The 112,916-nt window shown below is 69.2% G+C and carries 102 protein-coding genes and 20 pseudogenes (1 of these 122 running past the window's edge); 55 read left to right on the top strand and 67 right to left on the bottom strand.

What is annotated here, in order from left to right; genetic code table 11:
• Positions 1-27: 27 nt before the first annotated feature.
• Positions 28-737 (bottom strand): annotated as a pseudogene (locus OG395_RS48890) (IS6 family transposase).
• Between the two features lie 77 nt (positions 738-814).
• Between OG395_RS48890 and OG395_RS48885 the strand changes: the two are divergent.
• Positions 815-1,185: pseudogene (locus OG395_RS48885) on the top strand (Tn3 family transposase); the annotation flags it as partial.
• A gap of 26 nt (positions 1,186-1,211) precedes the next feature.
• On the opposite strand, the gene OG395_RS48880 reads toward OG395_RS48885, so the two are convergent.
• Positions 1,212-2,906, bottom strand: a complete 1,695-nt coding sequence (locus OG395_RS48880; RefSeq protein ID WP_327248665.1) for a lamin tail domain-containing protein — start codon at positions 2,904-2,906, stop codon at positions 1,212-1,214.
• Positions 2,907-3,232: 326 nt separating this feature from the next.
• Positions 3,233-3,307 (bottom strand): annotated as a pseudogene (locus OG395_RS58720) (site-specific integrase); the annotation flags it as partial.
• A gap of 47 nt (positions 3,308-3,354) precedes the next feature.
• On the opposite strand from OG395_RS58720, the gene OG395_RS48875 reads away from it, so the two are divergent.
• Positions 3,355-3,735, top strand: a complete 381-nt coding sequence (locus OG395_RS48875; protein ID WP_327248664.1) for a hypothetical protein — start codon at positions 3,355-3,357, stop codon at positions 3,733-3,735.
• Between the two features lie 136 nt (positions 3,736-3,871).
• Here OG395_RS48875 and OG395_RS48870 read toward each other — a convergent pair whose 3' ends face one another.
• Together OG395_RS48870 and OG395_RS48865 are read right to left on the bottom strand one after the other, a co-directional pair.
• Positions 3,872-4,396: a hypothetical protein gene (locus OG395_RS48870; protein WP_327248663.1), complete on the bottom strand. Its 525-nt coding sequence runs from the start codon at positions 4,394-4,396 to the stop codon at positions 3,872-3,874.
• A 431-nt stretch (positions 4,397-4,827) separates the two neighbouring features.
• Complete coding sequence (locus OG395_RS48865; RefSeq protein ID WP_327248662.1) at positions 4,828-5,418, bottom strand: hypothetical protein; 591 nt, start codon at positions 5,416-5,418, stop codon at positions 4,828-4,830.
• A 354-nt stretch (positions 5,419-5,772) separates the two neighbouring features.
• Between OG395_RS48865 and OG395_RS48860 the strand changes: the two genes are divergently transcribed.
• Complete coding sequence (locus OG395_RS48860; protein ID WP_327248661.1) at positions 5,773-6,204, top strand: DUF6083 domain-containing protein; 432 nt, start codon at positions 5,773-5,775, stop codon at positions 6,202-6,204.
• A 175-nt stretch (positions 6,205-6,379) separates the two neighbouring features.
• Here OG395_RS48860 and OG395_RS48855 read toward each other — a convergent pair whose 3' ends face one another.
• The 4 genes and pseudogenes from OG395_RS48855 to OG395_RS48840 form a co-directional block, all read right to left on the bottom strand.
• Positions 6,380-6,547: a hypothetical protein gene (locus OG395_RS48855; protein WP_327248660.1), complete on the bottom strand. Its 168-nt coding sequence runs from the start codon at positions 6,545-6,547 to the stop codon at positions 6,380-6,382.
• A 34-nt stretch (positions 6,548-6,581) separates the two neighbouring features.
• A pseudogene (gene tpg, locus OG395_RS48850) lies at positions 6,582-7,141 on the bottom strand (telomere-protecting terminal protein Tpg).
• Between the two features lie 165 nt (positions 7,142-7,306).
• A complete protein-coding gene (locus OG395_RS48845) occupies positions 7,307-8,224 on the bottom strand; it encodes a hypothetical protein (RefSeq protein WP_327248659.1) in 918 nt (305 codons plus the stop codon).
• A gap of 363 nt (positions 8,225-8,587) precedes the next feature.
• Positions 8,588-9,787 carry an IS110 family transposase gene (locus tag OG395_RS48840; RefSeq protein ID WP_327242667.1) on the bottom strand — a complete coding sequence of 400 codons (1,200 nt, stop codon included), beginning with the start codon at positions 9,785-9,787 and terminating at the stop codon, positions 8,588-8,590.
• A 261-nt stretch (positions 9,788-10,048) separates the two neighbouring features.
• On the opposite strand from OG395_RS48840, the gene OG395_RS48835 reads away from it, so the two are divergent.
• Both OG395_RS48835 and OG395_RS48830 read left to right on the top strand, forming a co-directional pair.
• Positions 10,049-11,206 carry an RNA-guided endonuclease InsQ/TnpB family protein gene (locus OG395_RS48835; RefSeq protein ID WP_327242666.1) on the top strand — a complete coding sequence of 386 codons (1,158 nt, stop codon included), beginning with the start codon at positions 10,049-10,051 and terminating at the stop codon, positions 11,204-11,206.
• A 187-nt stretch (positions 11,207-11,393) separates the two neighbouring features.
• Complete coding sequence (locus tag OG395_RS48830; RefSeq protein ID WP_327248242.1) at positions 11,394-13,055, top strand: IS1182 family transposase; 1,662 nt, start codon at positions 11,394-11,396, stop codon at positions 13,053-13,055.
• On the opposite strand, the gene OG395_RS48825 is transcribed toward OG395_RS48830, so the two are convergent.
• From OG395_RS48825 to OG395_RS48815, 3 genes are all read right to left on the bottom strand, one after another.
• Complete coding sequence (locus OG395_RS48825) at positions 13,052-13,519, bottom strand: helix-turn-helix domain-containing protein (RefSeq protein WP_327248658.1); 468 nt, start codon at positions 13,517-13,519, stop codon at positions 13,052-13,054. The genes OG395_RS48830 and OG395_RS48825 overlap by 4 nt on opposite strands.
• A gap of 48 nt (positions 13,520-13,567) precedes the next feature.
• Entirely contained in the window at positions 13,568-13,873 is a 306-nt protein-coding gene (locus OG395_RS48820; protein WP_327248657.1) for a hypothetical protein, read from the bottom strand.
• A 331-nt stretch (positions 13,874-14,204) separates the two neighbouring features.
• Entirely contained in the window at positions 14,205-14,816 is a 612-nt protein-coding gene (locus OG395_RS48815) for a TetR/AcrR family transcriptional regulator (protein WP_327248656.1), read from the bottom strand.
• 144 nt (positions 14,817-14,960) lie between these two features.
• Between OG395_RS48815 and OG395_RS48810 the strand changes: the two genes are divergently transcribed.
• Positions 14,961-15,695: an SDR family NAD(P)-dependent oxidoreductase gene (locus OG395_RS48810; RefSeq protein ID WP_030354521.1), complete on the top strand. Its 735-nt coding sequence runs from the start codon at positions 14,961-14,963 to the stop codon at positions 15,693-15,695.
• A 32-nt stretch (positions 15,696-15,727) separates the two neighbouring features.
• Positions 15,728-16,351, top strand: a complete 624-nt coding sequence (locus OG395_RS48805; protein ID WP_327248655.1) for an NADPH-dependent F420 reductase — start codon at positions 15,728-15,730, stop codon at positions 16,349-16,351.
• 95 nt (positions 16,352-16,446) lie between these two features.
• On the opposite strand, the gene OG395_RS48800 is transcribed toward OG395_RS48805, so the two are convergent.
• Positions 16,447-16,587, bottom strand: a complete 141-nt coding sequence (locus OG395_RS48800) for a hypothetical protein (RefSeq protein WP_327248654.1) — start codon at positions 16,585-16,587, stop codon at positions 16,447-16,449.
• A 298-nt stretch (positions 16,588-16,885) separates the two neighbouring features.
• Here OG395_RS48800 and OG395_RS48795 point away from each other — a divergent pair, with 298 nt between their 5' ends.
• The 5 genes and pseudogenes from OG395_RS48795 to OG395_RS48775 form a co-directional block, all read left to right on the top strand.
• A complete protein-coding gene (locus OG395_RS48795; protein ID WP_327248653.1) occupies positions 16,886-17,713 on the top strand; it encodes an IS110 family transposase in 828 nt (275 codons plus the stop codon).
• An 85-nt stretch (positions 17,714-17,798) separates the two neighbouring features.
• Entirely contained in the window at positions 17,799-19,415 is a 1,617-nt protein-coding gene (locus OG395_RS48790; protein ID WP_442818697.1) for an IS4 family transposase, read from the top strand.
• A pseudogene (locus tag OG395_RS48785) lies at positions 19,412-19,873 on the top strand (transposase); the annotation flags it as partial. The gene OG395_RS48790 and the pseudogene OG395_RS48785, both read left to right, overlap by 4 nt.
• Positions 19,874-19,884: 11 nt before the next feature.
• A complete protein-coding gene (locus tag OG395_RS48780) occupies positions 19,885-20,583 on the top strand; it encodes a cadherin-like beta sandwich domain-containing protein (RefSeq protein ID WP_327248651.1) in 699 nt (232 codons plus the stop codon).
• 527 nt (positions 20,584-21,110) lie between these two features.
• A pseudogene (locus tag OG395_RS48775) lies at positions 21,111-21,329 on the top strand (hypothetical protein); the annotation flags it as partial.
• Here the strand turns inward: OG395_RS48775 and OG395_RS48770 are convergent.
• Positions 21,260-21,505 (bottom strand): hypothetical protein, encoded by a 246-nt coding sequence (locus tag OG395_RS48770; protein ID WP_327249782.1) that lies wholly within the window; start codon positions 21,503-21,505, stop codon positions 21,260-21,262. The pseudogene OG395_RS48775 and the gene OG395_RS48770 sit on opposite strands and share 70 nt — an antisense overlap.
• Positions 21,506-21,657: 152 nt before the next feature.
• Here OG395_RS48770 and OG395_RS48765 point away from each other — a divergent pair, with 152 nt between their 5' ends.
• The gene (locus OG395_RS48765; RefSeq protein ID WP_327248650.1) at positions 21,658-21,918 is read left to right on the top strand and encodes a DUF6210 family protein; all 261 of its coding nucleotides are present in this window, start codon (positions 21,658-21,660) and stop codon (positions 21,916-21,918) included.
• Entirely contained in the window at positions 21,915-22,076 is a 162-nt protein-coding gene (locus OG395_RS48760) for a hypothetical protein (RefSeq protein ID WP_327248649.1), read from the top strand. The genes OG395_RS48765 and OG395_RS48760 overlap by 4 nt, the downstream gene beginning before the upstream one ends.
• A 214-nt stretch (positions 22,077-22,290) precedes the next feature.
• Here OG395_RS48760 and OG395_RS48755 read toward each other — a convergent pair whose 3' ends face one another.
• On the bottom strand, positions 22,291-22,875 hold the full coding sequence (locus OG395_RS48755) for a TetR/AcrR family transcriptional regulator (protein WP_327248648.1): 585 nt from the start codon (positions 22,873-22,875) through the stop codon (positions 22,291-22,293).
• Positions 22,876-22,998: 123 nt separating this feature from the next.
• Here OG395_RS48755 and OG395_RS48750 point away from each other — a divergent pair, with 123 nt between their 5' ends.
• The 8 genes and pseudogenes from OG395_RS48750 (at position 22,999) to OG395_RS48715 (ending at position 29,291) form a co-directional block, all read left to right on the top strand.
• Positions 22,999-23,817 (top strand): SDR family NAD(P)-dependent oxidoreductase, encoded by an 819-nt coding sequence (locus OG395_RS48750; RefSeq protein WP_327248647.1) that lies wholly within the window; start codon positions 22,999-23,001, stop codon positions 23,815-23,817.
• 113 nt (positions 23,818-23,930) lie between these two features.
• Positions 23,931-24,887, top strand: a complete 957-nt coding sequence (locus OG395_RS48745) for an SDR family NAD(P)-dependent oxidoreductase (protein WP_327248646.1) — start codon at positions 23,931-23,933, stop codon at positions 24,885-24,887.
• 149 nt (positions 24,888-25,036) lie between these two features.
• Positions 25,037-25,138, top strand: a pseudogene (locus tag OG395_RS48740) (hypothetical protein); the annotation flags it as partial.
• A gap of 124 nt (positions 25,139-25,262) precedes the next feature.
• Positions 25,263-25,493 carry a hypothetical protein gene (locus OG395_RS48735; protein ID WP_327249781.1) on the top strand — a complete coding sequence of 77 codons (231 nt, stop codon included), beginning with the start codon at positions 25,263-25,265 and terminating at the stop codon, positions 25,491-25,493.
• A 70-nt stretch (positions 25,494-25,563) separates the two neighbouring features.
• Positions 25,564-26,643 carry an NAD-dependent epimerase/dehydratase family protein gene (locus OG395_RS48730; protein ID WP_327248645.1) on the top strand — a complete coding sequence of 360 codons (1,080 nt, stop codon included), beginning with the start codon at positions 25,564-25,566 and terminating at the stop codon, positions 26,641-26,643.
• A 79-nt stretch (positions 26,644-26,722) separates the two neighbouring features.
• The gene (locus OG395_RS48725) at positions 26,723-27,202 is read left to right on the top strand and encodes a MarR family winged helix-turn-helix transcriptional regulator (protein WP_327248644.1); all 480 of its coding nucleotides are present in this window, start codon (positions 26,723-26,725) and stop codon (positions 27,200-27,202) included.
• A gap of 8 nt (positions 27,203-27,210) precedes the next feature.
• Positions 27,211-28,698: an MFS transporter gene (locus OG395_RS48720; protein ID WP_327248643.1), complete on the top strand. Its 1,488-nt coding sequence runs from the start codon at positions 27,211-27,213 to the stop codon at positions 28,696-28,698.
• Entirely contained in the window at positions 28,695-29,291 is a 597-nt protein-coding gene (locus tag OG395_RS48715; RefSeq protein WP_327248642.1) for a cysteine hydrolase family protein, read from the top strand. The genes OG395_RS48720 and OG395_RS48715 overlap by 4 nt, the downstream gene beginning before the upstream one ends.
• Positions 29,292-29,421: 130 nt before the next feature.
• Here OG395_RS48715 and OG395_RS48710 read toward each other — a convergent pair whose 3' ends face one another.
• Both OG395_RS48710 and OG395_RS48705 read right to left on the bottom strand, forming a co-directional pair.
• Entirely contained in the window at positions 29,422-29,649 is a 228-nt protein-coding gene (locus OG395_RS48710; protein ID WP_327248641.1) for a hypothetical protein, read from the bottom strand.
• Between the two features lie 170 nt (positions 29,650-29,819).
• Positions 29,820-30,113: pseudogene (locus OG395_RS48705) on the bottom strand (DNA-directed RNA polymerase subunit alpha C-terminal domain-containing protein); the annotation flags it as partial.
• Between the two features lie 12 nt (positions 30,114-30,125).
• Between OG395_RS48705 and OG395_RS48700 the strand changes: the two are divergent.
• Positions 30,126-30,895: pseudogene (locus OG395_RS48700) on the top strand (site-specific integrase); the annotation flags it as partial.
• A gap of 43 nt (positions 30,896-30,938) precedes the next feature.
• Here OG395_RS48700 and OG395_RS48695 read toward each other — a convergent pair.
• Positions 30,939-31,874 carry a LysR family transcriptional regulator gene (locus tag OG395_RS48695; protein WP_327248640.1) on the bottom strand — a complete coding sequence of 312 codons (936 nt, stop codon included), beginning with the start codon at positions 31,872-31,874 and terminating at the stop codon, positions 30,939-30,941.
• A 140-nt stretch (positions 31,875-32,014) separates the two neighbouring features.
• Here OG395_RS48695 and OG395_RS48690 point away from each other — a divergent pair, with 140 nt between their 5' ends.
• The 5 genes and pseudogenes from OG395_RS48690 to OG395_RS48670 all read left to right on the top strand — a co-directional run bounded on the left by OG395_RS48690 (position 32,015) and on the right by OG395_RS48670 (position 36,318).
• Positions 32,015-33,259: an MFS transporter gene (locus OG395_RS48690; RefSeq protein ID WP_327248639.1), complete on the top strand. Its 1,245-nt coding sequence runs from the start codon at positions 32,015-32,017 to the stop codon at positions 33,257-33,259.
• A gap of 92 nt (positions 33,260-33,351) precedes the next feature.
• Positions 33,352-33,951 carry a cysteine hydrolase family protein gene (locus OG395_RS48685; RefSeq protein WP_327248638.1) on the top strand — a complete coding sequence of 200 codons (600 nt, stop codon included), beginning with the start codon at positions 33,352-33,354 and terminating at the stop codon, positions 33,949-33,951.
• A gap of 366 nt (positions 33,952-34,317) precedes the next feature.
• A pseudogene (locus OG395_RS48680) lies at positions 34,318-34,572 on the top strand (hydroxylase); the annotation flags it as partial.
• 242 nt (positions 34,573-34,814) lie between these two features.
• Positions 34,815-35,432, top strand: a complete 618-nt coding sequence (locus OG395_RS48675) for a dihydrofolate reductase family protein (RefSeq protein ID WP_327248637.1) — start codon at positions 34,815-34,817, stop codon at positions 35,430-35,432.
• Positions 35,433-35,436: 4 nt separating this feature from the next.
• Positions 35,437-36,318: an alpha/beta fold hydrolase gene (locus OG395_RS48670; RefSeq protein WP_327248636.1), complete on the top strand. Its 882-nt coding sequence runs from the start codon at positions 35,437-35,439 to the stop codon at positions 36,316-36,318.
• A gap of 260 nt (positions 36,319-36,578) precedes the next feature.
• On the opposite strand, the gene OG395_RS48665 is transcribed toward OG395_RS48670, so the two are convergent.
• Positions 36,579-37,370 (bottom strand): class I SAM-dependent methyltransferase, encoded by a 792-nt coding sequence (locus OG395_RS48665; RefSeq protein ID WP_327248635.1) that lies wholly within the window; start codon positions 37,368-37,370, stop codon positions 36,579-36,581.
• A gap of 183 nt (positions 37,371-37,553) precedes the next feature.
• Positions 37,554-38,495 carry a transposase gene (locus OG395_RS48660; RefSeq protein WP_327248634.1) on the bottom strand — a complete coding sequence of 314 codons (942 nt, stop codon included), beginning with the start codon at positions 38,493-38,495 and terminating at the stop codon, positions 37,554-37,556.
• 14 nt (positions 38,496-38,509) lie between these two features.
• Here OG395_RS48660 and OG395_RS48655 point away from each other — a divergent pair, with 14 nt between their 5' ends.
• Positions 38,510-39,625 (top strand): ATP-binding protein, encoded by a 1,116-nt coding sequence (locus OG395_RS48655; protein WP_327248633.1) that lies wholly within the window; start codon positions 38,510-38,512, stop codon positions 39,623-39,625.
• 185 nt (positions 39,626-39,810) lie between these two features.
• Here OG395_RS48655 and OG395_RS48650 read toward each other — a convergent pair whose 3' ends face one another.
• The 6 genes from OG395_RS48650 to OG395_RS48625 form a co-directional block, all read right to left on the bottom strand.
• The gene (locus OG395_RS48650; protein ID WP_327248632.1) at positions 39,811-40,566 is read right to left on the bottom strand and encodes a nicotinamide mononucleotide transporter family protein; all 756 of its coding nucleotides are present in this window, start codon (positions 40,564-40,566) and stop codon (positions 39,811-39,813) included.
• Between the two features lie 116 nt (positions 40,567-40,682).
• The gene (locus tag OG395_RS48645; protein ID WP_327248631.1) at positions 40,683-41,141 is read right to left on the bottom strand and encodes a riboflavin kinase; all 459 of its coding nucleotides are present in this window, start codon (positions 41,139-41,141) and stop codon (positions 40,683-40,685) included.
• Positions 41,134-41,658, bottom strand: a complete 525-nt coding sequence (locus OG395_RS48640) for a flavin reductase family protein (RefSeq protein WP_266991788.1) — start codon at positions 41,656-41,658, stop codon at positions 41,134-41,136. The genes OG395_RS48645 and OG395_RS48640 overlap by 8 nt, the downstream gene beginning before the upstream one ends.
• A gap of 34 nt (positions 41,659-41,692) precedes the next feature.
• Entirely contained in the window at positions 41,693-43,039 is a 1,347-nt protein-coding gene (locus OG395_RS48635) for an NtaA/DmoA family FMN-dependent monooxygenase (RefSeq protein ID WP_327248630.1), read from the bottom strand.
• A gap of 40 nt (positions 43,040-43,079) precedes the next feature.
• Positions 43,080-43,421 (bottom strand): PfkB family carbohydrate kinase, encoded by a 342-nt coding sequence (locus tag OG395_RS48630; protein WP_327249700.1) that lies wholly within the window; start codon positions 43,419-43,421, stop codon positions 43,080-43,082.
• Positions 43,334-43,972 carry a PfkB family carbohydrate kinase gene (locus OG395_RS48625; RefSeq protein ID WP_327248629.1) on the bottom strand — a complete coding sequence of 213 codons (639 nt, stop codon included), beginning with the start codon at positions 43,970-43,972 and terminating at the stop codon, positions 43,334-43,336. Before OG395_RS48625 ends, OG395_RS48630 begins: the two co-directional genes overlap by 88 nt.
• 129 nt (positions 43,973-44,101) lie before the next feature.
• Here OG395_RS48625 and OG395_RS48620 point away from each other — a divergent pair, with 129 nt between their 5' ends.
• The gene (locus OG395_RS48620) at positions 44,102-45,088 is read left to right on the top strand and encodes a LacI family DNA-binding transcriptional regulator (protein WP_327248628.1); all 987 of its coding nucleotides are present in this window, start codon (positions 44,102-44,104) and stop codon (positions 45,086-45,088) included.
• A 770-nt stretch (positions 45,089-45,858) separates the two neighbouring features.
• The gene (locus OG395_RS48615; protein ID WP_327248627.1) at positions 45,859-46,932 is read left to right on the top strand and encodes a TauD/TfdA family dioxygenase; all 1,074 of its coding nucleotides are present in this window, start codon (positions 45,859-45,861) and stop codon (positions 46,930-46,932) included.
• Between the two features lie 34 nt (positions 46,933-46,966).
• Here OG395_RS48615 and OG395_RS48610 read toward each other — a convergent pair whose 3' ends face one another.
• The 6 genes and pseudogenes from OG395_RS48610 to OG395_RS48580 form a co-directional block, all read right to left on the bottom strand.
• Positions 46,967-47,299 (bottom strand): integrase core domain-containing protein, encoded by a 333-nt coding sequence (locus tag OG395_RS48610; protein ID WP_327248626.1) that lies wholly within the window; start codon positions 47,297-47,299, stop codon positions 46,967-46,969.
• Positions 47,283-47,735 (bottom strand): annotated as a pseudogene (locus OG395_RS48605) (IS30 family transposase); the annotation flags it as partial. The gene OG395_RS48610 and the pseudogene OG395_RS48605, both read right to left, overlap by 17 nt.
• Before the next feature lie 193 nt (positions 47,736-47,928).
• Entirely contained in the window at positions 47,929-48,225 is a 297-nt protein-coding gene (locus OG395_RS48595; RefSeq protein ID WP_327248625.1) for a transposase, read from the bottom strand.
• Positions 48,226-49,151: 926 nt separating this feature from the next.
• Complete coding sequence (locus OG395_RS48590) at positions 49,152-50,315, bottom strand: hypothetical protein (protein WP_327248624.1); 1,164 nt, start codon at positions 50,313-50,315, stop codon at positions 49,152-49,154.
• Complete coding sequence (locus OG395_RS48585; protein ID WP_327248623.1) at positions 50,312-51,523, bottom strand: Dabb family protein; 1,212 nt, start codon at positions 51,521-51,523, stop codon at positions 50,312-50,314. Before OG395_RS48585 ends, OG395_RS48590 begins: the two co-directional genes overlap by 4 nt.
• A gap of 21 nt (positions 51,524-51,544) precedes the next feature.
• A complete protein-coding gene (locus OG395_RS48580; RefSeq protein ID WP_327248622.1) occupies positions 51,545-52,069 on the bottom strand; it encodes an aromatic-ring-hydroxylating dioxygenase subunit beta in 525 nt (174 codons plus the stop codon).
• A 145-nt stretch (positions 52,070-52,214) separates the two neighbouring features.
• Between OG395_RS48580 and OG395_RS48575 the strand changes: the two are divergent.
• A pseudogene (locus OG395_RS48575) lies at positions 52,215-53,416 on the top strand (RNA-guided endonuclease InsQ/TnpB family protein).
• 28 nt (positions 53,417-53,444) lie between these two features.
• Here OG395_RS48575 and OG395_RS48570 read toward each other — a convergent pair.
• Positions 53,445-54,764 (bottom strand): aromatic ring-hydroxylating oxygenase subunit alpha, encoded by a 1,320-nt coding sequence (locus OG395_RS48570; protein WP_327248621.1) that lies wholly within the window; start codon positions 54,762-54,764, stop codon positions 53,445-53,447.
• 275 nt (positions 54,765-55,039) lie between these two features.
• Between OG395_RS48570 and fdxA (OG395_RS48565) the strand changes: the two genes are divergently transcribed.
• From fdxA (OG395_RS48565) to OG395_RS48555, 3 genes are all read left to right on the top strand, one after another.
• Positions 55,040-55,318 carry a ferredoxin gene (gene fdxA, locus OG395_RS48565; protein WP_442818804.1) on the top strand — a complete coding sequence of 93 codons (279 nt, stop codon included), beginning with the start codon at positions 55,040-55,042 and terminating at the stop codon, positions 55,316-55,318.
• Positions 55,315-56,313, top strand: coding sequence for an NAD(P)/FAD-dependent oxidoreductase (locus OG395_RS48560; RefSeq protein WP_327248620.1), 999 nt, complete (start codon positions 55,315-55,317; stop codon positions 56,311-56,313). Before fdxA (OG395_RS48565) ends, OG395_RS48560 begins: the two co-directional genes overlap by 4 nt.
• A 149-nt stretch (positions 56,314-56,462) precedes the next feature.
• The gene (locus OG395_RS48555; protein WP_327248619.1) at positions 56,463-57,248 is read left to right on the top strand and encodes an IclR family transcriptional regulator; all 786 of its coding nucleotides are present in this window, start codon (positions 56,463-56,465) and stop codon (positions 57,246-57,248) included.
• Positions 57,249-57,325: 77 nt separating this feature from the next.
• On the opposite strand, the gene OG395_RS48550 is transcribed toward OG395_RS48555, so the two are convergent.
• From OG395_RS48550 to OG395_RS48535, 4 genes are read right to left on the bottom strand one after another with little or no spacing between them, the layout of a single operon-like run.
• The gene (locus OG395_RS48550) at positions 57,326-57,682 is read right to left on the bottom strand and encodes a cupin domain-containing protein (protein ID WP_326793601.1); all 357 of its coding nucleotides are present in this window, start codon (positions 57,680-57,682) and stop codon (positions 57,326-57,328) included.
• A complete protein-coding gene (locus OG395_RS48545; protein WP_327248618.1) occupies positions 57,679-58,452 on the bottom strand; it encodes an HpcH/HpaI aldolase family protein in 774 nt (257 codons plus the stop codon). The genes OG395_RS48550 and OG395_RS48545 overlap by 4 nt, the downstream gene beginning before the upstream one ends.
• A gap of 28 nt (positions 58,453-58,480) precedes the next feature.
• Positions 58,481-59,644 (bottom strand): amidohydrolase family protein, encoded by a 1,164-nt coding sequence (locus tag OG395_RS48540; protein ID WP_327248617.1) that lies wholly within the window; start codon positions 59,642-59,644, stop codon positions 58,481-58,483.
• A gap of 27 nt (positions 59,645-59,671) precedes the next feature.
• Positions 59,672-60,532, bottom strand: a complete 861-nt coding sequence (locus tag OG395_RS48535) for a fumarylacetoacetate hydrolase family protein (protein ID WP_327248616.1) — start codon at positions 60,530-60,532, stop codon at positions 59,672-59,674.
• 339 nt (positions 60,533-60,871) lie between these two features.
• Between OG395_RS48535 and OG395_RS48530 the strand changes: the two genes are divergently transcribed.
• The 5 genes from OG395_RS48530 (at position 60,872) to fdxA (OG395_RS48510) (ending at position 65,476) form a co-directional block, all read left to right on the top strand.
• The gene (locus OG395_RS48530; protein WP_327248615.1) at positions 60,872-61,924 is read left to right on the top strand and encodes a zinc-binding dehydrogenase; all 1,053 of its coding nucleotides are present in this window, start codon (positions 60,872-60,874) and stop codon (positions 61,922-61,924) included.
• On the top strand, positions 61,921-63,033 hold the full coding sequence (locus tag OG395_RS48525) for a methyltransferase family protein (RefSeq protein WP_327248614.1): 1,113 nt from the start codon (positions 61,921-61,923) through the stop codon (positions 63,031-63,033). The genes OG395_RS48530 and OG395_RS48525 overlap by 4 nt, the downstream gene beginning before the upstream one ends.
• Complete coding sequence (locus OG395_RS48520) at positions 63,030-64,433, top strand: amidohydrolase family protein (RefSeq protein WP_327248613.1); 1,404 nt, start codon at positions 63,030-63,032, stop codon at positions 64,431-64,433. Before OG395_RS48525 ends, OG395_RS48520 begins: the two co-directional genes overlap by 4 nt.
• Before the next feature lie 78 nt (positions 64,434-64,511).
• Complete coding sequence (locus tag OG395_RS48515) at positions 64,512-64,979, top strand: VOC family protein (protein WP_266991823.1); 468 nt, start codon at positions 64,512-64,514, stop codon at positions 64,977-64,979.
• Between the two features lie 164 nt (positions 64,980-65,143).
• On the top strand, positions 65,144-65,476 hold the full coding sequence (gene fdxA, locus OG395_RS48510; protein ID WP_442818696.1) for a ferredoxin: 333 nt from the start codon (positions 65,144-65,146) through the stop codon (positions 65,474-65,476).
• Positions 65,477-65,575: 99 nt separating this feature from the next.
• Here fdxA (OG395_RS48510) and OG395_RS48505 read toward each other — a convergent pair whose 3' ends face one another.
• The 8 genes from OG395_RS48505 to OG395_RS48470 all read right to left on the bottom strand — a co-directional run bounded on the left by OG395_RS48505 (position 65,576) and on the right by OG395_RS48470 (position 74,656).
• Entirely contained in the window at positions 65,576-65,959 is a 384-nt protein-coding gene (locus tag OG395_RS48505; RefSeq protein WP_327248612.1) for a nuclear transport factor 2 family protein, read from the bottom strand.
• A 41-nt stretch (positions 65,960-66,000) separates the two neighbouring features.
• Entirely contained in the window at positions 66,001-66,915 is a 915-nt protein-coding gene (locus OG395_RS48500) for an ABC transporter permease (protein ID WP_327248611.1), read from the bottom strand.
• Complete coding sequence (locus tag OG395_RS48495; RefSeq protein WP_327248610.1) at positions 66,912-68,090, bottom strand: ABC transporter permease; 1,179 nt, start codon at positions 68,088-68,090, stop codon at positions 66,912-66,914. The genes OG395_RS48500 and OG395_RS48495 overlap by 4 nt, the downstream gene beginning before the upstream one ends.
• On the bottom strand, positions 68,087-69,643 hold the full coding sequence (locus OG395_RS48490; protein ID WP_327248609.1) for an ABC transporter ATP-binding protein: 1,557 nt from the start codon (positions 69,641-69,643) through the stop codon (positions 68,087-68,089). The genes OG395_RS48495 and OG395_RS48490 overlap by 4 nt, the downstream gene beginning before the upstream one ends.
• A 29-nt stretch (positions 69,644-69,672) precedes the next feature.
• The gene (locus tag OG395_RS48485) at positions 69,673-70,767 is read right to left on the bottom strand and encodes a BMP family ABC transporter substrate-binding protein (protein ID WP_327248608.1); all 1,095 of its coding nucleotides are present in this window, start codon (positions 70,765-70,767) and stop codon (positions 69,673-69,675) included.
• Positions 70,768-71,018: 251 nt separating this feature from the next.
• On the bottom strand, positions 71,019-72,398 hold the full coding sequence (locus OG395_RS48480) for an amidohydrolase family protein (protein WP_327248607.1): 1,380 nt from the start codon (positions 72,396-72,398) through the stop codon (positions 71,019-71,021).
• Positions 72,395-72,706, bottom strand: a complete 312-nt coding sequence (locus tag OG395_RS48475; RefSeq protein WP_327248606.1) for a hypothetical protein — start codon at positions 72,704-72,706, stop codon at positions 72,395-72,397. The genes OG395_RS48480 and OG395_RS48475 overlap by 4 nt, the downstream gene beginning before the upstream one ends.
• Before the next feature lie 501 nt (positions 72,707-73,207).
• Positions 73,208-74,656, bottom strand: a complete 1,449-nt coding sequence (locus tag OG395_RS48470; protein ID WP_327248605.1) for an aldehyde dehydrogenase family protein — start codon at positions 74,654-74,656, stop codon at positions 73,208-73,210.
• Positions 74,657-74,729: 73 nt separating this feature from the next.
• On the opposite strand from OG395_RS48470, the gene OG395_RS48465 reads away from it, so the two are divergent.
• The 3 genes and pseudogenes from OG395_RS48465 to OG395_RS48455 all read left to right on the top strand — a co-directional run.
• Entirely contained in the window at positions 74,730-75,812 is a 1,083-nt protein-coding gene (locus tag OG395_RS48465; RefSeq protein ID WP_327248604.1) for an NAD(P)-dependent alcohol dehydrogenase, read from the top strand.
• A gap of 142 nt (positions 75,813-75,954) precedes the next feature.
• A complete protein-coding gene (locus OG395_RS48460) occupies positions 75,955-78,174 on the top strand; it encodes a cytochrome P450/oxidoreductase (protein WP_327248603.1) in 2,220 nt (739 codons plus the stop codon).
• Between the two features lie 594 nt (positions 78,175-78,768).
• Positions 78,769-78,954: pseudogene (locus OG395_RS48455) on the top strand (IS256 family transposase); the annotation flags it as partial.
• Between the two features lie 192 nt (positions 78,955-79,146).
• Here the strand turns inward: OG395_RS48455 and OG395_RS48450 are convergent.
• A complete protein-coding gene (locus OG395_RS48450; RefSeq protein ID WP_327248601.1) occupies positions 79,147-79,437 on the bottom strand; it encodes a CPCC family cysteine-rich protein in 291 nt (96 codons plus the stop codon).
• Positions 79,438-80,271: 834 nt separating this feature from the next.
• Between OG395_RS48450 and OG395_RS48445 the strand changes: the two genes are divergently transcribed.
• The 3 genes from OG395_RS48445 (at position 80,272) to OG395_RS48435 (ending at position 83,340) form a co-directional block, all read left to right on the top strand.
• Positions 80,272-81,246 (top strand): STAS domain-containing protein, encoded by a 975-nt coding sequence (locus tag OG395_RS48445; protein WP_327248600.1) that lies wholly within the window; start codon positions 80,272-80,274, stop codon positions 81,244-81,246.
• A gap of 248 nt (positions 81,247-81,494) precedes the next feature.
• Positions 81,495-82,007 (top strand): DUF5994 family protein, encoded by a 513-nt coding sequence (locus OG395_RS48440; RefSeq protein ID WP_327248599.1) that lies wholly within the window; start codon positions 81,495-81,497, stop codon positions 82,005-82,007.
• A gap of 139 nt (positions 82,008-82,146) precedes the next feature.
• Positions 82,147-83,340 (top strand): PP2C family protein-serine/threonine phosphatase, encoded by a 1,194-nt coding sequence (locus OG395_RS48435; RefSeq protein ID WP_327249697.1) that lies wholly within the window; start codon positions 82,147-82,149, stop codon positions 83,338-83,340.
• Positions 83,341-83,342: 2 nt separating this feature from the next.
• Here OG395_RS48435 and OG395_RS48430 read toward each other — a convergent pair whose 3' ends face one another.
• Positions 83,343-83,825: a DUF5994 family protein gene (locus OG395_RS48430; protein WP_327248598.1), complete on the bottom strand. Its 483-nt coding sequence runs from the start codon at positions 83,823-83,825 to the stop codon at positions 83,343-83,345.
• 158 nt (positions 83,826-83,983) lie between these two features.
• On the opposite strand from OG395_RS48430, the gene OG395_RS48425 reads away from it, so the two are divergent.
• Both OG395_RS48425 and ltrA read left to right on the top strand, forming a co-directional pair.
• Entirely contained in the window at positions 83,984-85,189 is a 1,206-nt protein-coding gene (locus tag OG395_RS48425) for an ISAs1 family transposase (protein WP_442818522.1), read from the top strand.
• A 1,200-nt stretch (positions 85,190-86,389) separates the two neighbouring features.
• On the top strand, positions 86,390-87,760 hold the full coding sequence (gene ltrA / locus OG395_RS48420; RefSeq protein ID WP_327242293.1) for a group II intron reverse transcriptase/maturase: 1,371 nt from the start codon (positions 86,390-86,392) through the stop codon (positions 87,758-87,760).
• Positions 87,761-88,268: 508 nt separating this feature from the next.
• Here ltrA and OG395_RS48415 read toward each other — a convergent pair.
• The 3 genes and pseudogenes from OG395_RS48415 to OG395_RS48405 form a co-directional block, all read right to left on the bottom strand.
• A pseudogene (locus OG395_RS48415) lies at positions 88,269-89,422 on the bottom strand (UDP-N-acetylglucosamine--N-acetylmuramyl-(pentapeptide) pyrophosphoryl-undecaprenol N-acetylglucosamine transferase); the annotation flags it as partial.
• A 314-nt stretch (positions 89,423-89,736) separates the two neighbouring features.
• The gene (locus tag OG395_RS48410) at positions 89,737-91,329 is read right to left on the bottom strand and encodes an IS1182 family transposase (RefSeq protein WP_327248597.1); all 1,593 of its coding nucleotides are present in this window, start codon (positions 91,327-91,329) and stop codon (positions 89,737-89,739) included.
• A 340-nt stretch (positions 91,330-91,669) separates the two neighbouring features.
• Positions 91,670-91,751 (bottom strand): annotated as a pseudogene (locus OG395_RS48405) (IS5/IS1182 family transposase); the annotation flags it as partial.
• 162 nt (positions 91,752-91,913) lie between these two features.
• Between OG395_RS48405 and OG395_RS48400 the strand changes: the two are divergent.
• Entirely contained in the window at positions 91,914-92,915 is a 1,002-nt protein-coding gene (locus tag OG395_RS48400) for a serine protease (RefSeq protein ID WP_327248596.1), read from the top strand.
• Positions 92,916-93,621: 706 nt separating this feature from the next.
• On the opposite strand, the gene OG395_RS48395 is transcribed toward OG395_RS48400, so the two are convergent.
• The gene (locus tag OG395_RS48395) at positions 93,622-93,921 is read right to left on the bottom strand and encodes a hypothetical protein (RefSeq protein WP_327248595.1); all 300 of its coding nucleotides are present in this window, start codon (positions 93,919-93,921) and stop codon (positions 93,622-93,624) included.
• 256 nt (positions 93,922-94,177) lie between these two features.
• On the bottom strand, positions 94,178-95,077 hold the full coding sequence (locus OG395_RS48390) for a DUF3152 domain-containing protein (RefSeq protein ID WP_327248594.1): 900 nt from the start codon (positions 95,075-95,077) through the stop codon (positions 94,178-94,180).
• A gap of 105 nt (positions 95,078-95,182) precedes the next feature.
• On the opposite strand from OG395_RS48390, the pseudogene OG395_RS48385 reads away from it, so the two are divergent.
• Positions 95,183-95,744: pseudogene (locus OG395_RS48385) on the top strand (transposase); the annotation flags it as partial.
• A 185-nt stretch (positions 95,745-95,929) separates the two neighbouring features.
• On the opposite strand, the pseudogene OG395_RS48380 reads toward OG395_RS48385, so the two are convergent.
• The 3 genes and pseudogenes from OG395_RS48380 to OG395_RS48370 form a co-directional block, all read right to left on the bottom strand.
• Positions 95,930-96,307, bottom strand: a pseudogene (locus OG395_RS48380) (transposase); the annotation flags it as partial.
• A 151-nt stretch (positions 96,308-96,458) separates the two neighbouring features.
• Positions 96,459-96,770: pseudogene (locus OG395_RS58715) on the bottom strand (leucine zipper domain-containing protein); the annotation flags it as partial.
• Between the two features lie 49 nt (positions 96,771-96,819).
• Entirely contained in the window at positions 96,820-97,218 is a 399-nt protein-coding gene (locus tag OG395_RS48370; RefSeq protein ID WP_327248593.1) for a VOC family protein, read from the bottom strand.
• 92 nt (positions 97,219-97,310) lie between these two features.
• Between OG395_RS48370 and OG395_RS48365 the strand changes: the two are divergent.
• Positions 97,311-98,307, top strand: a pseudogene (locus OG395_RS48365) (helix-turn-helix transcriptional regulator).
• Positions 98,308-99,001: 694 nt separating this feature from the next.
• Here the strand turns inward: OG395_RS48365 and OG395_RS48360 are convergent.
• On the bottom strand, positions 99,002-99,493 hold the full coding sequence (locus OG395_RS48360; RefSeq protein ID WP_327248592.1) for an FBP domain-containing protein: 492 nt from the start codon (positions 99,491-99,493) through the stop codon (positions 99,002-99,004).
• An 84-nt stretch (positions 99,494-99,577) separates the two neighbouring features.
• Here OG395_RS48360 and OG395_RS48355 point away from each other — a divergent pair.
• The 4 genes and pseudogenes from OG395_RS48355 to OG395_RS48340 form a co-directional block, all read left to right on the top strand.
• Positions 99,578-99,982 (top strand): annotated as a pseudogene (locus tag OG395_RS48355) (TetR/AcrR family transcriptional regulator); the annotation flags it as partial.
• An 87-nt stretch (positions 99,983-100,069) separates the two neighbouring features.
• The gene (locus tag OG395_RS48350) at positions 100,070-100,375 is read left to right on the top strand and encodes a MerR family transcriptional regulator (protein WP_327248591.1); all 306 of its coding nucleotides are present in this window, start codon (positions 100,070-100,072) and stop codon (positions 100,373-100,375) included.
• Positions 100,366-100,785 (top strand): hypothetical protein, encoded by a 420-nt coding sequence (locus OG395_RS48345; RefSeq protein ID WP_327248590.1) that lies wholly within the window; start codon positions 100,366-100,368, stop codon positions 100,783-100,785. Before OG395_RS48350 ends, OG395_RS48345 begins: the two co-directional genes overlap by 10 nt.
• Before the next feature lie 100 nt (positions 100,786-100,885).
• Positions 100,886-102,358 carry an alpha/beta hydrolase gene (locus OG395_RS48340; protein WP_327248589.1) on the top strand — a complete coding sequence of 491 codons (1,473 nt, stop codon included), beginning with the start codon at positions 100,886-100,888 and terminating at the stop codon, positions 102,356-102,358.
• 245 nt (positions 102,359-102,603) lie between these two features.
• Here the strand turns inward: OG395_RS48340 and OG395_RS48335 are convergent, their stop codons facing one another.
• The 11 genes from OG395_RS48335 to OG395_RS48285 form a co-directional block, all read right to left on the bottom strand.
• Positions 102,604-103,530: a sugar kinase gene (locus OG395_RS48335; RefSeq protein ID WP_376343408.1), complete on the bottom strand. Its 927-nt coding sequence runs from the start codon at positions 103,528-103,530 to the stop codon at positions 102,604-102,606.
• Positions 103,531-103,601: 71 nt separating this feature from the next.
• Positions 103,602-104,471, bottom strand: coding sequence for an SMP-30/gluconolactonase/LRE family protein (locus OG395_RS48330; RefSeq protein WP_327248587.1), 870 nt, complete (start codon positions 104,469-104,471; stop codon positions 103,602-103,604).
• Entirely contained in the window at positions 104,468-105,109 is a 642-nt protein-coding gene (locus OG395_RS48325) for a bifunctional 4-hydroxy-2-oxoglutarate aldolase/2-dehydro-3-deoxy-phosphogluconate aldolase (RefSeq protein WP_327248586.1), read from the bottom strand. Before OG395_RS48325 ends, OG395_RS48330 begins: the two co-directional genes overlap by 4 nt.
• Positions 105,097-105,951, bottom strand: a complete 855-nt coding sequence (locus OG395_RS48320; protein WP_327248585.1) for a hypothetical protein — start codon at positions 105,949-105,951, stop codon at positions 105,097-105,099. Before OG395_RS48320 ends, OG395_RS48325 begins: the two co-directional genes overlap by 13 nt.
• A gap of 5 nt (positions 105,952-105,956) precedes the next feature.
• Entirely contained in the window at positions 105,957-107,102 is a 1,146-nt protein-coding gene (gene dgoD, locus OG395_RS48315; protein ID WP_327248584.1) for a galactonate dehydratase, read from the bottom strand.
• A complete protein-coding gene (locus OG395_RS48310; protein WP_327248583.1) occupies positions 107,099-107,842 on the bottom strand; it encodes a FadR/GntR family transcriptional regulator in 744 nt (247 codons plus the stop codon). Before OG395_RS48310 ends, dgoD begins: the two co-directional genes overlap by 4 nt.
• A 42-nt stretch (positions 107,843-107,884) precedes the next feature.
• Positions 107,885-108,643 carry an SDR family NAD(P)-dependent oxidoreductase gene (locus OG395_RS48305; RefSeq protein WP_327248582.1) on the bottom strand — a complete coding sequence of 253 codons (759 nt, stop codon included), beginning with the start codon at positions 108,641-108,643 and terminating at the stop codon, positions 107,885-107,887.
• Positions 108,644-108,749: 106 nt separating this feature from the next.
• Positions 108,750-110,852, bottom strand: coding sequence for an alpha-galactosidase (locus OG395_RS48300; RefSeq protein WP_327248581.1), 2,103 nt, complete (start codon positions 110,850-110,852; stop codon positions 108,750-108,752).
• Entirely contained in the window at positions 110,849-111,742 is an 894-nt protein-coding gene (locus OG395_RS48295; protein WP_327248580.1) for a carbohydrate ABC transporter permease, read from the bottom strand. The genes OG395_RS48300 and OG395_RS48295 overlap by 4 nt, the downstream gene beginning before the upstream one ends.
• Positions 111,739-112,677 (bottom strand): carbohydrate ABC transporter permease, encoded by a 939-nt coding sequence (locus OG395_RS48290; protein WP_327248579.1) that lies wholly within the window; start codon positions 112,675-112,677, stop codon positions 111,739-111,741. Before OG395_RS48290 ends, OG395_RS48295 begins: the two co-directional genes overlap by 4 nt.
• A 1-nt stretch (position 112,678) precedes the next feature.
• Positions 112,679-112,916, bottom strand: the final stretch of a protein-coding gene (locus OG395_RS48285) for an ABC transporter substrate-binding protein (protein ID WP_327248578.1). Its footprint extends 1,052 nt past the window's final position; only the last 238 of its 1,290 coding nucleotides appear in the window; its start codon lies off the right edge, out of view — the gene reads right to left on this strand; its stop codon occupies positions 112,679-112,681.

The following is a 112,916-nucleotide window of genomic DNA, read 5'->3' as shown; positions in this document are numbered from 1 at the left end:
GTGGTGGTGCCGGGTGCCGGCCTGGGTTCAGGCCGCGGTGGGCAGGTCAGTGGCGCCGGTGATCTGATCCCAGATTGCGAAGCGGATGGTCATCTCGAGGCGGTGGTCGGGGGCGGTCATCAGGTGGCGGCGGGGCCGGAAGTGGGGTGATATGCCACTGAACGCGGACAGGAACCGCTGCGCTCCACCGACGGAACGAAAGCCTTTCATCGCCCGTTCGCGTTGCCTGGTGGGCTGGTGGCTGTTCTCGGCCCGGTTGTTCAGGCCCTTGTGCGAGCGGTGCTCGACCGACGGCATCGCCTCGCGGTGGGCAGCGCCGTAGGAGCGGAGCTTGTCGGTGACGATCACCCGCGGCACCGCCCGGGTCTTCGTCATCAGACGGCGGAAGAAGCGCCTGGCCGCGCCTTGTCCCGCCGGCTCTGGACGAGAATGTCCAGGACGTTGCCGTCCTGGTCCACAGCCCGCCACAGGTACTTCAGCTCGCTGTTGATCTTGATGAAGACCTCGTCCAGGTGCCACTTGTCGCCGGTCCGGGGGCCCCTGCGGCGCAGCGCGTTGGCGTAGGCCTGCCCGAACTTCCGGCACCATTGCCGGACGGTCTCGTGGGAGACGATCACGCCGCGCTGGAGCATCAGCTCCTCGACCTCACGGAAGCTGAGCGGGAACCGGAAGTACAGCCACACGCAGTACGAGATCACCTCGACCGGGTACCGGTGCCCCTTGTACGACGGCGACATGCCCTCCACGGACGATCCCCGCCACCAGCGATCAACCCGAAGATCGTCTCACCCTGCCAGCCAACATGACAGCGCCCTTCGCACGCAACTCCTCCAAGTGGGGCGACCCGCGGGCGAAGCTGCTGGCCGGCCAGGCGTGGCAGCAGGCCCGGCCGACCGTGCTGGCCTCCCTCAACCTGCCCGGGGAGGCCGGCGGGCACCTGGCGGCGCGGGCTGCGCTGCTGGACGGCACCTACCGGGAGGTCGCCGCTCGGGTCCCGGACAACGCGCAGATCGTCTTCGACGACGACGGCCGACTGCACTTCGCCGCCCTGGAGCCGGAACCCGAACCGGCCTCCCTGCTGGACCTGCGGGCCGCGGTGAACGCGATGCTGCCCCGGGTGGACCTGCCCGAGGTGCTGCTGGAGGTGTGTTCTCCTGGACCAGCGCCGACCAGGCGTTCACTTCTTCGAAGTCAAGCCGGTGGATCGGGGCTCAGTACACCGTTCCGTTGGCGCGCTGGCCGGGCGAGCGGGACAGCGAGCTGATGGTGTTGTGCTTGACCCAGCCGCCGGTCGCCGAGCCGTCAGGGCTTCGGTTGATGGACACCCCGTCGGAGTTCGCCTGGCTTGAGGAGTAGCTCATCGACTGGACCGTCGCTCCGGCCGAATCCCGCAGGATCACCTGGTCACCGCTGTTGGACAGGTTGAGGCCGCCGGTGCTGGCTGCCACCGCCACGATGCCACCGGGGATCGCGGAGCCCGCGCCGAACACGGTGATCGCCTTGCCGGGCTGCAGCGTCGTACCGGCCGCGAACGTGTGCCGCACTGCCGACCCGTCCTGGACGGTCCAGCCGGCGATGCTGATTGCCGTGCCACCGGTGTTCACGATCTCGATGGCCTCGCCGGCGGTGCTGCTGCCCGGTTCGTTGGCCAGCACCTCGTTGATTATGACGTTGGCGGGTCCGCCGCCACCGCCGGCGGTGACGGTGACGTTCTGGGTCGTGGTGTGGGTGGCCCCGCCGTTGTCCGTCACGGTCAGCGAGACCGCGTAGGTTCCGGCCGATGCGTAGGTCACGGTCGGGTTCACCGCCGTCGAGGTCTGGCCGTTGCCGAAGTCCCAGCTGCGGCTCACGATGGCGCCGTCGGAGTCGGTGCTGCCATCGGTGAAGGTGCAGTTGAGAGCGGTGCAGGAGTGCGTGTACGACGCCGTGGGCTGCTGGTTCGCGCCGCCGCCACCGCCGATGACGAAGTCGTAGCGAGCCAGCACCGGGTAGTGGTCGCTGGTCGTCGTCGTGTAGTTCGGGACATAGGCCTGGGGCTGGAAGGCGGTCGCCGAGCCGGCGACGTACTTCGCCTGCACCTCGTTGGTGGTGAGCTGGTGGTCGATGAAGTCCGGATAGCCCGCCGTCGACGACACGCCCGCCAGCGACAGGGCCCGCGTCGGGAACGTGTAGCGCGCCGCGTCGTTCACGAGGTTGGCGTAGGGCGAAGCCTTCCCGGGTGTGATAGAGGTGTCGACGTCGTCGTTCCAGTCACCGATGACGAAGACGTTCTGTGTGGGGTAGGTCGTGTCGAGGTAGGACTTGAGGGCCTGCGACGCGGGGTTGCGCAGGTTCCACGCATCCTGGGTGGACCCGGACTTCGCGTGCAGGACGATGAAGACGAGGTCACGGGTGACACCGTCGAACGTGCCGCGCAACGTGAACTCCACCGGCGGGCGGCCGGCGAAGTTGCTGTTCTGGTCGGTCAGGATGACCTTCGCGCTCACCAGGGTGGCCATGCTGGAGCGCCAGACGAGGGCGACCTTCTGCTCGGTGTTGCTGAAGTCCGAGTAGTACTGCGCACCGTTCGTCACGATCGGGTCGTTGGCCACGACCCCGGTGTACCCGGGCATGCCGGCCACGAGTGTGTCGAACGCCGAGGTGCTGACGACCTCGGAGAGGCCCCACACGTCCATGTCGGCGCCCGCCATGACGTCGCGGACGTTCTGCTGCTGAAGCGCCTCGTTGGTCGGGCCGAAGTCCGGCGCACCGAACCACTCGACGTTCCAGTTGCCGACGTCGAGCTGTGTCGGCGATCCCTGCGACGGAACCGAGGCGGCGGCATTCGCCGCGGGGGCGGTGGTGAGCGTTGCCAGCGTCACGGCGGCGGCCAAAACCCCTGTGAGCGCGCGGAGCCTGAGTTTCATCGACAAGAGACCCTCCGAGTTGGCGTGCGGAACTGGCCCGCAACCATGCTGTTGGCGGGCTGAGGGAAGTGTCCCGGCCCGGCCCTCGGGCGTACATGGCGCATGCTGCAAACGTGCAGCCACGTGTGGGTGAACATTCGACTGCCGGACCGATCGACCGGGTCGATCGACTGCTGGCCGCAGTGCGCGAGGACTTCCTCGACTGCGAAGTCGCGAGGCCCCGCCGCCGAGGACTGCGACTGACGGCGGCTACGCCCCCGCGGCCCGCAGCCGGTGCTCCGCGCCCAGCCACGGCTTGACCCACGTCACGCCAGTGACAGCAGGGTTCAGCGGCGCGCGTCGCCAGGCGCGAGCAGGCTCGCCAGCTCCGAGATCGCTTCCGGGGACGGCTTGAAGTAGCGGCCGGCCCCACGAGACCCTGCCCGCCGCGTACCGAGCCATCGGAATCATGCTCGTGCTCTTCGGGCAGCCAATCTCCCGGATCGTCACCATGCGCATAGTCGAGTTCCGCGAAGGCCCTGACGGACTTCAGGTCAAACTCGGCAAGGACTGGACGGACGTCCCGGAACCGGCCGCTGCCGTGATCCGCGTCCATCTCGCCACACGCCCCGGACTCACCACGGCGGCGAACCCGGACTCGCCCCTGGCGTTTCCCGGCCGCATGCCTGGACGGACAATGCACGTTGACACCGTCGCGAACACCCTCCGCGAGAGCGGCATCCCCGCCATGGCCACACGCTCACGCGCCTGGATTCAGCTGGTCCGGCAAGCCCCTCCCTCCGTCCTTGCCGACGCGCTCGGCATCAGCCCCAAGACGGCGATGCGCTAAGCCGAACGAGCCGGGACGGGCTACCTGGCCTACGCAACCCTGCATCCCGGCGGGGGCAGCGGACTCCCGCACGCACGGTCAGCCTTTGGCTGGTCGAGGCAGATAAGAGAGACCGCACGGAGCTGAGTGCCAGCTCTCAATCTTCATGCGACACACCCAGGTCGTGACGCATAGCGGTTCTCATAGTTCGGAGCATGCCCCAGACCTCGTACTGGGCCTGAGCCGCGGTCTCCGTCGTTTCGCCCGGTCCGGGGACACCGCGTTCGAGGCGCTTGACCTGGCCGTAGACCTTGTTCAGAGCTTGGTTGACGGCACTCGCCCGCATAAGTACTTCTTCGGGGGCGATCATCTGTGCTTCGGAGTATCGATCACGGTGCGCGTTCTTTGCTTCATCGAGCGCGACGCTGTCGGCGTCCTCCGCGCCGCGCTCCCTCATGACGTGCAGGTGGCGGTTGAGTGCGGTATTGAACTGCCGGGCATCTCGGTTGAGTTCCGCATAGCAGGTACGTCGCAGTGAACGGCTCTCGCGGATCTCTTCATGTTCACGAACGAGCTCTATTTCCCGGAGCTTCGCTCGTTCGGAGCCGCGCTGGGTGAGCAGCGATCCTCCCAGAGTTCCTGCGACGCCTGCCACCGCGATGATCACTGAGCTGAGATCCACCGACGCACTCCGTGAACTTCTTCGGCCTCGCGCCCGCTGCACAGGGCCCAGGCAGTCAAGTCTGCCGCTCCTCGGTGCGCCAGGATCCGGTGCCCAGCTGTCGGCGGCCCTGCGATCGCGCCTCCACCTGGTGCTCGGCAGCACGGTCGGACGGCTTGGCGGCGGCCCGGGCCGCGGCTGTACCGCCGCGCGCATGGCTGTCGCCAATTGGCGACAGCTCCGGCTCGACGCCGTCCCGGGTACCAGTTCCAAGAGGGCGACGGGTGGCTCTGTCCACGAGATTGAGCAGCACTTCGACACTGCTTGAAAGTCACGCAGACGCTGACGTGGCATCGGAATGTTCACGAGTTTCGGCAGCAGTGCGCCGAGATCCTGGGAGGTGCGGCGGTCTGCTCGCTCATGAGGAGCACGAGGTATCCCTGTTGGCTCCGCTAGCCGACCTCGGCTGAACGCCTCGCGGCCCAGAAGCGGTAGACAGCCCAGCTGGCACCTAGCACGGCAGCCGTCCAGACGATGACCTCGGCAAGAATGATTGCCGGGGTCAGGGTGAGATGCGGGCGAGGCGGTAGCACGACCATCTGAGCGGCAGCACCCACCGGCACCGTCAACGCGGCAAGCAAGCCGATCAGCCCAGGCCGTCTGATGGCTGCACCCACCACACCCAGGACCGACCCGAACAGCAAACCCACCGTCGACCACACGATCGTTTCCGTCGCGAAGAAGGCCAGCGGGGTTCGCAGAACGAAGGCATCCGTCACGTAGTACGCCACCGAGGCCAAGATCAGCGTCAGAGCCCCAACCAGCGCGCCGCGGACCCATTTTCCGGCCAACCAGCCCATCCCCACCGCCAATGCGGCCCAGGACCAGCCAGCGTCCATCAGCAGGCTGAGCACCTTGGCGGCCTTGGCCCAGGCACTTCCGGCGAGCGGCATCCCGAGCTCCACGTACGGGGACGAAAGCGCGTTGACTAACGAGGTAACCGCCCCAAACCCGGCCACGACGCTCCCCATCATGATCTTCACACCGGGAGAATATCCGCCATGTACTGGCTCATGCGCAGGGAGGTGCTGTCGCTTCTCGTGAATATCGACTTCGCCTCAATCCAGGTGCCGCCCGGGGACCTGAACATCTGCTGCCCGTTCTCACAAACAAAGCCAGACGGGTGGTGCTCATCGCCCGGGTCTGTCAGGTCGTCGGACGGGGCAGCTCAGGTGATGGTGCCGGTTTGGGCAGCGGTTCGGCCTGCCCCTGCGGAACTGTCGCGCCGCCACAAGCCCCGTGTGACGCCTTTCAACGCACCGTGCAGATTCTCCCTCACCCGGCACGGCCGGATCGCGCCCTACCCGTGCTGACGGACCGTCCGGACCCTGGTGAGCATGGGGGACACCGAGAACACCGTCGACCGCCCGGACCGCCCCGACAACGCGCTGCAGGCCGCCCTCGAGGGCGCAACCGCCCAATCACCACCCGCACCACCAAACTGCCCGCACTGCGCACTGCCCCAGGACCGCTACCCCACCCTCTACGACGGGCACTGGGTACTCCTCGAGCCGAGGATCTTCGTCCCCGCCCACACCGTTCCCCCGCGCCGGCGGTGGGTCCTCACTCCGGACGGGAACGCTATGAACCTGTGGGACGCCGAGCCCTTGCCCGGAACCCGGTGCCGGATCGCGCACCGCATGGTCTGCCCCTACCTCGAACCCGAAGACCCCCCGTTGTGGGCCACAGCGCTCCGCAAGGAAAACGAACGAAAGGCGCAACGCCTGTTCAACCTGCCCGAGGACTGGAACCTCCCAGACACCGGCTGACCGCCGCCGGATCATCCCGGTACGGTGATCAACGGCAGGGCCTTGCCCGGCCTCATGTGCCCCGGATCAGCGCCCTGGCCCGGGGCACAGCCGTGTCCTCCCCCGGTCTGTCGGTGGCCACTGCAACACTGACCGGAAACGCCCGGCCGGCGCCTCCTCCCCGTCGGCCGCATCCTCATCTGCCCTGCTCCCCGAAGTCCCCCCGTTCCGCGACGTCTCCGTCAGGGAGAGCAGGCAACGCTTCCTGGTCCAGGTCGTACCGGTCGTCCAACATGCCGGCCATGTCGCGCCGCGCTGCGGCGGTAAGAGCGACGAGGTGGAGCGTGCCGGCGATACGGCTCACCCAGCTCGTGTCGAGCACCGGCTGCTGGGCGGCCTCACGAGTAATCGAGCTCGATGTAATCGATGTCGGTGAACTCCACGACGAGGCCGTCGGCGCGGCGGCCACCGTCCTTGAAGTACTGCTCCTGGAGTCCTTCGGCGGCGATGTTCTGCAGCTGCTGCTCGGTGGCGCCGGCGGCCTGCGCGTCGAACAGCCGGGCCGCGTACTGCGGTGGCAGCTGCTGGGTGATGCGCCGGATCCGCCCGTCGTCCGTGCTGCCGGGTGCCGCGGTGAATCCGAACCGGGCCCGGGTCTCGATCACAATGCCGGTCGACGTCGCGGCCTGTCGCTTCGCCCGCTCGCGTACCCGCGGCTGCCAGTCCTTGCGCACCTCGGCCACGAGCTTCGCCGCGAGTTCCGGGCGCGGGGTGCGGATCTGGCCCTTGAGGTAACGCTCACGGTGCGCTGTGAGATGCCCAGGCGCTGCGCGACGATCCGGGTGGATCCCTTCTCGTGCTTGACGAGGAACCGTATCTGGGCGCCGGCCGACTTCGGGATGGGGCGGGTCGCGGTGTTCGCGGCGGCCTTGTCGAGGCTGTCGCCGATGATGCCCACGGGGATGCTCCTGTCGTTGATCGTCTGTACGGACCGTTGAGTGCCGATCTCCACCTCGGACGGCCGGGGGACTTTGGAGTGGCAGATCGTCAGCGAGTGGCGCTTTCAGGGGGTTTGCAGGGGTGGCTTGTCGTGATGGGCAGGGTCAGGTCTGTGGCCATGTCGTCAGACGGTGACCGTGTGGGCGGCATCCGCGGTCTCGGCTGCTACAGCCGCCGTGCGGGCGGCTGCCCATTCGGCTTCGGCGGCGAGCTTGGCCTCCTCGGCCGCGATCTTGCACCGGCCGCACAGGCCAGCCGTCTGGACTGGCCGTCCGCACGGCTTGCCTCCGTAGCCGGGACAGTCGCCCGGCTCGGTCGTCGCGGGTTGCTCGGCGCACGCCAGGCACAGCAACCCGGGCGCGACCACTCCGCGCCCGCAGCCGTCGGCACACCTGGGCTGCTCTCCGCCTTGGCAGACCGCGCACAGGTCCAAGCCGGGCAGCGCCAGGTTCGAACACAGGTCTCCGTCCCTGGCACAGGGCCGGTGTTTGTCGCGGCCAGACACGGCCATTTCCAGCTGCGCGCGCTGCTCCGCCCAACTCGGCGGCGCCCAGGTTTCGTCCCCGCCCTGGGCCTCCGGCCGGCCCAACGCGTCGTAGCCGTCAAACCGCTGCTGTGCAGGGATCGGCCGGACTCCTGCGGCGGGGCCGGCCGCGAAGAGGTCTCGCAGCCGCCGTCCCACGACGGCACCAACCGTGGTGCGTACCGGCTGCGGCAGCGGCTTCGACAACAGCGCGTGCCGGATCTCCTGCGGCGTGAAGCCCTCCAGCAGCATTCCCGACGCCACAAGGCCCTGATCCCGCAGCGACTCGGCATGCGTGATCGTCCACTCAGGCGCCTCCGCCGCAACCGCCCGCAGCACCTGAACCCCCGCTGTCATCTCCACCCGCTCCACGAGCACCGGCCCCAGCGAGGCACCCTCCGCCCTGTTGCTGCCGCTTTTTGGCGCGGTGTCAGCCGCCGCATTCACCCCACCGGCTGCCACTGGCCGCAGCTCCTGGTCTCCGATGACACCGCCGCCCCCGTCCGTCCATCCGTCCATGCCCGAACCGGACGCGTCTGGGACCTGTACGTCACAGACGGACGGAAGGACGGAGTTGTTCGGGGTTGTGGACAGGGGTTACAGGACTGGTTCGGGTGACCTGTAGTCCCCCCATGGCGGACTGAGAGTCACCCCGTAGCCGTCCGAATCACGGGGGGACTCAAAGTCACCCCGTGACGATTCGTGCTGGTCAGCGGCCTGCTTCTTCGCCCGCGGCTTACCCTTGTCACCTGATTTCTCCCAGGATGCCCCGGCCTTCAGGTCGGGGAGGAATGGGTCCTTGGAGCGGAGCCGTGAAGCGGTGGAGTTCTCTGCGTACCTGCGGTGACCTGTGCTTTCGGGTGTTGATGCTCCTATTGGCTGTCAAGCGGCGGTTAGCCAGTCGCGGTAGGCGTTGGCGAGGGTGTGGTCACGGCGGGTGCCGCGTTCGATGCAGGAGATGACTGCGGGCCAGACGTTGAAGTGGTGGGCGGCGGCGGTGAGGGTGATTTTCTTGGCCTGGCGCGCGGGTCGCAGGTCGGCGATGGCGGGGACGGCCACCGCTGTGGTGAGGCAGCGGAAGACTTCCCGGGCGATCGCGCGTTTGAGGAGTCGGATGATCTCTTTCTTGGTCCGTCCGGCTTCGGTCTGCCTGGTCACGTAGTCGCGGGTGCGGCCATCGCTGGCCATCCGTACGAGGGCTATCCGGTAGAGAGCGGCGTTGGCGGCGCGGTCGCCGCCCCGGGAGAGACGGTGGCGGTTGGTTTTGCCGCTGGAGGCGGGTACGGGGGCGGCGCCGCACAGGGCTGCGAAGGATGCCTCGGTGCGCAGGCGTTCAGGGTTTCCGCCGGCTGTGACAAGGAGCTGGGCGGCGGTGTCGGGGCCGACGCCGTAGGCGGCGCGCAGGCCCGGATTCTGCTCGGTGACGGCGGCGTCCAGTGCCGCGGTGAGTGCGTCGTGCTCGGTGGTGAGGGCCTGGACGCGCTGGGCGAGGCTCTTCAGTGCGGTCAGGACGGCGACATGCAGCTGGTCGCCGGTGGGACGCAGGCGGGCGAGGGCGTTGATCTGCGTCTTGCCGTGCAGGGCACGGTACTTGGCGCGGATGCCGTCCGGGGCGGTGATGAGGATGTGGCCGATCTGGTTCAGGGTGGCGGTGCGGGCCTTGATCGCGGACCGGGCTGCGTTGTGGAGGGCGCGTATGCCGCTGACGGTGTCATCCTTCGGCGCGGCTGCCGCCCGTCCGGACAGGGCGGCGCGGGCGGCCGCGTAGGCGTCGATCGGATCGGACTTGCCGATCCGGCGGCGTTCGGCCTTGTCGGGCCGGTTGACCTCCACCACTGCCAGGCCCGCGTGGCGGGCGGCACGGGTGAATCCGAGGCCGTAGGAGGAGGTTCCCTCCACTCCGACGGCGGTCACGGTGCCGTGTGCGTTGAGGAACGCGATCGCCGCGGCGAAGCCGGCGGTCGTGGTCGGGAACTCGGCGTCGGTGACGTGGCCACCGTGGTCGGTGACGACCGCCACGTGGATCGTGTCCTTGTGGGAGTCGACTCCTCCGTACACGGTCTCGTGCGCTGTGTCCGTCATGCCCGCTGCTGTCATGCTGAAGGTGCCTTCCTAGCCGGAGGTGGCGCCCGGCCGGGTGGGGCAGACAGGACATTGAGGGGGCTTCTGACCAAGCTCCTATCAGGTCATGTTCCACCTGGCCGGAGCCATGAAGAACGGGTCCCGGCAGCCGGACAGAACAACCGGAGGACAGCCCAGCAGGGCGTCAGTCAGTGGTGGAGCCACGACCACCGGAACCCACTTACGAGTATCAATGTCAGTGGTCGGGGTTAGGTTGGACGGGTGAAGATTGTGGTGCAGGTGAAGCTGCTGCCGTCGCCCGAGGCGGCGGCGGTTTTGGCTGTGACCCTGCCTGCGTGCAATCGGGCGGCCGATGCCGTATCGGTGGTGGCTTACGAGACGGGCACCACGTCCCGCAACGCGTTGCAGAAGCTGGTCTACGCTCGTGTGAAGGCCGAGTTCGGGCTCGCTGCCCAACCGGCTGTCCGCACGGTGAAGAAGGTTGTTGACGCCTACGCGACGTTGCGTGCGAACATCCGGGCCGGAAACCTCGGCCCCGAGGGATCGAGGCGGCGCAGGCGTGCGGAGTCGAAGCCGGTTGTCTTCCGTCCCGATGCGGCTCAGCCGTATGACGACCGGATCCTGTCGTGGCAGCACGACGCGCAGACCGTCAGCATCTGGACCGTGGGCGGGCGGATCAAGGGCATCCGGTACACCGGGCACCCCGGCCAGTTGGCGATGCTGGCGAAGTACCGGCGAGGCGAGTCGGATCTCGTCCACCGTGACGGGAAGTGGTTCCTCATCGCGGTGTGCGAGGTCCCAGAAGCCGACCGGTTCGAGCCGGCGGACTGGATCGGGGTGGACCGGGGCATCGTGAACCTCGCGACCACATCGGACGGTGACAACTACCAGGGGCGGCGCCTCGGCCGGTACCGGCGCCGGCATGCGGCCAAGCGCGCCGAACTGCAGGCGAAGCAGAGCCGTTCGGCAACCCGCCGGGCCAAGCGCCGGGCAAAGAAGGAAGCCCGGCACGCCGCGCACATCAACCACAGGATCAGCAAGGAGATCGTGGCCGTCGCACAACGCACCGGACGCGGGATCGCCCTCGAAGAACTGAGCGGCATCCGTGACCGGGTACGGCCTTCCCGCGACCAGCGGGCCACGCTCTCCTCCTGGCCGTTCCACCAGCTCGAAGAACACCTGCGGTACAAGGCCCGGCGGGCCGGGGTACCGGTGATCGCGGTGGACGCCCGCTACACCTCGCAGATGTGTCCGCGTTGCGGACACACAGCGAGACACAACCGTCCCACCCGGGACGCCTTCTCCTGCCGTCGGTGCGGGCTCGCTGGCCCCGCCGATCACGTCGCCGGGGTCAACGTGCGCAACCGTGCACGCTCAGCGTGGGTTCTCGTCAACGGACCCGTACCACAAAGGGCTTGACCTCCCTGGCTGGTGGATGCGACCCGTGACCGCCCTGTCGTAGGGGGCAGTCGGGAGCGCGACAAGGTGTAGACGACTGAGCCAACAAGCTCGGTCGTTTACGACTCCGTTGGGAAATCCGCAAACCGGCTTCGTTGGCTTGCCGGGGTTGGCATGATCGTTCTGTTCGTCGGAGCGAGGGGGCTGGGTGTCGCTGGAGTTTCGGGACGACCGTGGGGTGCCGGAGCTGACTGCTCGGGTCGTGCGGGCGTCGTTTCCGAAGGGGACGCTGGCTGTCCGGGTGCGCGAAGTGCTTGGCCCGCTGTTCGAGGACGAATCCTTTGCTGAGGCGTTCGCAACGCGGGGACGTCCGGCGGTGTCACCGGGAGCACTGGCGCTGGTGTCGGTGCTGCAGTACGCCGAGGGCCACACCGACCGGCAAGCCGCTGACCAGGTGCGGGCCCGGATGGACTGGAAGTTTCTCCTCGGCCTGGAACTGGACGACCCGGGGTTCGACTTCTCTGTCCTCAGCGACTTCCGCGCCCGGCTGATCGAGCACGGCTTGGAGGAGAAGGTCCTTGACCTGGTCCTGGATCGGATCTCCGGCCTCGGGCTGCTGCGTTCCGGGGGGCGTCAGCGTACCGACTCCACCCATGTCCTCGCGGCCGTGCGGACGCTGAACCGGATGGAGTTCGTCGGCGAAACGCTGCGGGCGGCTCTGGAGGCGCTGGCCGCAGCCGCTCCGCACTGGCTGTCCCCGCTTGTGACCGCCGAGTGGGTGAAACGCTACGGGGCCCGGATCGACTCCTACCGCTTCCCCAAGGGCGACAATGTGCGCCAGGAGTGGGCCGAGCAGGTAGGCCGTGACGGCTTCACCATCCTGGGGGCCGTCCACGCGCCCGAGGCCCCGCGCTGGCTGCGGGAGATCCCCGCCGTCCAGGTCCTGCGCCGGGCCTGGGTGGAGCAGTACCACCGCGATGGTGAGGGGGTGCGCTGGCGGGAGGGCAAAGACCTCCCGCCGGGCAGACGCCGACTGTCCTCGCCCTATGACCCCGAAGCCCGCTACAGCGTCAAGCGGGGCTCAGGCTGGTGCGGCTACAAGACTCACCTGAGCGAGACCTGCGAGCCCAACGCCCCGCACCTGATCACCCATGTCGTCACTACGGACGCCACCGTCGCCGACACCGAGGTCACCGAGGTGGTCCACCAGGGCATGGCCGCACGTGAACTGCTGCCCGAGGAGCACGACGTGGACGCCGGCTACGTCACCGCCGCCCACATCCTGGCCGCCCGCAGGAAGCATGGCATCGAACTGCTCGGGCCGGTCGGCCTGGACACCCACCACAGCGGGCGCGATGCGCAGACACCGGACCTGACCCAGGCCGCCTTCCACACGAACTGGGAGGCCAGGAAGGTCATCTGCCCCCGGGGAGCAGCCAGCGTCAGCTGGTCCGAACAACGCAAAGCCAGCGGAACCCCGCTCGTCCGCGTGCACTTCGCACTCACCGACTGCGACCCATGCCCTCTGAGACCGAGGTGCACCAAGGCAGCCAACGGCAAGTGGGGCCGCAGCCTGACCCTGCTGCCCCGAGAACAGCAGCAGATCCTCGAACAACGACGCGCAGAGCAGCAAACCGACGCGTGGAAACAACGCTATGACACACGAGCCGGAGTGGAAGGCACCATCTCGCAAGCCGTCCGCCGCACCGGCATCCGCCGCACCCGCTACACCGGACTACCCAAAACCCACCTCGGCAACGTCCTCGCCGCCACCGCGATCAACATCATCCGCCTCGACGCCTGGCTCACCGGCACCCCACTCCGCAAGACCAGAACCTCCCACCTGGCCCGCCTCGAACTCGCCGCTTAAAACCACGGACACGCAACCGGTTTGCGGATTTCCCAACGGAGTCGTTTACGGCCGAGAAGTTGACTCCGCTGCTTCTTCTCCGGTGCCGGAGCGATGTCCGGTCGTGTGGACCTCGTGAGCGGGTGTCGCCCGCGCTCCTGCCGCTCCTTGTTGATCCGGTCGATGTTCGGGAACCACGAGTATGGGATCAGGAGGTCGTAGACCACCGGCCGCCGGTCCGCCCGGATGTACCCGGCTGCCCGCTGGTCGCCCTGAGCGATCAGCCCCCGAGCCTCCATCGCCTGAAGGGCCCGTAGCACCGTCTTCGGGTCCACCGTGGTCCGGGCCGCGATCGTCGGCCGCGACGGAAAGGCGTTGCAGCCATCCGGGTCCGCCTTCTCCGCGAGCATCGTCAGCACCGCGAACTCGTTCACGTTGGCGATCGGCGCATCGTTCGTCGCCCACAGCACAGCCTCGAAGCTCATCGGGCTACCCGCCCTCGGCGGGTAAAGACACCTCATGCAGTTAGGCCGTCAAGTCGCGGGTTCTTCGCTGGCCCATCGCCCCCGCAGAGTCTGGTCCCAGTCGCCCGCCTCCGGACCGGAGTCCGGCAGCCTCGGCACCGGACCGGGGGCCGTCTCGATGAGATGCACGAGCGTCCAGGCGACCCCGTAGCAGTCGTCGGGACCGAAACACGTGGCCAACGCCGCAGCCTCGTCGGGTGTGACGGGTCGGGAGATCATGGCCAGCTGGCGGTAACGCCTGTCCACTGCTTCCTCGCTCGCGTCCCAGTCGGGAAGCGGTCCGTCAGCAACGAACGTCTGCACTTCGGGTCTCACGGCCGAATGATCGTCTCCGCCCGTCGTCCTGGACAAGCAGCCCCGCTCCGTCACGAGTTCTTCATGCGCCACCGCGTACGGACGTATGTGATCAGCCGTCTGTTCGAACCGGCGGCGCGTCAGCGCCCTGGGCCGAGACGACGGCCTCGAACTCCTGCAACCTTCGAGGGTCGTCATTCTCCCCGGCGGCTTCTGCGGCGGCCTTCAACAGGCGGGGGGCGGCCAATTCCGTAAAAGCCTGCAATGCCAGGTGCCGGGCGGCTGGTATCGCGTGCCAGCCGGTGCAGCCGCGTGACCGGTAGCGCGTCCAGCCCGGCCGCGATGTGCCACGTTAACTCGACACTTCCTCCCGTCGTCGGTCATCGCTGGCTGTGGCGGGGATGGCGTTGTCGATGAGGACGGCGGCGATGGCGGCGGCGGTGGGGAAGGCGTCGGCGTTGAGGACCCGGGTGCGGGCCGCGGCGCCGTCGATGAGCAGCGCGAGCTGCTCGCCGAGCTGTTCAGGGTCGGCGGCGCCGGCTTCGCGGGCGGTGTCGGCGAGCCGCGCGGCGACGGCTTCCTTGTACTCGCGCGCGTACTGGGATGCGGGGTGCTGGGGGTCGTGAAGTTCGACGGCGGCGGCGATGTAGGGGCACAGGGGGGTGGTGGGGGGGATGTCGAAGGCGGCGAGGAGCCGTTCGCGGGGCGTGAGGTCGGTGCGGTCGAACACGCCGGACAGAACGGAGGGGTCGAACCGGCGCAGGTACTCGGCGACGAGTTCGTCCTTGCCGCTGAAGTGCTGGTAGGCCGTGCGCTTGGACACCTGGGCAGCCGCGCAAAGCTGGTCCATGCCGGTGCGGTTGATGCCCTGCTCGCGGAACAGTTGCTGGGACGCGCTGATGATGCGCTCGCGGGCGCCCCGGCCGCGGCGGCGGCCCGTGGGGCCCTTCTCCAACTCCGTCATGGCTCCATCGTACCGCAGCTAGGTAACGACCGGTGTACATAGTTTGCGCCCCGGCCGCCCGCCCGATACCGTAAGCACACAGAGCGGTGTACATAACAGCGTCGCCCCAGGTACACACGGCACCACCGACTCAAGGGAACGACTATGGGAAAGCTTGACGGCAAGGTCGCGGTCATCACCGGCGGCACCACCGGCATGGCGCTGGCCGGTGCGAAGCTGTTCGTCGACGAGGGAGCGCACGTCTTCATCACCGGCCGCCGCCAGGACGCCCTGGACGAGGCCGTGAAGCAGATCGGCCGCAACGTCACCGGCGTCCAAGGCGACGCCGCCGACCTGGATGACCTGGACCGCCTGTACGACACCGTCAAGCGGGAGAAGGGAAGCCTCGACGTGCTGTGGGCCAGCGCCGGAGGGGGCGAGCCCGCCCCGCTCGGCGAGATCACCGAGGCCCACTTCGACGCCGCGTTCTACCTCAACGCCCGCGGCACCCTGTTCACCGTCCAGAAGGCCCTCCCGCTCTTCAACGACGGCGGTTCCATCCTCATGACCGGCTCCAACGCCTCCCTCGGCGCCTTCCCCGGCTGGAGCGTCTACGCCGGCAGCAAGGCCGTCCAGCAGGCCTGGGCCCGCGTCTGGCTCAACGAGCTCAAGGACCGCCGCATCCGCGTCAACGTCCTGACCCCCGGCCAGGTCGCCACCGCCAAGCAGGAAGAACTCTTCGACGAGGCCACCAAGCGCCAGTTCGAGTCCCTCATCCCCCGCGGCCAGATGGGCCGCCCCGACGAAATCGCCACCGCCGCCCTCTTCCTCGCCTCCGACGACTCCAGCTACGTCAACGGCATGGAACTCGTCGCCGACGGCGGCACCACCGCCATCTAAACCGAACAACCACAACCAGGGCAGGACATCTCATGAGCAACATCAGCATCATCGGCACCGGGAACATGGCCCGCACCATCGGCGCGCGGGCGATAGCGGGCGGCAACACCGTCGAGGTCATGGGCCGCGATCAGTCCAAGGCCGCAGACCTGGCCAAGGCTCTCGGCGGCGGCGCCACGACGGGAGAATGGGGCACCGCCCCGGCCGGGGACATCGTCATCGTGGCCCTGCTGTACGACGGCGTCGTGCCGGTCGTCGCCCAGTACGGAGACGCTCTCGCGGGCAAGGTCATCGTCGACATCAGCAATCCCTTCAACTCCACGTTTGGCGGGCTAGCCCACCGCGAGGAGACCTCGATCGCGCAGGAAGTCGCCAAGGCCGCCCCGGCAAGCGCCAGCGTGGTGAAGGCGTTCAACACCATCTTCCGCCATGTCCTGGAGAAGGGTCGGCCCGACGTCTTCATCGCTGGCGATAATGCGCAGGCCAAGGCAAGTGTGGAGGCGTTCATCGAAACCCTCGGGCTGCGCCCGCTGGACGTAGGCGGCCTGAAAATGGCGCACTGGCTGGAAGGAGCGGGCGTGGTCACGGTGGGCCTCGCCAACCACGGGGTGGGTAACTTGGACTTCGCCCTCAGCATCACCGAACTTCCCGTCTGAGTTAACGGTTGACGGATCACCGAAAGGACTCGCCAAGTGAGGCCGTGGCGAGTCGGCGGGGTAGGCGTCTTGCACGTCCTTCTCGAAGGCGAAGATCACTCCGTCAGGTCGATGACCGCTCCGTCCAGCCGTGCTTCGGCCGCCTCCAGCCCCCGGGCCGCCGGGCAGCCGTCGGTGAACTCGGCGAGCAGTCTGCCAACGCTCGCGCAGTGCGAGAAGGAGGGATACGGCGACACGCTCGCGGCCTGCGAGGGCGACTCCTACGCCGGCCTGAGCACCGCGCAGCACGTCGACCTGTACACGCGCCGCCTAATGGGAGCTACGGAACTGGGGAATGCTCGGTTCCGTAGCCGCCAGCAGGTGAGCACTAACGCCGCCGGAAGCATCGACTTCTGAGGTCAGACCGTGCCCCTGCTGGTCGGCCGGGAGGCCAGACCGCTGATGGGGTGGCGTGCCCGCCCGTCAGGGTGTGAGCACTGGATCCATTAGGCCGCGTGCCGTGCCTTCCGCAGGCTGCACCGCTGTGTCAAGTACGTGACTGGGGAGGGTCTGTTGCTGCTGATCGGTGATGACTGGGCCGAGGACCACCACGATGTCGAGATCCAGGACGAGACCGGCCGGAAGCTGGCCGCCGCGAACCTGCCCGAGGGAGTGGCGGGCATCGCCAAACTGCACGAACTCCTCGCCCGCCACGGCGGCGAGGACCTGGATCCGGGCGAGGTGGTGGTCGGGATCGAAACCGACCGCGGCTCCTGGGTGCAGGCCCTGATCGCCTCCGACTACCAGGTCTATGCGATCAACCCCCGGCAGGTCGCCCGTTTCAAGGAACGGTATGCCTCCTCCGGCGCCAAGAGCGACAAGGGCGACGCGCACGCGCTCGCCGACATGGTCCGCATCGACCGGGCCCAGCTGCGGCCGGTGGCCGGGGACAGCGAGCAGGCCCAGGCCGTCAAGGTCGTCGCCCGCGCCCACCAGACCCTGATCTGGGAACGCACCCGCACCTTCCAGCGGCTGCGCACCACCCTGCGCGAGTACTTCCCCGCCGCCCTGAACGCCTACGCGGACCTGACCCTGACCAGCACAGACGCGCTGGAGCTGCTGATCAAGGCGCCTGCCCCGGCCGCGGCGGCGAAGCTGACCCGCACCCAGATCACCGCCGTCCTGACCCGGCACCGCCGCCACAACCGTGCCGCGAAAGCGGCCACGATCCAGACCGCGCTGCGTGAGCGGCAGCTCGGCCTGCCCGAGCCGGTCACGGCCGCCTACGCGGCCACCGCCACCGCTCACGCCCGTCTGATCATCGCGTTGAACGAGCAGATCGCCGCGATGGAAGAGCAGGTGAAGACAATGCCGGTGAATTAGCGGAACCCTGCTGGTCAGGAGCTCACCGATGGTTGGTTTGGGTGGATTTCACCCTTGGTGACGCTGGGTAGTTCGTCACGTTCTGATGAGGACTCAGCTGAGAGCCGGACACAGCAACGGAGCCCCCGGTAAGACAGAAGATCGACCAAGATCCGGCTGTCTGATGGGGGCTCCGTTGGGCGCTCAGTCTGCCACCATGCCCGTCCTGCCCGCCAGGGTAGACGCGCACAACTCGCAGCTCTCACCGAGGGTTCCGGTCGGCGAGCGGTTCGGGGACCGGGTCCGCCTTGGGGTGCTGACTCGCTGGATCACACCAGAGATCGTCGACGAGGTGTTGGACCGCACTGGTCGCGTCGAACTTCGCCGACGACTCCTGCCGGCTCGGGCGGTGATGTACTTCGTCTTGGCGCTCTGCCTGTTCAGCAGTGCCGAAAGTGCAGGTCAGCCGGGATACCGGGCGGTCTTGCGCACGCTCACCGAGAAGCTGCGGAACCTGCCGGGGCTCGGACTTCAGCGGCTGCCGACGAGCCCGGCCCTGACCAAGGCCCGCCAGCGACTGGGCGAGAAACCACTGCGCGTACTGTTCGAACAGACCTGTGGCCCGCTGGCGACGCCCGCCACCGCCGAGGCGTACGCCTTCGGGCTGCGGCTGGTCGCCTGGGACGGGACCACGCTGGATGTGCCGGACTCCGCGGAGAACGCCACGGCCTTCGGATACTCCAGCCCGGCCAGCAACACCTGCGGGAACCCGCAGGTCAGGCTGATGGCACTGGTTGAATGCGGCACCCACGGCCTGGTCGATGCGGCCTTCGACGGCGTCGAGCACTCCAGTGAGTACACCCTCGGCCGCGCTCTGCTGGCCGGCCTGACGCCGGGCATGCTGCTGCTGGCTGACCGGTACTTCGTCGGCTACGAGCTGTGGGCGGACGCCCGGGCCACCGGCGCCCACCTGATCTGGCGGGTCAAGAAGGGACAGATCTTCACGCCACTGCGCGTCCTGCCGGACGGCTCCTACCTGTCGATCATGCCCACCCCGGCGGAGACCCGCCGCCTGGGCCAGGCCCGCGCCACAGGACGGGCAATCTCCGAGACACCCCAGGGCCACCTGGTCCGGATCGTCGAGTACACCGTGCTGATCCGAGCCGAAGACGGGTCAACTCGCCTGGACTCCTTCAGACTTGTGACCAGTCTGCTCGATCATCGACAGGCCCCGGCCAGGCGGATCGCCATGATCTATCACGCGAGGTGGGAGATCGAAAACAGCTTCGCGGAGATCAAGAACCGCCTCCGCGGCGCCGGCTTCACCCTGCGCTCCAAGTCTCCCGAGCTCATCGGCCAGGAGGTCTACGCGCTCCTGACCGTCTACCACGCGCTGTGCGCGCTCGAGCACCAGACTGCCCAGCAGGCCGGGATCAACCCCACCCGGATCTCCTTCGCCGTCACCGTCCAACTCGTCCGCCTCGGCGTCCCCAACCAGGTCGCCGCCACCGCCAACCGGCTCCGCCGGACGCTGGAAGCTGTCACGGCCGAACTCCTCGACGACCTTCTCCCCGCCCGCCGGGACCGGCGCTGCGAGCGCGTCAAGAAGCCACCCAAGAACAAGTTCGCCATCAAGCGACGAGACCAGCCGCGCACTCCCAGTAACGTCCGCTACTCGCTGAAAGTCACCCGACACCCGTCCCCACCTGCGGAAACGGCCTAACTCACCGGCATTGGCAGGTGAAGACGCATTTTCTGGCGCACCCGGACGCTGCGATCTACCTCTCGATGCCCGGCATCGCGGAGATCACCGGCGCCCGGGTGCTTGCCGAGTTCGGAGACGACCCCACCCGATACACCAGCGCGAAAGGCCGCAAGAACTACGCCGGCACCAGCCCCATCACCCGGGCCTCCGGCAAGAGCCACACCGTCCAGGCCCGCTACGTCCGCAACAACCGCCTCGCCGATGCCCTCCAGACCCAGGCGTTCTCCGCCCTGCGCGCCTCACCCGGCGCCCGCCACTACTACGACAAACAACGAGCCCGCGAAGTCGGCTACAACCCCGCCCTCCGTCAACTCGGCAACCGACTCGTCGGCATCCTCCACGGCTGCCTCAAAACCCGCACCCGCTACGACGAAGCAACCGCCTGGTCCCACCACGCCCACCCCCAAGCCGCTTGACACCAAACGACATGGGGTGTCTGACCTACGGGTTCTCCCAGGTCGGAAAGTCCGGGCAGACTCTCAAGACGCCGTCCGACGCGGCAGCCCTGCTGATCACGGCCTTCCCGGGCCTCACCACCGAGCAGCGCACCCAGATTCTCGAGCAGACCGCGACGGACTCCGGGTACCCGCTCGACCTCACCGCGGTCGGCGGAGCGAGCTGGGAACGCATCAACCTGGCGGCCGCGATGGCGGCGAAGGTCGTCGTCAACGCCGACGGGTCGGTCACGGTGAAGAACTTCTCCGACGCCACCAAGGCCAGCGTCGCCGACGCCAGGGCGATCACCGTCGGAGGTGTCTCGATCGACGGGTTCGATCCGGACGTGTCCACGTACGTCGTCGACTGGCCGAAGAACAAGAGGATCCCGACCGTCTCCGCCACGCCGGCCCAGTCCGGCGCGCGGGTCAAGGTCACCGAGGGCAGTTCGGTCCTCTCGTCGACCGGGTCCCGGTTCACCACCCGCACCATCAAGGTGACCTCGGCCAACGGTTCGGTCACCCGGACCTACACGGTCGGGTTCCAGCCCACGGACCGCGATGCCCGGCCGGTCGCGGCCGGCGGCAACGGCGGTGACCGCACCAGCGGAGCATCCGACCTGTGGGGCCGCGTAGGCAACGAAGCAGGGTTCGCCGGCGGCGCCGGATTCTGGGCGCCGGCGACGGAGTAGGGGCAGCCCATGTGGATCCCTCGCGGGTAGCACACGCGTGACCGCCCGACCAGCCGTGCCCCGTGCGACCGCGGCAGGATCCCGCTGACTCTCGGGAGGTGCACCGCCATCGGCGGCCGACCCCTCCGGGTGAACCACTGCTGTTCATCCGGAGGGCCGACGGCATGACGGCGTGGCCGTTCACGGCGGTGGTGGCACGGCGGTCCATTACCCGGTGCCAGCGCGCCCGGTCGGGGAGCCCGGCCTCCAAGGCCCCCACCACCTGACTGGCTTGCGACGCACTCCGAACCCGGCGCCCCTAGCTAGTGCTGGCACTCATCCACTCACGCGCAGGCCACCGCACCAAGGCCAAAGCGGATATAGAGGCTGCTCGGAGGGCGGCCCAGGCGATGGGAAGCGACCGCGACGACTTCGACCTCGAGTTCGGGCCGACCAACGTAGCGATTCAGGCGGTTGCCACGAACATTGAGCTCGGCGACGCTGGCGTGCCCGAGGACGCCGCAGGCCGGATCGACTGGGATGTGTCGGTGGACTCGACGGCGGTGCGGGCCCACCAGCACGCCGTCGGCGCGAGGAAAGCTCCGGCGGCCGCGGTCCCTGAAAAGGGGGGCCGGCCGGGGGACGAACCAGGTCGATCCGGTGCTGCGGAAACTGGCCGTCCGGCTGGAGGAGGTGGTCAGATCAGCGAGTGTCTGGGACGTTCCCGCGGCGGCTTCACCACCAAAATCCACCTCGTCGCCGAGGGACGAAGGCCGAGAGCAAAGGTGCCGACCACGCAGAGCCAGGCGCCGTAGACGATTGTGCAGATGCGGAGGGCGTTACCTCCCTTGCCGAATCGTGCGGCGAGAACGGCGTAGATGGTGCCCCAGGTCATTCCGATCTGAGCGACCACCATCTGCGCTGCCGCCTTCTGCTCTTTCACACATGATGACGGCGTTCCCGGCGCGTGCCTCGTGGCCCTCAACAGCGCACCGCGGGAACCGAACCCATCTGTGCCCCGCCGCCACGGCGGCCCTTCCCTCCAGCACAGTGGCGGGCAGCGGCTACGACGGCCTGTGGGAGGTTGACGGGACCATGGATCACGTCAGCGAGGCCGACGGGAAGCGGCACATCTACCTCGACCTGGACGGCTGCGGCACGGGCATGGGCTGGATGTTCGTCATCGTGGCGGCGCCCACGGGTGTCGTCTACCAGAATCAAAGTGGTGGCTACTCCTGCACCCAATACGAGCAGGAGGGCTACCTGGTCCCGCTCTTCGGGACGAGCCTGGACGAGGAGTTGAAGGAGCTCTTCGTCGGCGAGCCGCGCGGGTGGGGCCTACGCGGCCAGCAGTGACCGAGCGACTCATGGGGTCGCCCTGGGGTACGGACGAAAGCTCGTTGCCGATCCACATCGCGGTCCGCGCAGAGGAAGAGGTCCTGTACTTGGGCACCGCCCAGGTGAGCCAGGCCGGAACATCCGACAGTGTTCTCACCGACTGCGAACTGCGCTGACTGCAAAGATCACATCCCCGACGTACTCGTCGTCGAATCCGGAACCGTTCGTCAGGTCCCCCTCGAACTGGCCCCGGGGGCCGAGGAACTGCTGCTGGACAGAACTCCAGGTCATCAGAGCGAGCATTTGGTCGCATGCTGATGTGATCGCTGCGGCCGACAGCACGATCGGCAGGTCGTCGGCCGGGCGGCGGCAGCAGCACAGTGGAAGTAGTCAGCCGGTGGGACCGGCGGGGCCCGCCTCACGGAGGCAGCGTTCGAGGCGCTGCAGGAAGTCGTCGAAGGACTCGTCCGCAGGCCAGGTCTGGTAGGCGGTGAGGGTGGCGGCAACCGCAAGATTCAGCCGCAAGGTCACGGTCAGCTCGTCGGACTCGCTGTTGCGGCCTGTCACCCAGTCGCGCAGGTCCGTGAAGAACCGCTCTCCGAAGCTCTGGCCCGACTGGGCAAGGGTGGGCGACTGCGCCTTGAGTTCACGTTGCAGCGGCATGCGCTCCCGCAGGCTTTCGCAGAACCCCGTCAGGATCGCGGTGAGCGAGTCCCAGAGCGGCTCGCCGGCGGGCCTCCCGTTCATCAGCGCCTGCCAATCGCGTCGCTCTTCGGGGTCCTGATCGAAGACGACGGCCTCCTTGCTGGCGAAGTAGTTGAAAAAGGTGGCGCGCGAGACGTTCGCTGCTGCTGCGATCTGCTCGACGGTCGTGGCCTCGTAGCTCTCCTCGTCGAAGAGCTGCAGGGCGGCGGACCGGATGGCGCGCCAGGTCGCCAGCTTCTTGCGCTCCCGCAGATTCATGGTTCCTGCCATGAGCGTCATTGTACGACTCCATGAATGGACGAGTTCATATTTGGATGCGTCTAAGATTTTGCTACGGTGGAGGCAGCCGCCGGAGGCAGTTCCGGACGGCCGACCCCAAAGGAGTCTTGAGTCATGAGCAAGGTCTGGTTCATCACCGGCACATCTCGCGGTTTCGGTCGCGCATTCGCCGAGTCCGCGCTGGAGCGCGGTGACAAGGTCGCCGCGACCGCCAGGAACGTGGCCGCACTGGACGATCTGGTCACCAAGTACGGGGACGACGTGGTCCTGCCGCTGTCACTGGACGTCACCGACAAGGCGGCCGTCGCCGCCGCGGTGGCCGCCACGCACGAGAAGTTCGGCCGCCTCGACGTCGTCGTCAACAACGCCGGCTACGGACTTTTCGGCATGATCGAGGAGATCACCGAGCAGCAGCTGCGCGACCAGATGGAGACGAACCTGTTCGGTGCGTTCTGGGTCAGCCAGGCGGTGCTGCCGATCCTGCGCGCGCAGGGCGGTGGCCACATCGTGCAGATCTCGTCCGTCGGCGGCGTCGCCGCGTTCCCGTCGCTGGGCGCGTACCACGCCTCGAAGTGGGCGCTCGAGGGCTTCAGCGAGTCCCTTGCTCTGGAAGTCGCCGGCCAGGGGATCAAGGTCACCATCGTCGAGCCGGGCGGCTTCAGCACCGACTGGGGCGGCTCCTCCGCCGCCCAGGTCGAGCCGAATCCCGCCTACGACCAGGTCCGCGAGGCCATCGCGGCCCGTTTCGGCGACGCCCGCTACGCCGAGCCCGCCGACGGCGCCGCCGCTCTGCTGCAGATCATCGACGCCGAGAACCCGCCGCTGCGGGTGCTGTTCGGCACGGAACCCATCGAGGTCATCGAGCCCCTCTACGCCCAGCGCCTGCAGACCTGGGCCGACTGGGAGCACGTCTCCCGCAGGGCGCAGGGCTGACCGGCCATACGGCACAGGTGCCGTGCCGGATCGCACACCTCCTCGTCGATATCGCTGCCCCGGTTCTCTCAACACATTTCCACCAGACACCTTCCCATCAGGAGATTCATCTCATGTCCGCACCTCAGACACCCCGCACGTTCGGGGCGAGCACCACGGCCGCCGAGGTCATCGACGGCGTCGACCTGCACGGCCGCAGGGCCGTGGTGACCGGAGCCAGTTCCGGGATCGGCGCGGAGACCGTCCGGGCACTCGCCGCGGCGGGCGCAGACGTCACCCTGGCCGTGCGCGACACCGACGCAGGCGCCAAGGTGGCGGCGCGCCTGGGATCGGAACTTCCGTATCGAGCAGGGAAGCTGACTGTCGGGCGGCTCGACCTGGCCGACCGGTCGACGGTCGCGGAGTTCGTGGCCGCCTGGCAGGGCCCGCTGCACATCCTGGTCAACAACGCGGGCGTGATGGCCCCGCCGCAGCTCGTCCGCACGCCGGACGGCCGGGAACTGCAGTTCGCCGTCAACCACCTGGGCCACTTCGCCCTCACCACGGGCCTCCACCCGGCGCTCGCGGCGGCGGGCGGCGCACGGGTCGTCTCGGTGAGCTCCATCGGTCACCTCTTCTCCCCGGTCGTCTTCGACGACCTGGACTACCGCTACCGCCCCTACGACCCCTGGACCTCCTACGGGCAGTCGAAGACCGCCAACGCTCTGTTCGCCGTCGGCGCCGCCGAGCGCTGGGCCGACGACGGCATCACCGCCAACGCACTGATGCCGGGCAACATCGCCGACACCGCCCTGGCCCGGCACATGGACATGCAGCAAGTGGCCGACTTCATCGCCTCGGGTGAACTCGCACTGCCACCGGGCAAGACCGTGGAGCAGGGCGCCGCAACCTCGGTGCTGCTGGCCGCCTCACCGACGGTTCAGGGCGTCACTGGCCGCTACTTCGAGGACTGCAGCCAGTCCGACCAGGTCACCGAGCGAGCCACCGCCGTCACCGGCGTCGCACCGTACGCCCTGAACCGGGAGAACGCGGCACGCCTGTGGGCCGTATCCGAGGATCTCGTCCGCTAGCTATATACGCTCCGCGCATGACCTCGCGACACGAACGGTGGGTCCTGCTGCGCCGCCTGTGACAGCCCCCGCGCCCGCACGGCGCACAGCCGCAAGCGCGGAGGGCCGAGCCGCTCGAACTCTTCTACGACCTAGTCGTCGTCGTACTGGTGGCGCAGGCCGCCCACCAATTCGCCGGGCACCTCACCCGGCACGAACTGGCCGAGTTCGCCGTGGTGTTCGCGCTGGTGTGGATCGCCTGGTTCAACGGCAGCCTCCACCACGAACTGCACGGCCGACGGGACGCACGCAGCCGGGTCATCTTCCTTGTGGACCCCTGCCGCCACGGCCCGGGCGCTCCGCGGCGGCGGGGCTGTCGTGCTCTGAGCAACGGCGGTGCTCGCGACCTCCCTGCGCCTGTGGCGCCGGGATCCCGGGCTCTACCGGCCGCCTGCCCGCACCTGCCTCGCCATGGCCCTCGGGTCCCTGGCCCTGGGCGCCCTACGCCCCGCCCCGCTGATTCTCGGACTCGTACTCGTCGCACTCCTCGGCATCCCATGGCTGTTCGCCGTGATGCGTCGACTGTCCACCGAAGCGGAGCCGGACCCCGAAATCAACCATCTCTGACGCCCGGCGCAGAAGGCCGAACCGACAACCCTTCGCGCGGGCACCACTCCACGCTGAAGGACTGAACAAAATGAGCACAGAAGACTTCACCCTCTCCTTCCCCGAAGACGAGAAGGTCCTGGTCACCGGTGGCAGCGGCTTCGTCGGCAGCCACACGGCCGTCCGCCTGCTGCGCGAGGGCCATCACATCCGTGTGGCGGTCCGCGGGCCCGCACAGAAGGCCCAAGTGCTGGCGGCGCTCCGGCAGGCCGGGGTCGATTCGGCGGACCTGTTGGAGTTCGCCGTCGCGGACCTCAGCGCCGACGACGGCTGGGCCCAGGCCATGGACGGCATCGCGCACGTCCTGCACCACGCGTCTCCCTTCCCGCCCACTCCTCCCGAGACGGAGGACGAGGTCATCCTCCCCGCGCGCGACGGCGCGCTGCGGGTGATCGCCGCCGCCCGCAGCGCCGGTATCCCACGGGTCGTCATGACGTCCTCCTTCGCCGCGGTCGGCTACACCCTGACGCCCGACAACCACTACACAGAGGAGAACTGGACCGACCCGGACACCCCCGGACTGCCTGCCTACCACAAGTCGAAGGTGCTGGCCGAGGCGGCGGCCTGGGACTACGTCCGGACCAACGGCGGCATCGAGCTGGCCGTCGTCAACCCCACCGGCATCTTCGGCCCCCAACTCGTGGACCGGCCCTCCGGCTCAATCGGACTGATCAGGGCCCTGATGGCCGGAGAGATGTCCGTGGTGCCGGTCTGGAACTTCGGCGTCGTCGACGTACGTGACGTCGTGGACCTGCATCTGCGCGCGATGCTGCACCCGCAGGCGGCGGGCGAGCGCTTCCTCGCCAACAGCGGATCGTCGAGCCTGTTCACCATCGCGAACATCCTTCGCGAGCACTTCCCCGCCGCGGCCGACCGGCTGCCCGCCACGGAACTGACCATCGAGCAGGTACGCGAGGCCGCGAAGACCGAGCCGGCCCTGCGGGACGCCGCCGTTCTGGAGGGCAGGATCCCCGACATCAGTAACGAGAAGGCCCGCTCCGTCCTTGGCTGGGTGCCCCTGGACGTCAGCGACACCATCGTGGCAACCGCTGAGAGCCTGATCCAGCTGGGTGCCGTCACCCTGCCGGGGAACGGCAGCCCCACGTCGTAACCTGCATCGGAAAACGGCCCACCATAAAACTCCTCAAGTAACTTGGCCAAGTTACTTGAGGAGTTTTATGGTGGGCCACATGACCACGAACCCCAGGTCGCAGCAGCCCGCCGGATCTGCCGCGACCGCGCACCGTCTCCAGGACGCGATGAAGCGACTGCGCGCGCGCCTTCGCGCCGAGTCGGGACAGCACACCATCGGTCTGACCTCGACGCAGCTCGGCGTCCTGGCGAGCGTCGTACAGGAAGGTCCTGTCACAGCCGCCCGGCTCGCATCGCTGGAGCACGTCAGCGCGCAGGCCATCGCGCAGAGCCTGGCGGTGCTCAAGGCCGCCGGGCTGATCCACGGCGAGCCCGACCCCAAAGACGGCCGCAAGAAGCTGATGAGCGCCGACCCGTCGGCGACCGAACTGATCGACAAGCTCCTGACCGGCCGCGCCTCCTTCCTGGCACGCGCCATCGACCAGGCCATCGCCCCGGACGAGCGCGAGGACGTCGAGAAGGCGATCGAGCTGCTGGAGCGGCTCGCCGACGCAGACCTCGGCGGCGGCGCGATATGAGGACCGCCGTGAGGCAGCGCGGCGCTTCGGCGGGCGAGGCCAAGCGCGACTTTTTCGCGTGGCCGTTCACCACGCCGCTGTACGTGGGATCGGCCCTCAACCCGATCAACAGCTCCATCATCGCGACCGCTATGGTGCCCATCGCCGCCGACCTGAACGTCTCGGTCGGTGCCACCGCCGTCCTCGTCTCCTCCCTCTACCTGGCCAGCGCCGTCGCCCAGCCCACCGCGGGCAAGCTGGCCGAAGTGCTCGGACCGCGGCGGATCTTCCTGTCCGGCATCGTGCTGGTCCTGCTCGGCGGACTGGTCGGCGGCTGCGGCCAGAATCTGGCGATGCTGACCGTCGCCCGGGTCCTGATCGGCGTCGGCACCTCGGCCGCGTTCCCCTGCGCGATGGTGATGATCCGGCGCCGCGCCCAGGACGCCGGCCTGGACACCCCACCGGGCGAGGTGCTGGGCGGCCTTGCCATCGCCGGCATGGCCACTGCGGCCATCGGCCCGCCGATCGGCGGGCTCCTGGTCGGTGCAGCGGGCTGGCGCTGGGCCTTCCTCATCAACATCCCGATCACCGTGATCGCGCTGATGATGGCGGTGCGCTGGCTGCCCAAAGATCCGCCGCTCGACCGCGAGAACAGCGGCTTCCGTACCATCGCCGACCGGATCGACCTGCCCGGCATCCTCGGCTTCGCCACCTCCATGACCGCGCTGGTCGTCTTCCTGATGGGCCTGCCGCACCCCCAGTGGATCGCGCTCGCCGTCTTCGTCCTGGCCGCCGCACCAACCGTCGTATGGGAACTGCGCAACACCGCGCCGTTCTTCGACTTCCGCGGCCTCGCCGCCAACGGCGCTCTCGCCCGCACCTACCTGCGTCAGGCCCTCACCCTGCTCGGCGTCTACTCCGTGATGTACGGCATGACCCAGTGGATGGAGGCCGCACACGGCTTCTCCACCGTGCAGGCGGGACTCCTGCTGCTGCCGATGGGCGCTGTGTCCGCGCTGCTCTCGCGCCCGCTCGCCCGCCGCAACCTGGTCCGCGGTCCCCTGATCGTCGCGGCCCTGACCATGCTGCTCGGCTCGGCCGGCATCATGCTGCTCACCTCGACCAGCCCCGCGATCGCGATCGTGCTGGTGTCCCTGATCTTCGGCGTCACATCGGCCGCCACCACCGTCGGCAACCAGACCGCCCTCTACGTGGCGGCGCCGGCCGACCAGATCGGTACCGCCTCCGGACTGTTCCGGACCTTCGGATACCTCGGAACCATCACCTCGTCCGTCATCGGCAGCATCGTCTTCCGCGACGGCACGAGCGACCAGGGACTGCACACCCTCGGCTTCGTCCTGGTCGCCGCGGGCGTCGCCGTCCTGCTCCTGACCGTCCTCGACCGGCGCCTCATGGGGCGCAGAGCGGACCGGGACTCCGACGCCTCGCCCCACAGCGACACCCCTGAGAACACTGCGAACGCAGAGACACACCCCCACAAGGAGAACCACGCATGACCACCCCTGTCCTTCCCTCGATCGACCCCAAGCGGACCGCCCTGCTGGCCATGGACTTCCAGAACGGGATCGTCGCCTCCGTCGCCGAGCCCGACGCGCTCGTCGAGCGGGTCGGCGGCGCGATCGCCGACGTCCGCGCCACCGGCGGCACCATCGGCTACGTCCGCGTCGCCTTCACCGAGGACGACTGGGCGGCCGTCCCCGCGACCAACAAGACCTTCAGCGGCGTCGCGGCAGCGAAGATGATGCACCACGAGGACGCCACCACCCAGATCGACGAACGGATCGCCCCCGAGGACGGTGACATCGTCGTCCGCAAGATCCGCTTCGGTCCGGGCTCCACCACCGACCTCCACCAGCAGCTGCGCGACCGCGACATCGACACCCTGATCCTCTCCGGCATCAGCACCAGCGGCGTCGTCCTGTCCACCCTCATCGATGCCGCCGACCGCGACTACCGCATCTACGTCCTGACCGACGGCGTTGCCGACCATCACCCGGACGTTCACCGGATCTTGCTCGATCACGTGTTCCCGTCACGGGCCCACCTGATCGACACGGCCCAGCTGGCCGAGCTGCTCAAGGCCGCCTGACCGCCACGGGCCTGACCGCACGCGCCTCGATCAACAGCACTTGAGCCGGGGCAGATGCCCGCCCTCGCCGGCCTGCCAAAGCCGGCGAGGGTGAGTCCGAAAACAGCCGCCGGACCTCACCGAGTGGCACTCATTGCCCGGGTGAACTCGACCAGGCAGGGCGACGGTAAATAGCGCACACGCGGCGAGCAGCCGCACCGCCCAGAAGGCCCTGGTCGCCGTGGGAGACCAGCACCCCCTCCCCCGCTTCGTCGAAGACGACAGCGATCTCGAAGGACCGCAGCGCGATCGGGCGGGAGGAGCGATAGCGCTCCAGTTCCGGGGCTTTGTCTCCCCCTACCTCATCGAGATCGGCCACCGGGCCTGCACGGCGCTGGCCGCCCGCCGGGACGTGGGTTCCCGTAGAGGTCGCCGCACGACAACGGATATGACCGGCAGGGCATCTGAGCTGCCGTAATGTGGCCGTTCGCCTGACTGGTCGTGCGGTCCGGGAGGTGCCCCCCGGCTCCGCGCGACCCGGCGCAGCGTTCAGTACTGTTCGGTCTCGACGAAGCTCGCGTCCGCGTCGCCGAAGGCGGCGGCGATCGGGTCGAATCCGGGCGGGCTGTCCTTGAGGCTCATGCCCATGCCGACCAGTTTCGCCTTGACCTCGTCGATCGACTTCGCACCGAAGTTGCGGATGTCGAGGAGATCGGCCTCGGAGCGCGCCACGAGCTCACCCACCGTGTGGACACCCTCACGCTTGAGGCAGTTGTACGAGCGGACCGTGAGCTCCAGCTCCTCGATCGGCAGCGCCAGATCGGCGGCGAGCGCGGTGTCCGTCGAGGAGGCAGGGGCACCGCGGCGGTCAACACCTGGAACTCCCGTCGGGCGGGGGTGCTGTCCTGGCTCGGCTGGTGCCGTGAGCGCGGCTACGAGGGACCGATGGTTCCAGCCTGGGCGAAGCGGCTGGCGGTGCCGGACTCCGAGACCCCGGCCCGCTCGAAGATGGCGGTCGACCGGCTGATCGCGCGGCGCGAGGTGCACCTGCGGGAGAAGACGCTGTGGCGGATGCTCTACGAGACCGCCGGGCGGTCCGAGGAGATCCTGGGCGTCAACATCGAGGAGCTGGACCTCGCCGGGCGCCGTCGCCTGGTCAAGGCCAAGGGCGCCCGGACCAAGGCCCGCCGCCGGGGCCAGTCACGCGAGGACTACGTGCTGGAGCCCGTGTACTGCGATGCCGGCACCGCCCGGCTGCTGCCCCGGCTGCTCAAGGGCCGCACCTGCGGTCCGGTGTTCGTCACCCATCGCCGCCCGGGGCCGGGCAAGGTCGTCAGCCCCCGCGATGTATGCCCGGACACTGGGCTGGCCCGGTTGTCGTACGGGCAGGCCCGCGCCCTGCTCGACGAGCACACCGCCCTTTGCGGGCCGGGTACGGGCTGGGACCTGCACGAGTACCGCCATTCCGCCCTGACCCGTCTCGGCGAGCAGGGTGCCTCGCTGTTGATGCTGATGGCGAAGTCCCGGCACAAAAACGGGAGAACGTCCGCCGCTACTTCAAGCCGTCCCCGGAGGCGATCGCCGAGCTGACCAGCCTGCTCGCCCCCGGCGACGCCCGCCGTTGACCGCCTGCGCCGGGCGGGGCTGGCCGCACGGGCGGGGAGCCGTTCAGCGAGGAATCACCCAGCCCGGTGCCCAGGTCCCGGCGGCGTCTTGGCCGGCCGTTGTGGCGGCGAGGTGGGCGCGGAGGGTGGCCAGCGCTGGGTGGGGGTTGTCGCGGTGCCAGAGGAGCGAGTGCGGGTAGACGGGCGTCGGGTCGGTCACCGGGATGCGGCGCAGGCCGTGGCCGGCGGGCCAGATGAGGCGCATCTGCTCGCCCATGAAGGTGGCCAGGGCCGGGGTGTCGGAGATGGTGTCGAGGAGCGCGTCGGAGCCGAAGTTGGGGCCGGTCACCTCGATGGTGAGGCCGAACTCGGCCACGAGATCGTCGTAGTAGGCGCCCCACTCGGTACCGGGGGCGATGCCGGGCATCCAGATCCGGTGCCCGGTGAGCTGGGCGACGGTCACCGACCGGGCGCCCGCCAGTGCGTGGTCGGGGCCGGTGAGGAGCTGGAGCGGCTCGTCGAGCACCCGGACGGAGGCGATGTCCTCGGGAAGGGGCCGGCCGGGCGCGGCGACGGCGCGGAAGGACGCGTCGATCGAACCGGAGCGGATGGCGGTGACGGCCGTCTCGATGTCGAACAGCATCATCACGTCGAGGTCGATCTCGGGGTGTGCGCGGTGGAAGCCGCGCATCAGGCTCGACTGCGCGCTGCGCGAGGCGATCACGTCGACGCGCAGCGGACGGCGGTCGGGGCGCACGGACGCGCCCGCACGCTCGGCGACGCGCAGCAGCTCGCGTGCGTGGGGCAGGAACGCCTGCCCGTCGATGGTGAGCTCAGCGCCGCGTGGGGCACGGGTGAACAGTCGCACGCCAAGGGTGCGCTCCAGCGCGGCGATGCGTCTGGAGACGGCCTGCTGGGTGATCGAGAGGTCGACGGCGGCTTTCTGGAACTGGCCCGCTTCCGCGACGGCGACGAAAGTACGTACTGCTTCGAGGTCCACGCCGACCCACCTTAGTGAACAACTGGTGGTTGTGGATTGCTGGCAGGTCAGTTGTTTGACCTGCCGTTGTCCTGCCCGCTTACCTCTCATTGGTCAACGTCAGTTTGTTCGGGTGGGATCTCAAGGGGAGTGCGCTGAGCATGGTGGGCAGGAGACGGTTGGGCCGGCAGTTCGGCTGGCTGTGGGCGTCATATGCGGTGAGCGCATATGGGTCCGGGCTGGGGTTCGGGGCATTGCCGCTGATCGCTGTACTGGTGTTGCATGCCGGCCCTGCTGAGGTGTCCGCGCTGTCCGCGGTGGGGCCTGCGGTGGGCGCGCTGATCGCGGTGCCGCTCGCGCCATGGGTGGAGTTCCGGCGCAAGCGCCCGGTCATGATCATGATGGACCTGGCCCGGTTTGCGGCCATGACGACGGTCCCGGTCGCCTACGCCTTCGGATGGCTCAGTTTCGTCCAACTGCTCGTAGTCTCGGCCGTGGTCGCCGCAGCCAAGATCACCTTCAACGCGGCCAGCGGCGCCTACCTCAAGGCCCTCGTGCGGCCGGACGACCTTCTCGTCGCCAACGCGCGGTTCGAGTCAACGAACTGGAGCTCCATCGCGGTGGGGCCACCGCTCGGCGGGGCGGCGATCGGCCTGTTCGGGCCGGTCACCACCGTGGTGGCCGACGCGCTCAGCTACCTGCTCTCCGCGCTGGGCATCACCGCCATCCGCGGCCACGAACAAGCGCCGCAGGCGACCGACAAGAGCCCGCTCCGGGCGGGCGCACTGCTCGACGGCTGGCGACACATCATGGGCCACCCCGGTCTGCGGCCGCTCTACCTCAACCAAATACTCGTCGCCGGCCTGATCATGGCCACCGAACCGCTGCTGGCCGTGCTCCTCCTCCGCCAGCTCGGATTCCCACCCTGGCAGTACGCCCTCGCCTTCGCCGCCCCCTGCCTCGGCGGACTCATCGGCTCCCGGCTGGCCCGGCGTGTCGTGGCCCTCTACGGCCGGCACTGGGTCTTCCGGACCGTCGGCACCCTGCGCGCCATCTGGCTGATCGGCCTGGCCTTTGTCCGTCCCGGCGTCGTCGGTCTCGTCACCGTGATGGCCGTCGAGCTGGCAATCATCATCAACATGAGCCTGTACAGCCCGGTGCTCGCCACCTACCGGCTCGAACACACCCCCAAACATCTCGTCGCCCGCACCCTGTCGGCCTGGTCGATCGGCCAGCAGGCCTCCATCGCCGTCCTCACCGCACTCGCCGGGCTGCTCGCCGACGTCACCAGCCCACGCACCGCCCTCACGATCGCAGGACTGCTCATCCTGACCACACCACTCCTGCTTCCCCGACAGGACCAGACGTCGCAGCACGAGCCGGAACTGTCCCGCAGCCACTCATGAGGCACCACAACTTGCCACCCGCAGGCCGCAGTCGGTCCGCCGGTGCGCGTCCGCGTCGACCTGGCACACCACCGGTTAAGGAGAACACTCGCGTGAACACTGCCCCCACACTTGACCCCACCCACACCGCGCTTCTCGTCTTGGACTACCAGCCCGCGATCCTGGCCTTTGTGCCCGAAGGCGAGGACCGCAACGCCCTGCTCGGTCGTGTGGAAGGGGCCATCGCCGACGTTCGCGCACATGGCGGCACCATCGCCTACGTACGCGTCGGCTTCACCGAGGCCGACTGGGACGCGATCCCGGCCTCCAACAAGTCCTTCGCCCCGCTGGCCCAACACCGTGTCATGCACCACGAGGACCCCGCCGCTGCCATCCACGAGCGCCTGGCTCCCCAGGACGGCGACATCGTCGTGCGCAAAATCCGCTACGGCGGCATGTCCACCACCGACCTCGACCAGCAGCTACGCGAGCGCGGCATCACCACTCTGGTCGTCTCCGGCATCAGCACCAGCGGCGCCGTCCTGTCCACCGTCATCGACGCGGCCGACCGCGACTACCAGCTCTACATCCTGTCCGACGGCGTCGCCGACCCAGACACCGAAGTCCACAACGTCCTGCTCCACCATGTCTTTCCCTCACGGGCCCACATCATCGACACCACCGAGCTGCACACCCTGCTCCGGGCTGACTGACTCGAACCAGGAGCCGATCCCACCCACGGCCGCCGCACCCACCCGGTGTGGCGGCCGCCCACACCCCCAGTGCCGACCCAGCAGCAGCCCGGAGCCTCACCGCCGCCTACCGCACCCGCCGCCACTCCTAGCCGCCGCGACCTCAGGTTGCGTTACGGCTCCCGGCACCCTACGAGCCGGTGACCAGTGCAAACGTCACCGCCGGGATAGCCCCGGCGGTGAATGGCACCCGCACCGGGTTCACGCCTCTTCGGCCGCGTCCGGGTCGCGCAGCGGACGCAGGCCGCCGGGCAGGTCGGGGAGCTGGAAGGAGTACCTGCCCAGCATGTTGATGTGGTGCCGCACGAACGGAGAGAGGCGGGCCACGCTGCCGCCCGCGGCCGGGAGATCGCCCTGGTGGAGCTGACAGAGGAGCAGGCTGTCGCGCAATGGCGGGCGGCGGGCCACCCGGAGGACGTAATCGGCTTCCTGATCGAGGCGTACAGGAACACCCCGGAGGTGGGCCGTACGGTCATCAACACCGTCGAGAAGGTCACTGGCCACCCTGCCCGCACCTTCGCCCATTGGGCTGCGGAACACGCGGACGCCTTCACGGCAACAGCCCCCGTGGTCACCGCATAGCCCCCGCGTAGTACGTGGGACGGACGCGGAAGGAGCGCTTCACCTGGCCATTCCGAGCACCAAAGTGGCCATACCCTTTGACCTGTGCATATGCGCCTCTGAGGTACTCCGGGGACGACCGTCCGCTGTACGTCCGACGCGCCGCTTCGGGCGTCGTGCTATCGGGTTCGCATCCGGCACACGCTTCATGCGTGAGCGATGAGTAGCGATGAGTTTGGGCGGCGGATCGGGTCTGCCCTGGCATGACTCGAATCATCGCTGACATCTCGGTCTCTCTCGACGGCTTCGTCACCGGGCCCGACCCCGGCCCGGACAACGGTCTGGGCAGCGGCGGTGAGGTCCTGCACACCTGGGCATTTTCCGACGACCCCGACGACCGCCGGGTCCTGCGCGAGGCGACCGCCCGCTCGGGCGCCGTTGTCCTCGGCCGCCGGCTCTTCGACGTGGTCGACAGGCCGTACGGCTGGGACGACAAGTCCGGCTACGGCGCCGGCGAGGTCGGCAAGCCCGCGTTCGTCGTCGTGACGAGTTCGCCGCCGGCGTCGGTGCGGCTCACCGACCTCGACTGGACGTTCGTTACCACCGGTCTGCCTGGCGCCGTCACCGCCGCGCGCAAGCGCGCCGAGGAGGCGTCGTCGGACAGCGGCAAGGACCTCGACGTCGTCCTCATGGGCGGCGGCGCCACAATCGGCTCGGCGCTCGACGCCGGGCTGGTCGACGAGCTGACGCTGCACCTTGCGCCCGTCGTGCTGGGTGCCGGGACGCCACTGTTCACCGGCGCAGCGCCGCACACGCTGGTGCAGCGGAGCGAGACCTCGACATCGACCGCGACGCACCTGACCTACGACGTTCTCCGGTGATCCGATGACCACCGTCAACGCCAACGAGATCGCCTTGGGTATCGAGTCGTTCGGTGACGACGACGCGCCACTCGTCCTGCTCGCGGGCGGGACGACGATGCTCTCCTGGCCCGACGCGCTGTGCGAGCGCCTCGCCGCTGGCGGGCGCCGTGTGGTGCGCTACGACCTGCGCGACAGCGGGGAGTCGACGATGACGGATCCGGAGGCGCCCGCCTACACCCTGCGCGACCTCGCCGCCGACGCGGCGGCCCTTGCCGGCGTGCTCGGCGGGGGGCCCGCGCACCTCGCGGGGATCGGCGTCGGCGGGATGGTCGCCCAGGTGGCCGTGCTCGACCATCCAGGCGCGTTCTCGGCGCTCACCCTGGCCGGCACCCGCGCGGTTGCGCCTGGCCCGCCCGACGATGACCTCCCCGACCATGACCAGGCGACGATGAGCCGGCTGTTCGCGCATCCGCTGCCCGATTGGACCGACCGCGAGGCGGTGGCGGAGTTCGCCGCCGCCGGCGCGGAGATCCTCGGCGGTGGAGGCGAGGACAGCGCCGTGACGGGTGGCAAGGAGGACCCGCAGGGCCTCGCGTTCGCCGCGAAGCCGGGGTTGGATCAGATGCTCGGTTGCCAGCGCCTCCTTCGCGGCCCGGATGGCGTCGAGCATGTCCGTCTTGCGCCCGCCCCCGATTGGGCAACCGCTTGGGCCGGCAGACCTCGACGACGCGCTCGCCTGCTTGGTCAAGGAAGGCTGCGAGGCCCGCGCCGTAGCTGCCGATACCCTCCAGAGCCCAGCAGCGCCGCCCGGGGACGTGCTCGCGGGAGAAGTCCAGGAGGCGGCGGTAGCCGCGGGCGTTGGCGGGTGAATCGGTGCTGGCCAGCACGGCGCCGATGGGACTGACAGCTGCTGCCGCAAGGGTGTCGCGGTGGGTATCGACGCCGGACGGCTCGTTCGATGTCGGAAAGAAGCAACGGTGTCATCCCCGTGATCCTGCCAGCAAGCACTGACAACGACCGGACGCTGACAGACACGGCAAAAGGCTGCCTTCGGCCCAACGATCGTGGCTCAGCGAAGTTAGGAAGTTAGTGGGGGTCGGGATGGCACAGCGCTCCACTTGGCCATTCGGAGACACGGCCGTCTCGGCCGGCCCCACGGCTGGGTCAGCCCGGCTTGACCGCCAGCGTCGCAAAATAGTTCGACATGTATTGAGCGGATGCGTTGGATTGGTGCGGCGCTTCCGCGAAGCCGGTGAGGACGAACCCCGCGGCGAGTTGCCCGCCTATCTGGTCGGTGAGGGTGTGGCTGTATTCAAGAGCGGCATCCGCGCCGAACTTCGTGGCGCGTTCCTCGGCGGAGTACTGCGTGACATCGCTGTAGGGCAGCTTGTGCACGACGATCAGCTCGCCGCGCTCGTCGAGCGCCTCGTGGTCGAACAAGTACACATCAGGGTTGAGGAAGCCCACGAGCAGAGTTCCGCCCGGTCGCAGGATGCGGAAGCACTCACGCCACACCGGTGCCAAGTCTGGTACGAATAGGTTAGAGACCGGATGGAATACGACGTCGAATGTTGTGTCGCCGAAGGCGCTGAGGTCGCGCATGTCGCCTAGGACGGTGCGCAGCTCGAGTCCGTCGCGCGCCGCCACCATCTGGTCCTGGCCGAGCTGGCGGGGTGAGTTGTCGAATACGGTGACCCGCGCCCCTGCGGCGGCGAGGATCGGACCCTGCTGGCCACCGCCGGAGGCCAGGCACAACACGTCCTTGCCGGTCAGGTCCGTCGGCAGCCAGGAGCGGTCGACTGGCTCACGCCCGATGAGAACAATCGACCAGTCGCCCATGCGGGCGCGCTCGACATCCTCAGCACTCACCGGCCTCGACCACTCGTTGCCCTCTTGGACATACTTGTCCCAGGCTGCCCGATTGTGGGCAACGGGGTCGACAACAATGTCCTGCACGTTTAACTCCCTGCTACAGCCAAGCGGACACCTGCGGTACTGACAGTTCGGTGCCGCTAGCCAACACGATTGCAGGGTGCGGGCTCAACGAAATTACTGACGATCTCTGCGTGGTGTCGCCGAAGGTTCGGACAGACCCGCAGTTCAGGGCCCATACAGCCGCGCGACATCACGCCCGGAATCTCAGTAGCGGGCATCGAGGTGTCCACGGGCTCGACGGGTGGTCGCGCAGCGGGTGCGTAAGCGCTGGTTGCCGGGGTTGCAGAAACCGTAGGCGTCGCGGGCGATGGTCTTGATGACCCGGTTGGTGCCTTCGGAGCCAGCGTTGGTGATCCCAGTGTGCAGGAACGCAAGGATCTCTGGCCACCGTGTCTCGACGATTGTGGCTAGGCGCTGCAGTTCGGGAAGGTCGGCGTCGGCGCATCGGCGGTAGAACCGGTACAGCAGATCGCGGACCTGTTCCCGGTCCGGGCGGGTCCGGGTGGTGGCAAGCAGGTCCAGGAGGTCTTCCTTGGCGTTCCACGCAACGGTGATCGGCGCGCCGATCACCCTGGGCAGGTTGGACAGCTCGTCGAGGAGAGCGTCGACGTGCTCGCCGCGCATCCGGGCGGCGGAGCGGGTGAGCCGGTTGCGCAGTTCCCACTCGCGGTTGCCCTTGCGGCCGCGCCGGCCGCGGTGGGTCACGGTGACCCAGCGGCGGACCTCGGTGAGGGTCTGGTTCGCCAGCTGCACCAGGTGGAAGTCGTCCACGACCAGGGTGGCCTGCGGCAGGACCCGGCGGATCGCCGCTGCCCGAGCAGGCCCTGCTTGCCGGACAGGTCGACGAAGTCGACGTGCCAACGGTCCACGGCGGTCTGCCAAATCCCGGTAGCCTCGTCGGGGATCCAGCTTCTGGGGCTTCCTCGGCAACGGGGTCACCGACACCCCGGACGGGGCCGCAGCCACCGCCGCCCATTCATCGACGCCCTCCTCGACGGCGGTCACGACATCGTCTTCCTGCAGGCCGACCGCGACCGCCTCGAAGCCGGCGAAGACCTCGGCGGTGTGTACACCTTCGACGACGGAGTTCCGCACATCGACGCCCTGTTCCTGGAGTGGCGTTGGGCGATCACCGGCCGGATGCATCTACGGAAGTGGAGGTGCCGACTTCGGAAGAAGCGGCACGCGCGGTCCGGCTTCTCGATCAGGGGCTGCGCAGCAGCCGTGGGGTCCACCGCAAGATGGCCGAGAGCACGCTGCACGGCGCCAAGACACTCTCGACCGATCGGCTCCAGCTCCTCTCCGAGTTCGTTCAGAACTCCGACGATGCGGGAGCCGGACAACTGCGCATCCTGTTGCGGTCCGACGACATTCTGGTCGCCCACGACGGAGCCGGCCTGCGCCTGGCTGATGTCCTACCGCTCGGCATGCCCTGGCTCAGCGGCAAGACGGCCGACGCCGAAGCCACCGGCCGGTTCGGCATCGGACTGTCCACGCTCAGGGCCCTCACCACGGTGTGGGAGGTGCACTGCCACCCCTTCCACGTGCGCTTCTCCGGTACCAACCTCGAACCCACGGCGCCGCCGGAACTCCCCGACGGAATCTCCGGACCGGAGTGGACCGTCTTCCGCATCCCGCTGGCCCCCGGCACACTGACCGCGGCCCAGCTCTTTGAATGGTTCGAGGACTGGAACGACGCTTCCCTGCTCTTCCTGCGTCACCTCCGCGGCCTCGAGGTGACGGCGGGCGGGCACAGCACCGTACTAACCCTGTCCTGGGAAGATGTGACACAGCGTCAGCTCTTGATCGACGGCGTCGAGCACGACGTGAATGTGCAGCACGCCCGGACGTCCGACGCAGCGCTTTGGCGTGTGTACACGGCGCAGGTAGCACCGCACCCCGACTGGGAACGGAGTCACAAGGCATTGGGCCCGGTCGTGCCCGTGGGCGTCGCGCTGCCCTTGGAGCGTGGGACGAACGGCAGCGTCCATGCCGGCCTGCCCGTCGCCCCGCTGGACGTGGCCGCCCGCTTCCACACCCAGTTCGACCCCGTCGCCAGCCGGGAGGGTTTCGCCGGCAGCCGCCTCAACACACAGCTCGTCCCCGTGATCGCCGACCTATGGGCAGCTGGCGTACGCGACGTTCTGGAGAGGGTGGATCACACAGCGTGGCACCTCATTCCGCTTCCCTGCCCGCCGGGCTCCGCGCCAGCGAACCTGCTCCAGGACCGCAGGTGGGCGGCGGCGTCCTCGTGGACGGCCACGAGCAGGTGGTAGGTGATGTCGGCGGCGGCCGTCATGGGTTCGCCGAGGCGGCCGCATCGCCGCCGCCTGCTCCGTACGCACCGTCCCCCAGTCCTTGATCACCCGGAGGGTACAGCACAGCTCGGCATACGATGAGTCAGGCGCGATGCCCAGCCCAGGTGTGCCCGGGCTGGGCTCTCCACGACGGTGACCATCGGTCAATCGGCAGCTCCAGAGCCGCTCGCCGCTTCCGTGCCCGATCTGGGAGCGTACGTCCCCGTGGCCGATGGCGAGTCGTTCCGACCCTCCAGGACAACGGCCGGCTCAAGGGGCGAGGCGATCTCCTGGCCCCTGCTGCGGGAGGCCCAGTCGCGGATGCCGATGATGACCATGACGAAGAAAATCGCGTAGACGATCCCGGAGAAGTACAACCCGGAGTGGATGGCGAGGGGCACCCCGACGAGGTCGACGGCCAGCCAGACGAACCAGAACTCCACGTACCGCCGGGCCTGGGTGTACATCGCCAGGATCGAGCCGACGAAGATCCAGGCGTCCGCGAGGACCATCCACCAGGGAGCGCCGGGGTAGAACGACGCGTCAGTCGTCTTGAGCAGGGCGCCGAACGCGAAGGTCCCGGCGGTCATGGCGGCGAGCAGTACGCTGCGCTCCCGCCAGGACGCCCATCGGACGTTGATCGTGCCCTCCTTCTCCTTGCTGCGGCGCCATGTCGCCCAGCCCCACGACGCCGACGCTATGATCACAACCTGCCGAGCGGCGTTGCCTCCGAGATCGACGTTCAGGCTCGCGATCAACAGCAGAATCGAACCCAGAATCTGCACCGGCCAGGCAACCAGGAACCGTCGCAGCGCCAGCCAGACGGTTGCCAGCGCCAGGAGGTTGCCGAGGAAGTCGGACCAGTAGACGGGGAAGCCGAAGAAGCTGAACTGCTCGTTCAACCACTGGAATGCACTCATTACTCACACCTTTGTTCATTCGGAGCAAGGCTGGGAGTGGGCTGTCGGCCCGAAACGGGGCCGGTGGTGACGCAGGGAGGTCGGCGCCGCGCGCCGAGTCCGTGCGCAGGGGTGCCTCAGGAGGAGGCGGTGCTCCGGTACGTGGCGAGCGCATCGTCGAGGACGCGCCGCGCGCGGTCCGAGGCGAGGAGTTCCTCGGACCGCAGGACATCCCGCCGGGCGGCGCGCACCAAGTCCTCGGGGGATGCGAACTTCACCGTGTCTCGGATCCGTGCCACGAACCACAGTCCGACGCGCTCACCGTAGAACTGGTCCGAGGTGTCATGGCAATACACCTCGACGTGCACATCCTTGGTGTCGCAGAAGGTCGGGTTCGATCCGATGCTGATCGTGCCGTGGTGGACGACGCCGGTCGAGTGGCGTACCACCCAGCCGCTGTAGATCGCGGGTGGTGGCACCAGCGAGCCCGGGTCGGCCGCGACGTTCGCGGTGGGGAACCCGAGCCCGCGGCCCCGACCGGCACCGTGCACCACCGCGCCCGCGAGGTGCGCGGAGACCGTCAGGGGGTCACCCATGGGGGATGAGCTCGCGGAACTGGCTGGTGTGGAAGACGAGCGGCTCCACACCGGTGAAGAGCTCGACCGTCAGCAACTCCATGAGCACGATCTCGTGATCGCCGCCGTCGTAGGTCGCGCTCACCCGGGCCGTCAGCCAGAGCGCGGCGTCCTCGATCACGACGGCGCCATCAGGCGTCGCCTGCCACGCGACGCCGTCGAAACGGTTGACCTCCCTGGACGCCAGACGTCGGCACAGCGCGCCCTGACCATGGCTGAGCACGCTCAGCCCCAGGACGGGTGCCCCCGTGAGGCGCGGCCAGGTGGTCGAGGTGCGGGCCACGCTGACCGCGGCCATGGGCGGTTGGAGCGAGATCGAGACGAACGAGCTCGCCGCGAACCCAACCGGCTCGTTCCCGAGCAGCGCGCCGATCGCGACGACTCCGGTCGGGTAGGCCCCGAAGGCGCGTCGCAGCGTTGCCGCGTGCAGCTCCGCCGGTGCGGACGCCCCGGACGGGTTGTGGGCAGACGTGGCCATGGTCTTCGACATCCTCTCGTCGCGGGTTCTGTGCTCAGTGCCGGTGGCGGGACGCGGGGTGGCTGGCCGGCAGCGCGCGGTCGGACGCTCCGGTGAGTCGTTCGCGCAGGCTCTCGCCCTGCGCGTACTCTCCGCGGAAGACCCCACGTGCCCGCAGGATCGGCAGGACCGACTCGATGAAGTCCGTCGTCGAGCTCGGCTGGATCATGGGGGACAGCAAGAAACCGTCGAGGTCGGCGCCTTCCGCGAGGGCGCAGATTTCGTCGGCGATCTCCTCGGCCGTGCCGACAACCGGCCGCGCTCCGACGCCGTGCTTGTGCCAGTCGGTGAGGACGTCGCCGACCGTCTTGCCAGCGAAGCGGGCCACCTGGGTCTGGGACAGCTCGGTGGACAGATCCGTCATCGGCGTCTCGGGCGCGTAGGACGAGAGATCGAGCCCGGTAAACATGGCATAGCTGGCGACGGACGCCTCGGGCCGCTGGGCCTCAAGGATCCGCTGGTAGCGCCGCTCCGCATCGGACGTCGTGGCACCGACGACACAGGAGAACGCCGACATCACCTTCACCTCGTCGGCTCGACGGCCCGCCTTGACCGCCTCCTCGCGGATTGAGGCGGTGTGCCCGGCGAGCTGCTCGACCGAGCCGCTGCCCACGAACATGCACTCGCCGTGCCGGCCCCCGACCCGGCGGCCGGCGGGCGACGCTCCCGCCTGGAACAGAACGGGCGTGCCCTGCGGGGAACGCGCGGTGTTGCCATACCCCTCCGAGCGGAAGAACGGGCCCTTGTGGGTGACGAGGTGCACCTTGGCGGGGTCGGCAAACCTTCCGTCCTTGTCCTTCTCCAGCGCGTCCGGCTCCCAGGCACCCTCCCAGTACTTGTAGACGAGGTCGAGGAAGTCCTCGGCCATCCGGTAGCGGTCGTCATGGGCCACCATCTCCATGCCGAACGCCTTGACCGCGGTGTCGGCCGTGCCGGTCGTCACGATGTTCCAGCCGATCCGGCCGCCGGAGAGCTGGTCGAGCGTGGCGATGCGGCGCGCGAAAGCGTACGGGGGCTCCACGAGGACGGAGCCCGTCACGACGAGGCCCAGGTCGGTGGTGGTGGACAGCAGCGCGGACGCCACGACCATCGGGTCGAGCCTCGGGAGGTCGAGGGTCTCCTCCGTGGCGATGGGCGGGCGCGTGCCGTTGATCTCGGACCAGCCCCAGGCGTCGGCGAGGAACAGGAAGTCCAGCTTGGCGTCCTCGCAGATCGCGGCAAGTTCGCGCCAGTACTCCAGGGTGTCGAAGAGGTGCCGCCGGCTGTCGGGGTGACGCCAGGTGGCCGTGCCGCTCGCATTGGTCTGCGCGTTCTCGAACACGCCGATCTTGAGGTTCCTCATGCGTGGTTCTCCGTAGTGCTGGTGGGTGACCCTCAGGGGTTCAGGAAGCGGAAATGACCGCGGGTGGGTCGAGCTGGGCCGCGTACGGCATGGCGGTCTGGGCACCGAGGCCAGTGGCAGCGTGCGAGGCCGCGAGCACGGCGCGTTCGACCGCGGCAGGGAGGGCGGTGCCGCTTGCGAGCGCATCCGCCAGGGCACCGCAGAAGTTGTCGACGGCTTCCACCGACGGCGCGGGGACGTGGACGGTGTGCGTTGCGTGCGCCTCCTTGCAGGCAGCACCGTCCGCCCCGAGCGTCACCACGACGGTCCGGCACGGGAGCGCGGCGCGCTCCAACAGGGCGCGGGCTTCGTCGACGGTGGCGGGCCGGTCGGCGCCGTGAATCGAGGCGAGTTCGCCGAGGTTGGGGACGAGGACGTCGACGGCGACCAGTACCTGCGCGTCGATCGGGCGGGGGCGGGGTTGAGGACAACGACCCCTCCCTGCTCGTGGGCGCGCAGGACCGCCCGCTTGCCCACGTCGGGTGGGATCTCGTGCTGGACCAGGACGTCCTCTCCCGGTGACCGGACGAGTCGGGCCGGCAGGTCCTGGACGCTGAGGTCGGCGCTAGCGCCGGGGTTGACGACGATGGTGTTCTCGCCGGCGTCGTCGACGACCACCGTGGCGATTCCGTTCGCGGCCAGCCCGTTTGACCGCACGGCACCGACGTCCACGCCTTCGGACGCGAGCGCGTCGACGGACGCGTCCGCGCCGACCCGGGCGACGAGACGCACCCGTGGTCCGAGGCGGGCGGCGGCGACGCCCTGGTTCGCGCCCTTGCCGCCGACCCCCTCCACGAAGTGCTGCGCGAGCACGGTCTCGCCGGGGTGCGGCAGGTTCTTGACGGTCAGGACGAAGTCGCGATTCACCGAACCAACAACGGTGATGAGCGACATGCGGACTCCTTGGGAGATCGATTTCCGATATGCTGGACCAGCTCACCCGCGCCGTCAAGTAGTCTCGTACTGCCGGATTTTCCCGCTGCTCCGGCGCACCCGCTCCCCCCAACCGAGAGGGACACCCACGTGACAGCGCCCCGACTCATCGACGTGGCCGAGGCCGCCGGGGTCTCCCGCGCGACGGCATCACGGGTCCTCGCCGGCACGCCGCGCAACGTCGATCCCGAGCTCGCGCGCCGCGTCGAAGAGGCCGCGCACCGGCTCGGCTACCAGCCCAACCACTCCGCCCGGGCGCTGCGGACCGGCGCCACCGGGACCATCGGCGTGGTGGTCCCCACGCTCGCCAACCCCTACTTCGTCCAACTCGCCGATGCCATCGCGCAACAGGTGCGTGCCGCCGGCGGAACGCTCGTAATCTCCGACGCGGCGAACGACACCGCGGTCGAGGCCGAGCAGATCGACACCCTGCTCGCCGGCCGGGTGGACGGTCTGCTCGTCATCCCGGTGTCCGTCAACGCATCCGGACCCGCTATCCGCGATGCCTCCAGACGGGGTCCGGTGGTCCTCTTCGACCGGTGGGCCAAGGGATCCGGCACGGTCGCCGTCACGCTCGACAACGCGTCCGCGGTGCGGCTCCTCCTCGATCACCTGGAGGGCATAGGGAGGCGACGGATCGCGCTCGTCGCCGATCAGGCGTCCTCCTCGGGTGCCGAACGGCTGGCGGCCTTCGTCGAGGCTCAAGGGCCTGAAGCCACCACCATCCTCCTGCCCAGTTTCACCACGGACGCCGGACGGACGGCGGGGCGTCGCATCATCGAGCAGCGCGACCGGGTCGACGCGGTCGTCTGCGGAGCGGACGTCCTTGCCGTGGGGCTCGTGAGCACGCTGCACCGCTCGTCGGTCGCCGTACCCCGGCAGATTGCCGTCACCGGGTTCGATGACACCGAGATGATCAAGCTCCTCGACCCACCCATCACGTCCATCCGCCACCCGCTGTCAGCCATGGCGCAGCGCGCGCTGACGCTCCTTCAGGCTCCCAGCCGGGAACGGACCGAGCGGGTCGAGCAGTTCCCTCCTGAGCTCATCGTCCGCGCCTCGACCGAAGAGGTCTGACGGGCCGACATATCGCTGGCGTGGGAAGCGAGTTGGTCACTCGGACGCTGCCGGCAGTTCGTTGACTCGGCTGTGAGCCGGCGCTCCCCTTGCGGCTCGCTCACCCCACTGGTCAGAAGCCCGTCATTTTCTGAGGATTGCAAGCTGATGGATCGTTACATGGCGTAAGTCCGTGACCGGTGGTCCGTTCACTTGGAATGGCGGCGGCTTGGTGCCGTCGACGCCGCCCAGGCTCTTTCGCCTCGGCCCAGATCGCCCCCTCCACCCGGCCACGGCCGTCTCGTCGCACCCGGCCACCTGCCGCGCGGGCACCTGTGGTCGCCCCGACCCCATGCGCGCGCCGACGTTCTGTCGCAGCGCCCGGCCACCGAGCCGCGTACGGCGGGGATGCCACCGTTCGTTCAATATGCCGCTTTGCAAGATGGCGTCTCGTATATTGACGAGCGCACGGGCCTCCCCTACCGTGGGGACACTTCTCGAAAGGACGGGACCAGCATGAGGCCAGTCGCTCTCATGGGCGCCTTGCTCGTGTCGTGCGCTGGCCGCCGGACCTTCGACCAACAGCTCAGCTACTTCCCGCCCCGGGAGGGACTGCGCCCCGGAACGGCTGCCAGCGAGCCACAGACTCCGTTCTGAGTGTTCCCAGTCTTCTGAGTTTTTTTCTGAGTGCCGTTCGTCGCCGCGCGATGAGCAGCCACCGCACACCGAAACGTCGTCTGTCGTGTCTTCGCCGACTGGCCTGTCAGCACATATTCGAGGAGTGCATCAGCGTGACCTCCATTGTCGGCCGTGAGCCGATTTCCGGGCCGTCCGCCTGGCGCGGCGACGAGCTGTCCAAGTCCACGGAGTGGATCTACGTCCTCAGCGACGCCGAGCGCGCCGAGCTGGAAGACCTGGGCCGGCGCTTCGTCGCCGACGACCCAGACCTGCGCACCGTCACCGCCGCCGACTACCCGTTCGACGCCTGTCGTGCCCTGAACGACGAGTGCGCCCGCCAGATGGACACCGGCCGGGGCTTCGTCCTGGTGCGTGGCCTGCGCACCAAGGAATACGGCGACGTCATGGCCGCGGCCATCTTCTTCGTCATGGGCCTGCACCTCGGTCGGCCGATCGGGCAGAACCAGCGCGGCGACCTGCTCGACCACGTGATCGCCACGTCGGACAAGACGTTGTCCGACGAGGGCGCCCTGCCCTCCCGTGTGCGGGACCGACTGCCGTTCCACTCGGACAGCTCCGACGTCGTCGCCCTCATGTGTCTGCGAGGTGCCAAGGAGGGCGGATCCTCCAGTCTGGTCAGCGGCACCACGATCTACAACGAGTTGCTGCTCCGCCGACCGGACCTCGCCCCTCGGCTCTTCGACTCCTATCACTGGGATTGGCGGCGCCAGGACCCCGACTCCCCGGAGTTGACATACACCTCGCCGATCATCAGCTACGTCGACGGCGTTTTCAGCACCTACGCGGGCAGTTCGATGGTCTTCAGCGCCCAGCAGTACCCCGACGTCCCGAAGCTGACGCCCGACCAGGTCGAGGCCATCAACCTCTTCGACGAGATCTCCCAGCACCACGGCCTGCCGATCGACATGGAATTCCAGCCCGGGGATGTGCAGTGGCTGCTCAACTACGCCGCGTTGCACTCGCGTACCAGCTACGTCGACCACCCGCAGCCGGAACGCCGCCGGCACCTGCTGCGTCTGTGGCTCAAGCGTGATGTCGGCCGCCCGCTGACGCCCAGGTTCGGCAAGCACGTCGTGGAAATGAGTGAGCACACCGGACCACCGCTGGCTGGTGGCCGATTCCGCATCGCCGACGCCATCACCGTGAACGACGACTGGGGAGTGTGACGTTGTCAATCCCCTGGAAACGTAGAGGCCTTCCTTACGCGGCTTGGTCCTTCTGATGGTGCTCGGCTCGTGCTTCGCTGATGGTGCGTTCGAACTCGATTGGCAGTAGGCCGGCGGCCCCGCTGTGGCGGCGGCGCGGGTTGTAGAAGTTCGTGATCCAGGTGGCGATCTTCAGCCGGGGCTCGGCGCGGGTGGCGAACCGGTTGCGGTGGATGTACTCGACCTTGATCAGCGAGTTGAACGACTCGGCGGCGGCGTTGTCCAGGGCTGATCCCACGCGCCCCATGGACTGCACCACGCCCAGCCTGTCGCACCGGTTGTTGTACGCCTCGCTGGTGCACTCACCGGGCTCAAGTGGTCGTCGCAACACCGGCTTCTTGGACCAAGAGTAGATGTTCGTTGAGGGCTTCGGCGGGTGTCTTCCAACCGAGGGTCTTGCGGGACCTGTTGTTGAGTGCGAGAGCAACGGCCGCGAGTTCATCGGTATCCCATCGCGACAGGTCGGTGCCCTTCGGAAAGTACTGGCGAAGGAGTCCGTTCGTGTTCTCGTTGGTGCCCCGTTGCCAGGGGCTGTGCGGGTCGGCGAAGTAGACCTGCAGCCCGGTGTCGATGCGGAGCTGGGCATGCTGGGCCAGTTCTTTGCCGCGGTCCCAGGTCAGCGAGCGTCGCCTGCGGGGCGGCTTACGGCCCTGCAGTCCCAGGTCGGCCATGATCTCGGCGACCGTGTTCACCGAGACCTGCCAGCCCTCGGCCCACAGGTCCAGGGTGACCCGCGGGGAGCCGTGGGTATCGCCCGACTCGCGGAAGAATACGTGATCCTCTCCTCCAGCTGCCTCCTCCTGGCCTCGCGCTTCGTGGGCTCGAACGGCCGGCGGCGCCACTTGTAGAACCACGCCTCGGATACCCCGAGAGCGCGGCAGGCGACGGTGTGCGGGATGTCCTACTCGGTCCTCTGGTCGCTGATCACCCCAACGAGCAACGCCGGGTCCCCCTCAGCTACTTCACCCAAAGGGCCATGCAGCGTTTGAGGACGTCACGCTCCATCTCGAGCTCCCTGATCCGCTTGTTCTTCTCCGCGTCCTGCCTGCGCAGCCGGGCCAGTTCCTCGCGCCCGGGCACGCTCAGCGTCCCGTCCCCGCCGGCCTTCGTCGCCCTCGACACCCAGGTGCTCAGGGTGGTCTCGTTGATCCCCAGGTCCTTCGCGACCTGCGCGATCGGCCGACCGGTCTCGGAGACGATCCGCACAGCCCCCTCACGGAACTCCGCGTCGAACTTCCGTCGCTTCTCTGCCATGACCCCAACTTCCCCTGCAATCACGGCCTCTACGCTACGAGGGGATGGTCACTACATCGAGAACCAGAAGCGGCCTACCTGACCGTCACAACGGAGATGTAGAGAACTCCGGCGCTCCGCACCTCCGGGCCCAGGATCGGATTCCCTCCCCGACTGAAGTCGGGGATTCCCTCCGAAGAAGACGGATGGAACCGACCCGCGTAGCCCGACTCGACCGCCCCGCCGGTTGCGACCTGGGTGGGCAATCCCCGTTGACGTGGCTACGGTCGGCGACCTCTCGCCGACGCTCCGGCGAGGAGCGCCGAACCGCCGGGGCGCGATACGGAAGGGCCTTCACCACAGAGGCGGTGAGGTCGTCCGGGGCGCGCACCCGACAGAGCCGCCGTGCCCTCCGACCGGGTACGGACGGCGTCGCTACGCTTCACGGGGGGCATGTCCGTGGGGACGAGCACCTTCGCGGCCGGCCTCGCTGGTCTCCCGGGGCGGTGACGCCGGAGGCGGTCTCGACAGGGCCAAACCGCCACCGGTGCCGTCGAGGACACCGAGTCGGTGACGATCCGGTCCACGCAGCCCTTCCCGGTGAGCGACAGGTCGCGCTCCGGCACACTCTTCGGGATGCCGTCCTTGACGGTGCGGGTCATGGTGACGATCACCCGGCGGGTACCGTGCACGAGCCCCGTGGCTCGGCGGATACCGGTCACCGCCTTGTTCGAGATCGCCCGGTTGGCGAGGTCTTCCCCTTCGGACAGGCCCACACCTCCCCTGGACGTCAGCGGCCGGCGCCGTTCCCGCGGGAACCTCCCGGCGTGCCCATCGTCTCCGTGCGCCGGGTCCCGTCGACTTCCCGGTGTGGCGGGTGGCCCGCGCTGTCGACGAGCTGCCCGCACGGTTCGTCGGCAACTGCCGCCCGCGCCAGAATCTCCGGGCTACGCCGGCAGCTCTGTCAACAGCCGCCGATAGATGCGCGCATAGGTGGTCAGCTGCGCCAGCGACAGTTCATCGCAACGCGGATCATCGGCGGCCGGCTTCGCCTGCGGGCCGAGGCGCACAGTCTCGACGCCGCAGGCGCGCAGCACGACGCCGTCGGTCGATCCCGTCCAGCCGGTGACGGTCGGCGGCGGCGAGCCGAACTCGTCGAGCCAGGCCGCCCAGGCTGCCGTCACCACCGGGGCGTCGGTCGGCGTGGCCGCAGCCGACGCCACCGGCTCGGCCTCCACATCGACCGCGCAGTTCCGCAGCACCGACTCCGCGCACCGCATCCGCAACCGGTCGGCCAGCTCGGCCGCCAGCGCCTTCGGCTCCACCTGGCCACCGGCTACGACGTACAGACCGATCCGCATCTGGGCCGGCAGGAGGTCCGGCTTGTCCGGCCAGCCGCTATCGATCGCACCGATGCCACAGGCCCGGCCGGTCTGCCCGAGCCGCGGGTCGGCGGCCAGGTACGCCGTGCGCCAGCGGGCCAGCTCGTCCAGGATGACGCCGGCCGAGGCGACAACTCCCCCGGGCGGCGTGGCCGACTCCGCCGCCATCGCGGCCCCTGAGCGGCCGGTGACCCGGACGGTCAGGTAGAGCGCCCCGGGCTCGTGCCACAACAGCGTGGGAGGGCCGCACTTGGCCACGATCGCGGACCGCGGCAGCGGGTACGCGTCGATATATGCCTCCAGGCCGGTGATCCCGCCGGCGCGGCGGTGTGTCCCGGAGCCGGCGAGCAGCAGCCGTCCGGCACCCGCTTCGGCGAAGGCGACCAGCGCGGCGGCCACCGGCCCACGAGCGACCCCGAGCCCGAAGCCGGTCACCACGTCGCCGGCCACGCCGAGCGGACCGACCGGCGCGGCGTCGCCGGTGATGAGCCGGATGCCCGCGCCGTCGTGGTTCAGCGACGTGTCGAGGTGGGAGTACAGCAGTGGGCCGGCCCCATGCGCGGCGACCAGGCTGCCGCCCTCGCGACCGTACTCCTGCACCTGCCACTCGATGTGCGGCCACCGGGCCGCGCACCAACTGCGCAACCGATGGGTCGCCGTCCGTTCCTGACCTCGTGGCGCGGGGGTCGTGTCAAGCAGCCGCAGGACGTCCAGCAACTGCTGTCTCAAAAGCGTCCCCAGTCGTCGGAGGCCGGACGCCACACGTCGATGTTGCGCGGGTCGGCCGGCATTCTGCGGGGCCGGTGAGTCTCGTGCTCCTCCGGTGTGAACACCCGGTGCCGATCGCACAGCTCGTATCGCGGGCCGAAGCGGGTGTCGTGCATGTAGAACGCGATCGACGTCGATGCCGAGTGGTTGACGATGTCGGAGGCGATCGGGGCACCCTTGTACAGCGCGCGGGCACGCATCCGCATGACATGGTCGAGGCTCTTCATCGCAAAGCACAGGTGCGCGACATAGTGCTCCGTGTTCTTCTGCACCGCGAGGCTGTGGTGGTAGCGGTCCTCGCAGCGGTAGAACGTGGTCGAGCCGACGATGTGGTCCGAGGGCAGGAACTTCAGAACGTTCTGGTAGAAGTCCAGCGTCTCCTCGAACTTCGGGGTGGCGATGAAGGGGTGCACCAGGTCGAGCGGCCGGACCTCGATGTGGGGCGGCTCGGCGTACTCCTGGAACTCGGTGAACAGCTCGACGATCAGACCGTTGGGGTCCTTCACCGCGAAGCCGTTGTCGCACAGCGCCTTCTGCCGCTCCTGCAGTTCCAGGACCTCAAGGCCGGCGTCGAGAACGGCCTTGTGCAGTTGCTCCAGGACCTCCTCGCTCTCCACGCTGTAGCCGACGGCGGTCGTCCATCCGTCGGCGCGTTCGGGCGCGTGGATCAACTCGATCGCGTGGTGCTCGATGTCGGCGCGCAGGTAGGCGTGGTCGTCCGTGCGCTGCTCCAGTTGCAGACCGACGTGGTATTCGAGGAAGTCGATTGTGGCCTCCATGTCCGGAACCTCGATCCGGGCGTACTCCATGCCGTACGGGCCGTGCGGGCGGGTGCTCACCGGCGGTCTCCTTCCTGCCGTGAGCGGCGCCCGCTCGGCGAACTCGAACGAGGTGATGGCCTGCTGGGCGATGACCGGCCGCCAGCGAGTGCGCACGAAGTGTTCGTGCGACTCGCTGCCGAGATAGGCGAGCAGGTCGTCCTGGCTGTCGAAGTCGACGGCCATGGTGTGGGTGAAGGTCTGGTCGCGGGTGCTGATGTTCTCGCCGAGAACGAAGCCGCGCATGGCCGGGTACCGGTCCGGGAAGGTGCGCAGTTCGCCCAGCACGGACTCGCGCGTCGTCCGGTCGGTCCCCTCGGCGAAACGGAAGGACAAGGTGTGTCTGATCATCGGGTCACCGTCCGTCGCCGGTCAGAGGATGAAGCTGAGTCGGGCGCCCGCCGCGAGCGACTCGTGACCGAGGACGGAACGCCGCAACCGGAAGCGGAGCCCGTCCTCGGTGGGCACCAGGAGGTGGTCGTACCACCCGACGTAGGCGTCGAAGTGCCCGTCGCGGGCGCGGTGCACCACGAAGGAGGCGGCCACCTTGAAGGAGTCCTCGGTGCCCTCGGAGAGCCGCACGTTGGACACCAGTCGGTGGGTGCGTGAGTGCGGGTTCTCGGCATGCGCCTTGCGGGACTTCAGGCGCTTGACCCGGGCGAGGAGCAGGTCCCAGTCATCGTCGACGAATGATCCGTTCTCGTGCGGCGACCAGCCGGGCCGGTAGTCGGTGGTCGGGATCTCGAAGCGGGCGCCGGGCTCGAAGAGGGCGAGCCAGCCGTCGTAGTCCCAGCGGTCGAGGATGTCGGCCTCGGTGTAGAGGAAGTCCTCCACGTCCTGCCGGGTGACGGTGCGTCCCGCACACCACACGGAGCTGCGGTTGCCGATCGTCGTCATCTGATTCCTCCGTGGATACTCCGCCCTTCAGAGCGGAGAGGAAACGGACTCCTGCGGAGCAGGGCAAGGGCTGCGATTCACCGCCAGGGCGGATCACAGTGCTCTGACCCGCAGGTTTGATCTTTACATGCGGTCGCATTAGTTTGTGAGCGTGACCACGAACCATGTGAGGCGGGCGTTCAAGTACCGCTTCTATCCGACGGATGCGCAGGCAGCTGAGCTGTCGCGCACGTTCGGGTGCGTGCGGAAGGTCTACAACCTGGCGCTTGCGGCCGCACGGAGGCGTGGACGCGGCAGGAGCGGGTCAACTACAACCAGACCTCGGCCCTGCTGACGGCGTGGAAGAAAACTGAGGAACTGGCCTTCCTCAACGACGTGTCGTCGGTGCCGTTGCAGCAGACGCTGCGGCACTTGCAGACCGCGTTCACCAACTTCTTCAGCAAGCGGGCCAAGTACCCGCGCTTCAAGTCCCGCAAGAAGTCCCGCCAGTCCGCCGAGTACACCACCAGCGGTTTCCGCTTCCGGGACGGCAGGCTGACTCTGGCGAAGATGGCCGGGCCGCTGGACATCGTGTGGTCGCGCCCGCTCCCCAAGGGGGCGAAGCCGTCCACTGTGACGGTCTCCCAGGACAGCGCCGGTCGCTGGTTCGTCTCCATGCTGTGCGACGACCCCACCGTCAAGCCGCTCCCCGCCACGGATGCGGCGGTCGGTGTCGATGTCGGTCTGAACCACCTCCTGATGCTCTCCACCGGTGAGAAGATCGCTAACCCGAGGCATGAGCGCACGGACCGTGCCCGGCTCGCGAAGGCCCAACGCACCCTTGCGCGCAAGGCCAGGGGTGACGGCGCCAACCGCAGGAAGGCCCGGCTGAAGGTCGCGAAGATCCACGCCCGGATCGCCGACCGGCGCCGTGACGGCCTGCACAAGCTGACCACTCGGCTCGTTCGTGAGAACCAAACGATCGTGATCGAGGACCTGACCGTGCGAAACATGGTCAAGAACCGGAGCCTGGCCCGCGCCATCAGCGACGCGGCATGGGCCGAGTTCCGCAGCCTGCTGGAATACAAAGCCCAGTGGCACGGGCGGGAAGTGATCGCGGTCGACCGCTTCTTCCCCTCCTCCAAGCTGTGCTCCGTCTGCGGCACCTTGCAGGACAAGATGCCGCTGCACGCCCGCACCTGGACGTGCGCCTGCGGCACGACCCACGACCGGGACGTGAACGCCGCACGCAACCTGCTGGCCGCCGGACGGGCGGTGTCGGCCTGTGGAGCTGGTGTAAGACCTCAACGGAGAACTCCGGGCGGGCAGTCGGCGATGAAACAGGAAGTCTCACGGCGCGAGCCGTAAGAATCTCCCTCCTTCAGGAGGGAGAGCGTCAACGCACGTCCCTCCCCACCGGGAAGGAAGCCGGACGCTCGCCGTGGATCTCGATGCCGTCGTCGAACCCTATGGCGTCGATCCAGTGTCGCCAGAAGCCGCGCATCGCGCCTTCGTCGACCGACCGGCCCTGCGCTCCCTTGACCTCGTCGGCCATGCCGCGCGACATGTCGCTGAAGTCCAGCTCGGGGATCCCGGTGCCCGCCGTGGCCTGGATGCCGCGCTGGACCGCCTCGTACGCCTCGATGTCGTCGGGTGTGGCGAGGCCGCCCGGGCCGACAAAGCTGACGACCGTCTTCATGCGCAGGGCGCGCGTCTCCCGGTCCTCGGCGCGAGGGACCAGTTGCCAGGCGCGCACATCGGTCTGGTCGGGGGCCACCGGCTCCAGTTGGCGGATCGACAGGCCCTCGATGTCGAACAGCAGCAGGTTCGGGAACACGAACAGGATGTGGCTCTCGTCGGCCACGTGGTGCGCCCGTTTCTCCCCCAGCCGCTGGGTCATCTCGGCCCGGTGGGCGTCGGTGCGGACCCGTTCGGCCTCGCCGAAGCGCGGTTCCCAGATCATGCTGATCCGCCCGCCGTGCCCGGTCAGGACCAGCAGACCGTGGCCGTTGCCGAGGTTGTACGCGTACTGGTTGTCGTCGGTGACGGCGTAGCCGCTCTCCCGCAGGTAGCCCACGAACGTGTTGTGGGTCGGTGCGAAGTGGTACCCGTCCATCGCGTTCTCGACGGCGAGCTTCCAGTTGCCGCGCACGCTGTAGAGCTGCGTGCCGGGCAGTGTGGTCATGCCGCCGACGTGCTGCTGGTCGATCATCGTCAGGTAGTCGGCGGCGTCGCCGAGGTGTTCGAGCAGCGGCGGGACGTCGGGGTCGAAGGAGACGAAGACGAACCCCTCGTGGATCTCCAGGCGCGGCACGCCGCGCAGTCCCATGGAGGCCCGGAACTCGTCGCTCGACTCGTACGCGCCGGCGTCCGGGATGGCGGCGACCTCACCGTTGTTGCGGAACGTCCAGGCGTGGTAAAAGCACTGGAAGAGCCTGGTCGAGCCCTCGTTCTCGCGGCACAGCACGGTGCCGCGGTGCGGGCAGGAGTTAAGGAACGCGTGCACCTCGCCGGCGGTGTCCCGGCAGAAGATCAGCGGTCGACCGCCCAGAGTGCGGACCTTGAAGTCGTTGGGGTTGGGGATCTCGGTCTCGTGCCCGAGGTAGAGCCAGGTGTGCATCCACACCCAGCCGCGTTCCCTGGCGAACAGTTCCGGGCTCCGGTACGCCTCGCGGTTGACCCGGAAGGTGAGCTGGTCCCAGTCTTCGACGATCATCGTTGCTGGTGCGGTCCGGGGATTGCTTCCCATGGGGAGTTTGCCTCTCACAAGTCCCGACCCGAGCGGCATTCCGTGAGACGCCGTCTCGTATGTCGCATTAGCCTCCCTCGGTGAACTCGACGGTGTCAAGCATCCGTCGCACAGTTGACACTCCGACCTGACGCCGCCATCATCCAATTTCGCATTGAGATACACCGTCTCGCATTCTGCACGATCGTGTGAAGGGCAACAAGCGCGTGCCGTACGTCATCACCGACGCCTGCGTCGACGTCATGGACAAGTCCTGCATGGAAGAGTGCCCAGCAGACTGCATCTACGAGGGCGACCGGATGCTCTACATCCAGCCCGACGAATGCGTCGAGTGCGGGCGCTGCGAACCCGTCTGCCCGCAGATCTCCATCTACCACCACGAAGACCTGCCCGCGCACAACAAGCACTTCGAGCAGGTCAACGTCGAGTTCTTCACCCTCGGCACCCCACCCCTCGGCTCCCCCGGCGGAGCCCGCAAAACAGGCCGCGTCGGCCACGACCACCCGGAGGTGGCGGCGTGAGCGGCCACGCGGGCACGGACGCCGCCGCCGAGGTGTCCGTCGACCTGCTCATCGTGGGCGCCGGTCCGACCGGGCTGTACGGCGCGTACTACGCCGGTTTCCGCGGCATGAGCGTGGCGGTCGCCGACGCGCTGCCCGAGGTGGGCGGACAGATCGCCGCGCTCTATCCCGAGAAGCTCATCTACGACGTGGCCGGCTTCCCCGCCGTCCGCGGCCAGGAGCTGGTGGACCGGCTGGCCGAACAGGCCGACCAATGGAACCCCACCTATCTGCTCGGACACGGGGTCACCGAGCTGGACGACACCGCCGAGGGCATCGTCGCCGCCACCGACACCGGTACGCGGATCACCGCGGGTGCGGTGCTCGTGTGCGGCGGGATCGGCAACTTCATCCCCCGCGAACTCCCGGTGGGCTCCGAGTACCTGGACCGGGGGCTGCGGTACTTCGTACCGCGTCTGGACGAACTCGGCGGACAGGACGTCGTGGTGGTCGGCGGCGGTGACTCCGCCCTCGACTGGGCGCTGTCCCTGGAACCCATCGCCTCGTCGGTGACGCTGGTGCACCGGCGTGCCCGGTTCCGGGCCCATGAACGTACTGTCGAGCAGGTTCACGCCTCCTCGGTGCGGGTCCTCACTCCCTACGAGGTCGAGAAGATCCACGGCGACGGCGCGGTGTCGGAGGTCGTGGTCGCCACCTCCGACGGCGACCGGATCACTCTGCCCGCCCAGACCGTGGTGGCCGCGCTCGGCTTCATCGCCGACCTCGGCCCGATCGAGCGGTGGGGACTGGAACTGCGCCGTCGGCGCATCCTCGTCGACCGCACCATGCGGTCGAGCCGGGAGCGGGTGTACGCGGCCGGTGACATCGCCGACCACGACGGCAAGGTCACCCTCATCTCGATCGGTTTCGGCGAGGCGGCTCTCGCCGTCAACCACGTCGCCGCCCTGCTGGACCCGGCCCGTTCGATCACGCCCGGGCACTCCTCCGACGCGTAAGTCCCCGCACCGGACCACCGCCCGGGCACGCCGCGGCGCAGGGGCTCTCGCGCCCCCGCCGTTACACTCCCCGTACCACTACTCTATTCAATACGGCGTTTCATTTAGTGTCTTATGGCAAGCCAAGTGCGATTGGGAGCGATACGTTCATGCCCACAAAGGCGCAGGGCGGCACCGGCGAACAGGACGGCCCGGACAGGACCGCCCCGACGATCCAGACGGTGCAGCGTGCGGCCCTGATCCTCGGATCGTTCACGGTCGGCAAGCCGCACATGAGCCTCAACGAGATCACCGCGCGTCTCGGGGCGAGCAAGGCGACCGCGCACCGCTACACGAAGGCGCTGCGGGCGGCGAATCTACTCCGGTACGACGAGCGCACCTCGCTGTACTCACTCGGTCCCCAGGTGCTCACGCTCGCCTCGGCGGCGCGGGCCGGTCTGCCGATCGTGGCCGCCGCCGAGCCGTACATGAAGGATCTGGTCCGGCGTATCGACGAGACGATCGTACTGTCGGTCTGGGACGGTGAGTCGGCGACCGTGGTGCGCTCGGTGGACAACACCGACCACATGGTGCGCATCAGTGTCCGGGTCGGTTCGCGCCTGAACCTCACGTCCTCGGCACAGGGGCGCGTCTTCCTCGCGCTGCTGCCCCCTGAGCAGGTGCCGACCCTGCCGCGTTCCGTCCGCAACTCGCCCGAACTCAACGAGGAGCTGGAGGCCATCCGCCAGCACGGGCTGTCGGTCAACTCCCCCACGGTCAACGGAGTCCGCACCGTCGCGGCGCCAATCTTCGAGGGGGACAAGATCAGCGGGACGCTCGCGATCGTCGGCACCACGGCGACCGTGCCCGACGATGTCACGTCGCCGATGGCCCAGGCACTGCTGGAGACCGCCCGCGCGTTGTCGCAGCGGCTGGGCACCCCTGACAGCGGCTGACCGTCCTACGACGGCTGAAGGCCCACCGCGGTCCGCGGTGGGCCTTCAGCCATGGTCCGTGGCGGGCCGTCCGGCGCTCAGGGCAGCAGGTCGGCTCGCGGCGGGACGAAGAAGTCGATGTTCACGCAAGGGGCCTCGGTCGGCTCCACGTAGTGCTCGCTGCCTCGGGGAACGAGCAGGAACGAGCCGGCCCGCATGTCGTGCGCGACACCGTCCACGTAGTAGTTCGCGCGCCCCTCGGCGATATGGACCAGTTGGTCAAAGTCCTCGTGCCGGTGCGGGTTGAGTTCCATACCGACCTGCAGCTCGTGGTGGCAGATCATCACTTCGTCCGTCGCGTAGACGCGGCGACGTACCCCGGGCCGCACCTGGGTCGCCGGCAGCTCGTCCCAGCTGACGACGGTGTTGACCAGCGCTGCGTTGCGTGTGCTCATCGAGCTTCCTCTCCGGCGGTCGCCCGTAGGCCGGCCGCCAGCATCTGCAGGTCCGAACCGACCACGAGGTAGCCGGCGTCATCGAGGCCCAGGTCCGCCGCGGCGGCCCGGGTCGGCGCCCAGCCTCCGAACGCCACCCCCGCGGAACGGGCGGCGCCGTTCACCCGGTTCACCGCGGCGCGCAGCACCGCCGGGTCCGTCGGCAGACCCAGGTCCACCGCGAGGTCGGTGCTGCCGACGAAACACACGTCGAGAGCGGCGACCAGCTCCGGCAGAGGGTCGGTCCGCGCGGTCTCGATCTGGCCCACGAGCACCGGCGGGTCGTCCTGCTCGGCGCGGAGAAACCCGCCCAGCGGGGCCGCACCGAACCGGGCGGCCCGGTTGGCAAGGCTCACGGAGCGGCGGCCGGCCGGAGCGAACCGAGTGGCCGCCACGAGTGCCTGCGCCTGGGTGACGCGGGTGAGCATGGACAACTGGATCCCGGCCGCCCCGGCCTCCAGGAGCCGGTTGACGGCGGCGGCGTCCACCTCGGGCACCCGGACCAGGGTCGCCAGTCCGCAGGCGTCCGCGTGGCGCACCAGGTCGACGGCGTTCCGCTCGCTGAGGGTGGAGTGTTCGAGGTCGACGACGATGAACGCGAACCCGGCCGTCGCGGCCAGTTCCACCACGTCGGGCGACGCCAGCTTGACGAAGGTGCCGACGGCGGGTTTCCCCGCCGTGAGGGCCGCTCGCAGTCGGCGCCGCAGCGGATGGGCGGAACCGGTGGTCATGAGAACCTCCCCTGGGCGTGCCAGTTGGTCAGGCCGACCGCAGTCCTCGCCACGGCACGATGTCGACCTCGGCGCCACCGTGCAGCACCACGGTCGGCTCCAGGCGCGGCGCGAAAATCGTGTTGCCCGCGGCGTCGGGCAGAGTGACTTCGTCGGTCTCGGTGACGACGGTGACATCGGCCCGCCCGCCGACCTCCAGGCGCCCGTAGCCCTCGGTGTCGAGCCCGAGCAGTCGCGCGGGCTCGACGGTGGCCCGCCGGACGCACTCCTCCAGCGGCGCGCCGAGCGCGACCAGCTTGGAGATGCTGGTGAGCAGGTCGAACACTGGGCCGCGCCAGTTGCGCGCACTGGTGTCGGAGCTGAGCACATCGGGCAGGAATCCGTCGGCGATCGCCCGGCGCGCCACCTCGAAGCTGAGGTTGCTCCTGCCGTGGGCGGAGTCGAACAGCACGCCGCGCTCACGGGCCGCGGTGACGGCGGGCTGCACGTGGTCACCGTCGAGGATTCCGTGCGGCTTGCCGGTGTAGCAGTGCGCCACGATGTCGCCGGGGCGCAGGTGGTCCAGGACGACGGGCAGCGGCTCCGCGGTCTCGCCGATGTGCAGCATCAGCGGCAGACCGGCCTGTTCGGCCAGCGCCACGGACTTCTTCAGCAGCGACTCCCAGTTCTCGCCGACGACGTCCTCGGAGAGACGGATCTTGAAGCCGCGCACGATGTCGGGGTGGGCCTCGGCGGTCGCGAGCGCGTCCTCGGGGACCAGGGTGTCGGGGTTCAGCAGCTCACCGAATCTGAAGTCGATCAGGCCGAGCACGGAGACGTTGAGGAAGTTGACGATGCGCAGGGGGTTGGGCTCGACCACCAGCTTGCGAAAGGCCGCGAAGGTCGAGGCGCCGGCCGTGCCGGCATCCGCCGCCGCGACCACGCCGCGGCGCAGATGGGCTTCCTCGGCGGGGGCGCCGACGGCGGAGACGTGCTGGAAGATGTGGGTGTGGCCCTCGACGAGGCCCGGTAGCACGGTGGAGCCGGTGACGTCGATGGCGCGGGCCGCGTCGGCCGCCAGCCCCTCGCCGATCGCGGCGATACGGTCACCGGTGACCGCCACGTCGAGCCGGGCGTTCGTGGCCGATGCCGGGTCTATGACGGTGCCGCCCGTCAGGACGAGGTCGTAGGACGGCGCAGAGGAGTGGGACATCGGTTTCTGCTCCAGGGTGAGGGGCGGTCAGCCGACCTGTTCGATCGGCCGGTGGTCGCGCGGTGAGGCGTCCGAGGGACGCACGATGCGGGTGAGGAGGGGCAGCACACCGTCGACGGCGACTCGTACCTCGTCGCCGTCGGCGAGGAAGCACGCACGGTCCTGGCCGGTGCCGGCCGGGGTTCCAGTGAGAACGACATCGCCGGGTTCGAGCGCGGCGAACCACGACAGCCTGCTGAGCAGATCGGGGATCGGGAAGATCATCCCGGCGCTCGTGTCGTCCTGCAGAAGCTCGCCGTTGATCCAGGTCCGCACGCCGATGGCGTCGCGGTCCGCAAGATCGTCGGGAGTGCGCAGCGAGGGGCCGAGCGGTGTGAACCCCGGGTAGCTCTTGGCGAGGGCGGGGATGCCTGTGGTGCGCATGACATCACGGGCCGTCATGTCGTTTGCGGCGGTGATTCCGGCGACCGCGGGCCATACCTCCGACTCGCTCGCCTGGTACAGCCGGCGCCCCACGACGACCGCGATCTCCCCCTCGTAGTCGGGTTCGGTCGCGGCCCGCGGGATCACCACCTGAGCGCCGGGTGCCGATACGCCTGACGAGGCGGCCAGGTACAGGATCGGCTGCTCGGGCAGTCCCCGGCCGGTCCGGGCCGCCTTGGACACGTAGTTGAGTCCGACGCCCCACACCGCGCGGGGGCGGCCCAACAGCGCCGTAAGGGTGACCTCTTCGAGCGGGATGCGCCGACGCACCGGGCAGGAGGCCAGACAGCGCAGCGAGCCCTCCTGCTGAAGGACCGCTCTGACGTGTGGAAATGCAGTGTCCAGCAGGGCGGCAGCCCCGTCCTCGATCCGGCCCAGGCCGGCCTGCGTCGTCACTACCTGCATGACAGGCATCTTTCAATGCGAGATGGCATCATGTCAAGCGATACGCAAGTGCGGACTGAAGGCATGCGAGGACTCCTGTCCGGACAGCGTTGGACGAGGTGTCGGAGGTGCGCCGACCTTGACGGACGCCGGTACCGGGCTCGCCGGGTTCACGGCGACTTGGTAAGGAGCATTGACAACCCTCGACGGGCGCCATAGCGTTCCGGCCCACTTGGTCGATGGGCAACAAATCGGCCAGGGGGAGCGTTTTCGGCGCTCCGCGGAGACCGTTGCATGCCGACCAGGCGTGCAACGAGCTGGCCGGCGACAGAAGTCACACAGCCAGCGGAGGTCTCTCCCATGAAGGTTGTACTCCATCAGACACACGGCGGACCTGAGGTGCTCCAGGTCGCCGAGGTCCCGGTGCCCGAACCGGGACCGGACGAGGTGCTCGTACGCGTCGCGGCCTGCGGCCTCAACCACCTCGATGTCCTGCAACGACGCGGGCCCGGGCTGATCCCCGGCTTCAAACTGCCGCACGTGAGCGGCATGGACATCGCGGGCACCGTGGCGGCGGTCGGCCCGGCGGGCAACGGGCGGGCGGGCAAGGCGGCAACGCTCGCCGAGGGCACGCGCGTCGTGGTGAACCCGGCCGTGCCGTGCAATCGTTGCGAGAACTGCGCCGCCGGAAAGGACGGCGGATGCCCGAGCGCGGGTGTCATCGGCGCCACCCTGGCCGGCGGCTACGCCGAGTACGTTCTCGTCCCGGCGGCCAATGTGCACCACGTGCCGGACGAGGTCGATCTGGTCGACGCGGCCGTCGTGCCGACGATCTGGATGACGGCCTGGCACGCGCTCATCGAGATCGGCAAGGTCCGCCTCGGCGAGACGGTGCTGATCCACGCGGCGGGCAGCGGTGTCAGCACCGCGTTGATCCAGTTGGCCAAGGCCGGCGGTGCCCGCGTGGTCACCACGGTCAGCTCGGACGCAAAGACCGACTACGCACGCGGCCTGGGTGCCGACGTCGTGGTCAACTCGACGACCGGAGACGTCGTGGCGGCCGTGCGCGAGTTCACCGGCGGGCGGGGCGCCGACCTCGTACTCGATCATGTCGGCCCGGCCACGTGGAACACCGGCATCTACAGCCTCGCGCCGCGCGGGCGACTGGTGTTCCTCGGCAACACCACAGGCAACCGGGCCGAGTTCGACCTGGTCTACGCCTACCACTTCGGGCTGCGACTGCTCGGCTCGGACCCCTACGACCGCCGCGAGTTCGCCGCGATGCTCGACGCCTACTGGGCCTCGACGTTCCGTACCCCGGTCGACAGCGAGTTCCCGCTGACGGAGGCCGCGGCGGCACAGCAGCGGATGGAGTCGCGGCGGGCCACCGGCAAGATCGTGCTGCGCCCATGAACACGACGAGCGCCACCCCGGCCGGACCGGCTCCGGTATGGGACGTGATCAATGGTTTCACGTCCTACTGGGCGCTCTCGGCCGCGCTCGACCTCGGCCTGTTCGACGCCCTGGCGGAGCACGCCGATTCCGGGAAGGGCCTGGACGCCAAGCAGTTGGCGGCCTCGATCGGTGCGGCCGAGGACGCCCCGGTAACCGTGCTGGCCGAGACGCTCGTCGCACTCGACCTGCTCGCCGCCGTCGGGAGTCGCTTCCGGCTCACGCCCGTGGCCGAGCACTACCTGGTGTCGTCCGCGCCTGCCTCCATGGCCGCACTCGTACGGTACTCCCCCGGGCCGCCGGTAGCCTGGCCGGGCCTGGCCGAAACCATCCGCACCGGCGCGCCCGAGCCCGCCGTGACAGCCGACCTGACCGCGCTGTACCCGGCGCTCGTGCGCGCCACCGGCCCGACCCAGGCCCGCGTGGCGAGCGCTGTCGCCGCCGAGTTGGAGCGCCGCGGGTGGTGGCCGAGGCAACCGACGGTCGTGGACCTCGGCTGCGGCTCGGGGGCGTGGCTGACTGCACTGCTGCACACCCGGCCCAGCGGCACGGTGATCGCGGTCGACCGGCCGAACGTGCTGCCGATCGCCGAGCAGGCGGCCAGGGAGGTCGGCCTGCGTGAGCATGTGATCACCGTCGCCGGCGACTATCTGGAGGCCGATCTCCCGGTCGCCGCCGCCGATGTCGTCGTCCTGGCGCATGTGCTGCGCGCCGAACCAGCCGAGCGTGCCCGGCGGTTGCTCGCCCGCGCGGTCGAACTGGCCGGTGCGGACGGGGTGGTCGTGGTCGTCGACTACACGCGTCCCGATCCGGCCCGCACCCGACACGACGACAGCGGTGGCGAGGACGACGGTGTCGGCGAGGACCGCAGCGCCGTCTGTGTCGCCGCGCGCCACGAACTGCTGCTGTCCCTGACGATGCTGGCCTCGACAGCGGGGCTCGGTGTCACGGTCGCGGACCTGCGCGCGTGGGCCGAAGCGGCCGACGCCGAGCTGGTCGACTCGTTCGAGCCGGTGCCGCGCCAGCACGTCCGCCTCATCCGCTCCCGCACCCCGGAGGTCACTTCGTGAATTCCCCGAACACCACGGCACCCGCCGACACCCTGATCGTCAACACCCACGTCGTGACCATGGACGACTCCCGCCGCGTGATCAGCGACGGAGCGGTCGCCATCCGGGGCGACCTGATCGTGGCCGTCGGCAAGACCGCCGACGTGACCGCCCAGTGGCACAGCGACACCGTCATCGCCGGTGAACGGTTCGTCGTCACCCCGGGGCTGATCAATACGCATGTGCACATCACCGGCGAACCGCTCACGCGCGGTTTCGTCCCGGACGACACCCCGTTCCTGGAGAACGTCTTCGAATGGCTCACACCGATCCACACGTACTACACCGAGGAGGACGAGCACATCTCCGCCCAGCTCGCGGCGCTGGAGATGCTCAAGAGCGGCACCACCGCGTTCCTGGAGGCCGGCACGATCCGGTTCATCGACCCGGTCGTCGAGGCCCTCAGCGAAATCGGCATTCGCGCCCGAGTCGGACCGTGGGCGTGGGATCTGGTCCCCACGCCGGAGGTGCTGCGCATGTCGACCGCACAGGCGATCACGCGCCTCGAAGACTCGATGGACCGGTACGCCTCAGTGGCCGACGGCCGTATCCAGGCATGGCCCATCATCATCGGCCACACCTGCTGCAGCGACGAACTGTGGCGGGCGGCGAAGGCCCTGTCGATCGAGTACGGCACCGGGTTCAGCTTCCACATGTCGCCGGCGGCGATGGACCCCGAGGGGTTCCTCGCGTCGTACGGACAACGGCCAATGGTGCACCTCGACAAGCTCGGCGTGCTGGGCAACAACGTGATCCTGACCCACGCCGTTCACGTCGACGACGACGAGGTCACGCTGCTCGCCCGCACCGGGACGAGCGTGTCGCACTGCCCGACCACGGCGCTGAAGGTGTCGTACGGCGTGACCCAGATCGGCAAGTTCCCCGAGATGGTGGAAGCCGGTGTCAATGTAGCGATCGGCACCGACGGCAACAACGCCTCGAACTACCACGACCTGATGCGCGCGACCTACCTCGTCGCCGGTCTGTTCAAGGACGCCCGGCGTGACGCCACGATCTTCCCGGCCGAGGACGCGTTCGCGATGGCCACCCGCAACGGCGCCCGCGGACTCCAGGCCGAGCACGAGATCGGCTCGATCGAGACGGGCAAGAAGGCCGACCTGGTGCTGCACGACACCAACCGGCCGGAGTGGCGGCCACTGCACAACGTCGCCAACCAGCTCGTGTGGTCGGCCGACGGGCGGGGTGTGCACACCGTGTTCGTCGACGGGCGGCGCGTCGTTGACAACTACCGCTGCACGACGATCGACGAGGACGACCTCCTGCGCCGCGCCCAGATCGCCGGTGAGGGCATCGTGGCCCGCTCCGGCCTGCCCGACCGGGCCAAGTGGCCCACCGTCTGACCGCACGGCTGCGCGTCGCGGTCGCGCCGAACGAAACGAACGACACGAACGACACGAACGAATGAGGAGAGCAGAACCATGGCAGAACTGACCGAACCCCGCTGGACCCATGTCGCCATCCCGGTCAGCGACCTGGACCAATCGATCGAGTTCTACGAACGCATCACCCCGTTGGTGCTGGTCACCAAGAACGACGACGACAACGGGCGCAGCGCCTGGCTGTCGAACAAGGGCCAGGTCGACTCGGCGTTCGTCCTTGTCCTCGCCGAGTTCTTTCCCGAGGTCGGGGCGCGCTTCGGCATCGAGCCGGGCAAAAAGGTGCCGACGCTGGCGCCGTTCGCGCACATCGGTATCGAACTGCCCCACCGCGAGGACGTGGACGAGGTCGCGGCGAAAGCGCGCGAGACGGGCAACCTGCGGTGGGAGCCGGTGGACATGGCCGCCCACATCGGGTACATCTGCGCCGTGAACGACCCCGACGGCAACACCATCGAGTTCTCGCACAACCAGAAGGTGTTCTCGACCATCCAGGAGCTGTGGGGCTGAGCGTCAGCAGTTCTCAGGCTGAGCATCAGCAGTTCTGGGGCCGAGCCGGGAACCGACCGCACGCTCCTCGGCCGCCCCGCTGGTCATCGGCGGTGGCGTCGGCGATCGGGTCGGCCGAGAGCCTGCGGTGCCGGCGCCGCCATCATCCTGTTCCGCATGATCGTGTGAAGGGCGACAAGAGCGTGCCGTACGTCATCACCGACGCCTGCGTCGACGTCATGGACAAGTCCTGCATGGAAGAGTGCCCAGCAGACTGCATCTACGAGGGCGACCGGATGCTCTACATCCAGCCCGACGAATGCGTCGAGTGCGGGCGCTGCGAACCCGTCTGCCCGCAGATCTCCATCTTCCACCACGAAGACCTGCCCGCGCACAACAAGCACTTCGAGCAGGTCAACGCCGAGTTCTTCACCCTCGGCACCCCACCCCTCGGCTCCCCCGGCGGAGCCCGCAAATCAGGCCGCGTCGGCCACGACCACCCCCACGTAGGAGCGTGACCGCCACGCGACCACGGACATCTCGGACCCCGGCCGCAGCAGTTGCGGGCCGGGGTCGCGGTGTGTGCGCCTGCCCTCGCGGTGTCTTCCCGAGGGGTGTCACGCCAGTTGGCGCCGCACCTCGCCGCTGTCCCAGTAGTCCGTGCGGCGCGTGATGAGACCGCCCGCGACGGTGAACACGAAGACCCCGCGGACGCGCACGGGGCGGTCGCCGACCGAGCGCATCCGGAACGTCATGACGTACGGCACCGCAGCCGACTCGCCGTCGACGAGGAGTCTCTCGGGCACATAGCGCAGGTCTGCGAAGTCCTCCAGGAACCCGGTCAGGGCCGCGCGGTACTCTGCGCGGCCCTTGCGGCTCCGGCCCATCGACGAGGTGTGTTCGTTGACGAAGTCCTCGGCCACACAGGCCGCCACGGCGTCGGCGTCGTGCGCGTTCAGCGCGGCCAGGTACGCCTCGACCGTGGCGCGGGTGTCGTTCACAGTCGGCCTCCTCGTTTCGCCCGCACGGCGTCCACGCGCCGTCAGGTCGAGCCGCGCTGGAAGGGCCGGCCGAGTGCGGCGGGTTCTCGGTGCTGGGTGGCGAACAGCAGCATGGCGAGAAGCGCGAGCAGATACGGGGCCGCGACGAGGAGCTGGGCGTTGAGGGTGACACCGAGCGCGGGGAGGGCCAGGCGCATCGCGTCGGAGAGGCCGAACACCAGGCAGCCGAGCAGGGTACGGCCGAGCCGCCACGCCCCGAAGATCACCGCGGCGATGACGATGTACCCGCGTCCGGCGGTCATGTTCTGGTTGAACGATCCGACCTCGCCGACCGCGAGGTACGCGCCCCCGAGACCGGCGAGTGCGCCGCACCACAGCAGGGCCTGCCGGCGCCGCACACCGACCTTGATACCCGTGACATCGGCGGCCTGCGGGTTCTCCCCCACCGCCCGCAGCTCCAGGCCCCAGCGGCTGCGGTCCACCAGCCACCAGGTGAGCGGCACCAGCAGGATCAGCAGGTAGGCGGGCCAGCGTCCGGAGAACAGCGCCTGGCCGATGAGCGGGATGTCCTTCAGCAGCGGGATCGACAGCACCCCCACCTGGTGCGAGGCGAACTGCTGGGTGGTGATCAGGTAGCTGGTGAGCCCGAGCACCAGCGCGTTCAGCACGAGGCCGACGACAAAGGTGTTGATCTGGGCACGGTGGGAGAGGTTGCCGTGCACGAAGCCGATGACGATGCCGGTCACCACGCCGACCGCGAGACCGGTGGTGGCGCTGCCGGTCGCACTCGCGGTGGCGATGGAGGTGAACGCGGCACCGAGCATCATCGCCTCGACGGAGATGTTCATCGCTCCGGCGCGCTGGGCCAGGTACTCACCGCAGGCTGCGAACGCCAGCGGCACGGTCAGCCGGACACCGCTCGCCAGAATGGTCGTGGTGTTGTCCAGAACGCTCACACGGCCGCCTTCATCTTGGTCGGGACAGCGGGCAGGGGGAACGGCGTCGGCGGTGTGGCACCACGCCGTCCGCGGAGGAGGCCGACGAGGAGGGGCGGTGCGACGAACGCGAGGACGAGCAGCGCCTTGACGATGTCGACGAGGTAGTACGGCACCCCGGTGGCCGAGAGGAAGTCCCCGCCCGCCCGCAGCACAGCGAACCCGAACGACACCGGTATCGCGATCAGGGGCCGGTTGCGTGCGACGAGCGCGACAAGCAGGCCGTCCCAGCCGACGTTGTCCGAGAGCCCGGCCTGCAGCCGGTTGGGGCTGACAGGGCTGGCCAGCAGCAGCCCTCCCGCCAGCCCCGCGAAGGCGCCCGACAGTGCCAGGGTGAAGCCGCCGAGCGCCGCCACCCGGACTCCGGTGTGCTTGGCCGTCAGCGGATTCAGTCCCACCATGCGTACCCGGAAGCCCCACCGGCTGCGGCTCAGCACCAGCGCGACACCGACCGCGGCGACGAGCGCGAGGAACAGTCCCGCGTTCAACTGCACCGAGGGGTACTGCCCGAGGCCGCCGAGCAGGGCGTCGGCCGGCAGGGGGTTGGACTGCGCGTCGGCGATGCCCGAGGAGCCCTGGGCGCTCTCCTGGAGCCACGGGGTGCTGACCGCGAAGGTGACGAGCTGGATGGCAAGGAATGTCATCAGCAAGGTGCTCACCACGACGTTGACACCGCGGAAGCGGTACATCAGCGCGCTGAGCGCGGCCCAGAGGCCACCGCCGACCGCCGCGGCGGCCATCACCACGACCACCAGCATCGGGCCGGGCAGGGCCAGCCGCAGCCCGACCCAGGCGCCGAACAGACCGCCGATGAGCACCTGTCCTTCCTGTCCGATGTTGAAGGTGCCGGCGGAGGCACAGATGGCCGCGCCGACCGCCACCAGCAGCAGCGGCGCGGCGTTGAGCAGCGTCGTCGTCCAGCCGGTGGTGTTGGCCAGACTTCCGGTCCAGATGGCGGACAGCGAGGCACTCGGCGAGGCACCGGTCAGGGTGAGCAGGAGCGCGGACACGCCCAGGGCGACGGCGACGAGCACGATGGTGAGACCCGCGGTCAGCCAGCCGTCGCGGCCCGGTCGGAGATGGGCGAGGACGCGCCGGCCGAGATCGTCCGGCGCCATCGTCGGGACGGCTCTCATGCTGCCTCACCGCCCACCAGCATGCCGAGGCGTTCGGGGGTCGCCTCGGAGACGGGGAGCGCTCCGCTGATCCGCCCCGAGGAGATCACCGCGATCCAGGATGCAAGGGCCATGACTTCCTCGAGTTCGGTGGAGATGAGCAGCACTCCGACGCCTTCGTCGGCCGCTCTGCGCAGCCGGGCGTACATGTCCTCGATGGCACCGACGTCAAGCCCGTGGGTGGGCTGCGCGGCCACCAGGACCCTGGTGCCGCCGGACAGTTCCCGGGCGAGGACGACCCGCTGCTGGTTGCCGCCGGAGAGGCTGCGCACCGGCGCGTCCAGCGACGGCGTGACGATGTTGAACTCGTCCGCGAGACGGCGGGCCCGGGCGAGCGTCGCGCGCCGCCGCAGCAGGAACCGGCCGCTGACCTCGTCCAACGACTTCATCGTCAGGTTCTCGGCAACGCTCATGTCAAGGACAACGCCGCTGTGGTGCCGGTCCTCCGGCACGATGCCGAGACCGGCCTTGGACAACGCGCCAGGCCGGGTGACATCGACGCGGTTCCCGGCGACCTCGATGGTGCCTTCGGTCGGCGCGACCAGCCCGGCGAGGACATCGCCGAGGATCGACTGGCCGTTGCCCTCCACGCCGTAGAGGCCCACGATCTCGCCCGCGCCCACGGTCAGATCGACGGAGCCGAGAACCTCGACCCCGCCCTGCACGACGGTGAGTCCGGCGAGGCGCAGCACGGCCTGCTGCCGGTCGTGCGCCCCGTCGTGGCCGGCGCGCGTCTGCTGCACCGGCAGCAGGCCGAGGGCCGCGCCCTCCTCGCCCAGCGACACCTCACGGCCCACCATCTGCCGGGCGAGCAGTTGTGGAGTGGTGTCGGACGTGACCGCCCGGAAGGCGACACGGCCCTTGCGCAGGACCGTCACCCGGTCCGTGGCCTGGGCGATCTCGGCGAGTTTGTGGCTGATGAGGATCACGGCGCGGCCCTCGTTCGCCACCACGCGGTCGAGCACGGCGAACAGTTCCTGCGATTCGGCCTGGGTCAGCACCGAGGTCGGCTCGTCCAGAATCAGGATCTGCGGGTCGCGTCGCAAGCACTTGACCACCTCGACCCGCTGCCGCTCGCCGGCCGAGAGCGCGTCGACGCGCGCCTCGGGGTCGACGGGCAGCCCGTATCGCGCGGAGACCTCGGCGATGCCGTCGCAGACGGCCTGCTTGTTCACCTTGCCGGTGTCGCCCAGGGCCACGTTCTCCCACACGGTCAGGCCGTTGATGAGGCTGAAGTGCTGGTGCACCATGCCGATGCCCAGTTCGACCGCTTCCTGCGGGCTGTCCAGTGCGACCTTCTCACCGCGCACCAGGACGGTGCCGGTGTCGCGCCGGACCAGCCCGAGCAGGACCTTCATGAGGCTGGACTTGCCTGCCCCGTTCTCACCCAGGAGTCCGTGGATCTCGCCGGCGTCGACTCTGAGGTCCACGGCGTCGCAGGCCGTGACGGATCCGTAGGATTTGGTGATGCCGCGCAGTTCGAGGATCGGAACCGCTGAGGTCGTCGGTGTCATCGCTGATCTTCCTCGTGGGTGTCGGCACGTCAGCCGAGGCGCTCGACCTCGGCCGCCGGGTCGATCTCCTTGCTGCCGATCTTCTTGATGAACTCCGCGAGTTGCTGGTCTTCGTCGCCCTGTCCGTCGCAGATCTTGACGGTCGGGTAGGGGTCGACGCCCAGTTGCCACGCGCGTGTCGTGCCCATCTTCAGGTTGTCCTTGGCGAACTCCTCCAGCGCGGCGCGGAAGTAGTCGCCCGGGCTGAACATCACCGAGATGTCGAACTTGGGGCGGTTCGAGTCGCACCGGTCGGTGCCCGGGGTGAGGGTCAGCGCGCCACCCGCGTTCGCGAGGTTCGCGGAGGCGTCGGTGGCGCCGCCGAGGTAGGGGTAGATGACCTTGACGCCCTGGCTGAGTTGCGCCTGGGTGGCCTCCTTGGCCTTCGCCGAGTCGTTGAAGTCGCCGGTGTAGGTGGTGGTCAGGGTGGCCTTCGGCACGACCTCCCGGATCCCGGCCAGGAAGGCCGTGGAGGCGGCGACGCTGAAGTCGGCCTTCAGACCGGTGATGAACCCCGCCTTGGTGTGGCCGGCCGCCTTCATCTTCAGGCCTGCGGCGTAGCCGGCGACGAGCATGGACTGGTTGGGGTCGTCGGTGGACAGCACGATGCGCGGGGTCTGGTCGATGTTTCCCTGCATCGGCACATACCAGGCGGACTTGGCACAGACCGGCTCCTCCGAGGCAGGGATGGCGGTCTTCAGCTCACTCGCGCCGAGCGCAACCAGGTCGACCTGCTGCTGGCACAGCGCGCGTGCCGCGGTGAGCGCGTCGCTCGGGGGCACGCTGCCGCGTTTGACGACCGTCCAGCCCTTCTCCTTGGCAAAGGCGTCCGCCGAGTCGACGAAGCTCTGGTAGTAGCCGCGGTCGTTGATGTCGCCAGGGCTGAGGACACCGATAACGACTTTGCCGTCGCCGTTGACATCGGGCCCCTTGAGCCCGGAGCCGCTGTCGCTGCCGCCGCTCGCCCCAGGGGTGGCCTTGGGCGCCGTCGCCGCGTTGTCGGCGCAGGCGGACAGCGCGAGGGCACCCGCGAGGGCGAGGCCTGCCGCGGCCACACGACGCCGGAACATGCTGTGTGAAGTCATGTGCGTGGGTCCATTCACTGGGTGGCACCGCCCCGTCGGGGCGGTCGTGGCGGCGGGGGGTGACGGTGCGTCGGCGGGTTCGATGCCTCGGTGTGGCTCGGCACGGGAGACACGCTTGTGCGGGAAGGGGGTTCCTCGCTCGCGGCGACGCACCACGGAGGAGTCATCGGTGGTGATGCGGGCGCGCTCGGCGCGCGGGTTGTGTGCTGCCGGGAAGCGGAATGTCTACGACGTTCAACGGTGGGCACCTTTCACCGGCCCGCGGCCGACTCCGTGGGCCAGGTCGGGCGGGGTGCGCGACCCGCGCGCCGCAGGAGGGCGGCGGAGCGGTCGGCGGCAGCGGCTGCGAGGGCGTCCGGATCAACGCCTGTCGGCCGCCGGTCACGGACGACCACGCGGCCGTCGACCAGCACATCACGAACGGTGCGCGACACATGACCCCATACGAGCTGGCGGGCCAGATCGCCCCGGGGTGTCCAGGCGGGGTCTCTGGTATCGAGTACGACGATGTCGGCCGCCTTGCCCACTTCCAGGGAGCCGATCTGGTCGCCCAGACCGATCGCCTCGGCGCCGTCGACCGTCGCGAGCGCGAACGCCTGCTCGGCGCGAATCGGGTCGGGCGGGTCACGGTCGCGTTCCAGCGCGGCGAACAGGTAGGCGGCCAGGAGAATGTCCGGGGCATCGCCCGCGTTGTGCGCGTCGCAGCCCAGCGCCACCCGGCCGCCCCTCCGCACCAGTTCGGCGTGGCGCGAGGCGCGGGTGTACCCCTGGGCGAGCCGCAGATAGGCCCCCGGGCAGGAGACGACCGAGGTGCCGGTCTCCAGGATCGCGTCGACCTCCGCGTCGTCGAGCCACACAGCGTGCCCCAGCAGCAGACGCGGGCCAAGTACGCCCAGCTCACGGAAGTGGACCACCGGCCGACGCCCGCACCGCAGCGCGTATGCCTCGACGTCCGCGGGTCCCGGCGAGATGTGCCAGGTCAGCCCCATGCCGAGACGTTCTGCCAGGCTCGCGGCCCCGGTGAACAGTTCGTCGCTGGCCAGGTCGTGGCCGACGAGTGTCACCCACCCGGTGACCGGTCCGGTGACGGGCAGGGACCGGACGATGTCCTCCTGCCGGGCGAGCACCTCGTGCGCGGGCGCGCCGAGCGGCACGTCCTTGGCGTCCCAGCCCCAGCCGCCGACCCGTGCGCGGACACCCGCCGCGCCCAGACCGGCGGCGACGCGTTCGGGGTATGCCACCGTGCCCGGCTCCAGCACCGTGGTGATGCCCCGGGACAGACACTCGACGGCGGTGATGGTCGCGGCCAGTTCGTCGTCGTCACCGTCGGCGTGGGCGTGCAGCGGGACGATCCAGTCGAAGATCGACTCCTGCGACCCGATGCTGTCCGGGATCGTGCTGCGTACTAGGGGGTCGACGGTCGTGTGCTGGTGTGCGTCGATCAGGCCCGGGATGACGACACAGCCCGACGCGTCGATCTCCCGCGCTCCAGGGAAGCGGGCGCGCAGTTCCTCGGCCGTACCGAGCGCGGCGATGCTGTTCTCCGACACGGCGACCGTGGCACCGATGAGGACGCGCCGCGCGGAGTCCATCGTGACGACGTCGCCGCCCACGATCAGCAGGTCGCTCATGGGTTGATCACGCCCTTGCCGATGGGTGGATGCGGGCGGTCGGCGCGGGCGGTGAGCGACCGGGCCCCGGGGTCTTGGACGACCGAGCCGTCCGCAGCACCGGTCGTCGCCTCCGATGCGCCGAAGGCCGTACCCGGCACGTGCGCGGGACAGCGGCCAGGGGTCGGGCCCGCGCCCTTGACCTGTGGCAGGGCCGGGCGGTTCGGCCCACGGTACGCGACGTCGACGAGGTCGCTCGGTCTGCGTTTCCGTTCCGGGACGTCCTGCGGGAACGCCCCCCCGTACCCGCCGAATTCGGTCTGCACCATGGCTCGCACCGCGCAGCCTCCTCACCTTCACCCGTCTCGCATTGCGAGTCGGTGGAACGTATTGTGAGGTACTCTGCCGCCGCTGCCCGATGGTGTCAACGCTCCTGCACCACTTCTTCGCCTCGTCGGCGTTTCACTTCTTCACAAGGCCGACAGCCCAGGTGGCGACGGGTGGAAGCGGGTTAATAGACAGCCGTCGCCGGGCCGCGAGGCAGCTCGGCGACGAGCGAGATGCCGGTTCCGCGTCCGGCCGACAAGGAATGAGCGAGTGCCGTTGCAGCGCGAGGTCGTGAGCCGCTGTCCGTGCGGTACAGTGCCGCCCGGCGCCCACGCGCACGGATCACCCGGACCAAGGGCCGGCACACACCGCTGTCGTCCTCGGGCACGCGCGGGCGGTGCCACGGTCCGCCGCCCGCGCGGCGGGTCAGTCACCGGTCCGGGTTCCGGACCGCTTATCCGGCGCTCCGGCGGTGACCCCCGTCGCACCCGTCGTGTCCGGTCTCAGCGGGCCAGCAGCCGGATGGCCACGCCCTTCTCCTGGGTGTACTCGCGCAGCGCCGCGTACCCGCCGCCCCTGCTGAAGCCGCTGTCCTTCTGCATGTTGAACGGAAAGCCGATCACTCCGGCGTCGTGGAACTGGTTGACCGTGACCTGCCCGGAGCGGACGTCCTTCGCCAGCCGCAGCGCCCGCGAGATGTCGTTGGTCCAGAGGCATGCCAGGAGACCGAAGTCGGTGGCGTTCATCAACTCTGTCGCCTCGGCGGTGTCGCGGAACGACTGGACAGCGAGAACCGGGCCGAAGACCTCCTCGCGGGCGACGCGCATGCGCGTCTCCACGCGGTCGAACACGGCCGGCTGGACGAACCACCCCTCGTCGGCGGTTCCGCCACCGGTGACCAGCCGAGCCCCCTCGCGAGGCGCTTGCGCCAGAAAGCCGCTGACGCGGGCGAACTGCGCGGCACTGACCAAAGGTCCCATGTCCGGGTCGGCCTCCCACGGCCCGGTCGTGACCGCGGCCATGGCGGCGGCGACCCGCTCCACTACCTCATCGTGCACCGACGCCTCCACGAGCAGCCGGGAACCGGCGTAGCAGTTCTGCCCCGCGTTCTCGGTGATGGAGGTGACGATCGCGGGAATCGCCGTGTCGAGGTCGGCGTCGGCGAAGAGCACGTTCGGCGACTTGCCGCCGAGTTCCAGCTTCACCGGGACGAGGTTCTGTGCTGCGGCCGCCATGATCGCCCGCCCGGTGGCGGTGGAGCCGACGAAGCTGATGTGGTCGACCCCCGGGTGCGAGGTGAGGGCGACGCCCGCCTCGGGGCCGAGGCCCGCCACGACGTTGATCACACCCGCCGGGAAACCGGCGCGGCGGGCGAGTTCGGCGAGTGCGAACGGGGCCAGCGGTGCGATCTCGGACGGCTTGAGGACGACGGTGTTGCCCGCGGCGAGCGCCGGCGCCATGTTCGCGGCGGTGAGCACGGCGGGGACGTTCCACGGGATGACGATGGCGCACACGCCGTACGGCTCGGGAACCGTGTAGCCCAGGTAGTCGGGACTGCGGGTCGGCAGCGTGACCCCGGTGAGCTTGTCGGCCGCGCCGGCGAAGTAGTCGATGATGCCGTGGGCGATGTAGATGTTCGCCCGCCCCCCGGACAGGGGCTTGCCGACGTCCTGCGCCTCGACGGCCGCGAGCGCCTCGATCTCGGCGATGACGAGGTCGGCCCAGCGCCGGATCAGCGCCCCGCGCTCGCTCGGGTTGGTCGCCGCCCAGGCGGGGAAGGCGCGGCGCGCCGCAGTGACCGCGTCGTCCACATCGGCGCGGCCCGCCCGGGCGACCTCGGTGATCACCTGCCGGGTGGCCGGATCGAGGACGTCCAGCGTGCCGCCGTCGCGGGCCGCCACCCACATGCCGTCGATGAAGTGCTGGGAGGAAGGAAAGCCAATAGCCGCCATGAAGGGAGCATTGACCGGCCCTGTCACGCATGTCAATATGCAGTCTCGCTTTGTGAGGCGCTGAGGAGGCCCCGTGCGTGCCACCGCCGCTCTGCTGGAGCAGCCCGGACAGCCGTTCGTCCTGACCGAAGTGGACCTGGAAGATCCCCGCCCGGACGAGGTGCTCGTCCGCGTCGCCGCCGTCGGTGTCTGCGGTACGGACCTTGAGTTCGCCCGCTTCTTCCCCACGCCCGCGCTGCTCGGGCACGAAGGGGCGGGCATCGTCGAGAAGGTCGGCGCACAGGTCACCTCCGTACGTCCGGGCGACCACGTCGCCATGTCCTTCACATCGTGCGGTACCTGCACCCTGTGCCTGACGGGCTCGCCCGCCTACTGCCGCAGCTTCGACGCGGTGAACTTCTCCGGCCGCCGGCCCGACGGCTCCACCGCGGTGACCCACGGGGGGCTGGAGGTCAACGCACACTTCCTCGGTCAGTCCTCGTTCGCCAGCCATGTCGTCGCACCGGAGCGGGCGGTCGTCCGGATCGACCCGTCGTGGGACCTGCTGCGGACCGGACCGTTCGGCTGCGGCTTCCAGACCGGAGCGGGCGGTGTGCTCAATGTGCTGCGGCCACGCCCCGGCTCGTCGATCGCAGTCTTCGGGGTCGGGGCCGTCGGCGTGGCCGCCGTCATCGCCGCCTCGCTGAGCGGCTGCGAGGTCATCGCGGCCGTCGACGTGAACACGGCCAAGCTCGAAGCGGCCCGCGGCTTCGGAGCCACGCACTGCGTCGACTCCTCGGCCGAGGGGACCGCCAGGCAACTGGCCGACCTGGTGCCCGAGGGGTTCGACTTCGTGATCGACACGACTGGGCGCGAGGACGTCCTGCGCACCGCCGTGGAGGCTCTCGGGCCGCTCGGTCACGCCGGTGTCATCGGCGTCGGCCCCAGCGAGACGATGAGCTTCGACTGGCGCAGCATCCTCAACGGACGCACGGTCACCGGCATCGTCGCCGGGTCCAGCCTGCCGAGACTGTTCCTGCCGCAGTTGCTCGAACTCAACGCCAGGGGCCGGTTCCCGGTCGAGAAGATGATCACCTACTTCCCGTTCGAGCAGATCAACGAGGCCGTCGCAGCAGTCCGGTCCGGCTCGGTCGGCAAAGCCGTGCTGACCTTCTGAGCCGACCTTCTCGGCGTTCCACGAGACGTTGTCAGGCTCAGCGGCACGCCTTAGGGTGACCGACACCGATGAGGCTGCTGACATCCGGTGGCGCGGCCGGACAACACCGCGCACAGTTCCGAGCACGTGGAGCGTGCCCACCATGTCCGCTGACTTCGACATCGCTTCCGACATCGACTTCGACCACCACTCCGACGAGGCCAACGCCGATCCGGTCGCCTACTACGCGGGCTTCCGTGAGAGCTGCCCGGTAGGCCGCTCGGCTGCCCATGGTGGTTTCCACTACACGACGCGGTACGCCGACGTGGCCCGTATCGCCCGCGACGACGCGACGTTCTCCTCAGCTCGCGGCGACCACGGTGGGCAGGGGGTCGGCATCGTCATCCCCAAAGGACCTGGGCTCGAACAGTATCCGATCGAGCTGGACCCGCCGCGTGCGACCGAGTACCGGGAACTGATCAACCCGCTGCTGACCCCGGAGGCGGTCGGCCAACTGGTTCCCATGATCGAGCGCCATGCCGCCCGCGTCGTGGACGACTTCATCGAGCTGGGCTCCTGCGACTTCGTCCGCGACCTCACCAACCCGCTGCCCGCCGCGGTCACCCTGGACTGGCTGGGCTTCCCCGAGGAGGACTGGGCAAAGCTGGCCGGGCCGATCCACGACATCTTCGCCGCACCGGCCGACAGTGAGCGCGCCGTGCGCGGGGCCGCGGGGCTGGCCTATATGGACCAGCGCATCCGCGAGTTGATCGCCGAGCGCCGCTCCGCACCACGGGCCGACGCGGTCAGCGCGCTCGTTGCCGGCCGACGCGCCGACGGCAGCGCGTTCGGCGAGGACGAACTGGTGTCGGTGATCGGCCTGCTCATCGCGGGCGGCGTCGACACCACCACCTCCCTGACCGGATCGACGCTCGTCCACCTCGCCCGCCACCCCGAGCAGCGCCGGCGGCTGATCGACTCCCCCGATCTGCTGGACAGCGCAACCGAGGAATTCCTCCGCGCGTTCGCCCCGTCGCAGTCGATGGCGCGCACGGTCACCAGGGAGGTCGAGGTCGGTGGCTGCCCGATGCACGCGGGCGACCGGGTGCTGATCCCATGGGTCGCCGCGAACCATGACCCCGCTGTGTTCCCCGACCCCACGCAGATACGCCTCGACCGAGACGCCAGCCGCCACCTCAGCTTCGGCATCGGATCGCACCGGTGCGCCGGCGCCCACCTCGCCCGGGCCATGTTCCGCGCGATGATGACGCAGGTCCTGACCAGGCTGCCCGACTACCGGGTGATCGAGGAGGGGCTCGTTGCCTACCCCACGCGCGGCAACCAGTCCGGCTGGGACGCGGTCCCGGCGGTCTTCGCGCCCGGCCCCCGGGCGGCAGCGACGGCAGGCACGGCCCGCGCGCTGAGCACGCCCACCCCCCTGCGGGTGACCGCGGTGCGTGCCGCGACCGAGGACGTCGTCGCCGTCGACCTCGGCCTGCCGGACGGAGGTGAACTCCCCGCGTGGCGGCCCGGGGCGCACGTCGAGCTGCGTCTGCCCTCGGGCCGACTGCGTCAGTACTCGCTGTGCGGTGACCCGGCCGACGCCACGACCTGGCGCATCGGGGTCCTGCGCGAGCCCCAGGGGCGGGGCGGTTCGGCCGAACTCCACGAACTCGCCCGCCCCGGAGTCACGCTCGCGGTACGCGGGCCGCGCAACCACTTCCCGCTCGCCGAGGCGCCGTCCTACCTGTTCCTCGCCGGCGGCATCGGCATCACACCGATCCTCGCCATGGTCCGCGAGGCCGCGGCACGTGGCACGCCCTTCACCGTCGTGTACGGCGGACGCACCCGCTCGACCATGGCGTTCGCCGACGAACTCGCCGCCGTCGCCGCCGACGCGCTCACCCTGCTCCCGCAGGACGAGGCCGGGCTGCCGGACCTCCCCCGGCTGCTGGGCGGGCTGGACGCGCACACCGCCGTGTACGTATGCGGGCCGACACCGATGCTGGCGGCAGTCGAGCGCGAGTGCACCCTCCTGAATCTCACCGACCGGCTGCACCTGGAGCGCTTCACCGCAGGCGACGACCTCGAAACGACGTTCGACGCCACAGAGAACCGGACCTTCGAAGTCCAACTCGCGCGCACCGGCGGCACGCTCACCGTACCGCCCGACCGCCGCCTCATCGAGGTCCTGCGCGATGCCGTGAGCGGCCTGTCCTACGACTGCGAGAAGGGATACTGCGGCGCTTGCGAGACCCGCGTCCTCGCCGGGACACCGGAGCACCGGGATTCCGTGCTCAGCAACGAAGAACGCCTCGCCGGGCGCACCATGATGATCTGCGTCGGGCGCTGCCAGAGCGACCGACTCGTCCTGGACCTCTGACCCTGCTGGCCGACGGACCACGTCCGTCGGCCAGCCCCCTGACACCGGTTGACTCCCGCGTGGCCGGCAGCAGGCGCGAGGTACTCCCGTCGACCAGCACTGCGGCCGAAGGCACACGCCCAGAGCACCCTCGCGCTCATCCCTCGGCGGCGTCGGCCACACGCCGGCGGTAGCCGTACCGCGCCCAGCCACGCCCGCCCACCCGGGCTGCGGTCGTAGCAGCTGGCCGTGCGTAGTACGAGAGCGTACTTCGAGGGCCACAGCGGTTCATGCCATAAGTCGACGACCTCGTCTGGGCCGAGGCGCTGCTCTACGTACCCGACAACGCATACAAGCACCTCACCGGCGACGAGTACCGAAGTACGCAATACAGCTACGAGCCGCTGTGCGTGCCGAGAATCACGTCCGTGCAGGTCAAGCGGCATGTTGGTACTCGTGGATCACTCCGCCGAGGCGGTTGCGTCCAGGGAAGTGGCGTACAGGTTTCCACCTAAATCAGGGGTTTGATCCCGTAGTTGAGTGAGAAGCCTGAACGTAAGACGGCCACCGGCTGATCCTTCGAGAACGACCAAGCTCTTGAAGGAGACCAGCACGATGACCGCACCCGGCAGTCTGCCCTTTACCGCGCTGCTGGAGGAGACCCTCGCCTCGGCGAGTCCGGATCTACTGCGTCAGATGGTGAAGCCGTTCGCCGACGCCATGATGTCCGCCGACGTCGACAACGCCTACGGGATCCGCGACGCGCCTGAGGGACTGCCGTCACCTACTGCCGTCAACGCCTCCGCAGCAGCACGCTGCGGGGGCGTTTTGACTGGTGGGCGCGGACGGTTTCGAACCGCCGACATCTGCTTTGTAAGTTCGATCGGGCAACCGTGCTGACGGCTCGCATTCGTGCTCGCCGGGCGATCCGGAATCCAGTACCAGCCGCCGGGATCCGTCGTTGTTTCGCGACGTTGATGTCAGCTGATGATGTCAGGCCGTGGGGTGTTCGTTCGGCTGAGGCTCACGCACGACCTTGGTACATCGCTCTTCGCAAGCTCCCAAAGCGCGGAAGTTCGTTCGTGCCTCCGTGAGGCTCAGCCAGCCGTTGGGACCGCCTCGCACCCGGTCAGCATCGTGTTCATCCTGCCCGTCATCCTCCCAGAAGCACACGGGACAGATCTCGTAGTTGCCACGCTCATCGAGCGTCAGGGAGCCGCAGCAGGGACAGCAGTACGGACAGTCCTCGGCCCTCCCCTGGATGTTGACGAACGGAGTGACCATCACGGCATCCTGCCTCGCCGTGCCGCCGCTCGCGAGCCAATAGGTACGAGCCGCCCAGCCAGCGGAGCTATGAGCTCCTAAAGCGGGTGTCGCAGGTTCGAATCCTGCCGGGGGCACACGATTAAGGGCCAGTTCAGAGGGGTGATCCACTCGAACTGGCCCTTTGCTGTGATCACGACCGTGCCACACCCATGCCACATAGTCCGCTAAGAGTCCACATCACCCCGCTCCTTGCGATCATCGAGCCGAGCCGATCGGCGATCTCACGGTCACAACCGTTGACGAGATAAGCGACGTCACGGGCGCCCACGCCTTGCACGTGCGCAACCTGCCCCTGCTGAAGGGCCAGCGCGTCACAGTCAGCCGCCTCAAAACCTGATCCTTCGGACGCCCTGTCGTCGGGGCAAGTCCGCCCGCGCTGCAGGCCGCCTCACGGGAGGGGCGTTCGGTTAACCACGTCATAGGGGTGGAGGACAACGGTGGAGGTGGCCTTCGCAAGCCGGGCCCGGCGCGAACGCATGCGCACTCGCCGCAGAGCCCGGGCCGTGGGGACGGCCCGTGAGGTGATGCGGCCCCTACCGTGCCGCGCGCCCGTCGACGCAGCCGCTTCCGGTTGCGGCCGACGTACGGTTGAAGTACCGAGGGCATCACGCACTCCGGCTGCCACGTCGGGTCGTCCTCGGCGAGAGACGAATCCGGGCCGCCCCAGTGGTCGGCGTGGAGACGGGTCGGCATCATGTCCGCCGCGGTCGAAGCAACTCCGCGCAAGCTCATCGTGGCTGGGGCCGCGCTGAGCACCCGCGCGGGTCCGCACCCCCGCCAAGGGGAGGCGTGATGGCCCTTTCCCGGCTGGACATCCATCGGCGGAACCGAGGGGAGCGGACGCTCGTCACGATCGCCGGTGACATCGGACCGGCCACGACGCCGTTGCTGCGGGCCGCAGTGGAACAGTGTCTGCTGGACGGTGTCACCGTGATCGACATCGACCTGACCACGGTCGGCTCCTGCGACGCCAGGGGCTTGGACGTCCTCCTGTCGGCATCACGGCGCGCCGGCCGGGTCCACGCCTGCCTGCGGCTGCACCATCCGTGCGCGCAGATCACCCGGCTCCTCGATGCCACCGGATCCACTTCGCTGCTCCTTACGGCCCCCGTGAGTCCCGTGCCGCCCGCCGCGCCCGGCGACCTCATGAGTACCGGGACGCGGGCGCCCGAGGACCCCGTTCGTCGGCCGGATCACCCGGTCCTCAAGGACGGAATCCGCCTTCGCCGGCTGACCCGCTGGCAGGCCGAAGACATGCGCGAGGACATCGCGGACATGGCTGCGGAGTCCGTCGCGGGCACCGCCGGCGAGGCGTACCACGACCGCGGAGACTTCCTGCACCGCCTGGCGGTCACTGCCCACCGCCCCGGCTTCGCCCTGCTGGTCGCAGAGACGACGGTACTGGTCGGTTGCGCCTTCGGTTTCCCGGTGGGCCCTGACGGCTCCGGCCGCCGGGGGTACGACGGAACGCTCCAGGAGATCATCCAGCGGCTCACCTCCCGCGCACGGTTCGTCGTCCTCACCCAGGTCGTGGCCCATCCGCACGCTCAGCACCGCGGTATCGCCCGCCGCCTGCAACAGCATCTGCTCACAGACCTGCGCTCCTCCCTCGGGGTCACCCTGCTGCATCCTGCCGACCAGGCAGGACAAGCCGCCTTCTCGTCCTGGGGCTGGCAGAACATGGGTGAGGTCATGGGGCTGCCCGGCCCCGTCGCCCCCTGCGTGTTGACCCTGTCTGTCGAAGGGCTGCCCTTGGCACGCCGATGATTGGCAGAGGGACGATGAGCCGACGGTCGTACCGGCCGGGGCGGTCACGCCCCCGTCGTTCGCCGTACGGACGTGTCTCCACGCGATGGCTGTCTGCCTCTCCGCGATGGCTGCGCACCACGCCGCCCGCCACGCCCGGGCGTAGCCTGACAGGTACCGAGGGCTTTCGGGCGCACGACCACGGCGGCGCCGTTCCCGGCGAGTGACAGACACGGGCGGGCGGAAGCCGCCCGGAACGGGATCGCACGATGAACGCCATCACAGAGCCCGCCGAAGGTACGGCACCAGATGAAGGCCGCTCCTACCGGATGCCCTTGCCCCGGCTGCGCCTCACGCCGGGCGTCAGCCATGGCCCGCTGGACGGCGCGTGGTGGCCGCGCTGCGACGCACTGGAACTGGAGCTGCCCACGCTGGTCAGCTCCTTGGATCCGAGCGTCGGCACCGTCACCCACGTCACCGTGGGGACCGCTGCCTGGCCCGATGCCCCGCAGGAGGTGATGGCGCCCGGCCATGTGATCGAGGTGGTCCTGACCGATCTTGCCGCCGAGGCGCATGCCATCACCGTGGACTGCGGCACCGTGGGACGCTGGGAACTGTTGGTGATCCCCCCGGACGAGCCGGCCGGAGCCGCCACCCGGCTGCTGACGGCCGCCGCCGACCCCGGGAACCCACTGTCGGCTCCGCGCCTGCTGGCACTCGCCGAGAGCGGCCTCGACGGACAGGACACATGGGAGTCGGAAGGAGGGTCCGGACTCAGGTGAGAGGCCCGATCCGGACGGGCCCGGGTGACCGGGCCAGTCCCTGGGCGTCAACGACCCCTCGACGGAGCGATGAGACTGGCAGACCCTGCGCCGTCCCCGCCCGCCGCTCCGATCGACTCGGATCATGGCGGGTGAGGGGATGACGGCCGGACAGCGCGCGGACCGTTCCGAGAGCTTCGGGGAAGCTCTGCTGGGAGAGGTCCTCGATCGCGCGCATGAACTGCCGCCCCATCTCATCGGGCCATTGCTCGCTGACGTGGTGGAGCGGCTCGGGGGCCGCCGGCCGCAGGTGCTGCTGCAGGACTACGGCCAACTGCTGCTCGTACCCCTGCCCGGCGACGGCCTCACGGACGGGGAACCCCAGGTGATCGACGACTCCGAGGCGGGCCGCTGCTTTCTCGACGCTCACCCCGTCGAGCTGCCCGAGGACGACGGCGTGCGAATCCTCCTGCCGCTGCTGGACGGCGGCGATCAGGTCGGGGTCATGGCAGTGACGTTGGACAGCGTCGATGAACACGACCGCCGCATACTGCGCAGCGTCGCCGGCCTGGTGGCCGACCTACTGGTGACCAAGCACGGCTACTCCGACCTTTTCTTCGGTGTCCGACGCGGTGAACCGATGAGCGTCGCCGCCGAGAACCAGTGGGCCCTGCTGCCACCGCTGGCGATGATCATGTCTCGGGTTGCCGTGGCCGGGATCCTGGAACCCGCCTATGACGTAGCGGGTGACAGCTTCGACTACGCCCTCAACGAAGACGTCCTCCACGTGGCCATGATCGACGCGATGGGACACGGCCTGGACGCGGCCACGATGGCGACCGTGGCCATGGGCGCCTACCGCCACGCCCGCCGCGCTGGCACCGGACTGCCGGAGATCTACGCCTTCATGGACCGCGCAGTGGCGGACCAGTTCGGCCCCGAGCACTTCGTCACCGCGCAGATGCTGCAGCTGGACACCACGACAGGGCATCTTCAGTGGGTCAACGCCGGGCACCCGTCACCGATGCTCGTCCGTGATCACCGCGTCACACTCCGGCTGACCGGTCCGACGACCCTCCCTGTCGGCCTCGGCGGTCCGGAGCCGCAGACGAGCGAGATGAAGCTGGAGCCGGGGGACCGCCTCCTCTGCTTCACCGACGGACTGATCGAGGAGCACGAGACCGGGGAGGAGGAGTTCGGGGAGAACCAGGTGATCGACTGGGTGAACCAGTTGGAGAGAACCGGCCGCGGAATCCGGGCGATGGCGCGCTCCCTGTCCCACACGCTCAAGCGGGCGCGGGGCGGACACACCACGGATGACGCGACGCTGCTCCTGGTGGAGTGGCGCGGCTGACCTCACTCCGGCGGCACCTGCGCGCTTCGGGTGTCGATGAGTATCTGATTCGCCTGGGTCACGTTGTCGGCCCGGACGGCCTGGGCCATCGCGGCGCGGGCGGCCTCGGGTGCTGTGTCCGGCGGAACCACCAGCAGCGAGAAGATGTCCTGGTCGCCTCGGGTGATCAGTACGGTGTCGTCGCCCAGCGGAAAGGAGTCGATGTGCACCACCCGCTCGTCGACGACGACCCGCGTCGGGAGCCCTTCCCAGGCCGTGGTGTCCAGTCCGACGCGCGTGAGGGGGCCGAGGTGGCCGGTGAGGGCGCTCAGCAGCACGGGCAGCTCGGCAGCTATGTCGCGTGACCGCGGCCACCACGCACCGTCGAGGACACCTTCGCGCGACTCCGTGGTCTCCAGCCGGAGCAACGCACACCCCGGCTGCACGGCCTCGTGAACGCCACTGGGCAGATGCCGGGAAACAGGCCGTGCATCGGAGCCGGTCATTGAGCAGGGGCATTGCGTGATTGGGATTGGTCCGGTTCGCCGGTCTCGTGAGTGACGTGGCGTCATGTCCGTTGTGGGGCAAGGGGCCCGGGAGAGCAGAGCAGGCACGGTGCTGGTGATCATGTGGTTGTCGAGACCCATGAGAACCGAGCGAGACCGTGCCTGCCCGAACATCATCGCCCATCCCTTCCGCACTGGAGCAACTGGGCTCCCCGACTGATCCCCTCACCTCAAGCGATGTCGCTGACCTGCGGCGATTCCTGATCCTGGTTACCGATCCCCGCGATGCGCGAGGACTGCGATATCCGGCCCTCGCGTTGCTGTGCGCAGCCGTCTCGGCGGTGCTGACCGGCGCTCGCTCGCTCATCGCGATCAGCGAGTGGATCACGGATGCCCCGCAACATGTGCTGGGCGTCCTCGGCTTCGCTGCCGATCCACTTACCGGTCTGCGGCCGGTGCCGCACGCCGCAACCGTGCGCCGCCTGCTGCAGCGTGTGGACGGTGACGCGCTGGACGCGGCGATCAGCGCGTATCTGCAGGCCAGAACGCCGCCCCCGGTCGAGCCGGAGGCGGAGAAACGGCCGGTGCGACGGGTGATCGCGGTCGACGGCAAGGTGGTCCGCGGATCGCGAACCGCAACGGCCGCGGCGATCCAGCTGCTGGCGGCGATGGACCACCACGGCGTGGTCCTGGCCCAGCGGCAGGTCGCTTCCAAGAGCAACGAGATCCCCTCCTTCGCGCCGTTGCTGGACGGTCTCGAGCTGGAGAACACGGTGGTGACCGCCGACGCCCTGCACACCCAGCACGACCACGGGGCCTATCTGACCAGTCGCGGCGCGCACTACGTGGCCGTCGTGAAGAAGAACCATCCGGGCCTGTACGCCCAGGTCAGGAAGCTGCCCTGGCGGGACATCCCGCTCGGGCACCGCGCTCGCGACCACGCCCACCACCGCGACGAGATCCGCCGGCTCAAGGTCGCCGCGTTCAGCCACCTCGACTACCCCGGCGCCCGCCAGGCGATCCAAGTCGTACGGTGGCGACGCGACTTGAGCACCAGGAAGCTGACCATCGAGCGCGTCTACCTGATCACCAGCCTGAGCGTCTTCGACGCCACCTGCACCGAGCTCGCCACCTGGATCAGAGGCCACTGGGGTATCGAGAACCTCCTGCACCACGTGCGGGACCGCACGTTCCGCGAGGACGACTCCAAGGTCCGCACCGGCACCCTGCCCCGCGCCATGGCCTCCCTGCGCAACCTCGCCATCAGCGTCTTCCGCCAGGACGGCCAGACCAACATCGCCGCCGCCCTCCGCCACACCGGCCGCGACTACCACCGGCCCCTACGAGCCCTCGGTCTCACGTGACGAACCCAGACAGATCTCGATCATGCAATGACCCTGGGTCATTGAGGATCACCCGTCTTTGTGAATCGGGGCGATCACGGGACTCGCCTCGCCTTTTACACGCTACTCCTCGTGCCACGGGCGCCGATTTTCCAGATTCGCCCTGCCCTTGGCAGCCAGCCGGCCAGAACAGCCCAACCGGGCCCTCCTTATGGGCCATGTGTGGGCCAGCGGGCCCCATTGGGGGCCTGAAGCAGGCTTGAGCGCAGGTCAGCGTCTTGCGCTTTCCCTGTCCATGGCGGTCTTGAAAACCGTCGTGGCGAGAGTCACCGTGGGTTCAAATCCCACACCCACCGCGCAGGTGAACGGCCCCTGATCAGGTAAATCGGTCAGGGGCCGTTCTCATTGGCGCTGTCCGTCAGTCACCGTGATTCCCCCTCAGTCCCCGGCCGATCGGGCACGGCAGGGGCACGGTCACTTACCAGCCCTTGCCGAAGAGTGGCGACGACGCTCGAAATGAGCGCCAAGATCCCACCCAAGGAGGCCAAGGCAGTTGTGGCGTTAGGAAAGAGGTCCCTCGCGAGGAGGCGCCACCGTTCGCGCACGACCACCATCTTCATTTTCTGCCACTGTGCGTCCAGAAGCCTGGAGGTTGATCGTGTTAGGTGATTGATCGTCAGTCGTAAGCTCGTCGTCGCTTGCCGGTGCGAGTCCGGTCCGGGTAGCTGCCAGGAGGCCCGGTAGCAGGCTGGCGGCATCAGGGGGAAACGCCTGGTGTCGAAGCCCAGCGTCGAAAGCCCTGTGAGGGGAAGCAAACGGACGGTCCGTAGCATCAAGCGAAGCCTGCCGCGTCGTGAAGATCCCCGTGAGAGCGGGGGAAAGGGAGAGTCGAGCCCGGAGTGTCGGGGCGAAGGCCATGGAAGCGGTGAAGACCCTGGAAGGCAGCCGCGAAGAACTCCCCGGCGTAAGGGGCGCGGAACGTTCGGATAGTGACGGCGGGAACTGGAGAGGCCCTCTCCGCCCCGGTGACGTGCGGCTTGATGTCACCGGAAGCACCGTCTTCTATAACCGGTGACCCCGGGAAGTGAAGACGAGGCGGATGGGTGTCGGAGGCGGCCGTAGTACTGCTTGACCCGGACGGACAACATAACCGCCGGGGAGGGAAGGGCCGCTACTTCGTTGACGCGTGATGCTGAGTGGAGGGGCTCGATGAGTGCCGACGTGGCTAGTCCCATCGCCGGAGGACGTTCTCCCCTGGATCCGGTCCGTGCCTTGCAGCATGCGCTCTACCGGGCGGCCAAGGCCGATCCAGGACGACGGTTTCACGCGCTCATGGACAAGGTCTGGCGCACAGACGTCCTTGCGCGCGCGTGGGTGACGGTGCGCCAGAACGAGGGCGCGCCGGGGATCGACCAGGTCACCTTGCCCGATGTCGAGGAGTACGGGGTCGATCGGCTCCTCGGTGAGCTGGCCATGGAACTGCGGGAGGGCCGTTACCGGCCTCTCCCGGCGCGCCGGGTGTTCATTCCCAAGCCCGGCCAGCCGGGGGAGTCGAGGCCGCTTTCGATTCCCGCTGTCCGTGATCGGATCGTGCAGGCCGCGCTGAAGATTGTGCTGGAGCCGGTGTTCGAGGCGGATTTCCTTCCGTGCTCGTTCGGGTTCCGGCCCAGGCGGGGCGCGCATGATGCCCTCCAGGTGCTGATCGATGAGTCCTGGAGGGGCTGCGGGTGGCTGGTGGAGACGGATATCGCCAACTGTTTCGAGGCGATTCCGCACATCGAGTTGATCAAAGCGGTGGAGGAGAGGGTGTGTGACCAGTCCGTGCTTACGCTCCTGCGGGTGATCCTGCGCGCCGGGGTGTCGGAGAACGGGGTGGTGCGCAAAGCGGACAGGGGGGCTGCCCAGGGTGGGGTGGTTTCTCCGTTGCTCTGCAACGTCTATCTGCATCGGATCGATCGGGCCTGGGACGTGCGTAAGCACGGTGAGCTGGTCCGGTACGCCGACGATGCGGTGGTGATGTGTCGTTCCCGTGGGCAGGCCCGGGCCGCTCTTGAGCGGTTGACGGCTCTGCTGGCCGGCCTCGGCTTGGAGCCGAAGGCGGCCAAGACCCGGATTGTGCACCTGGCGGTGGGTGGGGAAGGCGTGGACTTCCTCGGTTTCCACCACCGGTTGGTGCTCGCGCCGGGACGGGGCGGCAGGGCGCCGTTTCCCTTCCTTGCCCGCTGGCCTGCGGACAAGGCCATGCGGCATGCCCGGGATCGGATTCGGGAGATCACCGACCGGTCCCGGCTGTTGCTGCCCGTTGAGGTGGTGGTGGCGGAGTTGAACCGGTTCCTGACCGGCTGGGCCGGGTACTTCAGGTTCGGCAACTCCGCCGATCGCTTCGCGGTGATCAGGGAGTTCACGCGGATGCGGATGGTGCTGTTCGTTGCGAAGAAGCACAAACGCTCCCGTGGCTTCGGGCGGTGGGTGGTGTCCTACGCCTCCCCGGACCATCTGGGCCTGGTCGGTCTTGCCGGGAACGTCGTCGCCCCCAGACCCTTTCGGGACTGGCGGGGGAAGCCGAATGCCGCCGGTGAACAGCGTCGGTGAGCCGGGTGCGGGAGAACCGCATGCCCGGATCGAGGTGGCGGGGGCTGGAAACGGAGCGAGGAAGCAGGTCACGGCCACTGGGGTGGCACAGCCGACCGGGAAACCGGCGGAAGAAAGGCCCCAGGTCCTACCGCCCGCTGAAGCAACCGCGCCAGTCCCCGACCCTACTATGTTGACGCAAGTGGCAGCCCATCATGACGCCCTTGCTGTTGTTCCTGCATGCTCCGTCTCGCCCTACGGCGCCGCACCACGCCGGAGCCTGGAAGAAGAAATAGACGGTACTGAGAACAGACAGTGCCAACAGCACGCTTGGCCCGAAATCGCTGGTCAACCACCCTACGAGCAGAGTGGCGAAGGCAATCCAACCCCAGTATTTCCCTATGCCCTTCATGGAGCCGCAAGTTACCCAAATGATCGGACGTGCCCATAGGGCGCACGCAGAGCGCGACACGGCGCACCTGGGGCGCATGATCTTGAGTCTGAGCGTGAGGGTTGCCGCCCACCCCTCCAGGCGGTTGGCGGCATCCGGCCGACCGTGTGACCGGGCGCGAGCCGCGATGTCGGCGCGGCGAGCGGGATCAGCCAGCAGCGGCGCAACCGCGTCACGCAGGGTGTCGGGCGACGCCTGGCCGAGCAGGGCCACCGCCGCGCCGGAGTCCTGAAGGTGACGCGCGTTGTGCTCCTGCTCGTTGCCCGCCGAAGTCGCGAGCGGGACGAGTACCGCGGCCTTGCCCAGTGCGGTCAGTTCCGCGATCGTGCCTGCCCCGCTGCGAGAGATCACCACGTCCGCGAGGGCCAGGACGTCGGGCAGCTCCGGCCCGACGAAGCCCATGACCGCGTAGCGGTCCGTCAGGTCACGGGCCAGGGCCGCGGCCTGCTCGCGCAGCCCGGCCTCGTGCGCAGGGCCGCACTGGTGGATCACATTGGCCTGGGCCGGCAGCCACGGCAGGCTCTCGCCCACCAGGCGGTTGATCTGCTGGGATCCCTGTGCGCCGCCCGTGACGTACACGGTCGGGCGGGCGCGGTCGAACCGCCTCAGGTCGAGGGCTTCGATGGCCTTGTCGGCGTGGCCGGACAACACCTCGGGGCGCACCGGGTTGCCGGTGACGACCGCTGTCGCACGGGCGCCGTCCGGCAGGTATTGGAGCGAGGACTCCGAGGACACGGCGAAGCGCGTCGCGGCACGGGCGAGCGCCCGGTTGGCCAGGCCGAGGCGGACGGTCTGTTCGTGGACGACGAGCGGCCGGCGGCACATCCGCGCGGCCAGGCCCACCGGCACAGCCACGTAGCCGCCAGTGGCCAGCACGACATCGGGGCGGGCGTCGGAGACGATCGTGCGAGCCTGCGCCACGCCCAGCGGCACACGTCCCATGTCCCGCACATTGGCAGGCGAGACCAGCTTCAACGGATTGCTGCTACGCCGTACCTTGCCAGTCGCCACCGTGACAAACGGGATGTGCTCAGCAGCCGCGACACAGGCTTCCAGGCCTTCCGCTGTGCCGACCCACAGGACATCCAGCGCTCTGCCGGCAGGGCGAGCCTGGCCTGCAGGGTTCGAACCGCTGTGAGGGCGGGATAGGTGTGGCCACCCGTTCCACCACCCGTGACAACGAGTCGGAATGCTCGCTCCGGAAGTCGGCTGACGGCATCGTCACTGCTCACAGAAGGGGGCTCCCAATCTGGCGACGCAGGAGGTCAATCCGCGTCCGGCGGTGGCGGAACATTGCGGACGATAGCAGGCATGAGGGCGGCGCCACCCGTTCCGTGATGATCCGTCAGCATTGTGCTATGGGACTCACGGAACGGGCGGTTGATTCTCTGCAAGCCTTTAGCCAATAAGTTCGTGTGCGAACTCCTGGTGAAGGCGCACGGTTAGTTCTTGAGCCCGCTGGTAACGATCAGCAACTTCATCTAGAAGACTGCTGAAAATCTTGTTGAGGGGCTGTTCGGCCGTAGGCCGGGCGGCCCCTTCTTCGTCATGGGGTGGCCGGGGCGAGGTGCCAGGTGGTGTTGGTGCGGGTGAGTCCGAGGTTGATCAGTCGGCGGAGGTTGAGGGCGGCGGCGCGGTGGTGGAGTGCGATGTTGTTGGCGATGACGCCTCGGTAGCGGACTCTGCGGTTGCCGTGGGCGACGAGCCAGGCGATGGCGCGTTCGACCGGGGGCCGCCATCGGCGGTATTCGTCCTGCCAGGCGGTGTCGGTGGCGGCCTGGACGCGGGCTGCGGTCAGCAGTTCGTGCTGAGGGTGGACGTTGATAACCCGTCCGGTCTTGGAGGTTGTGCAGCGTTCCCGCAGTGGGCAGCCGGTGCACAGCCGTTTGAACTGGGCGGTGCGGCCCCCGTCGGCCTTGGTGCGGCCCAGGTTCGCGGTCTGTCCGGCCGGGCAGGTCACGGTGGCGGCGTCGGTGTCGACGTGGAAGTCGTCGATGGTGAAGCCTCCGGGGACGGCCTGCCGCAACGGCGGCGGCTTGACCACCAGGACGTGGCCCTGGGCGGTCAGTTGTTCACGCAGGTCGCCGGTGCCGTAGGCGGAATCGCCGAGCACGGTCAGCGTCTCGCCCTCGCTGTGGTCTTCGTCGGCCAGCAGGTCCAGCGCGACGGCGGCCTCGTGGTTGTCCGGCCCGTAGCCGCTGGTTAACGCGACGGCAGTGAACAGTCCGGCCTCTGGCTCGAAGGACACGTGTCCTTTGAAGCCCTCCTGGTGGCGGGTTCGGTTCTTGTGGATGTGCCGGGCATCGGGGTCGACGGTGGACACCGTCCGGTCGGGCACGGTGCGCCTGGCGATACGCCAGCGTCCGTCGCGGCCGTCGGAGTCCTCGGCCGGCTCCACGTCCTGGCCTGCGACGAGAGCGAGAAGGCCCACCGCGTTCGCGGCCCGCTCGCCCAGCTCACGCTCGGGCAGACGGCCGAGCATGTTGAGCGCGTCGGTCACCAGGGCGTCGACCAGCGCCTCGCGGGCGGCTTCGTCATTCCAGGCGATCCTGGGTTTGCCGGGGTCGGTGTAGTCGTGAGCAGTACACCACCGGCCGGCGACCTCGCCGGCGCCGGGGACCTCACGGATCACGCGGCGGATCGCGGCCACGATCTGGGTGACGGTGTCCTGAGTGGCCACCGCATCGTCCAGGACGGTGGAGTCCAGCGCCCGGCGCTGCTTTCCTCTGAGGACACCGGTGGCAGTCACCACCTCTTTGACCTTGGTGAAAATCCGCGTCGGGTCGGCCGAGCGGGCGAGCCGGCGCCGGAAATAGGTCAGCAGCGAGGGATCGAAGGCGGTGTCGTACAGGCCCAGCCCGCAGGCGGCCTTCCAGCGCAGGTCACATCGCAGTTCCTGGACTGTCTCGAAGTCCGACAGCCCCTGCAGGCTCTGCAGTACCACCGTCGCGGCCAGCACCTGCGGCGGCAACGACGGCCGTCCGTTGGCCGACGGATACATGTCCGCGAAGAACTCCGGCGGGAACAGCACCTCACGATGCTCGGCCAGGAAAGCGAACACACTCCCTGCCGGGATCAACTCCCGGCAGGTCTCCCACACATCCGGCCCGACCATCTCCCCGGCCCATTCCCCCTGCATGCTCACAAGACTGGCCCCGGACCTGCCGGTCCGGGGCCAGAACGCAAAAGATTTTCAGCAGTCTTCTAGCCCAACTTCGCGAGCCGAATTAACCGCATCGTCCAGCATTTCCATCAGGAGGGTGTATAGCGGAACGCCCGATCCCATGATGCAAGTTCCCCGAGCACAGCGTCCTGGACCTCACCCTGGAGGGTCTCGGGTGCGAGGGCCGCATCACCTGGAAGCAGATCCACCGGGCCCGCCCGCGCGTGCCACTGACCTGCCCCGAGTGCGGGTGGGGACTGTGCTCCAAAGTCTCGCCGCACGGCGCCCGCCCAGTGCCAGGGCGTCACCGTGCTCAGCACCGGGCGGGCAGCAGCCACCACCAGTCGCGTGTCTGCGTCCACGATGACCTGCACGTTCGCCGAGAACCGGTAGTTGCGAAGTCCTTTGCCGGGCAGCCACACTCCGGACCTCGGGTTTTCCCCAGTACGGAGGGGAAGAGGGCCATACCATCGACTGGCCTGTTTCCCGGATGGTCTGGCAGGAATCAAAACAGCGAGGCTGAATGCGCACGGATCCACCGAACAAAAAAGGAACCCTCTGTGTACAGCTTCAAGCTACTGCGCCGCCGTACCGCCCGAACCGCTGCCGTCGGCGTTCTCGCAGCTGCGGCCTGCGCCACTGTCATGGCCGGCAGCGCCGGAGCCATCGTCAACGGATCGGACTCCACCGAGCACTACCCGTTCATGGCGACCGTCCCCGAGTCGGCCCCCACACTCGGTCTGAACGACGGGACCTGCGGGGCGTCGCTGATCGATAAGCAGTGGGTACTGACGGCGGCCCACTGCGTGAAGGGTGACGGCCTGGAGCTGGACGGCATCGTGCGCGTCGGCAGCGACCACCGCAAGTCCGGCGGCATTGTCCGAAAGATCGACCGGATCTTCGTCCACCCCGGCTATGTGAACGGCGAGGGCAAGGCCGCCAACAACAACGACCTCGCGCTGATACGCCTGGACCGCCCGGTCGCCCAGCACCCCATCAAGATCGCCGAGCATGTAGGGCGCCCTGGCACGCCGACCCGGCTCCTGGGCTTCGGCACCACCATCGACACCGACCTCAAGTTCCCGGACCGGCTGCAGGAGCTGAACACCCGCAGGGGCGCTGAGTCCGAGTGCGCGCCGGGCTACGCGGGCCCGACCCGGCTGTGCACCATCACCACCGTGCCCAAGGCCATGGCGTGCTTCGGGGACTCCGGCGGCCCGCAGGTCCAGAAGGGCCGGAATGGCCGCTGGGAGCTGATCGGCGTCACCTCGGGGCCCGGCGCCCCGAAGGTGCCGTGCTCGGAGGGTCCTGGCCTCTACACCAACGCGCCCGCCTACGCGGGCTGGATCAACAAGACCATGAAGACCAACCACGCCGTGAAGAACCACCACGCCCTGAAGACCAACAGCGCCCTGTCGACTGTGGCCATGGGCTCCGACCTTGCCGAGACCGGTACGAACGACAACACCGCGGCAATCGCCGGTATGGCCGCCGCGCTGGTCGTCGCCGGTGGCGGCACCGCCGTCGCAGTACGCCGCCGCAAGACCCGCAGCGCCGCCTAAGCGAAACCGCCGCAGCCCAAAAGCGGCCCCCTGACCAGGGGGCCGCTGCCCATTGCCGCGTCCTGCCCACCCTTGTAAGCACTTGAGTGGCCCCACGGTACGGACGAGTTTTAGGGTCTGCCATGAACGCGCACTGTCACGTCGGCTGGCGCGTGGGATGATCTTGGGGTTGGCCGTGCGGTGAGGGGGTCACCGACGCCCAGCCACGCGCAGCAGTTCCTCTCAGCGTTCAGCGGCATCTCACCCCCACTTCCGACCCCAACGTCACCGCCTGACCGCAGCCCGGTACCGCACCGGGATGACCGAACGCTTCACCACCTGGAAGCAGGTCACCGGCACGGCCGCGCCGGTCTGACAACGGCCATCCGCCGGGGCGGCATGAGGCGATACCTGCCCTGAGTGCCTGCGCGTTGGCCTGGTTCCGGCTCGCGGTCGTAATGCTTCGCTCTTGGACCGACGCGGAGCCGTAGACCTCCTTGTTGGCCGACCCCTCGCAACCGGTCCAGTCCCTTTCACCGGCCTTCGGGTCCGGCGGAGCTCCCAACGCCTTGTCGTAGGCGGCCTTCTGCTCGGGAGTGAGCGTGGCGACGTAGTCAGCGTTGGGCGAGTGGTTCGCGTCCTTCTGGGACGCCTTGCTGCCCGGTGCCTGGGGATCGTTGGGGTAGACATTGGCTGAGTAGTTGCCGAAGCCGTACTTCTGCCGGTACTACTTCGTCAGTTCGTAGTCCGCCCCGTCGGTGGCCCAGGAGGCCGCGGGATCCTCGGGGGCTACGGGAGTGTAGGTGAACCCCTGCTTCTTCATGCAGGCCGCGATCGCGTTCTCCAAGAGGTACTGCTTCTTGAGCACCGCGCCGGCGTCCGCGGAAACGTCGAGTTGCGCCGACGACCCGGCCGAGGACTTCCCTGCCGTGTGGGATGCCGTCTCAGAGCCGGTTCCGCATGCCGCCAGCAGCGGCAGCGGACTCACCGCTGCGGCCAGTTTCCGAACAGTGCGGGATCCAGACATTCTCTTCCAACCTTTCGAGAGGGGGGTGTTACCTACAAGCCGCGGGGAACCGCAGGATCGTGGGGCTCCGCCCACGGCGACAGCACCGGCGCACCGGGAACACGGCACGGTGAGCGCCTGATGGCCTTGACGACCACCGGGTTGTCGCTGAGTTCGGAGTGCGCCCGGAGTTCATGGCCATCGGCTCAACTCATGACCAAGCTGTAACGGCCGGTCCGGTCCCCTGAGCGGCGCGCCTCCGGGAACGGCCGCCGGTTCACGTCACGTGCGGCCCGGAGACGAAGTGACCGTTCTTGTCATAGGGCCAGGCGTTGGCGATGCATCCGTGCAGACCCTTGATCTGCTGCATCATCACGGGGGCCAGTTGCCCGGGACCCGCACAGGTCCTGTGCGTGTAGCCCAGGAAGTGCCCCATCTCGTGGTTGATGATCAGCGCCCGGTAGTCATGGATCGGACCATCGAACGTGGGCGAGCCCTCGACCCAGCGCTTGAGGTTCACCACCACCCCGTTGGGGACCTCGCAGTTGTATTCGCCTTCGGTGTTCTGGTGGATGCCCGCCCAGCACAGGGCGTCCGCCGTTCCCGGTGTCGCGATCTTCACCGTGAGGTCGTGGGGCGCTCCCGCGCTCACCAACTGGAAAGAGTAGGCCTGGTTGTGGGTCCAGCCCCGGGGAGCCGCGAGTATGTCGGCAATCTCGCTCGCCGCTTGGGCCGGCGAGATGTCGAGCCCGGTCTCGACCTCCACCACGTAGCGGAGCGGACGCGGACCACGACCGACCTTCGTGCCACTGGCATGCGCGGTGACGAACGTGCCGGTGCCCGTCGAGGGGATGTCGATCTTGGTAGGGGCCGGGGGCGGAGTGGGCGTGGGGGGCGGCGTCGGGGTGGGTGTGGGGGGCGGGGTGGGCGCGGGAGTGATGTGCACCGCGCTCCGCGGGCGCGGCGCACCGCTCGACGCATCGCTTCGTCCACCGTCCAGGAAGTATGTCGCTGAGCCGATCAGGCCGGCGGCCACCAGCGTGCCGGTCAGATAGCTCCGGCCCCGGCGGCGCGGACGGCCCCGGCGGTGGGAGGACCGGTGCTGACGGCCACCGCGGTGGGAGGCCACGGCGCTGCCGGTGGGTGGTGCGGATTCCCGCTCTGGTGCCGAATGCATGGCAGCAAACTGATCATTTCAGATGACCGCCATGAGTTCGGATAATCACGAAATGATAACGAGTGGTTTTCCGGCAACTCTCGCCGCTTCGGACCGGACTACCGGAGCAAGTCCTGGCGGCACCGGCTGGAGGAGGCGGACATCTTCCATGTGATGGCGACCCGCCGAAACGACACCGTTGTTACCCGTCGGCACATGGACCACCGCATCGACGAACTGATCGCCGGTCTGCCTCACCAGAGGGAAACGACGCTCGTGCGGAGCGGACGCCCACGGCCAGCGGATGCGTGACCGGGCCATGGCCGAAGTCCGACCCTGGCACCACCCGGGCCGCAGGCACTGGGTCCTGGCACGCCGCAGCCTCACCGCTCCGCACGAGATCGCCTCCTTACATCGCCTACATGCCCGCCGAGGCCACCCTCGACCAGCTGATCGCTGACGCCGGCACTCGCTGGGCGATCGAGGAAACCTTCCAGACCGCGAAGGACGAGTGCGGCCCGGATCACTGCCAAGTACGGTGCTACGAAGGCTGGTTCCGGCACATCACCCTTGCCATGGCATCCCACGCCCACCTCACCGTCCAGCGAGCCGCCGAGCTGAAATGGGGGCCGCAGAAACGCATCATCCGGACTCGTCCCGCTCGGCCTCCCCGAGCTCAGACGCCTGATCATCCGCCTGGCAAGCCCTCCCGCCCCACGGTCCGAGCACGTCCTGCACCGGTCGACCCGGCGCCGACGCAGACAACACCAAGCCCACCACAGTCACTACAAACAACGAGGCCACAGCCCATGAACTGCAACCTCGTCACCTCAAGCGCCGTTGCAGTACCAGGGAGTGTTTCGAAAGTGCTGGTCACAGCCACTCGTTGATGGCTGCGACCAGCACGGTCGCTTCGTAGCGGACGGCGAGCCTGTCGTACCGAGTCGCGACGGCCCGGTGGCGCTTGAGGCGGTTGATCCCGCACTCCACCGCGTGCCGCTCCTTGTAGTCGTCTTTGTCGAACTTCGGCGGCCGACCTCCGTGCGAGCCGCGCTTCCTGCGGTTGGCGATTTGGTCCTTCTTCTCCGGGATCGTGCAGCGGATGCCACGTCGCCGCAGGAAGGCGCGGTTCGCGCGGGAGCCGTACGCCTTGTCCGCGCGGACCTTGTCCGGCCTGGTGCGTGGGCGTCCCGGTCCGATCCGGGGCACCCGGATACGGTCCAGGACGACCTGGAACTGGGGCGAGTCCCCGCGCCTGGTCGTGCTCGTAGCGGATGACCTCGCGCAGCAGCTCGCCGGTCGGCGGGTCGAGGTCACGGAGCCGGTTGAGTCCTCGCCTCACCAGGATGCGGTGGACGGTCGCCGGCGCGACCGTGACGCCGTGCAGCCGCTGAAGGTCGGCGGCGAGCCGCGCGGGCCCGCGCTTGGTCTGCCGCCGCAATGCCTCCACCAGGTCAGCGATGTCCTCGGCGGTGCGGGCCGGGCTGGTGGCGGGGCGGGAGGAGTGGTCAAGCAGGCCGTTCTCGCCGTGCGCGCACCAGCGGGCGTACCACTTGGCCAGGCAGCGGCGCGATAGCCCGGCCTCGGCAGCGACGTGCGCGATCGGCCGGCCGGCGTCGATCCGCAGGCACAACCGCAGACGTCCCTCAGGGGTCAGCGGTGCGCTCCGGTGCCCCCTGCTGTTGGCGCTCCTGGACTCGGCGGCCACATTCATCGGGAGCCCTGGGATCTCAGGGCTCCCGCGTGAGCGGCTGTGCGTGGCGTCAGCGTGCGAACTTTTCGATGGCTGCCGGGGTGACGGGGGTGAAGAAGTTGACGAGGTTTCCGTCGGGGTCGCGGAACAGCAGCGACCGGTTGCCCCAGGGCATCGTGGTGGGCTCGTTGACGAAGTCGGTGACAAAGCCGGTCAGGTTCTGGTGAACGCGGTCCACGTCGTCGACGAGGAACTCGGTGATCACGCTCTGGTTGTCCGCCGGGCGGGCAGAGCCCGGGGCGAACAGCGGGACGGTGCGGGTGCCGGCGATCGCGAGGGTGGCGCCCGAGGTCTTGAGTTCGGCGAAGTCCTCGGTGGCCCACATCGCCTGCACCCCTGTGGCTCGCTCGTAGAACTCGACGAGGCGTGCGACGTCGCTGGTAATGATGCGGATCGAGACGAAGTCCATGGTGATCTCCTTGGCAGATGGAATGGCTGCACGTCGCAGGCTAGGAGAAATAGTGGACAGAATCGGTCCTGTATTCGCGTTAGGCTGTGCACATGCCTCGACCCACCGGCCGCGTGCTGACACTCCTGGAGCTGCTGCAGTCGGGCGGCACCCGGACGGTGGCCGAACTCGCCGACCGGCTCGGCGTTGATGGGCGCACCGTGCGGCGGTATGTGGATCATCTGATCGACCTTGACGTGCCCGTGGAGTCGGTGCGCGGCCGCTACGGCGGGTACCGGCTCGCCCCCGGGTACCGGTTGCCTCCGCTCATGCTCAGCGACGACGAGGCGCTGGCCGTGCTGCTCGGCCTGGTCGCCGGCCGCCGGCCGCCGGGCAGGGTTGATGACGGCGGAGCGCACGGCGAGCGAGACGGTATCGGCCAAGATCCGGCGGGTGCTGCCCAAGCACGTCGCCGGCCGGCTCGACACACTCCTGGAATCTCTCGCCTTCACGGATCAGCCCGGAGAGTTCGACACCCCGGACGCCGGGGTCCTGCTCACCATCGCCGATGCGGTACGCCACCGCCGACCGGTCTCGATCCGCTACACCGACCGCGACGGACGGCGCAGCGAACGCACGCTGCACGCGTACGGGGTCGTCGCCCATTCGGGCCGGTGGTACGTCACGGGCACGGACCCCGAGATCGGCGAGGACCGAACCTTCCGGCTCGATCGCATCGCAGACGCGAGGACCCTGCCCGGCTCATTCGAGGCGCCGGCGGGTCCCGATCCGGCACAGCGCGTGTTGTCAGGGTTCGCCACGGCTGAGTACCGGCATGAGGTGACCTTGCGGATCTACGGGACCGTCGAGCAGATCCGCGCCCACCTTCCCGCCAGCGTCGCGAGCCTGGACGAGCACGCGCCCACGGCAGGCGAGGACCGGGCGACCGAGCGCTGGCTGCGCGTCGAGCTGCAGGCGGAGCGGCTCGACTGGTTGCCTCCGGTACTCGCCTCACTCGACCGTCCGTTCGTCATCGAGCGCCCCGATGAACTGCGCGACCTCGTCATCGAGCTCGCCGATCGCCTCGCGTCCTACGCCCGCCAAGCCTGACAGCGAGGAACCAATGCCGGAGATGGCACACTCAACGCCCTTCGGCAACAACGGTTCCAGCAAAGTTCACTGAGCGTCTGTCAGATCTCCCCGGGCCACGAGAGGTGATCATCGCAGGACCTTGATCCACTTTCGAAACAGGTCACAGCGGCTACTGGCTCAGTTTGGGGTAGTAGGTCAGCTGGTACGGCGACAGCTGGAAGACGGCCAACTCGCCGGATCGCCGGATGGACTGACGGCTCCGCATACTCCTGACCATCCGGTGGGTCAGCGCGGCTGTGGGCCCGCTGTCACTGGCTCATGCCAGGACGAGCGGACACGGGCTGCCGGCCTCCTGCACCGACCGTGCTGCTGAGGCGGTTCGACTGCTCCGGCCACAGAGCCTTCCTCCACGTCCGTGAGCAGCTCGATCAGTGCAGTGCGCGCTCGCGCCACGCGGCGCACGAGGCGGGCCGGTGATGAGTACGGCCTGCCCGGAAGGCAGCGCCGATGCCCGAGGCGCCGCGGAGTCCTCTGTGCGCGCTCGGCGTACCTGCTGTCGCCACACGACAGCCGTTCCCGTCGGCGGTCCCCAGGAGCTGCCACAACACGCGGACGGTGCGTCGGGGCCGAGAAGCGGAGTCGTTGCCCCGGTCAGCGCTTCAGGGCCGGGCAGCGGGGGCGATACGGGGTGAGGCCGGGAGGCGGGCCCGGGTCACACGGTCACCTTGGCGATGAACGCGGCGAGGTTCGCCACGGTCCGCTGGACCTTCTCCTCCAGGGTGAGGGACTCGTGGAGGCGTGCGCCGATGCCCGCGTCCTTCTTCCCGCGCACATACAGGGAGCAGGCCAGGTCGCTGCACATGTAGATGCCGACCGAGTTGCCCTGCTGTCCGGCCTTCCCGGCCCTCGGCGCGACCATCAGGGAGACGCCCCCGGTGTGGGTGGTCACGCACACCGAGCACATGCTGCGCCGCATCTGCCAGGAGCCGACGTCGGAGGAGCGCAGCTGGACGCCGACCGGGTGGCCGTCCAGCTCGGTCACGAGGTAGGCCCGGTCGGGGGCCTGGGGATCTCGCCAGCCCAGGAAGTCCAAGTCGTCCCAGCACCGCTCGGCCAGGTCACGGGGGACGCTCAGGCGCTTGGCCTCGCCCTTGGTGCAGTTCACGAACGCGGTACGAATCTCTCGCTCAGTCAGTGGCTTCATAAATGGCACGCTAATTTGCCTAATCAAATTAGGCAAGTGCATAATCGTCGATGTCAGGGATGAGAAGCGATTCGGAGGATGAAGATGGCACGGGTGGGACGGGTAGGACCGACCACGGAGCGCCCGGTCCGGGCGGGGGCAGAGCCGGCCGACGAGGTCGGCTTCGAGCAGGCGACCCCCGCGGAGCTGGCCCGGCGGTTCGGTGTCAAGACCGCGAGCCTGTACTCGCACGTGAAGAACGCCCACGATCTCAAGACCAAGATCGCTCTGCTCGCCCTGGAGGAACTCGCCGACCAGGTCTCCACCGCGGTGGCCGGACGGGCCGGCAAAGACGCCCTGACCGCTTTCGCGAACGTCTACCGCGACTACGCCCTCCAGCACCCGGGGCGCTTCACCGCAGCCCGGTTCCGGCTCGACCCGCGGACGGCCGCCGCCGGCGCCGGCGTCCGGCACGCCCAGATGGCGCGGGCGATCCTGCGCGGATACAACCGATCTCCCTTGACTGTGCCGTAGCGGCATGGTTTCAACTGACCCTGCTGACGCGTCCGCGCCGGTGAATCAGGATCTGGGGATGCCGTGGGGTGGAGTACCCGTCAGCTCGCGGAGCTTGCCGGCACGACACTGCGCGCGATTCCGCACTACCACGAGATAGGCCTGCTCGCCGAGCCCGAACGCCGGTCCAACGGCTACAAGAGCTATGGCGTGCCGCACCTCGTACGAGTGTTACGGATCAAGCACCTCACGGGCCTTGGCCTCTCGCTGACGCAGATCGCGGAACTGGGGGCGCCGACGAACACCCCGAGGAGGCGCGGCGGAAGCTGGACAGCGAACTCGCCGCGTCCATCGAACGGCAGCAACGACTGCGTACGGAGATGGACCTGATCCTGCGTCACTCGGCACCCACCGAGCTTCCGACCGAGCTGGGCGGTGTCGTCGCCGCCGCCAACGTCTCGGCGGCCGACCGCGCGCTGACCGTCGTCATGTCCCAGGTGCTCGGCAAGTCCGCGCTCGACGCCTACGCGGACACCCTGCGGACGTACGAACTCGACCCGGCCCTCGCGGAGTTCGGCGAGTTGGCCACCGACGCCGACGAGGCCACCCGCCAGGACCTGGCCGAACGCATGCTCCAGGCGCCCGCCGTCAGGAAGATGCTCACCGAGTTCCCCAACTTCGAGGACCTCAGTGCCGACGCCCCGCACGGAGCGGACTTCGCCCAGCGCGCGATCGTCCTGGCCATGCTCGACCTCTACAACCCCGCTCAGCTCGACGTCCTGGTCCGGATGAACTGTTAGGGCCTCACCTCGTCCCCACCTGACCTCACCCCGTCCCCACATCCCCCACCCTTCGATCCAGGCGCCCGGAGTCCCGGAGCGCCGCCCAGGAGGAAGCCACATGCGCAGAACCTTGTCCCTCAGCCTCACCGCCGCCGTGATGGCGGTGGTCGCGATCCCGGGGGCCTCGGCGGCGGAGGCGCCGAGCGCGAAGACGCCGAGCACCGTGCGATGGGGCGATTGTCCCAAGGACTCCGCCCTGCCGGGGCTGGAGTGCTCGACCCTCAAGGTCCCGCTCGACTATCGGCACCCGGAGGGGAAGAAGATCGAGGTCGCGATCTCCCGCCTGGCGAGCATGAAGCCGGAAAAGCGCCGGGGCGTGCTGTTCACCAATCCGGGCGGCCCCGGCGGGGCCGGGCTCAACTACCCGGCCCTGCTCAAGCTGGGCGGTCTGCCGCAGAGCGTCCTGGACACCTACGACGTGATCGGGTTCGACCCGCGCGGCATCGGTCACAGCACCCCCGTGACCTGCGACCTGACGCCGGAGCAGCAGGTCCGGGGCAACTTCCCGGAGCAGCCGGACACCCTCGCCGACGTCGCGAAGGAGGCGACGTACGCGAAGACCGTCGCCAAGCAGTGCGCCACCTCGAAGACGGCGTCGCTGCTGCCGCACATCACCACCGCGAACACCGCGCGGGACATGGCCCGTATCCGGGTCGCGCTGGGCGAACCGAAGATCTCGTACGACGGGACGTCCTACGGCACCTACCTCGGCGCCGTGTACACGACGATGTTCCCGCAGCACAGCGACCGGATCGTGCTCGACAGCAACCTGGGCCCCGGCGGCTACGACGCGACCGCCATGCGGATGTTCGCCCGCGGCCTCCAGGACCGCTTCCCGGACTTCGCGAAGTTCGCCGCCGAGCACCCCGAGTACGGCTTGGGCACCACCCCCGCGCAGGTGACCGCGAAGTACTACGAGCTTGCCGCGCGCCTGGACAAGAAGCCGGTCCAGGAGGTCAACGGCACCCTCTTCCGGGGTGCCACCTTCGGCCTCCTCTACACCGAGGCGGGCATGGCCGGGCTGGCCCAGCTGTGGAAAGCCGTCGACACGGACACACCGCTGCCGGCCCCGCCTCCCGTGCTGCCCTGGGAGAACCTGGAGAACTCCTCCTCCGGCCGTCTCGCCGTGATCTGCGGCGACTCGCGCTGGCCGCGCTCGGTTCTGTCCTACCAGGCGCACGTCGCCATCGACCGGATCCGCTATCCGATGCTGGGCGCGATGGCGGCCAATATCGGCCCGTGCGCGTACTGGCCGACGAACCCGGTCGAGCCGCAGGTGCGCATCAGCGACCGGGGCCCGTCGAACGTCCTCATGGTGCAGAACGAGCGCGACCCCGGTACGCCGCTGGTCGCTGCCCGCAAGCTGCGGCAGGCATTCGGCAAGCGGGCCACGATGGTCACGGCCGACCAGGGCGGTCACGGCGTCTACCCGTACGGCAAGAACCAGTGCGCGAACGACGCGGTGACCAGCTTCCTGACCACGGGCGAGCGGCCCTCGCACGACCGCGCCTGCGTGGCGGAGACCCACTGATCACCTCTCCCTGACCGTGTCCCACTGACCGCACCTCTCCCCGCGCCGACGCACGGCATTCGCCGCCGTCGCGGGGAGACGCGGTGGTCAGTGGGCCGCCCTGCGCCGTGCGCCTCATTGGAGATCGATGGCCCGGCGCTTGTGAGGAGTCCGAGACACGATGGTCCCAGCGGCGGGCGACCGGGCCAGGCAGCGGAACTGCCCCGCTGCGGCAAGAACTCGGCAACGGTGGCCCGATCGCCAGGTCACCCCCCTCCCGCCCACTCCTCGGGGGTCTTGTCCAGCAGCGCGGCGAGGCGGGCGCGGTCCGGCAGCGGGCCGTGGTCGCCGGTCACACGCAACGCGGCGCCCGCCGTGAGATGCCCCAGCCGCAGCGCCCGTACGATGTCCTCGCCGCGCAGCAGCCCGGCGAGGAACCCGGCCGCGAACGCGTCACCGGCGCCCACCGGTTCAACGACTTCGACCCTGGGCGCGGGCACGGTGTGGACCTCGGAGCCATCGAAGGCGGTGGCGGCCCGCGCTCCGTCCTTGACGACGAGGATGCGCGGTTCCGGCAGCAGGTCCCGCACGGCGAAGGCGTCGCCCAGCCCGTCTCCCCACAGGGCCTGTGCCTCGTCGAGGCCGACGAACGTGATGTCTGCCCGTCGGGCGAGCCCGAGCAGGACGACGGCCGCCGTCCCGTCCGGCCACAGGGCGGCCCGGTGGTTGACGTCGAAGCTGACGGGGCGGGGGCGTTCACCGGCGGCGGGCTCCAGCAGCGCGGTGGCCAGGTCCCGGCAGCCTGGCGAGAGCGCCGGGGTCACGCCACTCAGGTGGACGAGCCCGGCGGAGCGCACGGCGTCGTCGTCCAGGAGGTCCGGGGTCAGAGCCGAGGCGGCGGAGCCGCGGCGGTAGTAGTGGACCCGGGTGCCGTCGGTGCCAGGGTCCTTGACGAGGAGTCCGGTCGGGCGGTGCCGGTCGGTTCGTACGCCGCTGATGTCAACACCCGACGCGGCCACTTCGGCACGGATCCGGCGTCCGAACGGGTCGTCGCCCAGCGCGGAGACCCAGCGGGCGGGTACCCCATGGTCGGCGAGGTACATCGCCACGTTGGACTCGGCGCCCGCGATCCGCACCCCCAGCAGACCGGCCCCGTCCAGTGGGGCGGCGGGTTCCGGGACCAGCGCGGCCATGGTCTCACCGATGCAGGTCACAGGTCCCGGGGCGGGCCGCCAGCCGACTTCGCGGGACGCGTGGATCGCCGTCACTCGGCGCTCCCCGGCCGGTAGGCGGAAGCAGGCGGGCCGGGAACCCCGACCCGCACCGCGAAAACCGCGCCGTCCAGCGGTCCGGGTGCGGCGAGACCGTGCCGGGCGCTGGTGACGTACAGGGTGTCCCCGTCGAGGCAGAGTCCGGCGGGCTGCACCGCGGGGAGCCGGATCCGCCGGTCCAGGGTGCCGTCGGCGCGGTAGCGGTGGACGGTGCCGGTACCCCAGACCGCGGTCCACAGGCCGCCCTCGACGTCCACCGTCATGCCGTCCGGGCTGCCCCCGTCGAACACGGCGAAGGTGTCCGGCGCACCCGGCAGCCCGCTGTCGGGGTCGACCGGATAGCGGCGGATGACGCCCTTCGCGCTGTCGGCGAGATACATCACGGTGCCGTCCGCACCGAACGCCGGGCCGTTGGGCACGGTGAGGCCGTCCAGCACCCGGGCCACCGTGCCGTCATGGCCGACCTGGTAGAGGGAGCCCGCGCCCTCCACGGCGTCGTACGCCATGCTGCCCGCCCAGAACCGGCCCTGTGGATCGGCGGTGGCGTCGTTCATCCGCATCGGCGTGGCAGCCCCGTCCTCGGGGCGGCCGAGCCATTCGGGGCAGCCGTCCGGGGTGATCAGGCAGATGCCGGTGCCGGCGGCCGCGATCCAGTGACCGGGGCGCCCGTGGACGGGGGCGACCGCACCCAACGGATCGGAGAGCCTGGCCAGTTCGGTCAGCGGGGCCGTGCGGTCGGCGGGACCGGCCAGCAGCCGTCCGGTGAGGATGTCGACGAGGACGATGCGGCCGTCGACCGCGCGGATCCCCTCGCCGAGCCCGAGCCGGTCCTGCCACTGGACGACCGGTGCGCCGACGCTCATCGCCCGGCGTCCGTGGGGAGGCGTACGGCATCGAGGAAGGCACGGGTGCGTTCGCGCAGCGCGTCGAGGCTGCCCCCGTCGGCCGCGTCGCCGATCAGCGGGGAGCCGACGCCCACGGCGACCGCGCCCCGGGCGAGATAGCTGCGGGCCAGTTCGGCGTCCACTCCCCCTACCGGCACGAACGGCGCGTCCGGGAACGGCCCGCGCAGCGCCTTCAGATAGCCGGGTCCACCGGCCTGCTCGGCGGGGAAGATCTTGTACGCGTCGGCGCCGAGCCGTTGCGCGGCGACGATGTCGGCCGGGGTCATCACTCCGGCCAGCACGGGCAGTCGGAGACGCTTCGCCTCGGTGACGCCCTCGCAGACGGCCGGGGTGACGACGAAGTCGGCTCCCGCGTCGCGTACCGCCCGTGCGTCCTCGGCGGTAAGGACGGTGCCTGCTCCGAGCGGTGCGGTCGGGCCGAGGGCGGCGCGGGCCCGGCGGATGACGTCGAGCGTGTCCTTTCCGCTGAGGGAGACCTCGATGAGGGCCAGTCCCTCCTCGGCAAGGGTGAGTACGGTCCTGAGCGCGGCATCCGCGTCGTCGCCGCGCACGATGGCGACGATCCGGTGGGTGCGCAGCGCGGTCAGCAGATCCACGTGCGGGTTCCCTTTCCCTTCTGTACTGCTGTTGCTGTTGCTGTCTCTGTCTGCGGTGCCGCTTCCGCCGTCACGGTGAGGCGCCAGCGGACCTCGCCGCTGTCCGGGACGCGGGCGGCGTCCCCGTCCCCGGCGGCCGCCAGGTCGAAGACCCGGCCGAGCATCGGCTCGACCCCGATGGAGCGGTACGGCTCCTGCTCGGGGAAGCCCCCGAGGTTGCGCCACAGCGCGACGGACACCGGTTGGCCCTCGGCCTCGACGGCCAGCCGCAGGGTGGCCGCGCCGTCGTGGACGTACACCTGCGGGGTGTCGACGATCGAGCCGACGGCCGTCCCGTCGTCCGGACCGAGCCGGTCAAGCCCGCCGTCCCGGCCGGGCTGCGAGGGCCAGGAGCAGGGGGTCCACTGCGCGCCACCGTCCGGGTAGAAACGGGTCGGCGCGCCGTTCCGGATCGCGATGCGGGCGCCCGGCGCGAGGTCGAGCAGGGCGTGGGCGGCCCACAGGAAGCGATAGCCGGGTTCCGCCGTGAGCCGGTAGTCGACCACCGTCCCGTCCCCGTCGGCATGGATCAGACGGCTCAGTCCGAAGTCGGGGCAGTCGACCGACTCGGTGCCGTCGGCGGCCCGCTGCCAGGGCCGGGCCCATGCGTCGCCGTGGTCGGGAGTGCCGCGCACCGTCGGTACGCACTCCTCCAGTCCACCGGCGTCGGCGAAGGCGTCGCCCGGACGGACGCCTGGGCGGCGCGGCTCGTCGCGGTGCCAGAGCCATTCGCGTCCGGCCGCCCGCAGCGACGTCCACCGTCCGCCGTGCGCCGGGTCAGTCCCGATCCGCGGCGGGGTCATGGCGCTCACCACTCGGCGAAGGCGCCGTCGTCGTGCCGCCACACCGGATTGCGCCAGGTATGTCCGGCACGGTCGGCCGCGCGGACGGCGTTCTCGTCGACGATGATGCCGAGCCCCGGCAGGTCCGTCCGCCGGGCCTGTCCGTCGTCGAAGCGGAACGGTTCGGTGTCGACGACGTACGAGAGAAGGTCGGCGTCCTTGTTGTAATGAATGCCCCGGCTCTGTTCCTGGATGAGGAAGTTCGGGGTGGCGAAGGCGATCTGAAGGCTGGCCGCGAGGGCGATGGGGCCTAGCGGACAGTGCGGGGCGAGCTGCGCGCCGTAGGTCTCGGCGAGCGCGCCGATGCGGTGGACCTCGGAGATGCCCCCGGCGTGCGAGAGGTCCGGCTGGGCGACCGCGATCCCGGCCGTCAGTGCGGGCAGGAACTCGGCGCGTCCGTAGAGCCGTTCGCCGGTGGCTATGGGGACGGAGGTGGCCCCGACGAGGGCGGGGAGCAGATGCCCCTGCTCGGGCAGGAGGGGTTCCTCCACGAACAGAGGGTGCAGCGGCTCGATGGCGTGCAGCACCCGGCGGGCCCCGGCCGGACCGAATCTTCCGTGCATGTCGATGGCGACATCGCGGCCGGGACCGAGCACCTCCCGAGCGGCGGCCACCCGTTCGACAACGGCGGCGGTCTCGGCGGGGGTGGCCAGCGGTGACGTGCGGCCCGCCGCGTTCATCTTGACGGCGGTGAAGCCGGCCTCGACCTGGGCGGTGATCTCCTCGGCGAGCCGGACGGGTTCGTCGCCGCCCACCCAGGCGTAGACCCGGACGCGGTCGCGCACGGGGCCGCCGAGCAGTGCGTGCACGGGTGCGCCGTAGGTCTTTCCTGCGATGTCCCACAGGGCCTGGTCGATTCCGGCGACGGCGCTGGAGAGTATCGGGCCGCCCCGGTAGAAGCCGCCCTTGCTGAGTACCTGCCAGTGGTCCTGGATGCGCAGCGGGTCCTTTCCGATCAGATATTCGGCAAGGACGTCGACGGCCGCCCGGACCACCTCGGCCCGGCCCTCGACCACGGGTTCACCCCAGCCGACGACTCCTTCGTCGGTCTCGATCCGGCAGAACAGCCAGCGGGGCGGGACGAGAAAGGTCTCAATGCGTGTGATCTTCACCGGGTCCCGGTCCCCTCGTCGGTGGCCGCTCCAGTGCCGTGGACCCGGTCGAGGTCGCGTACGGCCTGGTCGAGCAGGGCCCGCATGGCGCGTTCGGCGGCGGCCGGGTCCTGCGCGCGCACGGCGTCCAGGACGGCACGGTGGCTGGGTACGGGGTCCTCGCCGTGCAGCGAGCTGTGCACGATCTCGTCGCGGTGCGCGAGGCCGGATTCGATGACCATCTCCATGCGTTCCAGCAGTTCGTTGTGGGTGGCCGCGAGCAGCGCGCGGTGGAAGGCGAGGTCCGCCTCGACCGCGTGGGCCGCGCCGCCCTCCTGCTCGCCCATCGCGGTGAGGGCCGCTTCGAGTGCGTCGAGGTCGGTGTCGGTGCGACGTTCGGCGGCCAGCCGGACGGCGGCCGGCTCGATGATGCCGCGGACCTCGCCGAGGTTGCGCAGCAGCGCCAGGTCGGCGCCGGATTCGGGGCCGCCCGCGAACTGCCAGCGCAGCACGTCCGCATCGAGCAGATTCCAGTCGGAGCGGGCTCTGACGAAGGTGCCGCGCTTCTGGCGCGCGTCGACCATCCCCTTGGCCGCGAGGACCTTCAGGGACTCCCGCAGGGCGGTCAGGCTGACGTCAAGTTCGCCCTGGAGCGCGACGAGGTCGAGTGTCGCCCCTTCGGGGATCTCGCCGCTCAGGACCCGGCGCGCAAGAGTCTCCACGGTCTGGCCGTGCACTCCGCGGCGCGCGTATGGCGTCATGTCTGTGTGCCTTTCTGCTGTGCGATGTGGGTACGGCGGCACTCAGGCCGAAGCCTTGACGACGGACCAGCCGCCGTCCACGACCAGGCTCGTTCCGGTGATGTAGGACGCTTCGTCGGCGGCGAGGAACGCGATGGCGGCCGCCGCCTCCTGCGGGGTGCCGAACCGGCCAGCTGCGGTCTCGGTGACGCTCTTGCGGCGGTCCTCCTCCCCGACCCGGTCCCAGGCCGCGGTGAGGATGGGTCCAGGCAGCACGGCGTTGACCCGCACCTCGGGTCCGTACTCCACCGCGAGTTGTCCGCACAGGGAGAGCAGCGCGCCCTTGGACGCCGCGTAGGCGGGGTGTCCGGGGATGCCTTTGTGGGCGTGGACCGAGGACGTCAGTACCGCGGCGCCGCGGTGTTCACGCAGGTCGGGCAGGACCGCCCGGAAGCCGAGGAAGCTTCCGGTGAGGTTCACCGCGAGCTGGCGCTCCCATGAGGCGACGGTCATCTCGTGGGCGGGGGTGACGTCGACCGTGTAGGCGTTGCTCACCAGGACGCCGACGGGTCCGAAGGTGTGCGCCGCGGCCACGGTCCGCTTCCAGTCGGCCTCGTCGCAGACGTCCGTACGGACGAAGAGAGCCCGGCCGCCCCGGGCGCGGATGCCCTCGGCGACTCTCTCGCCGGGGCCCTCCGCGATGTCCGCGATGATCACCGCGGCACCCTCCGTGGCGAGCCGTTCGGCGGTGGCCGCGCCGATGCCCGAGGCGGCTCCGGTGACCACGGCCACCTTGTCGGCGAAGCGGGGGTTCTGGTTCATGGGGCGGGTCGACTCCTCGGGGTTCCTACGTGTTGTCGGCTTGTCGGCGACTCTAGTGACGGCATGTCAGGCGGGTGGCCGCTGACCGGTGCCCACCGGCCTGTGGCTACTGCCTGATCAGTACGACGAGTTCCGCGTCGTACTGCGCGGTCCAGGCGAACGGCAGTCCGTAGTGCAGCAGATGGGCGCCGCTGTGGATGGCCTCGGTCTGCTGATCGGTGTAGCGGGCGGCCGGGTCCAGGCCGCGCAGCCGCAGCCGGGCGGCGCGTCCGGGGACGAGCGGCGCCCCGTTCAGGCGCCCGGTGTTCCAGGCGGTGACTGCGATCCGTGCACCGCCCTCCTCCTCGTACTGGATGCCGCAGGTGGCGTCGGCCGGGGTGCCCAGCAGCCGGACCTCGCCGTGGTGGAGGAGGTCGCGGATCTCCTTGTAGCGGCTCACCCACCCGGCCGCTTCGGTGCGCTGTCCGGTGGACCAGGTGCGGATGTCGGCGCCGATGCCCAGGACCCCGGCCATGGCGGTGACGAAGCGGAAGCCCAGGGAGCGGGGGCGCGGGTCGAAGACACCGGGCGAGTCGGTGACCCACGAGCTCATGGTGTGCGGGGCGTGTGCGTGCAGATAGCCGTACTGGATGGCGAGGCGGTCCAGCGGGGCGGTGTTGTCGCTGGGCCACACCACATCGGTACGGGCGAGGGTGGCGTGCTCGATGCGCCCGCCGCCCCCGGCGCAGCCCTCGACGGTGACGTGCGGATGGCGGTCGCGCAGATGGTCGAGCACGCGCAGGTATCCGGCGACATGGGCGGCGTCCAGGTCCTGTTCCTCGACGAGGCGGTCGCCCGGCCGGCCGCGTTCGGTGGGCGGGCGGTTCATGTCCCACTTGAGGTAGCTGACGGCGTGGTCGCCGAGGAGCCGGTCGAGGGTGGCGATGACGAAGTCCTGTACGTCCGTGCGGCCGAGGTCGAGGAGCAGTTGCTCCCGCACCAGAGTGGCGGGGCGGCCGTCGATCCGGTAGACCCACTCCGGGTGTTCGGCGTACAGCCGTGACGCCGGGCTGATCGCCTCGGGTTCGACCCACAGGCCGAAGTCCATGCCGGTGGCGCGGACCTCGTCGATGAAGTGGTCGAAGCCTTCGGGGAAGTTCGCCGGGTCGGGGTGCCAGTCACCCAGGCCGCCGGTCTCGTCGTGCCGGCCGATGAACCAGCCGTCGTCGACAACGAAGAGTTCGGCGCCCATGTCCATTGCGATCCGGGCGAGTTCGAGCTGGCCGGCGGCGTCGACGTCGAAGCCGGTCGCCTCCCAGGAGTTGTAGAGGACCTTGCGGGTCCGGTTCATCCGCTCGCCGCTGAGCCGGCGCTCGAAGCGGTGCCAGACCCGGGCCAGGCCGTCGAGGCCCTCCGGGCTGAACGCGCACGCCAGCCGGGGGGTGGTGAGAGTGGTGCCGGGGGCGAGCCGGACGGCGCCCTCGTGGGGCACCCGACCGGCCGCGACACGCACGGCGCCGCCGGACTCGGCATCGGCTGTCAGGTGCCAGTTGCCGGACCACTCCAGTGCGACGCCGTACGTCGGGGTGTCGCCCCCGTCCGGGGCTGCGGCGTCCTGGACGGCGAGCCAGGGCGCGTAGGCGTGGCCGGGGACGCCCTGCGTGGAGGCCATCTCGAAGCGGCCGCGGGTGAGTTCGAGCTGCGTGCGCGTGAACTCCTGGGACCACTGGCCGGTGAGGTAGGTGAGCCGGGCGCCGTCCGTGACGGGGACGGTGACGGCCGCGGAGTCGATGCGTTCCAGCCGCAGTTCCTCCTCGCCGGTGCAGCTCAGCTCCGTCCAGCGCAGGATCACATCGGTGCCGGGCACGGTCTCATAGCAGAGGGTCGCGCGCAGTCCCTGCAACTCGTCGGTGAAGTCGAGGCGGAGCGCCCGGTCGCCGTCCCGGGTGGCGGAGTCGAAGGTCCACCAGGTGCCGCGCTCCTGCCCCGGGCGCCGGGCGACGAGTTCGGCGCCGGTGAAGGGGCGCAGCCCGTACGGGAGGTACTCGGCGGGGGCGGCGTCGGCGGGGGTGATGAAGTGGGTGCGGTACGGCCGGTCGAAGGGGGACTCGCCCGTCTCGACCCCGTGCGGGCCCCAGGCGACGAGTTCGGCCCAGCGGCCCTCGCCCGCGATCCGTATCGCGTAGGTGGTGTTCTCGGTGCGCAACAGCCACCGTTCGTGCGGGCTCACTTCACTGCTCCCAGATTGAGTCCGGCCACGAAGTGGCGCTGGAATTTGACGAATACGACGACGGTCGGGGCCGCGGCGATGACGGAACCGGCCGCGATGACGTTCCACATGGAGACGTACTGGCCCTGGAGTCCGATGAGCGAGGCGGTGATGGGCATCTGGCTGTCGGTGCGCAGGACGGTGATGGCCCACAGCAGATCATTGAAGATCCAGGTGAACGACAGGGCGCTGAGCGCGGCCATGGCCGGCTTGGCGAGCGGCAGGATGATCCGGGTGTAGATCTGCCAAGGTCCGGCGCCGTCGATGACCGCGGCCTGCTGGATCTCCGGCGGGATGGACCGCATGAAGCCGTGCAGCACGAAGACGTAGAAGCCGATGCCGAAGCCGACCTGGACGCCGATGAGGGCGTACAGCGAGTCGTACAGGCCCAGCAGCTCGCTGAGTTTGGAGACCGGGACCAGCAGGATCTGCGGGGGCAGCAGGTTCCCGCCGAGCATCATCAGCAGGAGGGTTCGGCGCAGCGGTACGTCGTAGCGGCTGAGCGCGAAGGCGGCCGTCGAGGCGAGCAGCAGCGACAGCAGCACCGTCGGCACGGTGACCAGGAGGCTGTTGATCAGGGCGCGCTGCTGTCCGCCGTCGACCCAGGCCTGGCGGAAGCCGTCCAGGGTGAAGGAGTGCGGCAGGCTGCCGACTCCGTGGGCGGCGACGTCGTCGAAGGACCGGACGCTGGTGACCAGGACCAGTGCGATGGGCAGCAGCCACAGTGCGGAGAGCAGTCCGGCGCCGATGTGGAATCCGGCGGTGCCCCAGATCCGGCGTCGTTCGCGCGGCACGGCCGGGGCGGTCTCCTGCGGGTCCGTGCGCGGGGTCGGGGCGTGGGTGGCGGTCATGCGTCGGCCTCCCGGAAGGCGCGGACGAGGTAGGAAGCGATCACGCCGAAGGCGAGTACGAAGATCACGACCGCGAGGGCGGAGCCGTAGCCCAGTCGCAGCGACTGGAAGGCGGTGGAGTACATGTAGGTGCTGAGGAGTTCGGAGGAGTGGTACGGGCCGCCGCGGGTGAGCGCCCACACGACGTCGAAGGAGCGCAGCGAGTCGATGACGATCACCGACAGGACGACGGCGTTGACACTGCTGAGCTGTGGCAGGGTGATGTGGCGGAACTGCTGCAGGCGGGTGGCGCCGTCCACCTTCGCCGCCTCGTAGAGCACCGGGTCGATGCCCTTGAGCCCGGCCAGGTACAGCACCATCACATAGCCGATCTGGCGCCACAGCGCGGGCACGATCACGGCGTACAGGGCGGTGTCCTGGTCGGCGAGCCAGGCGTGGGTGAGACCGGAGAGCCCGACCGCTTCGAGTGTCTTGTTGATCAGCCCGTCCGGCTGGTACATCGCCTGCCAGACCAGCGCGGTGGCGACGAGCGAGAACACCACGGGCAGGAAGAGCGCGGCCCGGTAGAAGCCGACGCCCCTGCGCTCCTGCTGGAGCAGGAGCGCCGCGCCGAGGCCGAGGGCGGCCGAGAGGCCTCCGAAGAGCAGCAGCCAGATGACGGTGTCCAGGGCGGCGGTCCGGAAGACGGCGTCGCCGGACATCTCGCGGAAGTTGGCCAGTCCGATGAACTCCGGGGCGGAGACCCCGTCCCACTTGGTGAACGAGAGGTAGAGGCCCTGGAGCGCCGGCCAGAACACCCAGAACGCCTCGGCGAGCAGCGGCACCAGGACGAATGCCAGGACGACGGGTGGGACCCGGGTCGCCCGCTTGCGGGCCGGGGGCCGGCCCGCGGTGCGCTCCCGGCTCTCCTTCCGTGGTGCGGTGAGTACCGCCATGTCACTGGCTCCAGATCTTCTGCGCGTCCCGCTGCCAGGTGGTGAGGATCGAACCGATCTCCTTGGGCTTGGCCAGGAAGCGGGTGAGTGCGGTGTCGGCGGTGGGGGCGAGGGCGTCACTGGAGTCGCGGTTGAAGAACTGGGTGACATCCGCGGCGCTCTCGATCAGCTTGCGGCCCTTGATGACCAGCGGGGTTCCGCTGTCCTTCGCGTCCGGGTGGGTGGGCAGCGAGGTGCCG

The organism is Streptomyces sp. NBC_01320 (assembly GCF_035974375.1).
GTDB lineage: Bacteria > Actinomycetota > Actinomycetes > Streptomycetales > Streptomycetaceae > Streptomyces > Streptomyces yanii.
Note: the sequence above shows the minus strand (reverse complement) of the source record. Positions and strands in the feature narration are given on the sequence as shown.

What these genes read in the sequence shown, in the direction of transcription:
- OG395_RS48880 (WP_327248665.1), bottom strand. Translation starts at nt 2,906, where the DNA reads ATGAAACTCAGGCTCCGCGCGCTCACAGGGGTTTTGGCCGCCGCCGTG.
- OG395_RS48875 (WP_327248664.1), top strand. Translation starts at nt 3,355, where the DNA reads ATGCTCGTGCTCTTCGGGCAGCCAATCTCCCGGATCGTCACCATGCGC.
- OG395_RS48860 (WP_327248661.1), top strand. Translation starts at nt 5,773, where the DNA reads ATGGGGGACACCGAGAACACCGTCGACCGCCCGGACCGCCCCGACAAC.
- OG395_RS48845 (WP_327248659.1), bottom strand. Translation starts at nt 8,224, where the DNA reads ATGGACGGATGGACGGACGGGGGCGGCGGTGTCATCGGAGACCAGGAG.
- OG395_RS48840 (WP_327242667.1), bottom strand. Translation starts at nt 9,787, where the DNA reads ATGACGGACACAGCGCACGAGACCGTGTACGGAGGAGTCGACTCCCAC.
- OG395_RS48825 (WP_327248658.1), bottom strand. Translation starts at nt 13,519, where the DNA reads ATGAGCTTCGAGGCTGTGCTGTGGGCGACGAACGATGCGCCGATCGCC.
- OG395_RS48815 (WP_327248656.1), bottom strand. Translation starts at nt 14,816, where the DNA reads ATGACGGAGTTGGAGAAGGGCCCCACGGGCCGCCGCCGCGGCCGGGGC.
- OG395_RS48810 (WP_030354521.1), top strand. Translation starts at nt 14,961, where the DNA reads ATGGGAAAGCTTGACGGCAAGGTCGCGGTCATCACCGGCGGCACCACC.
- OG395_RS48805 (WP_327248655.1), top strand. Translation starts at nt 15,728, where the DNA reads ATGAGCAACATCAGCATCATCGGCACCGGGAACATGGCCCGCACCATC.
- OG395_RS48790 (WP_442818697.1), top strand. Translation starts at nt 17,799, where the DNA reads ATGAGGACTCAGCTGAGAGCCGGACACAGCAACGGAGCCCCCGGTAAG.
- OG395_RS48780 (WP_327248651.1), top strand. Translation starts at nt 19,885, where the DNA reads ATGGGGTGTCTGACCTACGGGTTCTCCCAGGTCGGAAAGTCCGGGCAG.
- OG395_RS48765 (WP_327248650.1), top strand. Translation starts at nt 21,658, where the DNA reads ATGGATCACGTCAGCGAGGCCGACGGGAAGCGGCACATCTACCTCGAC.
- OG395_RS48755 (WP_327248648.1), bottom strand. Translation starts at nt 22,875, where the DNA reads ATGGCAGGAACCATGAATCTGCGGGAGCGCAAGAAGCTGGCGACCTGG.
- OG395_RS48750 (WP_327248647.1), top strand. Translation starts at nt 22,999, where the DNA reads ATGAGCAAGGTCTGGTTCATCACCGGCACATCTCGCGGTTTCGGTCGC.
- OG395_RS48745 (WP_327248646.1), top strand. Translation starts at nt 23,931, where the DNA reads ATGTCCGCACCTCAGACACCCCGCACGTTCGGGGCGAGCACCACGGCC.
- OG395_RS48730 (WP_327248645.1), top strand. Translation starts at nt 25,564, where the DNA reads ATGAGCACAGAAGACTTCACCCTCTCCTTCCCCGAAGACGAGAAGGTC.
- OG395_RS48725 (WP_327248644.1), top strand. Translation starts at nt 26,723, where the DNA reads ATGACCACGAACCCCAGGTCGCAGCAGCCCGCCGGATCTGCCGCGACC.
- OG395_RS48715 (WP_327248642.1), top strand. Translation starts at nt 28,695, where the DNA reads ATGACCACCCCTGTCCTTCCCTCGATCGACCCCAAGCGGACCGCCCTG.
- OG395_RS48690 (WP_327248639.1), top strand. Translation starts at nt 32,015, where the DNA reads ATGGTGGGCAGGAGACGGTTGGGCCGGCAGTTCGGCTGGCTGTGGGCG.
- OG395_RS48675 (WP_327248637.1), top strand. Translation starts at nt 34,815, where the DNA reads ATGACTCGAATCATCGCTGACATCTCGGTCTCTCTCGACGGCTTCGTC.
- OG395_RS48670 (WP_327248636.1), top strand. Translation starts at nt 35,437, where the DNA reads ATGACCACCGTCAACGCCAACGAGATCGCCTTGGGTATCGAGTCGTTC.
- OG395_RS48660 (WP_327248634.1), bottom strand. Translation starts at nt 38,495, where the DNA reads ATGCATCCGGCCGGTGATCGCCCAACGCCACTCCAGGAACAGGGCGTC.
- OG395_RS48650 (WP_327248632.1), bottom strand. Translation starts at nt 40,566, where the DNA reads ATGAGTGCATTCCAGTGGTTGAACGAGCAGTTCAGCTTCTTCGGCTTC.
- OG395_RS48645 (WP_327248631.1), bottom strand. Translation starts at nt 41,141, where the DNA reads ATGGGTGACCCCCTGACGGTCTCCGCGCACCTCGCGGGCGCGGTGGTG.
- OG395_RS48640 (WP_266991788.1), bottom strand. Translation starts at nt 41,658, where the DNA reads ATGGCCACGTCTGCCCACAACCCGTCCGGGGCGTCCGCACCGGCGGAG.
- OG395_RS48635 (WP_327248630.1), bottom strand. Translation starts at nt 43,039, where the DNA reads ATGAGGAACCTCAAGATCGGCGTGTTCGAGAACGCGCAGACCAATGCG.
- OG395_RS48625 (WP_327248629.1), bottom strand. Translation starts at nt 43,972, where the DNA reads ATGTCGCTCATCACCGTTGTTGGTTCGGTGAATCGCGACTTCGTCCTG.
- OG395_RS48595 (WP_327248625.1), bottom strand. Translation starts at nt 48,225, where the DNA reads ATGGCAGAGAAGCGACGGAAGTTCGACGCGGAGTTCCGTGAGGGGGCT.
- OG395_RS48585 (WP_327248623.1), bottom strand. Translation starts at nt 51,523, where the DNA reads ATGATCAGACACACCTTGTCCTTCCGTTTCGCCGAGGGGACCGACCGG.
- OG395_RS48580 (WP_327248622.1), bottom strand. Translation starts at nt 52,069, where the DNA reads ATGACGACGATCGGCAACCGCAGCTCCGTGTGGTGTGCGGGACGCACC.
- OG395_RS48570 (WP_327248621.1), bottom strand. Translation starts at nt 54,764, where the DNA reads ATGATCGTCGAAGACTGGGACCAGCTCACCTTCCGGGTCAACCGCGAG.
- fdxA (WP_442818804.1), top strand. Translation starts at nt 55,040, where the DNA reads ATGGACAAGTCCTGCATGGAAGAGTGCCCAGCAGACTGCATCTACGAG.
- OG395_RS48555 (WP_327248619.1), top strand. Translation starts at nt 56,463, where the DNA reads ATGCCCACAAAGGCGCAGGGCGGCACCGGCGAACAGGACGGCCCGGAC.
- OG395_RS48550 (WP_326793601.1), bottom strand. Translation starts at nt 57,682, where the DNA reads ATGAGCACACGCAACGCAGCGCTGGTCAACACCGTCGTCAGCTGGGAC.
- OG395_RS48545 (WP_327248618.1), bottom strand. Translation starts at nt 58,452, where the DNA reads ATGACCACCGGTTCCGCCCATCCGCTGCGGCGCCGACTGCGAGCGGCC.
- OG395_RS48540 (WP_327248617.1), bottom strand. Translation starts at nt 59,644, where the DNA reads ATGTCCCACTCCTCTGCGCCGTCCTACGACCTCGTCCTGACGGGCGGC.
- OG395_RS48535 (WP_327248616.1), bottom strand. Translation starts at nt 60,532, where the DNA reads ATGCAGGTAGTGACGACGCAGGCCGGCCTGGGCCGGATCGAGGACGGG.
- OG395_RS48530 (WP_327248615.1), top strand. Translation starts at nt 60,872, where the DNA reads ATGAAGGTTGTACTCCATCAGACACACGGCGGACCTGAGGTGCTCCAG.
- OG395_RS48525 (WP_327248614.1), top strand. Translation starts at nt 61,921, where the DNA reads ATGAACACGACGAGCGCCACCCCGGCCGGACCGGCTCCGGTATGGGAC.
- OG395_RS48515 (WP_266991823.1), top strand. Translation starts at nt 64,512, where the DNA reads ATGGCAGAACTGACCGAACCCCGCTGGACCCATGTCGCCATCCCGGTC.
- OG395_RS48495 (WP_327248610.1), bottom strand. Translation starts at nt 68,090, where the DNA reads ATGAGAGCCGTCCCGACGATGGCGCCGGACGATCTCGGCCGGCGCGTC.
- OG395_RS48490 (WP_327248609.1), bottom strand. Translation starts at nt 69,643, where the DNA reads ATGACACCGACGACCTCAGCGGTTCCGATCCTCGAACTGCGCGGCATC.
- OG395_RS48485 (WP_327248608.1), bottom strand. Translation starts at nt 70,767, where the DNA reads ATGACTTCACACAGCATGTTCCGGCGTCGTGTGGCCGCGGCAGGCCTC.
- OG395_RS48480 (WP_327248607.1), bottom strand. Translation starts at nt 72,398, where the DNA reads ATGAGCGACCTGCTGATCGTGGGCGGCGACGTCGTCACGATGGACTCC.
- OG395_RS48475 (WP_327248606.1), bottom strand. Translation starts at nt 72,706, where the DNA reads ATGGTGCAGACCGAATTCGGCGGGTACGGGGGGGCGTTCCCGCAGGAC.
- OG395_RS48470 (WP_327248605.1), bottom strand. Translation starts at nt 74,656, where the DNA reads ATGGCGGCTATTGGCTTTCCTTCCTCCCAGCACTTCATCGACGGCATG.
- OG395_RS48460 (WP_327248603.1), top strand. Translation starts at nt 75,955, where the DNA reads ATGTCCGCTGACTTCGACATCGCTTCCGACATCGACTTCGACCACCAC.
- OG395_RS48450 (WP_327248601.1), bottom strand. Translation starts at nt 79,437, where the DNA reads ATGGTCACTCCGTTCGTCAACATCCAGGGGAGGGCCGAGGACTGTCCG.
- OG395_RS48445 (WP_327248600.1), top strand. Translation starts at nt 80,272, where the DNA reads ATGGCCCTTTCCCGGCTGGACATCCATCGGCGGAACCGAGGGGAGCGG.
- OG395_RS48440 (WP_327248599.1), top strand. Translation starts at nt 81,495, where the DNA reads ATGAACGCCATCACAGAGCCCGCCGAAGGTACGGCACCAGATGAAGGC.
- OG395_RS48435 (WP_327249697.1), top strand. Translation starts at nt 82,147, where the DNA reads ATGACGGCCGGACAGCGCGCGGACCGTTCCGAGAGCTTCGGGGAAGCT.
- OG395_RS48430 (WP_327248598.1), bottom strand. Translation starts at nt 83,825, where the DNA reads ATGACCGGCTCCGATGCACGGCCTGTTTCCCGGCATCTGCCCAGTGGC.
- OG395_RS48410 (WP_327248597.1), bottom strand. Translation starts at nt 91,329, where the DNA reads ATGCAGGGGGAATGGGCCGGGGAGATGGTCGGGCCGGATGTGTGGGAG.
- OG395_RS48395 (WP_327248595.1), bottom strand. Translation starts at nt 93,921, where the DNA reads ATGTCTGGATCCCGCACTGTTCGGAAACTGGCCGCAGCGGTGAGTCCG.
- OG395_RS48390 (WP_327248594.1), bottom strand. Translation starts at nt 95,077, where the DNA reads ATGCATTCGGCACCAGAGCGGGAATCCGCACCACCCACCGGCAGCGCC.
- OG395_RS48370 (WP_327248593.1), bottom strand. Translation starts at nt 97,218, where the DNA reads ATGGACTTCGTCTCGATCCGCATCATTACCAGCGACGTCGCACGCCTC.
- OG395_RS48360 (WP_327248592.1), bottom strand. Translation starts at nt 99,493, where the DNA reads ATGAAGCCACTGACTGAGCGAGAGATTCGTACCGCGTTCGTGAACTGC.
- OG395_RS48345 (WP_327248590.1), top strand. Translation starts at nt 100,366, where the DNA reads ATGGACCTGATCCTGCGTCACTCGGCACCCACCGAGCTTCCGACCGAG.
- OG395_RS48340 (WP_327248589.1), top strand. Translation starts at nt 100,886, where the DNA reads ATGCGCAGAACCTTGTCCCTCAGCCTCACCGCCGCCGTGATGGCGGTG.
- OG395_RS48335 (WP_376343408.1), bottom strand. Translation starts at nt 103,530, where the DNA reads ATGGCCGCGCTGGTCCCGGAACCCGCCGCCCCACTGGACGGGGCCGGT.
- OG395_RS48330 (WP_327248587.1), bottom strand. Translation starts at nt 104,471, where the DNA reads ATGAGCGTCGGCGCACCGGTCGTCCAGTGGCAGGACCGGCTCGGGCTC.
- OG395_RS48320 (WP_327248585.1), bottom strand. Translation starts at nt 105,951, where the DNA reads ATGACCCCGCCGCGGATCGGGACTGACCCGGCGCACGGCGGACGGTGG.
- OG395_RS48310 (WP_327248583.1), bottom strand. Translation starts at nt 107,842, where the DNA reads ATGACGCCATACGCGCGCCGCGGAGTGCACGGCCAGACCGTGGAGACT.
- OG395_RS48305 (WP_327248582.1), bottom strand. Translation starts at nt 108,643, where the DNA reads ATGAACCAGAACCCCCGCTTCGCCGACAAGGTGGCCGTGGTCACCGGA.
- OG395_RS48295 (WP_327248580.1), bottom strand. Translation starts at nt 111,742, where the DNA reads ATGACCGCCACCCACGCCCCGACCCCGCGCACGGACCCGCAGGAGACC.
- OG395_RS48290 (WP_327248579.1), bottom strand. Translation starts at nt 112,677, where the DNA reads ATGGCGGTACTCACCGCACCACGGAAGGAGAGCCGGGAGCGCACCGCG.